We start from the raw sequence: 111,858 nt of genomic DNA, 5'->3' as shown, positions 1-111,858 counted from the left end.
GCGTGCGGCCTCGGCAACGGCCAGAAGGCCACCGGAACCCCGATCAAGGTCGTCGCCATCGCCACCGAATCCGGCGGCGTCGACTTCTCGTCCTCCCCGAATTCGGCCAAGGCCTACTTCGACTGCATCAACGACAACGGCGGGATCAACGGCCGCCCGATCTCCTACCAGGTCGGAGACGACGCCCTCGACCCCACCAGGACGGCGCAGATCGCGACCGGCTATGCGTCCGACTCCTCGATCGTGGCCTCGGTGGGCGACGCCTCGTTCGTCGGCTGCCAGCAGCAGAACGACGCCTACAAAGCGGCGGGGCTCTACTCGATCCTCGGCGTCGGGGTTCCGCAGTCCTGCTTCTCGTCGTCGAACCTCGCGCCCGTCAACGCCGGACCCCGCATCTCCGCCCTCGCCACGCTGCAGTACTTCGAGCGCGCCGGGCAGGCCGGCAAGTTCTTCGCGATCGGCATCAACACCCCGGGCAACGGCGACTGGGTGGCATCCGGAATCTCGGCCTACGCGAAGTCGAAGGGTATCGACCTCGTCGGCAATGTGCTCTCCGACCCGAACGAGAGCAACTGGCTTCCGCTCGTGAGCCAGATCTCCTCGAGCGGCGCGACGAGCCTCGTCATCGCGGACCCGGCGCCGATCACCGCGTCGATCCTCACCGCGGCCGAGCAGCAGGACGCGAAGGGGTCGATCCAGTGGTCGTGCACGGCATCCTGCTACGACAAGCAGTTCGGGCAACAGATCGGCCAGTACTGGGACGGCTTCGTCGCCAACTCCGAGCTGCAGCTCGTCACGACCACGACCGGCGCCGACCAGACCCTCTGGAAGGCCGTGATGGACAAGTACGCGGCCGCCGACGCGCCGCGCGACACGTTCAGCCAGGCCGGCTTCCTCGCCGCCAAGATCTTCACCGACACCCTCATCAAGCAGTTCCCGGATCCGTCGAAGATCACCCGCGACACCGTCTCGCAGGCGCTCCTCGGAATCAAGGGCTTCTCCTCCGACCTCCTGTGCGCCCCGTGGTACTACGGCGTCGCCGACCAGCATCACGCCAACCACGCGACCCGCATGGCAAAGCTCGTCAACGGCGAGTGGCAGGAGCTCGAGGGCTGCCAGAACGTGACGGACCCCGAACTGACTTCGATCGAACAGGCCGAGCAGTCCCAGGGTCTTCTGACGGGGAACTGATCACACCATGAATCTGCTGCCCTTCCTCGTCGCCGGCCTCGTGATCGGTTCGGTGTACGCCCTGTCCGGAGTCGGGGTGCTCGTGCTCTACCGCACGACCGGCGTCCTCAACTTCGCCCACGGCGCCATCGGTGCGTTGGCCGCGATGCTGCTGTGGCAGCTGGTTCCCACCCAAGGACGTCTGCAGCCCGCGATCGGGATCGCCGTGTGCATCCTGATCGCGGCTGCGGCCGCCCTGCTGTTCGGGCTGCTCGCCGGCCCCTATCTCGCGCGCATCGACGAGCTGCGCAAGGCGATCGCCACCCTCGGTTTCGCCCTCGTCATCATCGGCGTGCTGCTGTTCACCTGGAACGACAAGGCCCGCACTCTGCGGCTCGACACCAGCTCGATCGCGATCAACGTCGGCGGCACCCGCGTGAACCTCACGCAGATCATCTGCCTCCTGCTCGCCGTGCTCGTCGTCGTCGCCACGGTGCTGGCCTTCCGCTACACGAGCATCGGCATGTCGATGCGAGCGCTCGCCAGCGACCGCGAGCTCGCCTCGGTCGTCGGCACGAACGTGCGACTCGTCGAGAACGTCGCCTGGGCGCTGTCGGGCGCGATCGCCGGAGCCTCCGGCATCCTGCTCGCCAACCAGACCCGCCTGGAGCCCGCCTTCCTGACCTTCCTCATCATCCCCGAGCTCGCGGCCGTCGTGATCGGACGCTTCTCCTCACTGTGGCTCACGCTGGTCGGCGGACTCGTGATCGGTGTCCTGCAGACCCTCGCGTCAGCGTGGGAGCCGATCACCGCCTACGCGACGATCGTCCCCTTCCTCATCGCCACCGTCGTCATCCTCATCGGCCGACGTCGCGTGCTGACCATCGGAGTGGTGCGCTCATGATCTCCTTCCTCGCCCGCCGAAACACCCGTGTCGGCGCGATCGGCCTCCTCGTGGGCCTCGCGCTGGCGGTGGTCATCCCGTTCCTCCCCGGTATCGGCCAGGGGTCCGGCCTCTTCGCGCTCACCGCATGCGCGATCTACTCGCTCGCCGCCCTCGCCGCCGGCATCCTCTACGGGCGCCTCGGACTCGTGTCGCTCATGCAGATCGCCCTCGTCGCTGTCGGTGGATGGGTGACGCTGCGCCTCTACTACGCGACCGATCTGCCGTTCGAGCTGGTCGCGGTGGCGGCGGCCGTCGTCACGGCGCTCATCGGAACGCTCCTGAGCCTTCCCGCTCTCAAGCTCTCGGGACTCTCCCTCGCGATCGTGACCCTCATGATCGCGGGCGGCATCCAGGTCGTCATCACGGCGACCGGGTTCCCGAACGGCGGAACCGGGTTCTTCGGGCGTCTCCCCGCCGGCACGGTTCCCGACACCATGCCGCGGCCGACCTGGGGTGCCTCGGACGATGCCTACTTCCGGTATGTCGCGGTGGTCGTCGCGGTCGTGTTCCTCGCTGTCTGGTGGCTCCTGTCCTCCCGGGTGGGACGCGCCTGGGCGGCGATCCGGCAGGGTGAGGCGGGCGCCATCACCCTCGGCATCCCGGTGACGCGTTATCGCATTCTGGCCCTCCTGCTCACCAGCTTCATCACCGGTCTGTCGGGGGCGCTCCTCGCGGCCAACACGGGGGTGCTCGACTCCACCGGCACGACCTTCAGCGCGCAGCAGTCTGTGCTGCTGTTCGCGACGGTGCTCATCGGCGGCACGTTCTCACTGAGCGGCGCCGTGATCGGCGGCATCTTCTTCTACGGCGTGCCCGTGCTGCTCCAGGCCTGGGGAGTGAGCGGCGATCTCGTGTTCATCATCCTGGGCCTCGGCACGATCCAGGCCATCACGACCAATCCGATCGGCATCGCCGGCTCGCTCGCCGCGCTGGCGCGTCGATGGCGAACACCGCGCCGTGCCTCACGTGCACGCGAGGTGACCGCATGAGCCGCCTCGTCATCGATCGCGTCACCGTGCGCTATGGGGGCGTCACCCCGCTCGACGCGGTCAGTCTCGAGTTCGAGGACGGCGTCTGCGGGATCATCGGACCGAACGGTGCCGGCAAGACCACGACCTTCAACGTGCTCTCCGGGTTCGCCATCCCCGCGGAGGGGAGCGTGCACCTCGACGGGGAGTCGCTGCTGGCCGTGCCGCGGCATCGTCGCGCCCGCTGGGGGCTGCGCCGATCGTTCCAGCAGGAGCAGGTGATCCGGTCGTTGACCGTGCGTGAGAACCTCCTCCTCGCGGCGGAGAACTCGGGCGCGACCCGAGCGTCGGTCGACGCCGCGCTCGACTACGTGGGCCTGGATGGGCGGGACCGACTCGGAAGCGACCTCACGATCCTCGAACGGCGTCTCGTCGAGATCGCCCGCTGCGTCGTCGGCGAGCCGCGTCTCGTGCTGCTCGACGAGCCCGCCGCCGGTCTCGATCCGGCCGAGTCGGAGATGCTCCTCGGGGTGATCACCGGGATTCCGGCGACGACCGGCGCGCTGGTCCTCCTCGTCGACCACGACATGGATCTCGTGCGTGCCGCGTGCGCGACCGTCGCGGTGCTCGACTTCGGGCGCCGCATCGCGGCCGGGTCAACGGCCGAGGTGCTCACGTCCCCCGACGTCCGCAAGGCGTATCTCGGTATCGAGGAGGAGAAGGCATGAGCGAGCAGCTGGCGATCCGCGACCTCACTATCCGTCGTGGCGGGCGCGAGGTGGTGCGCGGTGTCGATCTCACCGTCCCGCGCGGCGAGGTGACGGCGCTGCTCGGGGCGAACGGGGCGGGGAAGTCCTCGCTCGTGCTGGCGGTCGCGGGGCTGCTGCGCGACATCCGCGGCGACATCGAGCTCGACGGCAGGGCGATCCGCGGGCTGCGTCCGAACCGGGTGCGGCGGGCGGGGCTCGCGACCATGCAGGAGGGCCACCGCGTCTTCACCGACATCTCGGTCGCCGACAACCTGAAGATCGCGGCTCTCCTCCTGCCGCGGCGCGACCGCGGTGCCGCCGTCGAGGAGATGCTCGACATCTTCCCCGAGATGCACGGGTTCGCCGACCGTGCGGCGGGCTCGCTCTCGGGCGGACAGCAGCAGATGCTCGCGCTCGCGAGCGCGCTCGCCGCCCGCCCCGAATACCTCGTCATCGACGAGATGTCGCTCGGACTGGCGCCGGTGATCGTCGCGCGTCTCGTACCGGTCCTGCGCAGCGTCGCCGCGCGCGGCGTCGGCATCCTTCTCATCGAGCAGTTCACCCATGTCGCGCTCGATCTCGCGACCTCGGCCGTCGTGCTCGCGCAGGGGGAGGTCACCCTCCGTGAGAGCGCGGCGACGCTCCGCGATCAGCCCGAGCAGCTCGCGGCCGCCTACCGACTCACCGAAGCAGAGGAGCAATCATGACCCACTACCCCTACATCGTCGTGGGCGCGGGGACGTCCGGATCGATCGTCGCCCGCCGACTCGCCGACGCCGGCAAGCGGGTGCTGATCGTCGAGGCGGGCCCCTCCAACTGCACCGAGCTCGTGCAGGACCTCAGTCACATCCCCGACCTCTGGCACACCGAGCGTGACTGGGACTACTACACGGCACCGCAGGCGCACGCGGCGGGCCGCCGCATCCATCTGCCGCGCGGGCGGGTGCTCGGCGGGTCCCATTCGCTGAACGCCGCGATCTGGGTGCGCTGCCTGCCGTCTGACTTCGATGGCTGGGCGGCAGACGGATGCCCCGGCTGGGCCTGGGCGGACGTCGAACCGGTCTACCGGCGCATCGAGGGCTGGCGCGGCGCGCCGGATCCCGCGCGCGGCACCGAGGGGCTGCTCCCGATCGAAGAGAACCAGCCGATGCATCCGATTCAGGAGTCGATCATCGACGCCGCCGTGGAGTGGGGGCTCGAGCGCAACCCCGACTACAACTCGGGGTCGATCGAGGGTGTCTCCCGCCAGCAGGTGACGGTCGAAGACGGCGACCGGGTGAGCACGTGGGACGCCTACGCGCACCCGGCCGTCGCTGCCGGAACGCTCGATGTGCGCACCGGGGTCGTCGTGCGGCGGGTCATCGTGGCGGACGGCCGTGCCACGGGGCTCGAGATCGAGTTCGACGGTCAGCTCGAGGTTCTGACGGCGGATGAGATCGTGCTGGCCGGGGGAACGTTCGGCTCGGCCGAGGTGCTGCTGCGCAGCGGCATCGGCCCGGCCGAGCAGCTCGCCGACCACGGCATCCCGCTGGTCGCCGACCTTCCCGTAGGCAAGAATCTTCACGACCACTATCTGGTGCCCGTCATCTTCGGCACCGAGCGGCCGGTCGAGGCGCCCGCCCCCCATCGCTCGGTCACGCAGAGCCATTGGTTCTGGAAGTCGGATCCCGCCCTCGAGGTGCCCGACACCCAGCCGATCACGTTCAGCGTGCCGATGCTCGAACCCGACATGTCGTTCGAGGGCACCGGGTTCACGCTCATGGCCGGGCTCGTGACGACCCACAGCCGTGGCGAGGTCACGCTCGCCGACGCCGGGGACCCTGCCGGCATCCGCATCGATCCGCACGTGCTGGAAGATCCGCGGGATCTCGCGAGCATCCTTGCCAGCGTGCGCCAGTGCCTCGAGGTGGGTGCGCAGCCCGCACTCGCCGACGCGTGGGGGGCGGCGGTCGTCTACCCTGCACCCGGCGCCGGCGACGATGCGCTGATCGCCTACATCCGCGAGCACGTCATCACCTACCACCACCAGGTCGGCACGTGCCGGATGGGCTCCGACGACCGTGCCGTGGTCGATCCGACGCTGCGCGTGCGCGGCGTCGCCGGTCTCACCGTGGCCGACGCGTCGGTCATCCCGACGGTCACCACCGGCAATACCAACGCTCCGGCCGCAGTCATCGGCGAGAAGGCGGCAGACTTCCTGCTCGCGTCAGCCGACGCGCCCGTCGCGGTCACCAACGCCGCCGTCTGAGCGCACCCGATCTCGAGGAGATGAGAACGATGAACCCCCTTCTGCAGCGCGTCAGCGTCGACGGCGGACGCCCGATTCCGGATGCCGCGACCGGCGAGACCATCGGCTACGCCCCCGAGCACGTCGTGAACGACCTCGAGGCGCTGATCACGAGGGCACGCATCGCGCAGCCGGCATGGGCAGCACTACCCGCCAGCGAGCGCGGCGCGCTGCTGCATGCGGCGGCCGAGCGGGTCGCGCTCGTCGCGGACGAGCTGGCCGACGCGGTCTCGCGCGAACAGGGCAAGCCGCTCAACGGCATCGGCGCCCGCGTCGAGGTGGGGGCGGTGCAGGGCTGGCTCCATGTGAACGCCGACCTCGAGGTGGCCCCCGAAGTGCTCGTCGACGACGCCGAGAACTACTCCGAGCTCATCTACAAGCCGGTGGGTCTCGTCGGCGCGGTGGGTCCGTGGAACTGGCCGCTCATGATCACGATCTGGCAGATCGCCCCGGCGCTGAAGATGGGCAACGCGGTCATCGTGAAGCCGTCGGAGTACACACCGCTGAGCGTGCTGGCGCTCGTCAGCATCTTGAACGAGGTGCTTCCCGAGGGGGTGCTGCAGGTCATCTCGGGCGGCCGGGCGGTCGGTGCGGCGCTGACGTCGCACCCCGCCTTCGGGAAGATCATGTTCACCGGTTCGACCGCGACGGGCAAGGCTATCGCCGCGGCATCCGCTCAGAACCTCACTCGGCTCACGCTCGAACTCGGCGGAAACGACGCCGGCATCGTGCTTCCCGGCACCGATATCGACGCCCACCTCGACGCGCTGTTCTGGGGCGCGTTCATCAACACCGGGCAGACGTGCGCCGCGCTCAAACGCCTGTACGTGCATGAGTCGCAGTACGAGCAGGTGCTCGACGCTCTCGCCCGGAAGGCCGCCGCAACCCCGATGGGGCGCGGCGTCGACGAGTCGAACGAGCTCGGTCCGCTGCAGAACGCGATGCAGTTCGACATCGTCGCGCGCCTCGTCGACGACGCGCGCGCCCGTGGACGCCGCATCGTGACGGGCGGCTCGCCCGCGCCACATCTCGGGCGCACGTTCTTCGAGGCGACGATCGTCGGCGATGCTGTCGACGGCGACCCGATCGTCGACGAGGAGCAGTTCGGGCCGGTGCTGCCGGTGATCCGCTACGACACGGTCGAGTCGGCGATCGCGTCGGCCAATCGACTGGATGCGGCACTCGGCGCGTCGGTGTGGGGCGACGATCCCGCGCAGACCCGTGAGGTGGCGCTGCGGCTCGAGGCCGGCACCGTGTGGATCAACAAGCACGGCGGGATCCACCCAATGGTGCCGTTCGGCGGCATCAAGGGATCGGGATACGGCATGGAGTTCGGGTTCGAGGGGCTGAAGTCCGTGGCGGTGCCCGTCGTCATCACGTCGCGATGAGCGTCATGCGCACCGCTCTGGTCACCGGCGCGGGCCGGGGCATCGGCCGAGCGTGCGCGCTCGCGCTCGCCGAGACGGGGGTGGCGGTGCTGGTGACGGACCTCGATGGGGATGCCGCGGACGCTGTGCGTGCGGAGATCGCGGATCGGGGCGGCGTGGCGCTGGCCCAGGCGCTCGACACGACCTCGAGCGAGGAGCACGCGCGCGCCATCGACCTCGTGCGCGCGCACTGGGGCGGGCTGGACGTGGCGGTGAACAACGCCGGGATCACGCAACCGGCGACGGACACGGCGGACATCTCGCCGGCGCAGTGGCGCCGCGTGCTCGACGTCAACCTCGATGGCGTCTTCTACGGCGTGCGCCTCCAGCTCCCCGCCCTGCTCGAGCGCGGCGGGGGAGTGATCGTCACGATCTCCAGCCTCGGCGGTGTGCGGGGGCTCGTCGGGATGTCTCCCTATGCGGCCGCGAAGCACGCGATCAACGGCCTGATGAAGACGGTCGCACTCGAGTACGGAAGTCGCGGTGTCCGGGCGTTGGCTGTCGGGCCGGCCTACGTCGCCACCGGTCTCGAGCGCAACCTGCCCGCGGACGTGCAGGCGAGCCTGCCCGGCCTGCACGCACTCAACCGCATCGGCCAACCGGAGGAGATCGGGGCGGCCGTCGCCTGGCTCGCCAGTCCCGCGGCAAGCCTTATCACGGGGTCGTACATCCCCGTCGACGGCGGCTACCTGGCGCGCTGATCGGCTGAGCGCCGCCTGCTCAGTCGGCCAGGGCGGCGTCGATGAGGGTTGCCGCCGCGGCGCGGGCCTGCGCCGCGGCATCCGTCGTTCCGGCGATGGCGGCGGTGGTCTGGGCGCCCTCGGCGAGGATCGCGAGCTGCGGAGCGAGACTCGCCGGGCCGCCGGCGTCGGCGACGAGCTCGGCGACGTACCGCTGGAAGTCGATCTTGTGCTCGCGCACGGTGCGGGCGACGGCCGGGTTGGCGGCACCGAGCTCGGCGAACGCGTTGATGAACCCGCAGCCGCGGAAGTCGGCCTCGTCGAACCAGCCGGCGAGGTAGTCGTAGACCGCGAGCAGCCGCTCGCGCGGGTCGCTGATCGCGTCGACCGCGCCGGTGACGCCGTCGGTCCACATGCCGTGGCGCTTGTCGAGCACGGCGAGGATCAGGTCGTCCTTCGATGCGAACTCCTTGTAGAGGGCCCGCAGCGAGACACCGGCGGCGTCGCGCACGGCGTCCATGCCGACCTGGCCGATGCCGCGCGTGTAGAAGAGGCCGTCCGCGGCGTCGACGATGTGCCCCCGAACCTCATCGCTCATGAGGGCAGTCTACTTGACAGTGAGAACGAGCGTTCTCTACAGTGGGGATCACGCGATGAGAACGCGCGTTCTCACTCTCTCGACCCCGAGACGCGCCCCACGAAGGAGACATCGGATCATGGCTGGAAACCCCCACAAGCTCGCCCTCGAGCCCGCCGCGCAGGCGTTCGTCGACGCCACCAGCGAGCCCCCGTTCCTCTACCAGCTCGCCCCCGCCGACGGTCGCGCCGCCGTGGACGGCGTGCAGGACGAGCCCATCGAGAAGCCCGAGATCGACGAGGAATGGGTCGAGATCGCCGGCGGACCCTCGGGTTCCGTGAAGGTTCGCATCGTTCGCCCCGCCGGCGCCACCGGTGTGCTGCCGGTCGTGCTCTACACGCACGGCGCGGGCTGGGTCTTCGGCGACGCGCACACCCACGACCGTCTCGTGCGCGACCTCGCCGTCGGTGCCCGTGCGGCCGTCGTGTTCCCCGAGTACGACCGTTCGCCCGAGGTGGGCTACCCGCACGCCATCGAGCAGGTCTGGGCGGCCGCGCAGTGGATCGTCTCCGACGGGGCATCCCATGACCTTGATGCCGCCAAGCTCGCCGTCGCCGGCGACTCGGTCGGCGGCAACATGACCGCCGCGCTCACCCTCCTCGCCAAGCAGCGCGGCGGCGTCTCGCCGGTCGCGCAGGTGCTCTTCTACCCTGTCACCGACGCCGCGTTCGACACGCCGTCGTACGAGACCTTCGCCGAGGGATACTTCCTCGCCCGCGAAGGCATGCGCTGGTTCTGGGACCAGTACACGACGAGCGAGAGCGACCGCGCCCAGATCACCGCGTCGCCGCTGCGCGCCGAGCTGTCAGACCTCGCCGGCCTTCCGCAGGCGCTCGTCATCACGGCAGAGGCCGATGTGCTGCGCGACGAGGGCGAGGCCTACGCGGCGAAGCTCCGTCAGGCGGGCGTTCCCACGACCGCCGTGCGCTACCAGGGCATCGTGCACGACTTCGTCATGGTGAACTCCCTGCACGCCACGCAGGCCGCGACAGCCGCGGTCGCCCAGGCGGTCTGGTTCCTGCGTCAGGCATTCTCTGGCGTAACGCGGGGAGGTTCCGACGGATCGCAGTAGAGTCGGCGGTGACCAACGGAGGTTTCCGGGCGGGGGGATCGAAGGGGGACGCATGGACACGGTCGTGCTCATCGCCGTTCTCTTCGTCGTCAGCGCCGTGGTCTTCGCGATCGTCGGAACCTCCTCGACCCGCGCCGCGGGAGCCGCAGCGGATGCGCAGCGGCTCATCCGGGCGGCCGGCGCAGCCGGCGTCGCCGCCGTCGCGTCGACGCTGCTCTATCTGCTCTACGCGGCCACTCCGGCTCTCACGACACTGATCATCGGAGACGTGGCCATGGTCACCGCTCCGGCGCTGATCTGGTTCGCGCTGCCGGCACCGAGAGCGGTGCGCACCGCGCGTGCCGCCGTCTCGGTGGCGTTGCTTCTCACGGTGTGGATGACGTCGGCCACGGCGCCGGTCGCCACCTCGGTGCTGGTCAAGACGATTGCGCTCGTCGTGATCACGGCCGGGGTGGCGATCGCCGTGCGGCGACGCGAGATGCGCGGCCGGCCCGGCGCGACGACGCTCTTCGCCACATTCGCGGGGTACGCCCTGTACTCGCTCGTGCGCGTGGTGCTCGGGATCGTCGCCGTCACCGGCGCGGCCCCGATCTCGAGCGACCTGTCGACGAACCTCACCAGCCTCGCGGGTGTGGCCGCGGTCATCGGAACGGGCATCGGATGCGTGCGCTTCGCGCGCACGAACCCCTCCTCGCGGGTCGCGCGGCCGGCGGCGCGGCTCGCCGGTGACGCAACGGCGACCGCGTGGACCGTGCGCGTCGCCGCTCCCGGGTCGCCCGATGAGCCTCCCCTCGGAGGAGCCGAACTGCTCGGAGCCGTGAGGGACCTGGATGCCGCAGCCACCCCGCACCGGAGCGGCCACGTCGTATTCCGCTCGACGCTTCCGCCCGACGCCGTGCGCGACATCCTCGTTCAGCGACTGGCACTCGCCGCGCACATCCCGCGCAGCGACGTGGCGAGCAGACTCACGATCGAGGCCGGGCCGGAGCCCGGCACTGCGGAGGGTTCCGCCCCGGAGTGAGGCGCGACATCCTCAGTCTCATCTGGGAACCGCGCCGCTACCGTTCGCCGAGGACGCGCACGGGGCGCGACGGAAGGGACCTGTCATGAGCGCAGGATCGACGCGTACGGCACCGTTCGGACTCGACCTCCCGATGGGGCGTGCTCAGCCGTCGGCGGTGCGCACGGTGATCGCGATCGTCGTCGCCGTGGTCGGCTCGATCGCCGCATGCGCCGTGCTCGCCGCGCTCGGGCCGATCGTGTTCCCGCGCACCGTCGGCTATGAGCACTACGCCTTCGCGGACTACGCCAAGCTCACGACGATCGGCGTGATCGGGGCCGGCATCGGCTGGCCGATCGTGACCCTCTTCTCCACCCGCGCCGCGCGGCTCTATCTCTGGCTCGCGATCATCGTGACCGTCGTCTCCTTCGCCCCCGATCTCTGGATCTGGTGGAAGGGTCAGGACGGCCAGGCGGTGTTCGTGCTGATCGTCATGCACGTGGCCGTCGCGGCGGTCACCTACCCGGCGATGGTCTTCATCGCGCCGCAGCGCCGCCGCGCCTGACGACGCGAGGTCATCCGCAGGCGCGCGATAATCGCCGCATGTACGGGGAACGGTATGAACGCTGGCGGCGACTGACGGAGTGGCCGCTCACGGCGGGCGGGAGCCTCTTCCTGCTGCTGTACGCCATCAATGTGCTCGCCCGCCCGACGGGCGGAGTCGCGATCGGTGTCACCGCGTTGCTGGTGGCGACGTGGCTGTTCTTCTTCGTCGACTACGTCGTGCGACTGGTGCTCGCCGAGCAGCGACGCCGGTGGTTCGTGCGACATCTGCTCGATCTCGCGGTCGTCGTGCTGCCGATGTTCGGCACGCTGGAGGTCATCCGGTACCTCATGGTATTCGCGCTGATCCAACGGGGCACGGTGTCGATCCTGCGGGGGCGCGTGATCGTGTACGCGGCGGGCACCACGGCGCTGACGGTGTTCGTGAGCGCGCTCGCCGTGTACGACGTCGAACGCGGAAGCCACGGGCCGATCGTCACGTTCGGCGACGCGATCTGGTGGGCGTGCACGACGATCACGTCGGTCGGCTACGGCGACTACTACCCGGTGACGACCACCGGTCGCATCGTGGCGATCGCGCTGATGGTGGGCGGCATCGCGCTCATCGGCGTCGTGACCGCGACCATCGCCTCGTGGATCATCGAACGCGTGGCGGCGTCCTCTCCCGCACCTCCCGTGCCGGCAGAGCTCGTCGCGCAGCTGCGGGACGAGATCGCGGCGCTCCGCGCCGAGCGACAGGCGGATGCCTCGGCCGCGCCGCCGTCCGCCGCCGCCGCGCGGGTCGTCGACCCGCCGGCATGAGCGGTCAGTTCACGCAGGGGAGCACGCCGGATTCCATGGGCTGCTGCGAGTTCGTGTAAGTCTGCGAGGTCGGCGCCGGAGTGGGCGCGGCGGATGCGGTCGAGCTCGACGTCGCCGTGGGCGCGGGGGTCGCTGTGGCGGTGGGCGGGTTGATGAGGTTCTGCACGATGGCGGCGATCTTCGTCTGGTCGACGATGTTGACGCTCTGACCGTCGATGGTGCCGAACTTCTCGATCGGGAGGGTCTGGAACGTGATGTTGCCTCCGGCCAGCCGCTGCGCGTCGCTCGCGAGGCTCAGCAGGTCGAATCCGGAATCGAGTGCGACGTACTGCTTCGCGGTGTCGATGAGCGTCTGCAACGTGCCGAGGTTCGTGAAGGTCTGCGTCTGCTTGAGCTTCAGCGCGAGCGAGACCATGAACGCCTGCTGGCGACGTGTGCGGTCGAGGTCGGTGAGGAAGACGTTCTTGTACTGCGTATCGCGGCGCTGGCGCACGAAGGCCATCGCCTGCGAGGCATCCAGCTGCTGCACGCCGGCGGGGAAGTTCGCGCCCGAGTAGTAGTCGGCGGTCGCATGGTTGAGGCAGACGGTGATCGGCTGAACGGCCTGGGCGACGCGATAGAACGCCGCCATCGTCACCTCGACGAAGTGGTCGATGCGCACCCCGCCGAGGAACTGCGAGACGGTCTGGATCTCTGCTTCGCGGGCGTCGTCGCGCGCCTGCTGGTAGGCGGTCGCCTTCGGCGTGCCCTTCGCGAGCAACGCGTTGTACGAGGCATCCAGTGTGCGGCCGTAGTCCTCCTTGATCTTGCCGTGCGTGACGCCGGCGGGCTTGTTCGCGTAGGCCACGTAGTCGTCGCGGGGGATCGATACACCGACCGCGGGGCCGCCTCCGGCGGGGATGTGGATGTACATCAGCACGTTGGTGTTGTAGCCGCCGACGCTCTCGTCCTCCGCGTGGATGGCGTTGTAGATGTCCTGCGGGTAGGGGTTGCCATCCTCATCGACGCGGCTGTCGAGGCCCATCACGAGGATGTTGACCTCGCCGGTGTTCTGCGCGACGCCGCCGTCGGGCATCGAGATGTCCGATCGGTGGATGCCGTTCAGGTCGGCGAGGGTCATCACGATGCCGACCGCGGCGACGATCACGGCGATCGTGACGACGGCGAGGGCGCTGAAGATGATCCGGCGGCGGATGATCACTCGGCGGGAGACGGGCTTCGAACGGCGTGACACCGCCTCATCGTGACGGCGTGCGCTTATCTACCGCATGTGAATGTGCTGTCGGGAACCTGGATGCCGCGGCGCGAACGCCGAACGCCGGGTCGCACCTCGTGCGGCCCGGCGTTCGTGGGGTGGAGTCAGTGTGCGGCGTCGTACGCGTCGAGAACCTGAGCGGGAACGCGCCCGCGCTCGGAGACGGTGAAGCCGTTCGCGGCGGCCCACGCGCGGATCGCGGTGTAGTCGCGCTGCGCTCCCGCCGACTTCCGCTTGCGGGCGCCCGCGGATGCCGACGACGTCGATGTCGATCGGCCGGCGCTCACGTACGGGGCGAGGATGTCGCGGAATGCCGCGGCGTTCGCGTCGGAGAGGTCGAGTTCGTATGCGCGACCGTCGAGAGAGAAATTCACGGTCTCTCCCTCGCCGACTTCAAGGACGGTTCCGTCGATATCGTCGACGAGTTGATGCACAATTCTGCGAGCCATGCTCATAACAGTACGTTCTCTTCTCGTGTTATTCGGCGACGCGCCCGAATTGTCAGAAAATCCATCGATCCCGACACGACCGCCCGCGTGATCACCGTCGACGGTGCGGCGCTGCCGTCCGTAGCCCTCGGAATACCGCGAGTTTCGGCCGCTGAGTGAATGCGCCGGCCGCGATGTTCCCCCATTCGACGACGCGGATATTCCGGAGGAATGGCGGATGCCGCACGCGCACGTCGCTTGACGGAAGGACCGAAATGCATGTGCCGTGCCGAATGCGTGAATTCGACCCTTGTCGCGGAAGCGCCACAGAATCGCGCGCGGGGTGAAAAGAGTCCACGGCGGTCTGTGCGTTGTCGTCGACGTCGACGTAGATGGCGACGATGTCGAAGAAGAGCCCGGGCGGCGGCCGGCCTACACGGACGCGCCGGCCCGGGAGCGTTCGAGATCGATGAGCTGCTGCTTGATCTCGGGATGTCCGCCGTAATCGCCGATCGAGCCGTCGGCGCGCACGACGCGGTGCACGGGCACGACGATCGAGAACGGACTGAGCCGGCACGCGGTTCCCACCGCGCGGTGAGCGCGCGGGCGACCGGCCATCACGGCGACCTCGCCGTAACTCGCCGTCTCGCCGTAGGGGATGTCACCGACGGCCTGCAGGGCCTCGCGGGTGAAGCCGTCGGTGAGGCGCCAGTCGAGCGCGAGCCGACACGGGTCGCTTCCGCCGTCGAAGTATCCGTCGAGCCATGCGGTGAGCTCGGTGGCGGGTCGCTCGTCGTGCACCGGTTCGGCGTGAAGCGCGAGCGAGATCTCGGCGATCGCGACATCGAGCGGTCGGTGCAGCACCTCAAGGGCGACGAGCCCTTCAGACGTGTGCACCATGAGCACTTCGCCGACGGGTGTCGGGTGGGTCGAGAAGGTCGGGTCGGTCATGGCTCCATCATGACGAGCGGCGACAGGGGAGTGGCATCCGACCGCTCGGTCTGAGGGAGCTGCCGCTCGTCGGCGCGCGGGGGAGGAGGCGCCGTGCGGCGTGTCGCCAATCCCGCGAAACCCGCCGGGAATGCCGGGAACCGCGGATTTGCGCCCGTATGGTGACCGTGTGTGGCGAGGCGACAGAACGGCGACGGCGAGCGAGAGCATCGCGGCGCGCGGTGAGGAACAGCCGGAGGCGGTGGCCGCGGCATCCGATGTGTTCTCCCTCGACGAGGCTCGCGCGCGGCTGCGCGCGCAGGCGACGCTCGTGGGCGGGCGGTCGACCCTGCTGCACTACGACGACACCGCCGAGAGCGGTATCGACATCACCAAGGCCCACCCCGGGAGCCTCCCGCAGTTCCTGACCGGTCGGGCGACGCTCCTGTCGAATCTGTTCCGCGACGAGGTCGCAGGCCGCACGGCGCGCATCGCCGGCGCGCGGGTCACCACCAAGCACGTCGAACTGCGCACCGCGCGCGGCCTCGACAGCGTCTTCCTCGCCGTCGGCATGGCGTCGTGGCGCATCGGCGGGCTGGTCTGCATCGCACCCGTCCTGCTGCGCCCGGTCGCGATCCGCCGCAACCAGGCCGACTTCGAGCTGAAGCTCCACGGATCTTTCGTGGTCAACCCCGAGCTGGTCGCCGCCCTCGGCACCCACTTCGGCATCCGGCTCGACGGTGCCGCGCTGGCCGCCCTCGCCATCGAGGACGGCGTCTTCAAGCCGCAGCCGGTCATCGACCACCTGCGGGCGCTCACCGCGCACATCCCGTCGTACACGGTGAAGCCGCGCCTGGTGGTCTCCAACTTCGCCGACGTCGGCTCGGCGCTGGCCCGCGACATCCCCGAGACAGGTCATCTCGCCCTCGACGCCCTGCTCGGCGAGCCCGTCTCGCGTGACCGTCTGCGCGTTCCACGGGAGCTTCCCGCGCAGGTCGGCCCCGACGAGCGCGCGCCGTCCGCCGACCTGCTGCTGCTCGACGCCGACGCGGAGCAGGAGCGCGTGCTCGCCCGCATCGGCGCGGGGCACTCGCTCGCGGTGCACACCCTGCCGGGCACCGGCGGCACCCAGACCGTCATCAACGCCCTCGGCGTGCTCGTGCGCCAGGGCAAGCGGGTGCTGGTCGTGAGCGCCCGCCGTTCGACGCTCGACGGCATCCGCCATCGCCTCGCCGGCATCGGTCTCGACGCACTCGCCATCTCTCCGCGCCACGTGCGGCGCGACCTCATCCGCGCGATCGGACGCAACGAGAAGTCGACCGCGCCGCAGGTGGCCGACATCGACGACGCGCTGCTGCGACTGCGCACCGTGCTGCGCGACTACCGCGGCGCCCTCACCGTCGACCATCCGTCACTGGGGGTCACCGCCCTCGACATCGTGCGGGAGCTCACCCGCCTCGCGCAGCTCTCGCCTGCCCCGTCGACGTCGGCCCGCTTCGATGTGGCCACCCTCGAGCGCCTCCGCGACAAGCGCCAGGCGGCGGCCGAGAAGCTGCGCGCCGTCGCGCGTCTCGGCGAGTTCCGCTTCGGCCCCGACGACTCACCGTGGTACGGCGTGACGTTCTCGACCACGGATGCCGCGCGCGACGCGCACGCCCTGGCGGGCAAGCTCAGCCGTCAGGCCGTGCCGAGCCTGCTCGAGCGCGGCTACGAACTCATCGCGCAGACGCGGATGCGTCCCTTCCGCACGATCGACGAGCTGGGTGAGTTCCTGCGTCTGCTGCAGGGCATCCGCCAGTCGCTCGAGCGCTTCACGCCGACCGTGTTCGACCGGCCGCTCGTCGAGCTCATCGCGGCCCACTCGCCCCGTCGCGACGTCGGGATGTCGAGCGCGAACCGTCGCCGCCTGAAGAAGCTGTCGCGCGAGTACGTGCGACCGGGCGCGCACGTCACCGACATGTACGAGGCGCTGCTGCGCATCCAGCAGCAGCGCACCGAGTGGGCGCGGCTCACCGAGGCGGGCGTCATCCCCGAGGTCCCGGTCGGGCTCGCCGACGTGCACGTCGCGTGGCAGCACGTCGACGCCGAGCTCGGCGACCTCGACCGCATCCTGCAGCGCGACGAGGCCCACCGCCTCGCCGCCCTTCCGCTGCCGCAGCTGCTGCGCACCCTGGCAGGGCTCGCGGCCGAGTCGGCGTACTTCGACAACCTGGTCGAGCGAGCCGGCATCCGCACCGATCTCGCGCGCGGCGGACTCGAGCCGCTGATGACCGACCTCTCGGTGCGTCACGTTCCCGAGGGCCAGGTGGGCGCCGAGCTCGAGTTCGCCTGGTGGCAGTCGGCGCTCGAGCACCTGCTGCGCACCGACCGGGCGCTGCTCGGCGCGAACACGTCGGTCGTCGATCGTCTCGAGCGCGACTTCCGGTTGGTCGACGAGGCGCACGCCGCGGCATCCGGCCCGCTCCTGGCGGCGCAGCTGGCGACTCAGTGGCGCATCTCGCTCGTCGACGAGCACGACGAGGCGGTCGCGCTCAAGCAGGCGCTGCGCGACGGCGTGAACAGCGCGGGCGCGCTGGCCCGCACCGCCCCGAGCCTGATGCGCACGCTCGCACCGGTGTGGCTGGCGACCCCGTACGACGTGCCGCTGCTGCGCGACGTTCCCGACGTCGACGTCGTGATCGTGGCGGATGCCGCGGCCCTCTGCCTCGCCGAGGCTGCCCCCGCCATCCGCCGCGGCCGTCAGCTGGTGCTGGTGGGCGACCCCGTCACGCAGAAGCCCACGCCGTTCACGGTCGGGTCGGCGGCCGCGGTCGAGGCGGATGAGTTCGACGAGCCCTTCGACGAGACGTCGCTGTTCGACCGGGCCGAGGGACTCGTCGACGTCGAGACGCTCACCCGCAGCTACCGCGCCGGCGGCGAGGACCTCGCGAGCCTCGTCAACGACGCGTTCTACGGCGGCGAGATCTCGTCGCTGCCGTGGGCCGGCTCCTATCTCGGACGCGGCAGCCTCAGCGTGGACTACGTCGAGGGCGGCGTCGGCACACCCGATCCCATCTCGGGTGCCGTCGAGAGTCCCGAGGTCGAGGTCGCCCGCGTCGTGACCCTCGTCACCGAGCACGCGATCAACCGCGGCACCGAGTCGCTCATGGTCATCACGGCCTCCAAGCGCCATGCCGAGCGCGTGCGCGCGGCGGTCGAGGCCGCGTTCGCCGGTCGCTCGGATGTCGCCGACTTCCTCTCCCGCGACACGGCCGAGCCGTTCGCGGTGCTCACCCTCGAGGAGTCCGTCGCCGAGAGCCGCGACCGCGTGGTCTTCTCGCTCGGCTTCGGACTCACCCGCCACGGCCGCGTGCTCAGCGACTTCGGCGACCTGTCGACCCCCGACGGCGAACGCCTCCTGACGGTCGGGATGACCCGTGCCCGCCGCTCGATGGTGATCGTCTCGTGCATCCGGCCCACCGCCTTCGACGAAGGGCGGCTCGCGCACGGTGCGGCGACGCTCATGTCGATCCTCGGCGGTATCGCCGACCGCACCCGTCACGCCGTGTTGGAGGATCTCGCCGACCCGCTGACGAAGGTGCTCGCTCGTGAGCTGCGCGCCCGCGGCCTCGCGGTCGACGTGCACTACCGCGGGCTGCTCACCCTCGTCGCCCACCACGAGGGCAAGGCCGTGGTCGTCGAGAGCGACCCCGAGACCCAGGGGGACTCGCTGCGCGAGTCGCTGCGGCTGCGCCCGCAGATCCTGCGTCGCCTGGGTTGGCACTACGCCCGTGTGCATGCGTTCGACCTCTACAGCGACCCCGCGGGTGTCGCGACCCGTATCGCGGCGATGCTCGGCATTGCGCCGGGCACCGGCGAAGCACCCGTCATCGAAGAGGCACGCACCGCGCCGCTCGACGACCTCGGGTGAGCCGGTGAGCGGGGCGGACGACGAGCGCCAGCGCGTCGTGCGGGTGCGCGGCGCGCGGCGCGCGCGACTGACGGCGGCGCCGGGCACGAGCGGCGAGCCCGCGGCATCCGCGAACGACGACGCCGCACCCGCCCGGTCGGACGACGGTCCGAACGACGAGCGGATGCGGCGTGAGGTGCCGCCGCACTACTGAGGCGACGGTCGGGTGCTCAGGCCTTCGACTGCTGCTTCTCGAGCAAGTCGCGGATCTGCACCAGCAGCTCGGTCTCGGTGGGCAGCGGCGCCTCTTCGGCCTCGGGCTCCGCACCGATCTTGCGGCGTGCGTCGGCGCGCTCCTTGAACGAGTTCATCGGGAAGACGAAGACGAAGTAGACGACGACAGCCACGGCCAGGAAGTTGATGATCGCGCCGATCACCGCGCCGAAGGCGAAGGTGACCTCGCCGCCGCCGAGGGTCGGCACGGGAACCGCCAGCGCGTCGTTCAGGCTGTCGGCCTTGAAGAGGAGCCCGATCAGGGGGTTGATGACCGAGGCGACGATCACATTGACGATGGCGGTGAACGCAGTACCGATGACGACCGCGACGGCCAGTTCGATGACGTTGCCGCGAAGGATGAAGTCTCTGAAGCCCTTGATCACGCGTGATCTCCTCACTTGCCCCGGGGGAGGCGACTAAGAGGCCGCGGGAGCGGCCGAAGACGACGTCTTCGAGTCCGATGATGGCGAAGCGCTGCCCGACCCGCCACTCTCCGCGCCGCTCGCGCTCGATCCCGAGCGCGAATCGGTGCGGTAAAAGCCGCTGCCCTTGAAAGCGACGCCGATCGACCGGTAGTCCTTGCGCAGCAGCCCGCCGCACTCGGGGCACTCGGTGAGAGAGGCGTCGGAGAACGACTGCACGGCGTCGAAGCGGTGACCGCACTGCGTGCAGGCATAGGCGTAGGTGGGCATGGAGTGAGGCCTTCCTCAGCGGCGCGCGGCCGCGAACGTGATGGTGCGGGTGGGGGTGACGACGCCGTCGACGGGTTCGTCGTGCCGGTCGCGCGGCACCTCGTCGAGGATCTCGCTGTCGAAGACGACCGCGTACACCGGCGGGCACTTCTCCATCGAGCCGATCGTCTTGTCGAAGTAGCCACGACCCCAGCCGAGTCGCATCCCGGTGCCGTCGACGGCGGCAGCCGGCACGATCATGAGGTCGACGTCGTTGACCGCGATCGGGCCGAGCAGCTCGCCGGTCGGCTCCGGCAGCCCGAACAGACCCTCGGCGACGTTCTCGTCGTCGGTGGCGACCGCCCAGTCGAGCAGTCCGTCGACGCGGGTCACGGGAAGCAGCACCCGGATGCCGCGCCGTACCGCCGCGGTCAGGAAGTCGCGGGTTCCCGGCTCGGTCGGGGTGGAGATGAAGCACGACACGCTGTGGGCGCCGACCGACGCCACGAGGGAGTCGAGCTGGTCTGAGACCCCCTGGGCCGCGGCATCCCGAGCCGCTTGCGGCAGCTGGGCGCGGCGCTCGCGCAGCTCCGCGCGCAGGGCCCTTTTCTGCGTATCGACGGGGTCGGTCATGGTCACGATTGTAGGCAGGGTGGCCGATAGGATCGGCCCATGTCTGCGCACAAGCCGTTCAAGGCTGTCATCCCCGCTGCGGGTCTGGGCACTCGCTTCCTTCCGGCGACGAAGGCCATGCCGAAGGAGATGCTGCCGGTGGTCGACAAGCCGGCCATCCAATACGTGGTCGAGGAAGCGGCCGGTGCGGGCATCGACGACGTGCTCATCATCATGGGGCGCAACAAGACGAACATCGAGAACCACTTCGACTCGGTGCCCGAGCTCGAGCAGAAGCTGCGCGAGAAGGGCGACCTCGACAAGCTCGCGAAGGTGGAGCACTCCAGCGACCTCGCGAACATCCACCTCGTGCGCCAGGGCGAGCCGAAGGGCCTCGGCCACGCGGTGCTGTGCGCCAAGGCGCACGTCGACGACCACCCGTTCGCGGTGCTGCTGGGCGACGACCTCATCGACGAGCGCGACCCGCTGCTCACCACGATGCTGAGCGAGTACGACAAGCGCGGCGCGACGGTGATCGCGCTCATGGAGGTCGACCCCGACAGCATCCACCTCTACGGCGCGGCCTCGGTCGAGCCGACGGAGGACGCCGGAGTCGTGAAGGTCACCGGCCTCGTCGAGAAGCCGAAGAAGGAGGATGCCCCCTCCAACCTGGCGGTCATCGGGCGCTACGTGCTGAGCCCCGACGTGTTCGAGATCCTCGAGCGCACGGCGCCCGGCAAGGGTAATGAGATCCAGCTCACCGACGCACTCGAAGAGCTCGCCGCCAACCCCGCGCAGGGCGTCTACGGCGTCATCTTCCGGGGACGCCGCTACGACACCGGCGACCGGCTCGACTACATCAAGGCGATCGTGCAGCTCGCGAGCGACCGCGACGACCTGGGCCCGTCGCTGCGCTCCTGGGTCAAGGACTTCGCCGCGACCCTGTGACGGCCGCGCACGAGACGATCGGGTCGCCGGCGTGGACCTGAACATTCCGCGGGAGCACGGAGCCATCGGGCTCCGGCTGGTTCGCCAGCGCGATGCGCGCGTCCTGCAGGACCTCCTGCTCGGCAATCGGTCGTGGCTGCGCCCGTGGGAGGCGACGAGCCCCGACGGCATCGTGTCGCTGGACATGCGGGTCGGCGTGCGCCGGCTGCTGCAGCAGTACCGCGACGGCCAGGGCGTGCCGTTCGTGATGGAGTACGACGGCGAGGTCGTCGGCCAGCTGAACGTGTGGGGCGTCGCGCGGGGATCGTTGGCCTCGGCGACGATCGGCTACTGGATCGGCGAGCAGTTCGCCGGGCACGACATCACCCCGACCGCGGTCGCGATGGCCACCGACATCTGCTTCACCGAGCTGCGACTGCACCGCATGGAGATCTGCATCAGGCCCGAGAACCACGCGAGCCTTCGGGTGGTCGAGAAGCTCGGGTTCCGCTACGAGGGGCTGCGCCGCCGCTACATCCACATCAACGGCGACTGGCGCGACCACTACGCGTTCGCGCTCGTCCGTGAGGACGTCCCCGAGGGAGTGCTCGGCCGGTGGGTGGCGGGTCGTGCCCCGCAGGATGCCGCCGACATCCCTCCGCAGGACCGCCTCGAGCCCTGACTGCTCCGGCTCGACACGCGCGCGCGTGACGGGGGAGCGGCAGCACTCTCCCTTACCGTGGTGCCATGGACGGGCAGTGGCTGGGTGGCGGAGTGATCGTGCTCGTCGCGGCTGCCCTGTGGCTGCTGTACTTCGTGCCCTCCTGGCACTCCACGCACCGATACAACGCCGCCGAGCGCAATGCCGTGCGCTTGGGTCAGGCGCTGCGCATCCTGGCGGAGACGAGCGACACCCCTGACGAGGTGCGCATCGAGCTCGGCGCTCGCGCGAGCCACGCGCAGCAGCGCCTCGCCCGCAAGACGATCGCCGAGCAGCAGGAGCTCGAGGCGGTGCGCGCCCAGCGCGAGCTGGACGAGACGCGCGCCCTCGTGAAGGCCGAGCGCGAGGACGCCGCCGAGCGCGCCCGCGCCGACCGACTCGCCGCCCGCATGCGGCCGGCCGCGCGACGCCGTCGTGCGCGCGTGGTCGCCTCCACGTTCGTGCTCGCCGCGCTCGCGCTCGCCGGCGTCGGCGTCTGGCAGCTGCTGACCGCGGGCACGCAGATCTACCTCTGGGCGGCAGCAGGTGTCTTCGCCGTGTCTCTGCTCGTGCTGCAGCGCATCGCGATGCTCGCGACCCGGTCGCGCCGCGTCGAGGCCGCACCCGTCGTGTCGGCACCTGTCGTGAGCGAGAGGGTGCCGGTGCCGGTGACGGATGCCGCGGCATCCGCGACCTGGGAGCCCCGCACACTGCCCAAACCCCTCACCGCCTCGGCCGGATCGCAGGCTGCGGTCGTCGTCGCCGCCGAGGAGGCGCGCGCGGCCCTGCGCCGCGCCGCGGTGGACGAGGCGAAGCGTCAGCGCGCGGCACAGGCCGCTCCGCCCTCGATCGACGTGGCGCGCGTCGCTCGTGTGGAGGCCCCCGCGCCGTCGCAGTACGCCGGCATGGGCTACGTCGACGACGCCGAGATCGAGGCGCATGTGCGCTCGCTGCTCGACGCCCGCCGCGCCGGCTGACACGACACGCGAGGCGGCGCCGGGGCAAGACTCTCGTCGTCGCCCCGGCGCCGCCGTGCTCCGCTTACTTGTCGCCGGTCAGGGCGTCCTTCGCCTGCGTCGCGGCGTCCTTGACGTCGCTGCCGGCCTTCTTGGCTGACGCTGCGACCTGATCGGCCTTGCCCTCGGCGACCAGCTTGTCATTGTCGGTCGCCTTGCCGATGGCCTCCTTCGCCTTTCCGGCGAGGTCTTCGGCGGTGTGCTTGATGTCGTCTCCGAGACCCATGTTCTCATCCTTTCTTCGGGGGGTACTCGCCGGTGCGGCGAGGTCAGTGCACGGTCCGGGCGCGCGCGAGAGAGCCACGCACGCCGACCGAGAGATGGAAGTACAGCTGGATGTCATCGCCGAGCAGAAGGTGAACCCGCTCCTCCACGCGAGAGAGGTCTGCGGTGAGACCCGCGAGTTGGGCGCGTCGACGTACCTGCACCTCGACCCGGCAGACCGTCCGGGCCCCGAGCCGGCGCGCCTGCACCGCCGCGGACAGCACATCCGGCTCCTCGCCGAACTCGGAGCGTACGACACTCTCGACGGCCCTCGTCGACACGACGTCGGATCCGCGCCGCGCGGCGTCCCGCGTGTGACGGCCTGCCCGGGTCAGGGCGAATAGCACGGCGAGTACAGCGATCACAGCTGCGACTGCGGACCCCACCGCGGCCGCGTTACCCTTCGTCCAGGAAGTCCCGAGGGACGGATCGATCCGACCGATATGAGCTGCCCAGAGTGCTGCGGGGATGGCGAGCAGAGCCGCGCCGGCGAAGAAGAGGACGGCCCGGTTGAGAAGTCGGCTGGACGTGCTCATGCGAGTGTTCCTTGACGGGCGGGCTCGACACGAACGCCGACGCGTCGAAGGGTTCCGATCTGGGCTAGTTCAGCGCTGACCGCTGCGGCGACCTCAGATGTACTCACCGGAAATCCCGACGAGGGCGTCACCCGGACGTGTGCCGTGCGTCGCGAGAGCGTCGTTCTCACCTGCGCCTGCGACACGTGCGCCGCGAGCGCCGCGACGCGGGATAGCGCACCGGCGATCACGGCGTCGTCCGCGATGGTGATCGTGTTGCACGCAGCTCCCACACGTCGACGCGCTCGGCGAGCCGCCGATATCGAGAGTGCGATGGCTGTGAGTCCGAGTAGTCCCGCGACGGCGCTGACCAGCACCGTTCGGGGCCCCGGATCGCTGAGGTGCTGAATGATCAGCTCCGGGTTCACGACGAGGGCAGGACGCCCCGCCCATGAGAGGAACAGCTCCGTTGCGATCCACGAGCTCACGACTGCGCCGCACAGCGCAACGACAGTAGAGACCACACTGCGCGAGTGACGAAGCTCACGGCGCGCGGCGCGCTCCGTAAACGAACTGCGGGTTCCCATATGTTCACCTCACTCTCGAAAGATCCGTATCGACGACGACGTCCACGATGCGGGCTCCGCCGTACTGAATGCGAGCGCCGGTGAGCAGTCCGCCCCGATCGTGTATCGCGCGATCGAGGGCGGCGAGGCGGCGGGGTAGCGGTTGCGAGGCCGATACGCTCGCCGTCGCGGTAACCGCGACTCGCAGCATCCCTCCAGCGTCAGAAACATGCGCCGATGCGAGGCGCGGCGCCACCTTGAGCGCATCGGCGGTTATGGCGGCGAAGACCTTCTCGTAGGCCCGTCGCGTAATCGTCACGCTGCCGGGCACCCCTTGGACTGCGGTCATCCGACGCGACGCCCTGTCGCGGCGTTGAGAGCGGCTCGAAGGTCGAGCCGCCCGGCCGCGACCGCGCCACACACTCCGCCCGCAATCCCGAGCATCCCGACGAGCAGGAAGCCCCAGAAGCCGAAGACGAGCGCGACGACAGCGAGCACGATACCCGCCGCGCTTCCGAAGATGACGGCGCTCACTGGACCCGAGCCTCCTGCTCTGCCGTGTCATCGTCACCCGGGATGTGCACGTCGACGATGGTCACGTTGACCTCGGCGACCTTCATGCCGACGAGGTCCTGAATCGCCTCGGCCGCGGCAGCCCGCACCGCTCCGGCGACGCGCTGAAGTTCCTCGGGGTAGTCGACGACGATCGAGATGTCCGCGGCGACCTCGGTCTCGCCCACCTCCACACTCACACCCTGGGTGAGATCCTTCGCGCCGACTGCTTCGCGGATCGAGCCGATCACGCGGGCCGCGCCGCCGCCGAGCGCGTGGACGCCGGGCACCGCGCGCGTTGCCACGCCCACGATCTTCGCGACGACGGGGTCGACAACGACGGTCTTGCCGGTCGGTGCGCCGCCGATGAGGGGGGTGGTGTCATTGGTTGTCTGAGCCATGATGATCTCCTTTGCGAGTTCGGTTGCCGCGTGATGCGGCGGTGACATGAGTGAGACGCGCGTCGAGGAGGATTCGTCACGAAGTTCACCCTGTGAACCTGCTGAAGGCGTCGTCGAGTCGAACTCTCGACGCCTTCGTACCGGATCAAAGCCCGAGAGTTGGTCCCTTGCCCGGGCGTGTGCGCTCGTGCTACCGATGACTCCGTGACCTCACTCGACTCGGCAGCCGATGGGCTCCTGGCCGAGCGGGCTGCGGACGGCGATGAGCGCGCCTTCGCCGTGCTCGTGCGCCGCCACGCCCCATTTCTAATCGCCTTCGCCACGCGATTGATCGGATCACGTGCCGAGGCTGATGACTGTGTGCAGGATGCACTCATCGTTGCGTGGCAGAGAATGGACAGTCTCCAGGAGCCGGCGCGCGTGCGGGCTTGGCTGGCGACGATCGTGTCCCGTAAGGCGACGGATCGCCTTCGCGGGCGTCGTGATCTCGTCGACATCGATGAACAGGAGCAGGCCGACCCTGCGGCGGACCCTGCTGACCGTGCAGAAACCTCCATCCGGCTCGATGCGCTCTCTCGGGCGGTCGAGCGACTTCCGGATGATCTGCGTCGAACCTGGGTGCTCCGGGAGATCGTCGGACACAGCTACGAAGAGATCGCCGAGGTCATGGAAGAGTCGACCTCCACCGTGCGGGGTCGGCTCGCGCGAGCGAGACGACAGCTGGCGCAGGAGTTGGAGGGATGGAGGTGACGAACATGGACGAGGACATCGGAGGGTCGGGCTATTCGCTCGAAGATCTGTCAGCTTATGTCGACCGTGACTGCCAACCACCCATCGCGGCCATCGATCGCAACCCGGAATGCCAGGCTGTCATCGAGTCGATGCGCAGAATGAGCCTCTTCGCCCGGCAGCTGATTGAGCGCGACGAGTCCCAGCCGCTCAGCGCCGGGTGGCTGGATTCGCTCCTGCGGGATGTGGCACGAGACATGAGGGCGGGCGAGGACCTCGAACTGCCCGGGGGTGACCAGTTGACGCAGCTACTGACGACCGAGGGCGCGATTCGCGAGTGCGTGCGACGTGCGGCTGACGGCATTGCCGGCTGTCTCACCGGTCGCGTCGAGGTGAGGACGGGAGATCCGGACACGGGAATTCGCGTAACCGTGCGCATCAGCGTGCTGTTCGGCGCGGTGATAAAGGAGGTCGCCGATGCCGTTCGGGCGGCTGTCTTCGCCGCGATCTCTGCGGAGTTCGTGATTCCCGTCGAGGCTGTCGACGTCCTCGTCGTCGATGTCCATGAAGAAGGAGAAGGTGGGCTGAATTGACGATGTCCCATTTCTCCCGGCAACTTCTCGCCGTAGTCCAGAACGTGCGGGGCGTCTCCGAGGTCTACCCTGCGATTCCGACCACCCGACGTGCCTGGCAGCGCCTCGTTGGACGCGAGGGGGAGTCTCTCGTACATGTGCTGGAGACGGCCGGGGTGGCGCAGATCACCGTCAACATAGGGGTCGGCGCGGGGTATTCCGCATCTGCCGTCGCGGCGGCGGTGGCCTCCGCGGTGCGAGACGCCGCGCCTCCTGGTGCGCGGGTGAAGGTGAGGGTGAGCCGAGTCTCCGGGGCCTGAGCGTGCGCCGCCTCGATGCGAGGCGCGGCCGGGCCGCGTGGTAATGTATCGGAGGTTCACGGGCCTGTGGCGCAGTTGGTAGCGCGCTTCGTTCGCAATGAAGAGGTCAGGGGTTCGAATCCCCTCAGGTCCACCACACCAGCCGAGACGCCCCACCAGGGGCGTTTCGCCGTTTCGGGGGAGTCGCCCTGATCCCCGCCGACCACTAGCGTGAGCACGTGAGCTCACAGCCCCGGTGCCCCCACTGCCGGCACTTCGTCTACCTCGACGCCCTGACCTGCCCGGAGTGCGAGGCGGAGCTCGGGTATCAGCTGCTCACCCAGCAGTTCTACGGCCTGCGAGACGGTCGCGTCGTCATCGACGGGGAGACCTGGTACACCTGCTCGAACCGTGGCTGGCAGTGCAACTGGCTCGTGCGCGAGGACGCCCCCACCGGCCGCTGCTTCTCGTGCCGGCTCACCCGCACCCAGCCCGACGCCGACGACACCGTGGCCCTCGAGAAGCTCGCGAAGACCGAAGAGGCGAAGCGCCGTCTTGTGCTTCAGCTCGGCCAGCTGGGGCTGCCGATCGTCGGGTGGGACGTGAAGCCGGGCGGCCTCGGTTTCGACCTGCTCTCGAGCCTGTCCGACGGCAAGCGCGTGATCATCGGGCACGCGAACGGCATCATCACCCTCGACCTCGCCGAGAGCCTCGACGACCGTCGTGAGGCGCTGCGGGTGCGGCTCGGCGAGCCGTACCGCACCATGCTCGGGCACCTGCGTCACGAGGTCGGCCACTACTACCAGAACGTGCTCATCACCGACGACGCCACGTGGGATCGCTGCCGTGAGCTGTTCGGTGACGAGCGCGAGAGCTATCAGGATGCCATCGCCCGCCACTACCGGTTCGGCGCGCCCGACGACTGGAACGAGTCGTATCTTTCCGAGTACGCGACCATGCACCCGTGGGAGGACTTCGCCGAGACCTTCGCCCACTACCTGCACATCACAGGCACCCTGCAGACGGCGGCGGCCATCGGCATCCATCTCGACGCCTCGGTCACTAACCTCCGCGACATCGACGTGATCCCTCGCGAGTCCTACCTCGACCAGCCGGTGCAGCCTCTGCTCAACGACTGGACCTGGATGTCGCAGGCGTTCAATCGCATAAATCGGTCGATGGGACTCGGCGACCTCTACCCGTTCGAGCACCCCGCGGCCGTCAAGCGGAAGTTCGCCTTCGTGCACGAGCTCGTCACCCGATCGCCGCTCACCCTCGACATGCAGATCGCGCTGGCTCGCCCCACCGAGGAGGCATCCGCCTGAGCGGGGGCGCCGTCAGCACTCGGCGCACAGTGCCGCAACCGCGGCCAGAAGGTCCTGTCGCGAGACCGGCTTGATCATCACGCGATCGAGGCCGTGCTCGTCGGCGAAGCCGGTGCGTTCGGCGTCCGGTCGGGCGGTCATCAGTGCGAGGCGCGTGCCGGCGATCTCGGGATCGGCGCGCACCGCCTCGGCGACCTGCAACCCATCCAAGCCCGGCATCATCCAGTCGAGCAGTGCGACGTGCGGTCGGTCGCGACGGATCGCCGCGAGACCCGCCTCGCCGTCGGCGCAGGTCGTGACCTCGTACCCCGCCCTGGTGAGGCGAATCGAGGTGAGGGTGAGGATGTCCTGGTCGTCGTCGACGAGCAGCACTCGGGACATTCCGCATCCGTTCGTCCGGGTCGCGGCCGTGGCCGAGCGCGACATCCGCTTCCTCCGGCGATCATACGCTCGAACGGTGCGACCCCTGGGGTAACCTCAGCCCATGACCCGCCCGAGCCTTGCGCTGATCATGCGCAGGCTCCCTTTCGCGGCGCGCCTGATCACGGTGATCGGCCTCGTGCTGCTCTCGGGCGTTCTCGGGGCCGTCTTCGCCGGCATGCAGAGCGGTCCGGCGGCCACGGCGTGGTGGTGGCCGGCCGCCGGTGTCGCGGTCGCCGCTGTCGTCACCGCCGACCGCCGCAGCCGCTTCTGGGTGCTGCTGGGCATCGCGGCGGTGACCGCCGCGGCATCCGCCAGCGCCGGTCGCGGACCCGCTTTCGTCGTGCTGGGCGCGATCGGCGCGGCGTTCGAGGTGTGGATCGTCGCCACCGCCGTCGCCCCCGGCGACGACGAGCCGCGCCTGTCCACCCTGCTGGACGTCGGGCGATTCCTCGCCGCTGCCGCCGTGGGCGCCCTCGTCGTCGGCGGATGCCTCGGCCTCGGCGCCGCACTGTCGGGTGGCGCATTCGTGCCCACGCTGCTCTCGACCAGCGCCTCCCACATCTCCGCGGTCGTGCTGATCACCCCGTTGGCGCTGCTCAACCGCCTGCGCAAGCGCACCGCGTCGGCCCAGACCGTGGTGCTCCTCAGCCTGGCGCTGCTGGCGGCGGTCGTGGCCGCCTTCTCGCCGCTGAACGCGAACCCGCTCGCCTTCCTGCCCGTGCCGATCCTGGCGTGGGCCGCGTTCAGCGAATCCATGTTCGTGGCCTTCACCCAGTTCGTCGGCACGATCGTCGCCGTGGTCGCGCTCACGGCGATCGGCGGTGGGCCGTTCGCTCATCCGGCCGGCGGGATGAGCACCGGAACGCTGCTGCAGATCTACTCCTTCGCGCTCGCCGCCACGACGCTCGGCATCGGTGCCACCCGAAACGAGCGACGCCTGCTGCAGGACCAGACCGAGGGTCTGCTGCGGCTTCTGCGCGATGCGTTCGAGCGCGCCAACAACGGGTTCGCGATCCTCCAGGAGGTCGAGGGCGGACGCTACGCGGTCATCGAGATCAACGCGGTCGCCTCGACGATCCTCCGCAGTTCGTTCGCGCAGCTGCAGAAGCACGACTGGATCGTCGTGCCGCGTTCTCCGCTGCACCGGCAGCTCGCGTCCCTCGGGGCGGACGAGGCGCGGGTGCTCGACTGGGAGCTCGTCGAATCGGACAGCATCCCGGCGACCGTGTCGATCGAATCGCTCTCGCGCTCGGGCTACGGCCGCGTCTACCTCATCTCCGTCGTCGATCTCCGGCCGCTCCGCGATGCCGAGGCAGCGATCGAGCGGCGACTGCAGCGGGAACGTCAGGTCGTCGACACGCTGCGGGCCCTCAACCGTGAGAAGGACGACTTCGTGGCGAGCGTCAGCCATGAGCTGCGCACCCCGGTCACCTCGATCATCGGCTTCACCGAGGAGCTCGCCGACCTCATCACCGACCCGGTGCAACGCGACTTCGTGCTCATCGTCCACCGCAACGCCGAGCGACTGCTCGACGTCGTCGAGAACATCCTCGCTCTGTCGAAGGAGCGTCGGGCGGCCGAACGCGAGAGCGACAGCGTCGCCGTCGATCTCGAGCAGCTGCTGCGGGAGTGCATCTCAGACCTCACGATCAACCTGCGCGGCCAGAAGGCGACGATCTCCGCCGACCTGACCCCCGGAATCGTCGTGCACGGCCGTCCCGGCGACCTCGCACGCCTCTTCCTGAACCTCCTCACCAACGCGGTGAAGTTCTCGCCACCCGGTGGTCTGGTCGAGGTGTCTGCGCAGCGGTCGTCGGGCCAGGTGACGGTGCAGATCCGCGACCAGGGCCCGGGCATCGATGAGGTCGACCTGCCTCGTGTGTTCGACCGCTTCTACCGCAGCTCGTCGGCGACAGCGGCGGGGGTGTCGGGCACGGGCCTCGGGCTCGCGATCGTGCAGGAGCTGGCCGCCGAACTCGGGGCCACCGTCGCGCTCACCCGTGGCCACGACGACGTCGGCACGGTCGCCACGGTCTCGCTTCCCGCTCTCGACCCGGTGCGCCACGCGGAGCCGGTCGGTCCCACGTCGGCGGAGGGCGCGTGAGCGCCGGCAGTCTGCGAGTCATCCACATCGGCGGACCGACCGTTCTGCTGCAGCTCGGTGGTCTTTCGCTGCTCGTCGACCCCACCTTCGATCCGCCGGGCGAGGTGGGGTCCGCGACCCGCACGCTCACCAAGCTGCGCGGGCCGGCGCTCGAGGCCACCGCGCTCCCGCCGCTCGACGCCGTGCTGCTCTCCCACGACCAGCACGCCGACAATCTGGATGCCGCGGGTCGCGCCGTGCTCGCCACCGCACCGATCGCGCTCACGACCCCGCTGGCCGCTGAGCGACTCGGTCAGCCCGCCCGCGCGCTGGAGCCGTGGGAGTCGGTCACTCTCGTCGGCGAGACGTCCGAGGTCACCGTCACCGCCGTGCCGGCCCGCCACGGCCCGATCGGCAGCGAGCCCGTGATCGGCCCCGTGACCGGTTTCGTGCTCACCGGCGACGGTCTCCCGACGGTCTACGTCAGCGGCGACAACTCCGCGCCGGAGCTCGTCGAGGAGATCGCCGCCCGCGTGCCGCCGGTCGACATCGCCGTGCTCTTCGCCGGAGCCGCGCGAACGCCGTCGGTCGACGGCGCCCTCACCCTCACCGCGACCGACGCGGTCGCCGCCGCCCGAGCCATCGGCGCGCCGGTCGTCGTGCCCGTGCACACCGAGGGGTGGGCGCACTTCAGCGAGAGCACCGACGACCTCGTGCGGGCGTTCGCGGCGGCAGGGCTGGGCACCCTCCTGCGGGTGCCGGAGCGCGGCATCCCGTTCGAGATCTGACCCGCGCTCCGAATCGCCTCAGGCCCCGACGGACTCCCGCGCGCGCAGATCCTTGCGCAAGATCTTCCCCGACGTCGACTTCGGGATCTGGTCGATGAACTCCACCCGCCGCACCTTCTTGTGCGGGGCGACGTGCTCGGCGACGAACGCCTTCACGTCGTCCTCGGTGAGCCCCGAATCGGGCGCCGCGACAACGAACGCCTTCGGGATCTCCTCATGCTCGTCGTCGAGCACACCGATGACCGCGGCATCCATGATCTTCGGATGGCTCAGCAGAAGTGCCTCGAGCTCCGCCGGAGCGATCTGGTAGCCGTGGTACTTGATGAGCTCCTTCGCACGGTCGACGATCGCGTAGTAGCCGTCGCGATGAACGACGGCGACATCGCCGGTGTGCAGGAACCCGTCGGCATCCAAGGTCTCGGCGGTGGCATCGGGACGGCCGAGGTACCCGAGCATCACGTTCGGACCCTTGACCCACAGTTCGCCCCGTGCGGTGAACCCGTCGGCGCCGAACTCGGCGATCTCCTCGCCCGTCTCGGTGTCGACGAGCTTGCAGTCGATATTCGGAAGCGGCACGCCGACGGAGCTGATCGGCACGTCGGTGCGGTCGACGGGCGTGGCGTGCGACACGGGGCTGAGCTCGCTCATGCCGTATCCCTGCAGCATCCTCGCGTGCAGTCGGCGCGCGGCCGCGGCACCCGTCTCGGCGTCGAGGGGTGCGGCGCCCGAGAAGATCGAGTGCACGCTCGAGATGTCGTACTGGTCGACGATCGGATGCTTGGCGAGCGCTACCGCGATGGGCGGCGCGATGAAGATGAACGTGCACCCGTAGGTCTGGATGTTCGAGAGGAACTCGACCAGATCGAACCGCGGCATCGTGACGAGGCTCGCGCGCTGCTTGAGGGCCATGTTCAACAGCACCGTCATGCCGTAGATGTGGAAGAACGGCAGCACCGCGAGCACGCGGTCGTCGTGGCCGAGCTCGATGATCACCCGCGACTGGGCGACGTTCGCGACCAGGTTGCGGTGCGTGAGCATGACGCCCTTGGGCACGCCGGTGGTTCCCGACGAATAGGGGAGTGCTGCGACGTGCGTCGCGGGGTCGAACGTCACCTCCGGCGCGGGCTCGCCGGCCGTCAGCAGATCGCGCAACGACGGATGCCCCGGCGCACCGTCGAGCACGACGAGATGCTCGTCGTCGATGCCCACCGCGGCGGCGGCGGCGCCACCCGAGGGAAGGAGCGGGCTGACGGTGAACAGCCACGTGGCGCCGGCGTCGCGCAGCTGCTTGGCGACCTCGTCGGCCGTGTACAGCGCATTGATCGTGGTGACGGTGGCGCCGGCGCGGAGCGCTCCGTGGAAGACGGTCGCGAATGCCGGGATGTTCGGGCTCAGCAGTCCCACGACCGAACCCACGCCGACCCCGCGCGCCGCGAGCGCACCGGCCACCGCATCGACCTGATCGCGCAACGCGCCGTAGGTCGTCTCGGTGCCCGACGCCGGGTCGATGAGGGCCACACGCTCGAGCTCGTCGTCGGTGAGCGAGGCGAACAGGTAGTCGTAGACGCTGAGATCGGGGATGTCGATCGGGTCGAACGGGCTGTGGAACACGGGCTTCTCCTTCGAAGACGTGCGGTGCGGTGGCGGCGTCGCCGGCGTGTGGTGAGGCCATCATGCCATTCCCGCCGCGGGCTGTGGGACTGAGTTCCCCGAGCGTTGGGACTGCGTTCCCTCTCCGGCGGCGGCATCACTCCGGATGTCGGAACCAGATGCGATCGGGGTCGGTCGCCGATGCGACATCCCAATCGTCGTCGTCCCACGAGAACGCCGCCACGGCGCAGGGCACCATCCCGCCGATCTCGTTCGACGAGAGGCTGCGCGCGAGCATCGCGATACCCGGGTTGTGGGCGACGATCATGACGGATGCCACGCCGAGCCCGACGGCGGCGTCGAGTAGCGTGCGCGGCCCCGCACCGTAGAGCGCCGGCGCGGTGCGCACCGGCGCGCCCAGCGCGGCGCCGAACATGGCCGCGGTCGCCCGGGTGCGGCGGGCGGTGCTCGCAAGGATCAGATCGGGCTGCCAGCCGGCCTCGAGGGTGGCGGCCGCCATCGCCTCCGCCTCGAGCGCCCCGCGGGCCGTCAGCGGTCGATCGTGATCGTCGGGGCCGTCCGCGGCACTCGCGTGCCGCACGAGCAGGAGGGTCGTCATGCCGACACGTAGACCCAGGCCGTGCGGCCGCTCGACAGGCGTGCCGGGACCCGGCGGTACAGCGGCGATTCGTACTCGTCGGCGGCATCGACCTCCGCGGGCGTCAGCGCGTAGGCCAGACCCGTCACCTTGTCGCCGAGAGAGCCGGTCGGGCGTACGACCGGCTGCACCGACACGCGCGCGGATCCGCGTCCGCGAGTGTCGAGCACCTCGAGATAGTCGACCGTGTAGCCGGGGAGGAGATCGGGCTCGCCGTCGGGCGCGCGTCCGAAGACCTCCAGCTGCACCCCCCGCTGCTGCAGCGTGCCGTAGCTGAAGACGATGTCACCGACGGCGGATGCCTCGCCCATGACGTCAGGCTAGTGGCCGACGAGCGCCTGGGCCACGGTGAAGATGCCCAGACCCGCCAGAGCACCCACGATCGTGCCGTTGAGGCGGATGTACTGGAGGTCGCGTCCGACCATCAGCTCGATCTTCTCGGTGGTCTCGGCCGGGTCCCAGCGTTCGACCGTGTCGGTGATGATGGACGCGATGTCATGACGGTAGCGCTCGACGAGGAACACGGCCGCGTCGGTGATGAAGCCGTCGACGCGGCGCTGGAGCGCGTCATCCGTCGCGAGTCGCGCGCCCAGGTCTGCGATCGCGAGGGCCGCGCGCCGCCGCAGACCGCTGTCGGGATCGGCGAGGGCCGCGAGCAGCCCGCGCTTGGCGGTCGCCCATGCCTCACCCGCGAGCTCGCGCACGCGCGGCGAATCAAAGACCGCCGCCTTCGCGCCTTCGAATCGTGCGATCGTGTCGGGATCGTGCTGCAGACGGTCGGCGAGCCGGCCCAGGTATCCGTCGATTGCATGCCGGGCGGGATGCTCGGGGTCGGCGCGCACAGCGGCCACGAACTTCACCGCCTCGGAATACGCCGCGTCGTCGACGAGGCGATGGGCGATGCGTGGCACCCACCCCGGCAGTCGACGCGACAGCAGGCCCTCGAAGCTCTCGCGGTGCTCGGTGAGCCACTCGCCGATGCTGTCGGCCGCGAGGTCGACCGCGGCGTGGTGCGCACCCGTCTGCGTCAGCCGCTCGAGCCAGCCGCCCGTGGGCGCCGCCCACTCGGGGGCGATGAGATGCGTGCGAGCGAGGTCCTCGATGATCTCGCGCACATCGTCGTCGCTGAGCGCGCGAACGATTCCGGCGACCATCGTGGATGCCTCGGCCACCACACGCTCCGCGTGCGCGCTCTCGCGCAGCCACGCGCCCGCGCGCTCGGCGATCCGGGTGCTGGTGAGCTTCGTGCGCACGATCTCGCCCGACAGGAAGTTCGTCTCGACGAACTCGCCCAGCGTGCGGCCGATCTCGTCCTTGCGGGTCGGGATGATCGCCGTGTGGGGGATCGGCAGCCCGAGGGGCCGGCGGAACAGGGCGGTCACCGCGAACCAGTCCGCGAGGGCTCCAACCATTCCGCCCTCGGCCGCCGCGCGCACGTAGGCGAGTGCGGGCACGGTGGCCTGCAGCGGGAACGAGATCGCGAACAGCACCGCCATCGCGAGCAGCGCCGCGAGGGCCACCGCTTTCATGCGCCGCAGCGCCCGCCGCCGCACCTGATCGGCGGGGCTCAGCGCCGCCAGGGGGGTGCGCGGCATCCGTCTCAGCTCTCGAGCGGGCCGAGCCAGGCGCTGGCGGCCGTCGCGTGGGCCGACTCGGGGTCGGACGGGTGGAACTGACCGGCGAGCACGTCGCGGTAGAGCCGCCCGAGCTCGGAACGGGTGAAGTACGACGAGCCGCCCGCGACCAGGATCGCGTCGTCGACGACCGATTTCGCCATGACGACCGCGCGATGCTTCACGCCCGACAGCAGCGTGAACCAGCGCGCCCCGTGCGGGGCGTTCTCATCGACGTCTCGGGCGATCGAGGCGAGCTCGGTCGGCAGGGCGTCGTAGCGCAGCCCCATGTCGGCGATGCGCCAGCGGATGTCGGGATCCTGCGCATAGGTCGTGCCGCTCTTCTTCGACGTGCGGGTCTTCGCGGTCGCCACCGCGAGGTCGAGCGCCCGTCGGGCCAGCCCGGTGTAGACCGAGCCCAGCAGGATCTCGAAGACGCTGAAGATGCCGAACACGATCGGGTCGGGGTTGGGTCCCGGGGCGACCCGGCGCACCACACGGTCGGCGGGGGCGACGGCGCTGTGCAACTCGGTCGTGCGCGACTGGGTGCCGCGCATCCCGACGGTGTCCCAGTCGTCACGGGTGACGACAGCGTCCGAGCGCGGGACGAACGCGTAGACGAGTTGTGGTGCGTCCGCGGACGTGGTGTCGAGACCGTGCAGCCCGAGGTGCGTCCACACGGGGGCGAGCGAGGTGAAGATCTTGGTTCCGGTGAACGCGTAGCCACCGTCAGCCAGCGGCTCGGCGACGGTGTCGCTGCCGAACAGCACGAGATCGTTGCCGGCCTCGCTGATGCCGAACGCGAAGACCTCGCCGCGCACGGCGCCCTCCTGCACGAACCGCAGGTCGTCGATGCCGCGGTCGGCGAGCACCTTCGCCACACCCGTCCAGACGAGGTGCATGTTGATCGCGAGGGCCGTGGCGGGCGCGGCCGTCGCGAGCCGCTGCTGCAGCAGGGATGCCTCGGCGAGCCCCAGCCCGCCGCCGCCGAGCTCGCTCGGCACGAGGATCGACAGGTAGCCGGCCGCCGCCAGCTCGTCGAGGTCCTCCTGAGGGAACACGTTGTCGTGATCGACCTGCGCGGCGCGCCCGCGGATGCGCTCGATCAGGTCGTCCGGAAGCCAGGCGGCCGCATCGAAGGTCATGATGCGAGCCCGTCGAACAGCGCCGCGAGCGTCTCTGCCGGCTTGTCGCGATGCAACGAGTGCCCGGCGCCCTCGATGACCCGCACGCTCACGTGCGGGTTGGCCGCCACGAGCTCGTCGATCGCCGGGCCGGTGAACAGGCTGTTCACGGCGGGGTCGGCGGCCAGCACGAGGGTGGGCACGGTGAGGGCGAGGAACGCCTCGCGCACGTCCCAGTCGGGGTTCTGCACCGCGGTCTGGTCGGTACCCCACGTCGACGCCTGTCGCAGCGATGTCACCTTGGCTTCGACATCGTTCGGATGCCACGTCGGGTTCGCCGCCCGCACGCCCTCGGCGGTCGGCGCGGCGAACGAGGCCGCGTTGCCGGCCTGCACGGCGGCGCGCTGCTCGGGCGTGAGGTGGATGGCCGGGTCGACCAGCACGAGGTGACGCGCCCAGCGGGGGTGGGTCGCCTGGGCGAGGGTCGCCGAGGCGCCGCCGAGCGAATGGCCGATCACGAGGTCCCAGCCGCCCTCGCGGCGCACGTGCGCGACATCCGTGCCGTAGGCCGCCAGGGTGTAGTCGGTCGAACGGGGTGCGAGGCCGTGGCCCCGGAGATCGACGGCGACGGCGTACCAGCCGGCCTCGGCGAGGGCCGTGCCGAACAGCCACATGAGCGGGCCGTTGGATCCGAGTCCGTGGATGAGCAGCGCGTGGCGCTCGGCTCCGGGATCGCCCCACGCAATGCGGGGCAGGGTGACGGGTGCGGGCATGATCCGAGCGTACGGCCTCGACGTGCCGGGGCGGCCCGGTCGCGTCACCTGCCGACCGCGGCCGCCCCGGCCGGTCACACGCCGATCGTGAGGGCCGCGGTGTAGCCCGCGGCGACGTCGCCCGACATGGTCGCGATCTGGTGGATGCCGCCGTCGTCGCCGAACACGTTGTCGCTCTTCAGAGAGACCTGCGACGCGTTGCGCACGCTCTGCTCGTAGCCGCTCGTCGCGTAGACGACCGCGTTGGTCTCCTCGGGCAGCGCGATCTGAGACGTCTTCACGATCGGTCCTGAGGCGACCGCGGTCGCGACGTCGTCGTAGACCTCGAAGTGGATGTGCGGCCACCGACCCGAGTAGCACGCCGGGTAGATGGAGGTGAAGGAGACCGTGCCGGCGGCATCCGTCTCCTGCACCCCGCGCAGATAGTTCTCGTCGGTGATGCCCCGGCTGTACAGGGAGTAGTTGCCGTCGCGGTCGCAGTGCCAGAGATAGACGCCCTTGCCGGAGAGCGCAGCGCCCGTGTCGGCGTCCCGCACGGTGAGACGGATCGTGAGCGGCACGCCGTCGGCGACCGTCGTCGACGACCCGAAGCTCGCCCGGATGTCGCTGCGCACGATGCCGGAGGCCGTCAGTACGTCGATGCCGTTCGAGCCATCGGCGGGATACGGGCCCGCCGTCTCGTCGGGAACCTCGTCGAGGGAGCCGGATGCCGCGGCATCCGTCGTCGCCGATGCCGTCGCCTGCGGGGTGGCGGTCGTCGACGACGCGGCGCCCGACGACGAGGCCGACTGGATGCCGCACGCCGTCAGCAGCGACGTCATCGCGAGGCCGCCGAAGATGCCGAGCGCGCGCCGTCGGTCGACGAGGGTGCGGATGTCGTAGACGAGGCCGCGGTGGTCCTCGTCGATGGGAGCGCCGTCGGCGTCGAGCCAGCGGTCGGGATCGGCGGTGCGGGCAGAGATGTCGGCGTCGGGGGTGCGGTCGGCCACGGGGCATCCTCTCGTCGGGGGTGATGCCCCCAGTGGAACCGACGCCGGTTGGTCGCGCCTACGTGGATGCTGTGTGTCGTCTATGCGCTCAGGTGATGATCGCGTTCGGCTCGGTGTCGGGCAGCGGGCTCGGATCGCGGTGCCTCAGATCGGGGAACGCCCGCACGAACACCGCCGCCACGATCGCGCCGAGGAGCGCGAACGCACCGGCCGCGGCGTAGGCGCCCACCGCGCCGGTGCCGTCGATCAGGAAGCCGGCGATGGCGGAGCCCGCGGCGCCGCCGATGAGCTGCCCCGTGCCGATCCAGCCGTACGCCTCGGCCGTGTCGCTGAACTTCACGCTCGCAGAGGTCATCGCGAACAGCACCGCGAGGGCGGGCGCGATGCCGATGCCCGCGATGAACAGCGTCGCGCTCGTGCCGACGGGGGAGAGGATCGGGTCGCCGCTGAACAGGGCGAAGGCGATGACCGTGAGCACGAGACCGGTCGCCACGACCGTGAGGCGCCGCGCCATCGCCCACGGCGCCATCGGAGCGTGGCCGAGGGAGAGACCGCCCGCGAGGCTGCCGATCGAGAACACGGCGAGCACGATGCCCGCCTCGAACCCGCCGTGGCCGTAGGAGGCGACGACGCTCGCCTCGACCGCCGCGCACGCACCGATCAGCAGGAACCCGATCACCGTCGCGAGCAGCACCGTCGGACGCGCGAGCACCTTGCCGAACCGGCGCTTGCTGCGCGGGATGCGCACGCGCCCGACTTCGGGCGACAGGATGAACCACGATCCGCCGCCGACGAGGATCACGACGATCAGCAGCAGCGCGGGCACGGTGCCGAGCTGCGTCGCCACGAGGGTGATCGCCACCGGGGCGACGATCCAGATGATCTCCTGCAGCGACGCGTCGAGCGAGTAGAGCGGGGTGAGCTGACGTGAGGTCACGAGCTTCGGATAGATCGTGCGGGCGGCCGACTGGATCGGCGGCGTCGACAGACCCGTGATGAGACCGAGGGCGACATAGGCGGGCAGCACCATCTCGCCGAGCGCGATGACCGTGAGACAGATCGCGCAGATCGTCATGGTGAGGGTCAGGACCTTGCGCATGCCCCACATGCCCATCCAGCGGCTCGTCACCGGACCCGACACCGCCTGACCGATGGATGTCGCGGCCAGCACGAGGCCCGCGGCGCCGTAGGAGCCGGTCACGTGTTCGATGTGCAGGAGGATCGCGAGGCTCGTCATGCCGTTCGGGAACCGCGCCGTCAGCTGCGCGGCGATGATGCGGATCACGCCCGGAGTGCGCACCAGTTCCCGATATCCCGCCACCCCTCCACGCTATCGCCCGCGGCAGACGTTCTCGGCGCCCCGGGTGGCCGCCGCCGGGGCGGTGTGCTCCGCCGTGGAGGGTGTGCCGGGCGCGATGCGCGACACGCCGACACGGCGTGTCGGATCCATCCCCAGTGTCGGAGGTGCCGTCTACGGTCGTCGCTGTGGACAGTCGGCGTTCACAGCCTGCTGATGCCCGGAATTCAGCGGTTCTTCAGGGTCTGGACACCTCGTCGGCCTGTGGATGAATCGGTGGACAACCTGTGATCGGAGTGGGGAGTGCGGTGGAAAATCACACGGTTGTAACTACTACCCCTTGTGGTTGACCCCAATGTCGGCACCCATATGTAGTATTGAGGTCCCGGCGCCGGTGGGTGCTGGATTACTGGGGATTTGAGGGGAGAACAGGGTTCACATGGCCATCACCGTTTACACGAAGCCGTCGTGCGTGCAGTGCACCGCGACCTACCGCGCGCTGGACTCGAAGGGCATCGCCTACGAGGTTCACGACCTCTCGCAGGACCCGGAGGCGCTCGAGCAGGTCAAGGCGCTCGGCTACCTCCAGGCTCCCGTCGTCGTCACCGACGAGGGCCACTGGTCGGGCTTCCGTCCCGACAAGATCGACGAGCTCGCGTCCCGCCTGGCGTGAGTCATGGCGACCGCGACGCTCCATGGCAGCAGCGCGGTAGCCGCCGCGGATGACACCGCGCCCCTGCTCGTCTACTTCTCGAGCGTGTCCGGCAACACGGCGCGTTTCATCGAGAAGCTCGGCAGGCGGTCCGTCCGCATCCCCCTGAGAGCAGGCGAGCCGACGCCCCGCGTCGATGAGCCTTTCGTCCTGGTCACCCCCACCTACGGGGGAGGCCAGGGCCGGGGCGAGGAACACGGCGCCGTTCCGAAGCAGGTCATCCGCTTCCTGAACGACGCCCACAACCGCTCCTACATCCGCGGAGTCATCTCCGCGGGCAACACCAACTTCGGCGAGTCGTTCTGCCTCGCCGGCGAGATCATCAGCCGCAAGTGCCACGTGCCGCACCTGTATCGGCTGGAGCTTTTCGGCACGCCAGAAGACGTCGAGCGCATCAGCGAAGGACTGGAACGATGGTGGACACAGCACTGACCGAGACCCACTTCAAGACCGAGCCGAAGTTCGAGGGGATGGATTACCACTCCCTGAACGCGATGCTCAACCTGTACGACGCCGACGGGAAGATCCAGTTCGACGCCGACAAGCGCGCTGCGCGGGAGTACTTCCTGCAGCACGTGAACCAGAACACGGTGTTCTTCCACTCCCTCAAGGAGCGCCTCGACTACCTCGTCGAGAAGGAGTACTACGAGCCCGAGGTGCTGGGCAAGTACCCGTTCGCCTTCGTCGAGGAGATCCACCACCGCGCGTACGGCAAGAAGTTCCGGTTCGACACCTTCCTCGGTGCGTTCAAGTACTACACGAGCTACACGCTGAAGACGTTCGACGGCAAGCGCTACCTCGAGCGCTTTGAGGACCGTGTCGTCATGACCGCCCTCGGACTCGCCGACGGCGACCAGGACCTGGCGAACAACCTCGTGGACGAGATCATCTCGGGTCGCTTCCAGCCCGCCACGCCGACCTTCCTCAACACCGGCAAGGCCCAGCGCGGCGAGCTCGTCTCGTGCTTCCTGCTGCGCATCGAGGACAACATGGAGTCGATCGCCCGCGGCATCAACTCCGCGCTGCAGCTGAGCAAGCGCGGCGGCGGCGTCGCGCTGCTGCTGTCGAACATCCGCGAGGCCGGCGCCCCGATCAAGCAGATCGAGAACCAGTCCAGCGGCATCATCCCCGTCATGAAGCTCCTCGAAGACAGCTTCAGCTACGCAAACCAGCTGGGTGCGCGTCAGGGTGCGGGTGCCGTGTACCTCTCGGCGCACCACCCCGACATCATGAAGTTCCTCGACACCAAGCGCGAGAACGCCGACGAGAAGATCCGCATCAAGACGCTGTCGCTCGGTGTCGTCGTGCCTGACATCACGTTCGAGCTCGCCAAGAACGACGAGGACATGTACCTCTTCTCGCCGTACGACGTCGAGCGCGTCTACGGTGTGCCGTTCGGTGACATCTCGGTCAGCGACAAGTACCGCGAGATGGTCGACGACCCGCGTATCAAGAAGTCGAAGATCAACGCCCGCGAGTTCTTCCAGACCCTCGCGGAGATCCAGTTCGAGTCGGGCTACCCCTACATCATGTTCGAGGACACGGTGAACCGGGCCAACCCCATCAAGGGCCGGATCAACATGTCGAACCTGTGCAGCGAGATCCTGCAGGTCAACACCCCCACGACCTACAACGAGGACCTCTCCTACGCCCAGGTCGGCAAGGACATCTCGTGCAACCTCGGCTCGCTCAACATCGCGCTCGCGATGGACGGCGGCGACCTCGCCCGCACGGTCGAGACCTCGATCCGCGGCCTCACCGCGGTCAGCGACCAGAGCCACATCCGTTCGGTGCGCTCGATCGAGGACGGCAATGACCGGTCGCACGCGATCGGCCTCGGCCAGATGAACCTGCACGGCTTCCTCGCCCGCGAGCACATCCACTACGGCTCGCCCGAGGGTCTCGACTTCACGAACATCTACTTCTACACGGTGCTCTTCCACGCGCTGCGGGCGTCCAACCGCATCGCGATCGAGCGCGGGCAGACGTTCGAGGGCTTCGCCGATTCGACCTATGCGTCGGGCGAGTTCTTCGACAAGTACATCAACCAGGAGTGGGCGCCGCAGACGGCTCGCGTCGTCGAGCTGTTCGACGGCCACCACATCCCGACGCAGGACGACTGGCGCGAGCTGAAGGCCTCGGTGCAGCAGCACGGCATCTACAACCAGAACCTGCAGGCCGTGCCGCCGACCGGATCGATCTCGTACATCAACAACTCGACGTCGTCGATCCACCCGATCGCCTCGAAGATCGAGATCCGCAAGGAGGGCAAGCTCGGGCGCGTGTACTACCCGGCACCCTTCATGTCGAACGAGAACCTCGAGTACTACCAGGACGCCTACGAGATCGGCTACGAGAAGGTCATCGACACGTACGCCGCCGCCACGCAGCACGTCGACCAGGGGCTCTCGCTGACGCTGTTCTTCAAGGACACCGCCACCACGCGCGACATCAACAAGGCGCAGATCTACGCGTGGAAGAAGGGCATCAAGACCATCTACTACATCCGTCTGCGCCAGATGGCCCTCGAGGGCACCGAGGTCGAGGGCTGCGTCAGCTGCACGCTGTGAGCCCCCGCGACGAGAAGACGAGGAAGAACGGACGATGAGCGAGAAGCTCCAGCTCCTGAACAAGGTCCAGGCCATCAACTGGAACCGCATCGAGGACGACAAGGACGTGGAGGTGTGGAACCGCCTCACGGGCAACTTCTGGCTGCCCGAGAAGGTGCCGCTCTCCAATGACGTGCAGTCGTGGGCGACGCTGACCCCGGAAGAGCAGCAGCTCACGATGCGGGTGTTCACCGGCCTCACCCTGCTCGACACGATCCAGGGCACGGTGGGCGCGGTCTCGCTCATCCCCGACGCGCTGACCCCGCACGAGGAGGCCGTCTACACGAACATCGCGTTCATGGAGTCGGTGCACGCCAAGAGCTACTCGTCGATCTTCTCGACGCTGTGCTCCACGAAGGAGATCGACGAGGCGTTCCGCTGGTCGATCGAGAACGAGAACCTGCAGCGCAAGGCTCAGATCGTCATGGACTACTACCGCGGCGACGAACCCCTCAAGCGCAAGGTGGCCTCGACGCTGCTCGAGTCGTTCCTCTTCTATTCGGGCTTCTACCTGCCGATGCACTGGTCGAGCCGCGCGAAGCTCACCAACACCGCCGACATGATCCGCCTCATCATCCGCGACGAGGCCGTGCACGGCTACTACATCGGCTACAAGTTCCAGCGGGGACTCGAGAAGGTGGACGAGGCAACCCGTCAGGAGCTGAAGGACTACACCTTCTCGCTGCTGTACGAGCTTTACGACAACGAGGTGCAGTACACGCAGGACCTCTACGACGGCGTCGGTCTCACCGAGGACGTCAAGAAGTTCCTGCACTACAACGCCAACAAGGCGCTCATGAACCTCGGCTACGAGGCCATGTTCCCCTCGACGGTGACCAACGTCAGCCCGGCGATCCTCTCGGCACTGTCGCCCAACGCCGACGAGAACCACGACTTCTTCTCCGGCTCGGGCTCGTCGTATGTCATCGGCAAGGCTGTCGCGACCGAGGACGACGACTGGGACTTCTGATCCCGTCCGAACGGCGAGGGCCCCGCGAGTGTGACACTCGTGGGGCCCTCGCCGTCGGCGGAGGCACTCAGGATGACGCCTTCGCGACCACGTAATTCGCCACGAACGCTCCGCTCGTCGAGGGGTCCGGCCCCCACGTGATCACGACGCTCCACTGCGATGAGGCGAGGTGCTGCACGTGATTGCCGTCGGAGGAGAAGTCGCCGTCGAGTGAGTAGCCGGCGGACTTCAGCTTGTCTACGGCGCTGGTGATCGCGGCTTCGCTCGACGTCTGCACGATGATCGAGTAGCCGCCGTTGACGGAGACCGAGGTCGTGATCGTGCCCTCGGGTGCGGGGATGTCGCTCGGCCACCCGGAGGGCAGAGAGCCGCTGGTGGAGACGTTGACGCCCGCATCGGCGGCGGCGGATGCGGCGGCGCTGGCGACTCCCGCAGCCTGGCTGGCGACGGCGGCTCCCTGCTGGACGAGCGCGGACACCTGTCCGCAGCCGGCGAGGGCGAACGCCACGGCGACGGTGGCGGGGAGGACGAGATAACGGGGTGACATCGGGACTCCTCATGCGTGTGGTGACGGGGGTGACGAGGCCGAGTGTTCCATGGGTGCACGGATCGCGCATGGGGAGAGTGGCGACTTCCGTCTGCCCGCGGGGCACCGTGCCACGGGCCGTGGGCCGGTCTAGCATGGCTGTCATGTCTGAACGCCCCCCCTTCAGCCCGGTGATCTCCCTGTTGACGATGTCGTCGATCTGGGACGGGCAGCTCGGCGCGGCGCTGAAGGACCTGGGTCTCACCACGCGGAAGTACGGTCTGCTGGCGCACATCCGGGCGACGCCGGGCATCTCGTTCAGTGAGCTGGCCCGCCGCTCCCAGATCACGGTGCAGACCGCCCACACTGCCGTCCGCGCGCTCGCCGATGACGGCATGGTCGCCGACGGCACGGCTCATGCCGGCTCGGCGTCCGATCTGCGCGTCACGGAGAAGGGCGACGCGGCCCTCGATGAGGCCGATGCCCGCCTCGCCCGCCTCGACCGCGACTTCGCGGCGGCGTTGCCGGCGTTGACGGACGCGCTGCAGGGGCTGCACGAGGAGCCGTTCGCAGGGATCCTTCAGGGTTCCTGAAGCCCTTCAGATAGACTGAAGGATGTCGCGGGAGCCGCGGCATCCGATCTCTGCTGGAGGACCCGTGTTCCGCACCCCGTCCGCACTGTTCCGCGTGCTCGCGATCGCCGAGGCGATCACCTGGACGCTTCTGATCACCGCCCTGATCGTGCGGGCGACCACGGGGGTCGCGATCGCGGTGACGGTCGCCGGCGGCGTGCACGGCTTCGTCTTCCTGGCGTATGGCGCGACCGCCGTTCTCGTCGCGAAGAATCAGCGCTGGCATCCGCTGCGTGCCGTCGTGGCGATCGGGAGCGCGGTGATCCCCTACGCGACCATCCCGGCGGAGATCTGGCTGCACCGCACCGGCGCGCTCGCGGGGGACTGGCGGCTGCACGCGGGGAGCGACCCGCGCGACGAGCGGTGGCACGACCGCCTCATGCGTGCGATGCTTCGTCGCCCCGGACTTCTTGCGGCTCTGCTCGTGGTGGCGGTCGTCGTCATCTTCACGGGGCTGCTGATCGTCGGCCCGCCCGGCGGAAAGGCCTGAGTCGGGCGGAGCGCCTGAGCCGGGCGAGCCGGCGGCGCGTCGGGCGGAGCGCCTGAGCCGGCCGGAAGACCCGCGCTGGGCCTACTTGGCGCGGGCGTGGATCGGGAGTGCGATCGCTGCCGACACCAGCAGGATGCCACCGAAGAAGATGATGGCCTGCAGGCCCGGCACCGCGAACGCGATACCGAAGCAGAACATGCCGAGCAGGAACAGCAGCAGCGCCACGATGAACATGGATCTCCTTCGGGGGGATGGGACTTCCGACAGGATATCGGGCGCACGGCCCGCGCGGTGACCGTCGTGAGGCAAGCTTCCCCCATGACGACTCGACACGGAGACCTCTCCCTGGGCGTCGCAGGTGCCCTTGGCGCTGCGCACATCGCGGACATCGCGGTGCGCGCGGAAGCCGCCGGCTTCGCGCGCCTCTGGGTGAACGACACCCCCGGCGGCGACGCGCTGGCGGGCCTGGCTGCCGCCGCCGAGCGCACGAGCAGCATCGGGCTCGCGACCGGCGTCGTGCCCATCGACCGGGTTCCCGCTCGCGGCCTTGCCGAGCGGGCGACGCAGATCGCCGGTGCCTCCGGCCGCCTCACGGTGGGGATCGGCTCGGGACGCCTGCGCGAGGGTGCGCTCGCGCAGGTCGCCGCGGCGATCGGCGAGTTGCGCGAAGCCGGGGTGCCCGTGCTCGTCGGCGCGCTGGGACCACGGATGCGGCGGCTCGCCGTGACCGCCTCCGACGGCGTGCTGCTCAACTGGCTCACGCCACGAGCCGCGGCGGATCAGACCGCTGCGCTGCACGAGATCGCGCCCGACGCGCGCGTCGCGCTCTACGTGCGGTGGGCGCTCGAGCCGGCCGCCCGAGCCCGGCTCGACGACGAGGCATCCCGGTACGACCAGGCGCCGGGATACGCCGAGAACTTCGCCCGGCTCGGGTTCCGCGCCCACGACACCGTCCTCGCACCCGACTCGGCCGATGCGCCGGGGCGGGTGAGGGCCTATCGCGAGGCGCTGGACGAGGTGGTGCTGCGTGCGATCACCCCGACCGACGCTCCCCATGAGTTCGCGGCGCTCATCGATCGCGCGGGGCGATGGCTGGCAGACGCGTGACGGGGTGAGGGGGCGGATGCCGCGGCATCCGCCCCCTCACCCCGTTCTCAGACCCGCGCGCCCGCCGCGGGTGCCGCCGCCCGCCGTGCAGCGTCGATGCGGTCGAGCTCGTGGAGCGAGGTGCCGCGGGTCTCGCGCATCGTGAGCACGGTCACGAGCGTCACGATCGCGGCGATACCGAGGTAGATCGCCACCGGCAGGGGCGAGCCGAACGACGTCAGCAGCGCGGTCGCGATGATCGGTGCGAGCGACCCGGCGACGATCGAGGTGACCTGGTAGCCGAGCGACACCCCCGAGTAGCGCATGCGCGTGGGGAAGAGCTCCGCCATGATCGCGGGCTGCGGGGCGTACATGAACGAGTGGATGACGAGACCGAGGCAGATCGCGAGCACGATAACGAACGGGTCGCGCGTGTCGAACATCGGGAACGCGATGAATCCCCACGCGATCGCGAACACGGCGCCGATCGCGTAGACGGGCTTGCGGCCGATGCGATCCGACAGTCCTCCCACGATCGGGATGACGATCGTGTGCACGATGTGGGCGACGACCAGCAGGGTGAGGATCTCGGCCGTGTCCATGCCGAGCGCCACCTTGAGGTAGGTGATCGAGAAGGTCACGACGAGGTAGTACATGATGTTCTCCGCGAAGCGCAGGCCCATCGCGGTCAGGACGCCACGGGGGTACCGACGCAGCACCTCGAACACGCCGTACCGCGTGTCATCGGCCGCTGCCGCCTCACGCGCCTGCACGAAGATGGGAGCGTCGTCGACGCGGGTGCGCACGTAGTACCCGATCGCGACGATCACGACCGACAGCCAGAACGAGACGCGCCAGCCCCAGCTGAGGAACGCCTCGGGCGTGAGCGTGCGGCTGAGCACCAGCAGCACGATCGTGGCGAGCAGATTGCCGATCGGCACGGCCGCCTGGGGGAACGACGCCCAGAAGCCGCGGCGACGGTCGGGGGAGTGCTCGGCGACGAGCAGCACGCCGCCGCCCCATTCGCCGCCGACGGCGAAGCCCTGCAGGAATCGCAGGATCACCAGCAGCGCGGGAGCGAGGTAGCCGACCTGCTCGAAGGTGGGGAGGCATCCCATCAGGAACGTCGTGACGCCGACGAGGATGATCGCGAGCTGCAGCAGCTTCTTGCGGCCGTACTTGTCGCCGAAGTGTCCGAAGACGATGCCGCCGAGAGGGCGGGCGATGAAGCCGATCGCGTAGGTCACGAAGGCGGAGATGATGCCCGCGTACGGGTCGTTCGACGGCGGGAACATGACGACGTTGAACACGATCGTCGCGGCGGTGGCGTAAAGGAAGAACTCGTACCACTCGGCGACGGTGCCCGCCATCGATGCGGTGACGACCTTGCGTAGACCGCTGGTCTTCGGTTCTGCGGGGGATGCGGCAGATGCCATGCGCTGATACCTCCTTGTAGGCGCAGGTGCGACGGATGTCGCGGCCCGAAGTTACCTGAAAGTCAATTCAGGTTTGAAGACCGGATGCCGCGTGTCGCCGTCCCCTGGATGAGAGTTCTCTCATCGACCCCTCGACATCGGCCGCTCGCCGCAGTGGAATGGGGTCATGCGCGTTGCAGCCCGATGGCTCCTCGGCGTCGCGATGGTCGTCGCCGGCGTCTCCCACCTCACGTTCCTGCGGTCGGACTTCCGAGCCCAGGTGCCCGAGACGATCGCCGAGCTGTCGCCGCTCGACGAGGATCAGATCGTGCTCGCATCGGGCGTGGTCGAGATCGCCCTCGGCACCGCCGTGCTCGCGGCCCGGCGCCGACGCGGACTCGTGGGCGCGGTGCTCGCCGCCTTCTTCGTGGCCGTGTTCCCCGGCAACCTCGCCCAGTTCGCCAACCAGCGCAGCGCGTTCGGGCTCGACACCGACGCGAAGCGGTTCATCCGACTTCTCTTCCAGCCGGTCCTCGTGGTCTGGGCGCTGTGGGCGACGCGCCGCGGGTGAACGGGGGCGACGCACCCATCGGCCGAGCGGCCGGCGCTCGGGGGCGGATCAGCGCTTCGCGTCGACCAACCGGATACGCACGATATTGTCGGTCTCGTCGAGCTCCGCGATCTCCGGATGCGCCGACACGAACTCGCTGAAGCTGCGGTGTCCGAGCGCCTTCTCGCTGAACGACGGGTCGAGGCGCAGCAGCAGCGCCTTCACGGCCGACGCGTGCTGCCACTGCGACGGGTCCTTGTCGTTCTCGAGGCGCAGCGCGCGTTCGAGCAGCTCGGCGGCCGGGTCGACCTGGCGCTTCCGGGCGCGCGGGCGTGAGGGAGCGGCATCCTTCTTCTGCTCGGGAGCCGCGACCCCTGGAAGCGAGTCGTACGAGTCGAAGCGGTCGCACGCGGCGGCCAGAGACTTCGCGGTCGATCCCGCCACCCCGACGCCGACCACGAAGCGTCCCAGGCGCTTGCAGCGCTGCGCGAGCGGCACATAGTCCGAGTCGCCCGCCGCGATCACGACGTGGGTGAGGTCGGGCAGGCGGAACATGTCCTCGACGGCGTCGACCGCGAGCCGGATGTCGGCGCCGTTCTTGCCGTAGGCGGCCGCGGGGAACAGCTGCACGAGATCGACCGCGCGCGCGACGAGCTGCGAGCGGTACTCGGCGTTCACCGGGGCGGACCAGTCGGCGTAGGCGCGCACGAGAACCAGCGTGCCGAAGGACGTCGCATAGTCGATGATCGCGCCGATGTCGACGGTGGCGGCGGCGAGACGTTCGGCGACCTCGGTGTCGCCCGTACCCTCGGCGATGCGGGTGCGGTCGCGGCTGTACGAGCCGCGGCCGTGCACCCGGTCGTACCAGCTGATGACGATGTTGTCGAAGTCGAGGTACACCGCCACGCGGGGCGTCGTGGAGTCGGGCATCAGCTCTCCCCGGGGTAGCTCACGCCGAGCTGGGAGCGGATGTCATCGAGTGCCGCCATGATCGCCACCGTCTCGTCGATCGGCAGCAGATCGCTGTCGCGCCCGCCGTCCGCGATGATGCGCTCGGCGGCCAGTGCCTGGTGCTGCATGCCGCGCCCCGTGACGCGGTTCTCCCACGTCTCGGCGACCGTTCCGTCGGGGAGGGTGAGGCGCGCGGTCGTCGGCGTGTACCAGACGTGGTCGATGTCGATGCGGGCAGCGGTGCCGATGACGTGCGCGACGTTCGGGCCGGCGGCCCGCGACGACGACAGCGTCGTCGCGATCGCGCCGCCGGCGTGGGTCGAGATCGTGGCGACCTCGGTGTCGGCGCCCGTCTCGCCGAGGCGTCCGCGGGCGACGAGGGATTCCGGTGCGCCCAGCAGATCCCACGCGAACGAGATCGGGTAGATGCCGAGGTCGAGCAGGGCGCCCCCGCCGAGCGCGAGCGCGTTGATGCGGTGCGAGGGATCGGTCGGCAGCGACTGCGTGTGGTCGGCCGTCACCGTGCGCACCTCCCCCAGCCGGCCGCCGCGCACGAGCTCGCGCACCCAGGCCATGTGCGGCAGGTAGCGGGTCCACATGGCTTCCATCGCGAGCACGCCCGCCGAGCGCGCCGCGTCGCGCACGGCCGCCGCCTGCGCGGCATCCTGGGTGAACGCCTTCTCCACCAGCACGTGCTTGCCGTGCGCGATCGCCGCGAGGGCGTTCTCGGCGTGCAGCGGATGCGGCGTCGCGACATAGACGATGTCGACGTCCGGGTCTGCGACCAGCGCCTCATACGACCCGTGCGCCCGCGGGATCTCGAACCTGTCGGCGAACCGCGCCGACGACTCGGCCGAGCGCGAGCCCACAGCCGCGACGTCCAGGCCTGCGTGCCGAAGGTCGGAGGTGAAGGATGTCGCGATCCCACCGGTCGCGAGGATGCCCCATCGAAGCCCGCTCATGCGTCGAGCGTAGCCCTGCGGCATCTGCCGGTGCGCGGTCGTAGGCTCGGGGGGTGACCACCGCGATCGACAGGTTCATCGAGCTGCTGCGCATCCCGACGGTGTCGTCGGTCGACGAGGAGGCGGTCGACTGGGGCGTCTTCGCGACCTTCCGCTCGGCGCTCGCGAAGCTCTACCCGCTCGTGCACGAGCGGCTCGAGGTCGAGCTCGTTGCGGGCCATGCGCTGCTGATCCGCTGGCCCGGACGCAGCTCCGGCGCCCCGCTCGTGCTCATGGCGCACCAGGACGTCGTGCCCGCAGACCCCGCCGAGTGGACGACCCCGCCCTTCGATCCGACGGTGTTCGGCGAGGGCGAGGACGAGACGATCCGCGCCCGCGGCGCGATCGACGACAAGGGCGCGCTGGTGGCGATCCTCGAGGCCGTCGAGGCCCTGCTCGCGGACGGGTTCTCGCCCGCGCGCGACGTCTACCTCGCCTTCGGCCACAACGAGGAGACCGCGGGCGACGGCGCCGGCGCGATCGTCGCCGTGCTCGACGAACGCGGCGTGCGGCCCGGCCTCGTGCTCGACGAGGGCGGCGCCGTCGTCGAGGGCGTGCTGCCGGGCGTGACGCGGCCGACCGCGGTGATCGGCGTCGCCGAGCGCGGCGTCATGACCCTCACGCTCACCGTCGCCGAGGCCGGCGGGCACGCCTCCACACCGCCGCGGATGCCCGCGACCGCTCGGCTCGCGCGCGCGATCGATCGTCTGCGCCGAACCCCGTTCCGCACTCGCATCACCCCGCCCGTGCGCGCGATGTTCGCCACGGCCGCGCAGGCGGCGCCGCCGGCGCTCGCCGCCGTGTTCCGCTCGCTCGGGTGGACGGGGCCCGTGCTCTCCCGGGCGCTGGCACTCCTCGGTCCCGAGACGAACGCGCTGGTTCGCACCACGGCCGTCGTCACCGAGCTGAGCGGGGCGACGGGCGAGAACGTGCTCGCCACGCGCGCCAGGGCGGTCGTCAACATCCGCCTTCTCCCGGGCGACACGGTCGAGGGAGTCACCCGGCACGTGCGTCGCGCCGTGCGCGACGACCGGGTCGAGGTCGAGGTGTTCCGCGCGTCGAACCCGTCGCCGGTCTCGCCGTGGCGCGGTGAGCCGTGGCAGCGTCTCTCGGCCGCCGTCCGGTCGGCTCTCGGTGACGACGTGCTGGCGACCCCGTACGTGCAGTTGGGGGCGAGCGACTCGCGGTTCTTCACCGCGATCAGCGAGCACGTCTACCGGTTCACGCCGTTCCACCTGACGCGCGCGGAGCGCGACTGCCTGCACGCTCCCGACGAGCGCATCCGCGTGCAGGTCTGGCTGCGCGGGATCGAGTTCTACCGCGACCTGCTGCGCGCGAGCTGACGTCGAAGCCGGCGGCGGGATCGCGCCGGAGGCTGCGCGGCCGCCCGGCCGGGCCCGCGTCGCCGCGGCGGTCGGGTCTCAGCCGAGCGCCTGCACCAGGTCGGCGATGATCTCGTCGGGATCCTCGAGGCCGATCGACAGTCGCACGGTGGTCTCGGAGATGCCCGCCACGGCTCGCTGGTCGGGCGTCAGGTGGCTGTGGGTCATGGACGCCGGGTGGGCGACCATGCTGCGCGCGTCGCCGATGTTCGCGACGAGCCGCAGCAGCCGCAGCCGCTCGACGAACTGCTCGACGAGGGCGAAGTCGCCGTCGGCGTCCCCGGTCGAGACGAGGTCGACGGAGAACACGGATGCCGCACCCCGCGGAAGGTACGCGAGGGCCGCCGCGTGCCACGGGCTGTCGGGGAGCGATGGATGGTGCACCTTCGCGATGCGTGGGTGGTCGGCGAGGGTGGACGCGACCTTCTCGGCGCTCTCGCTGTGCCGGCCGAGCCTCAGGTCGAGGGTCTCGACGCCCTGCAGCAGCTGGAAGGCGCTCGTCGCCGACAGCGTCGGACCGAGGTCGTGCACGTACTTCGTCTTGATCAGTGCGATGAAGGGCGACCCCCGCTCGCCAAACCGTTCGACGAGGCTGCCGCCGCCGGTGCGCGCGTAGGGCGCGGTCAGCTGCGGCCAGCGCTCGGGGTGCGCCGTGAAGTCGAACGTGCCGAGGTCGACGATCACGCCGCCGAGGGTCGAGCCGTGACCGCCGAGGAACTTCGTCGCCGAGTGCACGACGATGTCGGCGCCGAATTCCTTCGGGCGCTGCAGGGCCGGGGTCGCCACGGTGTTGTCGATCACGAGCGGAAGCCCCGCCGCGTGGGCGACCTCGGCGACCTCGCTCACCCGCAGCACCTGGGCGAGGGGGTTCGCGACCGACTCCGCGAACAGCACGCGCGTCGTCGGACGGATGGCCGCGCGCCAGGCGTCGATGTCGTCCTGGTCGACGAACGTCACCTCGATGCCCCAGTCGGGGAACGTGTCGTGCAGCAGGTCGACGGTGCCGCCGTAGAGCTGGCTGGCGGCGACGATGTGCTGTCCCTGGTGCACGAGGGCGAGGAGGGAGAGAGCGACCGCGGCCTGTCCCGAGGCGACGCCTGCGGCAGCGATGCCGCCCTCGAGAGCGGCGATGCGCTCCTCGAGCACGAGAACGGTGGGGTTCGCAGCGCGCGAGTAGATGTCGCCGTTCTTGCGCAGTGCGAACAGGTCACGCGCTTCGGCGAGCGAGGAGAACGCGAACGCGGCGGACTGGTAGATCGGCGGCACGGCGGTGTGCACCTCGGTGCGCGGGTCGTAGCCCGCCTGCACCTGGGCCGTCGCGAGCGAGCGTTCGGGGAGCGTCATGCGCTCATTGTCGCGGCTCGATCTTTGTGCCGCACCTTCGTGTGTCCGCGCGTGTCAGGAGTCGCCGGCGAGGGCTTTGACGATGCGCGGGAGAGAGACCGACTCGGCCGTGCCGAGGCGCTGGGCGAACAGGCTCACCCGCAGCTCCTCGAGCAGCCACCGCGCCCGCACGAGCGGGGCCGGCGCTCCGGGCGGCAGCGGTAGCGTGCCGCCCGCGTCGGCGTAGGCGGTTGCCGCGCGCTCGAACTCGGTCTGGCGCTGCCGGTCGCGGCCGGGGTTGTCGCCGAGGGCGGCGAGGCGGTCGAGAGACCCCTGGAGGTAGCGGGGGAGGTGGGCGAGACGGTCGAGGCCGGTCGCCGAGACGAACCCGGGGTGCACGAGGCCGGCCAGCTGGCCGCGCACATCGGCGAGCGGGGCGATGAGGGTGATCGACGTCTGCGCCTTGAGCGCCCGCTCCACGTCGCGCGCGAGCACGAGGATGCGCGCGGTGAGCGAGACGGCGGCGAACAGCGCATCGGTCACCTCGGACGAGAACGCGTCGCGCGCGGCGGTGAAGGCCTCGCGGGTGCGGATGCCGCCGGGGTGCCGCGCGATCACGGCGTCGGCGACGGCGCCGCGGGCATCCTCGACGAGCGCCCGGGCGCTCGGGTAGGGCGATGCGGCAAGGGCGAGCTTCTCGGTGGCGGTGAGGTGCTCGAGCACGTAGGCGGCGGGGGAAGGTACGGCGAGCAGCAGCAGGCGCCGCACACCGTCACGCGTGGCGCGGGCGGCGGCCTCCGGGGTCGCCTGGATGCGCAGCGCCACGCTCTCGCCCTCATCGACGAGCGCGGGGTAGCCGCGCACCGTGCCACCGGCGACCCGGCTGTCGACGAGCTCGGGCAGGACGTCGAGGTCGAAGTCGGTGAGACCGGCGCGTTCGACGAAGCCGCCCGCGACGGGCCCCGTCTGGCGGGGCCCGGGAACGGGTGCGGATGCCGCGGCCTGTGGCCCGCGCGCGAGGGATCGCGCGACCGAGGAGCGCGCGCGGTCGGCGAGGCGGGACTGCAGGTCGGCGAGGTCGCGTCCGCTGCCGACCGCGCGGCCGCGATCGTCGACGACGCGGAACGACACGGCGAGGTGGGCGGGCACGCGGTCGAGCTCGAAGTCGGCGCCCGACACCGGCTGGCTGGCGACGCGTCGGATGCGGTCGGCGAGCGCCTCGGCGAGGGAGCGCGCCGGGAGTCCGTCGTGATGTTCGGGGGCGTCGGCGGCGATCTCCTCGGCGAACCGCGCGGCGAAGTCGGCGGCCGGTACGACGTGGCGGCGGATGACCTTGGGGAGGGCACGGATGAGGGCCGCGATCAGCTCGTCGCGCATCCCGGGCACCTGCCAGTCGAAGCCCGCGGGCTGGAGCGAGGCGAGCAGGGCGAGCGGCACGATCGCCGTCACGCCGTCGTCGGGAGCGCCCGGCTCGAAGCGGTAGGCGAGCTGCAGCACCTGGTCGCCCTGCGTCCACCGCGCGGGGAAGTCGCCGGCGGCGGCCGTGCCGGACCCGTCGAGCAGGTCGTCCTCGCGCAGGTCGAGCAGGTGCGGGGTGCGGGACGCGGCATCCTTCCACCACGTCTCGAACGAGCGCAGGTCGAACACGTCGCGCGGGATGCGGGCGTCGTAGAACGCGAACACCGCCTCGTCGCCGGCGAGGATGTCGCGTCGACGCTCGCGCTCTTCGACCTTCTCGAGTCGGCGTCGCAGGTCGAGGTTGCGTCGAGCGAAGGCGGTGAGCGTCTTGCCCAGGCGTGTCGGGTCCCAGTCCTCCTCGACGAGCGCGTGCCGCACGAAGAGCTCCCGGGCGAGGTCCCGATCGAACCGGGCCAGCTGCACCCGGCGGCGCGGGATGATCTCGACCCCGAACAGCGTCACCTTCTCGGCTGCGACGGCGGCGCCGGCATCTTTCGACCAGTGCGGGTCGCTGAGCTGACGTTTCGCGAGGTCGCCCGCGAGGGCCTCCGCCCAGGCGGGATCGATCGCCGCGGCCGTGCGGGCGTACAGCCTGCTCGTCTCGACCAGCTCGGCCGCCATGACCGCGTCGGGAGCCTTGGCCCTCACGCCCGAGCCGGGGAAGATCGCGAAGCGCGCCCCCCGCGCCCCGCGGTACTCGGCCGCCGGGCGGCGTCCCTTCGGCGGTGCGGAGCCGGCGAGCCGGTCGTCACGGATGCCGATGTGGGACAGGAGCCCCGCGAGGATGGCCGTGTGCACAGCCACCGGGTCGGCCGCGGCATCCGTCGTCCTGTGCGTCCCGCCGATCTGGGCGCTCAGCTGCCGGTGCACGTCGAACCACTCGCGCACCCGCACGTAGTTCAAGAACTCGGCGCGGCACGCGCGGCGGAACGCGCTCGAGCCGAGCGCGGACTGCTGGGCCCGCAGGTGGCGCCAGAGGTTCAGGAGCGTGAGGAAGTCGCTCGTCGGGTCGGTGAAGCGGGCGTGCTGCCGGTCGGCCTCCTCGCGGCGCTCCTCGGGGCGTTCGCGGACATCCTGGATCGACAGGCCCGCGACGATCGGCAGCACGTCGGCGACGACGCCGGTGCGCTCCGCCTCGATGAGCATGCGGGCGAAGCGCGGGTCGATCGGGAGGCGGGAGAGCCGGGTGCCGACCTTCGTGAGACGGATGCCGTCGCGGGACCGGGTCACGGCACCGAGCTCGACGAGCAGGTCGACCGCCGCCGTGACCCCGCGGGAGTCCGGCGGGGTGAGGAACGGGAACTCGGCGATGTCGCCGAAGCCGAGCGCCAGCATCTGCAGCACGACCGACGCGAGCGAGGTGCGCAGCACCTCGGGTTCGGTGAACTCGGGCCGGCGGTCGAAGTCGGCCTCCGCGTAGAGCCGGATGGCGACGCCCGGCGCCGTGCGGCCCGCGCGGCCCGAGCGCTGCTGCGCCGACGCCTGCGAGATCGCCTCGATCGGCAGGCGCTGCACCTTCGAGCGGGCGCTGTAGCGCGAGATGCGGGCGGTGCCGGTGTCGACGACGTAGCGGATGCCCGGAACGGTGAGGCTCGTCTCGGCGACGTTGGTCGAGAGGATGACGCGGCGTCGGAGTCCTGCGACGGTCGACGGCTCGAACACCCGGTGCTGCTCCGCGGCCGACAGACGCCCGTACAACGGCAGCACCTCGGTCGGCGAGCGGTCGCTCGCGAAGGCGGCGCGCACGGCATCGGCCGCATCGCGGATCTCCGCCTCGCCGGGGAGGAACACGAGCACGTCGCCGCGGGGCTCGGCATCGAGCTCGCGCAATGCCGCCACGATCGCGGACACCTCGTCGGCGTCGCCGGGGGGAGAGGCCGCATCCTCGTCGTCGGCATCGTCCGCATCGTCGGGGAGCTCGGCGACGAGAGGGCGGTACCGCACCTCGACCGGGTAGGTGCGGCCGGACACCTCGATGACGGGCGCGGGGGAGCCCGCGGCATCCGAAAAATGACGCGCGAAGCTCTCGGGGTCGATCGTCGCCGACGTCACGATGACCTTCAGGTCGGGACGCTGCGGGAGGATGCGTCGCAGGTAGCCGAGCAGGAAGTCGATGTTGAGCGAGCGCTCGTGCGCCTCGTCGATGATGATCGTGTCGTAGCGGCGCAGCAGCCGGTCGCGGTGGATCTCGTTGAGCAGGATGCCGTCGGTGACGAGCGCGATGCGGGTCTCATCGGTCACCTGGTCGGTGAAGCGCACCTTGTATCCGACGAGACCGCCGACCTCGACCCGCAGCTCCTGCGCGATGCGTTCGGCGATCGTCCGCGCCGCGAGCCGGCGGGGCTGCGTGTGGGCGATGCTCTCGCGGCCGAGCTCGAGGCAGATCTTCGGCAGCTGGGTGGTCTTGCCGGAACCGGTCGCGCCCGCGACGATGACGACCTGGTGGTCGCGGATCGCTGTGGCGATCTCGTCCCGCGCGGCACTGACGGGCAGCTCGGCCGGGTAGACGATGACGGGCTGCGCGGGGGGCATGGCCGTCACATCCTACCGGCGGGGACGCCCGCCGCCGGCGGGGTCGTCGTCGTCGACCACGCCTTCGTTCAGTGCAGCGACGAAGCCGTCGAGTGCGCGGGCGAGGGCGTCGCGCTCGACGTCCGAGAGGCTGGCCGCGGCCTCGAGCTGGTGCTCGTGCGCGGCGCGCAGCACCTTTCGCACGGGGGAGTCGGCGGGGATGGTGGGTTCCAGCACGATGCTGCGCCGGTCGCTCGGATGCGCCGCGCGGCGGAGCAGCCCGGTGTTCTCGAGCCGGTCGATGATGGCCGTCGCTGCCGCGCTCGATGCGTCGAGGGTGCGGGCCACCTCGCTCGGGGTGACAGCGTGCCGCGCCTCCTCCGCGTCGAGCAGCAGCCGCACGAGATCGAGGTCGCGTCCGCCGAGCCCGAGGCGCCGCCGCACGTCGCGCTCCGCGTCGCCGAGTGCGCGCTGCATACCCGCGAGCGAGCGCAGCAGTCGCTCGGGGTCCGTCGTGTACGCGCTCACGTCGCCGCCTCCTCGCGGAGCAGTCTACCCGCGATGGTTTGCTGATTTAGCTAATCTAGTGAGATACTCAGCCAGCGAACGAAAGGATGACTCATGGGCACCATGTTCTACGGCAACGGGGGCGGCATCCAGGTCGACGACCGCACCCTCGAGCACCTGCGACTCGCCGTCGCCACCCGTCTGCGACGCGGGGAATCGTTCATGGTGAGCATGCCGGTGGATGAACCCGGCCTCGGATCGCGGCGCAACCTCTGGGTGTCGCCGGCCATCCCGCTGCAGTTCATCGCCGCCGGCAGCAGGATGCCCTCGCTCAACCGGCTCTGGATCCAGGCGATGGGCGAGAGCGAGGACTCGACCGGCACTCTGACGGTGATGCCGGAGGCCGAGGCGGCGTCATACCTCGAGCGCAAGCACCTGCGCACCATGAACCAGCTCGCGCCCCACGACGACGCGCCACGCGAGATGCGCGTCGCCGGGTGAGACGCATCCCTCGCCTCTATCATCGGAGCATGCCCACCACCGAGTTCGACGACAGCGGGTACTGGTACGCCGACACGGAGGACGCGCGTCGCGCGCGGGCCGTCCACCTGCTGCAGGCGTTCCGTCTCTACCGCGCCGCCGAGGTCGCCATGCGTCGTCGCACGCGCGAGGCGATGTCGATGGGCGAGAACGACCTGCTCGTGCTGCGCTACCTGCTCAAGGCCCAGCAGGAGGGCCGTTCGGTCTCGCCCGGTGAGCTGTCCCGCTACCTCGGCACTTCGACCGCCGCGGTCACCGCGATCATCGACCGACTCGAGCGCTCGAACCATGTGCGGCGGGAACGCCATGAGAGTGATCGCCGCAGCATCTACGTCGTGCCGACCGCGGAGAGCGACGACGAGGTGCGTCGCACCCTCGGTGACATGCACGACCGCATGCTCGACGCGGTCATCGACCTCAGCCCCGACGACACCCTCGTGGTGCTCGACACGCTCGCCCGCCTGCAGGCGGCGGTCGATCAGGTGCAGCCGGGAGCCCACGCGGGCGCGCGACGCTGAGAACGCGGCCCGAGGGTCGTTCACGAGGCGTGTAGCCAATCCAGTTTCCTACCCGACGGACATTCGACCCGCGACCGGCGGGCTGGGAGGATGACAGCGTGACCCCCGATTCCGAGCTGCCGTTCGTCGTGGACGGTTACGAGCTCACCTCCTACGCGGGCAGCGTCGATCGGCTCCTCGACCGCCACCCGGCGAGGTCCCGCACCGAGATCGAGGCCGTTCTGGCGCGCGAGCACGACGCGTTCACGGGCGGGCGCCCAGTCGCCATCCCCGTCGCCGTGGAGAACGGTGCCGACGAGGTGCTCTCGCTCCGCGAAGACGACGCGGCCGACGGCGCCGTCGCCTGACGGTCGCGCCGCGACATCCGATCCACCCGCGTCGAGCCCCGCGGGTTCATCCGTGCCGGGTCAGATCCAGCTCTGCATCCAGTTGTGCAGGCGCCAGAAGTCGTAGGGCACCGGCATGGCCGTCCACACCGGGTACCAGAAGGCCGACAGCACGACGGCGACCCCGAGGAAGACGAGGACCACGCCCTGCCCCGAGCGTCGCCGGGCGGGAGAGGCATCCGGACCGCCCGCGATGTCGCGCGCGGCCAGAGCGACCGCGATGACGAGGAAGGGCAGCATCACGATCGTGTAGAACTGGAAGATCGTGCGGTCGGGGTAGAGCAGCCACGGCACATACGTCGCGATGATCCCGACGAGCACGAAGCCCGCCGCCGCATCCGGTCTCCGGACGAACCGCACCAGCAGATAGATCGCGGCGGCGATTCCCGCCCACCAGATGAGCGGGTTCGGGATGCTCGAGATCGCCTGCACGCCGTTCGCCCCCTGCTCCCAGTACATCGAGGTGGGGCGGATGAGCAGCGGCCACTCCCAGGCCGGGCTCTGATAGCTGTGCGGGGTGTGCAGGTTCACGTTGAAGCCGTACATCGCGCCGTGGTACACCCACAGGTTCTGCAGCGGCTGCGGCAGGAGGGCGGCGAGCCCCGCAGGCGGCGCGCCCGAGTACTGCCGGTCGTAGCCGCCGGCCGTCACGAGCCACCCCGTCCACGAGACGACGTAGACGACGAGGGCGACAGGCAGCATCAGCACCGCAGACCAGAGCCCCTGCCGCACGGCGTCGAGGTGCCACATCCGGATGCCGAGACGCCACCGGGCGACCGCGTCGGAGATGACCACGTAGACACCGAGCGCGGCGATGACGTACAGCCCCGACCACTTCACGGCCGTCGCCGCGCCCGCTGCGGCACCGGCCGCGAGCAGCCACGGGCGGTTCCAGAGCAGCCGGCCCCACGCGCTCGGCCGGTCGGGGTCCCGGGCGCCCAACCGGCGATCGCACCACGCGCGGTCGAGGAGGACGAACCAGAACGCGAGGATCACGAAAAAGGTGAGGATGCCGTCGAGGAGCGCCACCCGGCTCATCACGATCGCGAGCCCGTCGATCGCCATCAGCAGCGACGCGATCGTGGCCGCGGCCACCGACCGGGTGAGCGCCTTCGTGACGAGGTAGACCAGCAGCACGGTGGCCGTGCCGAGCAGCGCGACCGAGAATCGCCAGCCGAACGACGACGCCGGGCCGAAGATCCACATGCCGAGTCCGATGATCCACTTGCCGAGCGGAGGATGCACGACGAAGCTGCCGGACGTCTCGTAGTCGTCGGTCACGCCCTGCTCGAACGCGCCGTTCGCATTGGCGGGCCAGTTGGCGGGGTAGCCCAGGTTCCACTGGCTCCATGCGTCCTTGACGTAGTAGGTCTCGTCGAAGACGATCGCGTGCGGGTTCTGCAGGTTCCAGAAGCGCAGCACGGCCGCGAGGAGGGTCACCAGCAGCGGCGCCAGCCACGAGATCCGACGCTGCAGGGCGGCATCGGCGCGCACGCGCATCGCCCACCGGTCGTAGCGGGAGAGGGGTGCGTTCTCGAGGAGGGGCGGCGCGGTGCGGCTCACGGGCACCAGCCTATGCTGGGGCGGTGTTGAAGCTCGCGGCGACTCCGATCGGCAACCTCGGCGACGCGTCGACGCGGCTGCGAGAAGTGCTCGAGGCCGCCGAGGTCATCTGCGCCGAGGACACCCGCACCGCCCAGCGCCTGCTCGCCGGCCTCGGCATCGAGAACCGCCCGCGGCTGATCGCGGTGCACGACCACAACGAGAAGCAGAAGGCCGCCGAGGTCGCGGCGCTCGCCGCGACCCGAGAGGTCGTGCTGCTCAGCGACGCGGGTATGCCGACAGTGAGTGACCCGGGCTACGCCGTGGTCGCCGAGGCCGTCGCACAGGGCGTCGAGCTCACCGTCATCCCCGGTCCGTCCGCCGTCGTCACCGCCCTCGCGCTCGCCGGCCTCCCGACCGATCGGTTCACCTTCGAAGGCTTCGTGCCGCGAAAGAGCGGGGAGCGGGCGTCGGCGTTCGGCGCGCTCGCCGGCGAGCGCCGCACGATGGTGTTCTTCGAGGCGCCGACCCGCCTGGCTGCGACGCTCGCCGACATGGGCGCGGCGTTCGGCGGAGACCGCCGCGCGGCCGTGTGCCGCGAGCTCACGAAGCTGCACGAGGAGGTCGTACGCGGCGGCCTCGCCGAGCTCTCCGCCTGGGCGGAGGCGGGCGTGCGCGGGGAGTGCGTCGTGGTGGTCGCGGGTGCGGTGCCGGTCTCCGTCTCCCTCGACGGCGCCGTCGCGCGGGTGGTCGAGCTCGACCGGGCGGGAACCCGATTGAAGGATGCCGCGACCGCCGTCGCCGCCGAGACGGGACTCGCCTCCCGCGACCTGTACCAAGCGGCCCTCGCGCGCCGCGGCTGAAGAGGCCGTCACAACGGCGAGGAGGGGCATCCGGCCCTTCTAGAATCTATGGGTGACGTCCGGTTCCTCCTTCTACATCACGACGCCGATCTACTACCCGAGCGATGTGCCGCACATCGGCCACGGGTACACGACCGTCGCGGTGGACACCCTTGCCCGCTGGCACCGCCAGGCGGGCGATGACACCTGGATGCTGACGGGAACCGACGAGCACGGGCAGAAGATGCTGCGCGCCGCGGCCGCCAACGGCGTCACCCCGCAGGAGTGGGTCGACAAGCTGGTCGGCGAGGCGTGGTTCCCGCTGCTGACGACGCTGGACGTCTCGAACGACGACTTCATCCGCACCACCCAGGAGCGGCATGAGGAGGGCGTCAAGCGTTTCGTGCAGGCCATCTACGACCGCGGCTACATCTACGCCGGCGAGTACGAGGCGCTGTACTGCGTGGGCTGCGAGGAGTTCAAGCCCGAGAGTGAGATCGTCGACGGCACCGGTCCGTTCGAGGGTCTGAAGGTCTGCGCGATCCACTCCAAGCCGCTCGAGCTGCTGCAGGAGAAGAACTACTTCTTCAAGCTCAGCGAGTTCACCGAGCCCCTGCTGAAGCTCTACAAGGACAACCCCGACTTCATCCGTCCCGAGTCGGCGCGCAACGAGGTCATCTCCTTCGTGCGCTCGGGCCTGAAGGACCTGTCGATCTCGCGCTCCGCGTTCGACTGGGGCATCAAGGTGCCGTGGGACGACACCCACGTCATCTACGTGTGGGTCGACGCGCTGCTGAACTACGCGACCGCCGTCGGCTACGGCGCCGACGAGACCCAGTTCGAGCGCCGGTGGCCGGCGTTCCACGTGGTCGGCAAGGACATCCTGCGCTTCCACGCGGTCATCTGGCCGGCGATGCTGCTCGCGGCGGGTCTCGAGGTTCCGCGCGGCGTGTTCGCGCACGGCTGGCTGCTCGTCGGCGGCGAGAAGATGTCGAAGTCGAAGCTCACCGGCATCGCGCCGACCGAGATCACCGACACGTTCGGCTCCGACGCGTACCGCTTCTACTTCCTGTCGGCGATCGCGTTCGGCCAGGACGGCTCGTTCTCGTGGGAGGACCTCTCCGCCCGCTACCAGGCCGAGCTCGCCAACGGTTTCGGCAACCTCGCCTCCCGCACGATCGCGATGATCGAGCGCTACGTCGAGGGCATCGTGCCGCCGCCGGCCGCGTATGCGGAGGGCGATCTCGAGATCCAGAAGATCGTGGCGGATGCCGCGGCGAACGCCGATGCGGCCATCGAGCGGTTCCGCATCGATGAGGCGATCGCCGCGATCTGGACCATCGTCGACGCCCTCAACGGCTACATCACCGAGAACGAGCCCTGGGTGCTCGCCAAGGAGGACGGCGACCGCGAGCGGCTCGGCACCGTGCTCTACACGGCAGCCGAGGGGCTGCGGGCCCTCGCCGTGCTGCTGAGCCCGGTCACCCCGATCGCGACAGAGAAGCTCTGGATCGCACTCGGCGCCGCGGAGAGCCTGGGGCGCCTGGTCGACCAGCCGCTGCGCGCGGCGGGGAGCTGGGGCATCCTTCGTCCCGGCACATCGGTCAACGGGCTGGCTCCTCTCTTCCCGCGGGTCGAGACCGCGTGAGCGCGCAGGTTCCGAGCGATCCCAGCCAGTACGTGCGCGAGCGCACGGCCGACGGGCGCAAGGACCTGCGCTATCCCGACGCGCCGGAACCCCTCGCCGTCGCCGTCTACGACAACCACACGCACCTCGAGATCGCCGACGGCGACTCCCCGCTGACGCTCGTCGAGCAGCTCGACCGGGCCGAGGCCGTCGGCATCGCCGGCGTCGTGCAGGTGGGCGGCGACATCGAGTCGTCGCAGTGGTGTGCGTGGGCTGCTGAGCAGGACCGCCGGGTGCTCGCCGCCGTCGCCCTGCACCCGAACGAGGCGCCCGAGTACGCCGCCGCCGGACGCCTTGCTGAGGCGATCGAGGTCATCGACGCCCTCGCCGCCCAGCCCCGAGTGCGCGCGGTCGGCGAGACCGGACTCGACTTCTTCCGCACCGGCGAGGACGGCATCGCGGCCCAGGTCGAGAGCTTCGAGGCGCACATCGCGATCGCGAAGCGACACCGCATCGCCATGCAGATCCACGACCGCGACGCACACCAGGCCGTCTTCGACACCCTCGACCGTGTGGGCGCCCCGGAGAAGACCGTGTTCCACTGCTTCTCCGGCGACGCCGACATGGCGCGGGTCGCGACCGACCGCGGCTACTGGCTGAGCTTCGCGGGCAACGTCACGTTCAAGAACGCCGAGAACCTGCGCGACGCCCTCCGCGTGGCGCCGCGCGATCGCATCCTGGTCGAGACGGATGCCCCGTTCCTCACGCCCGCGCCCTACCGCGGTCGCCCGAACGCCCCGTACCTCGTGCCGCTGACCGTGCGGTTCATGGCCGAGACGCTCGAGACCGACCTCGACGAGCTGTGCGCACAGCTCGCGGCGAACACGCTCGCCGTCTACGGCGAGTTCTGAACCGGCTCCGCAACAGCGGTGCGCCGCTCGGTCGGGGTCACACCCCGAACGCGGCGGCGACCTCGCCGAGCACGAGCTCGCCCGAGTCGGCGTCGTAGTCGAAGAGCTCCGCGTAGCGACCCCACTGGATCGCGATGTCCAGCTGCACCCGCGCGTCCGCCCCCGAGAAGCCGCGTCGCAGCAGGTCGAGGAAGAAGTCGTCGCGCAGGGCGCCGTCGTCGCTGTTCTCGAGCGCTGTGAGGATCGTGCGCACGAGCGGGGCGTGGGCCGCGCTGAGGCGTGCGAACAGCTTCTTCGACTCCTGGATGTCCGCGCGTCCCCAGGCGCGACCGTCCTCGGTGAGGAAGAGCTGCGCCCCGTCGACCTCGATGAACCCGAGCAGGGCGGCCGCGTCGACGAGGGGAAGGAGGTCGTCGACCTCGAAGGACAGCTCGTCGGCGAGGTCGGGCAGGTCGGTCTGGCCGTTGTGCGAGTGCACGATCTCGACGAGGCCGGCGAGCCCGCCCACGGACACGTCGGGCAGCGGCGCGCTGAGCGGAGTGGCGGCGACAGGCGCGGCCGCCGTGCCGGGAGCACCGGGGCCGGTGCCGGTCAGCAGGGCGTAGAGCCGATCGACGGTCTGGGCGAAGAGCGGATGCCGCCGGTCGCGCGGGCGGGGGAGCGGCACCTCGACCTCGGCGCGCACGTGCCCGGGGTCGAGCCGAGGACGAAGACGCGGTCGGCCATGAGCACCGCCTCCTCGATGTTGTGGGTCACGATGCAGACCGACTTCGTCGGGAAGTCGGGCTGCGCCCACAGCGACATCACCTCGTTGCGCAGGTTCTCGGCGGTGAGCACGTCGAGAGCCGAGAAGGGCTCATCCATGAGCAGCGCGTCCGGGCGCAGCACCAGGGCGCGCGCGCTCCCCACGCGCTGGCGCATGCCGCCGGAGAGCTCGCGCGGGTACGCCGACTCGAAGCCGTCCAGACCGATCAGGTCGATCGCGTCGAGGGCGCGCTGACGGCGCTCCGCGGCCGACACCGAGCGGGCGGCCAGTCCCAGCTCGACGTTGCCCTGCACGGTCAGCCACGGCATGAGCGCGAACGACTGGAACACCATCCCGACGCCCGGGTTCGCACCGTTGATCGGCCGGCCGCGGTAGCGCAGCTCGCCGCGGCCGCCGACACGTTCGACCTCCTGTCGGTTCCGGGCCGCCTGCACCTGGTGTGGCTGCTCTCGGACGACGAATCGGATGTCACGACCCTCGCTGAGCGCACCGGGGCGACGATCCCCGCGACGAGCCAGCAGCTCGCGAAGCTGCGCGCCGCCGGTGTCGTCAGCGCACGCCGGCAGGGACGCCGGCAGCTCTATCGGGTCGACGATCCGCACATCGTCGCGGTGGTCGCGGCGATGCTCGACCACATCGCGCCCGACGGCACGCTCGCCGCGCCCCCGGACCCTCGGCGCCCACCGCGCCAGCCGCGCTTCGTGCGGGCGTGACCGCGAACCGGACGGCACCGGGCCGCGGCATCCGTCACCTCTTGGGTGCCGCCACGAACAGCGTCTCGGTCTTCTCGAGCTCCATGCCCTTGGTCTCCGGCACCTTCAGCAGCACGTAGACGAAGGAGAGGGCCGCGAACACGGCGTACATGCCGTAGGTGAGCGGCAGCGACCACGCCGACATCGAGGGGAACGAGACCGTGATGACGAAGTTCGCGATCCACTGCGCCGCGGCCGCGACGCCGAGCGCGCGACCGCGGATGCGGCTCGGGAAGATCTCGCCCAGCAGCACCCACACGAGCGGGCCCCACGACGCGCCGAACCCGATGACGAACAGATTCGCGGCGACGAGCGCGATCGGGCCCCAGGCGCCCGGGAGGGACACCTCGCCGTTCACCGTGACCGAGAAGGTGAACGCGAGCGCCATGATGCCCAGCGACAGGGTCATCAGCACCGAGCCGACCAGCAGGATGGGCTTTCGGCCCACCCGGTCGACGAGGAAGATCGCGACCAGGGTGACGACGACGTTCGTGACCGAGGTGATGACGCTGATGACCAGCGAGTCACCCTCGGTGAACCCGACCGCGCGCCACAGCGTCGTCGAGTAGTAGAAGATCACGTTGATGCCGACGAACTGCTGGAACACCGACAGGATGATGCCCACCCAGACGATCGGCTGAAGTCCGAGCACGTGTCCGCGCAGCGACGCCTTCTTGGTGGTGCGGTCCGCGCTGATCGCGTTCGTCAGCTCGCGCAGGGTCTGCTCCAGGTCGGCCGGCGGCACGAGGCGGGCGAAGATCGCGCGCGCCTCGTCGGTGCGGCCGGCGGCGAGAAGGAAGCGCGGGGACTCGGGGAGGGTGAGAGCCAGGATCCCGTAGACCGCCGAGGGGATCACCCCGACGATGAACATCCAGCGCCAGGCCTCCAGGCCGAGCCAGAGCGTGTTCGCGGCGCCATCGGCCCACGTCGCGAGCAGCGCGTCGGACAGCAGTGCCCCGAAGATGCCGAGCGTGATCGCGAGCTGCTGCAGCGACGCCAGCGATCCGCGGATCTGACGCGGTGCGATCTCGGCGATATAGGCCGGCGCGACGACAGAGGCGATGCCGATGCCGAGGCCGCTCACCACGCGCCACAGGATCAGGTCGGGAACGCTGAAGGTGAGGCCCGCGCCGATCGAGGAGACGAAGAACAGGCCGGCGCCGAGCAGCATGACGCGCAGGCGCCCCCAGCGATCGGAGAGCGAGCCGGCGATCATCGCGCCGACGGCGCACCCGAGGAGCGCCACCGCGACGACGAAGCCCGTCAGTGCCGAGCCGAGGGAGAAGTGCCCGCCGATCGAGTCGACCGCGCCGTTGATGACCGACGAGTCGAAGCCGAACAGGAAACCTCCGACGGCCGCCGCGACCGACAGCCCCACCGCCCGTCGCCCGAAGGGGCTGCGCAGAGAGAAGGCGTCGGCGGGGATCGTTCCAGTGCTCACCGCACCACCCTAGTGGCGCCCGGAGGGGCGGGTCGGGGTTGACTCCGCGCCTCGTTAGGGTGAGGGGGTGACCGTGCATCTGCTCGGCGCGGCCGAGATCCGCGCCCTCGCCGCCGAGCTCGACGTCACCCCGACGAAGAAGCTCGGCCAGAACTTCGTGCACGACCCCGGCACCGTGCGCAAGATCGTGGCCGCGGCATCCGTCACGGCCGACGACCGCGTCGTCGAGGTCGGCCCGGGGCTCGGGTCGCTGACGCTCGCGATCTTGGAGACCGGCGCCCGGGTGACCGCGGTCGAGATCGACCACCGCCTCGCCGCGCGACTTCCGCAGACCGCCGCCGACCACGGTGTCGAGGACGGTGCCCTCACCGTGGTCGACGCCGACGCGCTCACGATCACCTCGCTGCCGGGGGAGCCGACGGTGCTCGTCGCGAATCTGCCGTACAACGTGTCCGTGCCCGTGCTGCTCCACTTCATGGAGACCTTCCCGCGTCTCGACCGCGGCGTCGTGATGGTGCAGGCCGAAGTCGGCGAGCGGCTCGCCGCGGGGCCGGGTTCCAAGGTCTACGGCGCCCCCAGCGTCAAGGCGTCGTGGTACGGCGACTGGCGCCTGGTCGGCACGGTGTCGCGCATGGTGTTCTGGCCCGTGCCCAATGTCGACAGCGTGCTCGTGGGATTCGCCCGCGCGCACGCGGCGCGAGGCACCGAGGCCGAGCGGCAGACGACGTTCCGCATCGTCGACGCGGCCTTCCAACAGCGCCGCAAGATGCTGCGGCAGGCGCTCTCCGGGGTGCTCGGCGGGTCGTCCGCGGCGGCCAGTGCGCTGCTCGAGAGCGCGGATGTCGCCCCCACCGCCCGCGGTGAGGACCTCACCGTCGAGGACTACCTGCGCATCGCCCGCGCGGCGGCTAGCCTGGGCGGGTGAGCACAGAGCCGCGTATCCGACCCTCCGTCCCCGACATCCACCGGCCCTACACGGCGGCCCCGGATCGGTACGACCTCACCGAGTACCGTCAGGTCGGGACATCCGGTCTCTACCTCCCGCCGATCTCGCTCGGCCTGTGGTGGAACTTCGGCGACAACGTCGCCTTCGACACGCAGCGCGGCATCCTCCGGCACGCCTTCGACCGCGGCATCATCCACTTCGACCTGGCCAACAACTACGGTCCTCCCTACGGCGCCGCGGAGACCAACTTCGGACGCATGCTGCGCGAGGACTTCAAGCCCTACCGGGACGAGCTGGTCGTGTCGTCCAAGGCGGGGTGGGACATGTGGCCCGGGCCGCACGGCGACCTCGGCAGCCGCAAGTACATTCTCGCGAGCGCCGATCAGTCGCTGACGAGGCTCGGGCTCGACTACGTCGACATCTTCTACTCCCACCGGGTCGATCCCGACACTCCCGTCGAGGAGACCATCGGCGCGCTCGACACGCTCGTGCGCCAGGGCAAGGCGCTCTACGTGGGCATCTCGTCGTACTCCGCGGAGCGCACCGCGGTCGCCGCGGCGGTGGCCCGCAGCCTCGGCACGCCGCTGATCATCCATCAGCCCGCCTACTCGATCCTCAACCGGTGGATCGAGGACGGTCTGACGGGCGTCCTCGCCGAAGAGGGCATGTCGGCTATCGCCTTCACGCCGCTCGCCCAGGGGCTCCTGACCGGCAAGTACCTCGGCGACGGCAAGGCCAAGCGCTCGCAGCCGCGCGACAGCCTGCCCGACCGGGCGCTGTCGCACCAGGCGATCGCGTCGCTGCGATCACTGAACACGATCGCGAAGGAGCGCGGTCAGACGCTCGCGCAGATGGCGATCCAGTGGGTGCTGCGCGAGCCCACCGTGTGCTCGGCGCTCATGGGGGCCTCCAGCATCGAGCAGCTCGACGAGAACCTGGCCGCCCTCACCGGACCGGCCTTCGACACCGACGAGCTCGAGCGCATCGACGCGCTGTCGGATGTCATCGACGTCAACCTGTGGGCGGAATCATCGAAGCTGTGATCCTCCCCGCCCCGACGGTGCACGTGCGCGCCCCGGGCAAGATCAACCTCTTCTTCGAGGTCGGCGCGCTCGGCGCCGACGGGTACCACGACGTCGCCTCGGCGTACCAGGCCGTCTCCGCGTACGAGGACGTGTGGGCCTCGGCGTCGGACGACCTGACGATCGAGGTCACCGGATCGGTGGATGTCGCGGGCGTCCCACTCGACGCCCGCAACCTCGCCGTGCGCGCCGCGCAGCTGGTCGCGGACGAGGCGGGCATCGACGCGGGCGTGCACCTGCGCATCGTCAAGGGTGTGCCCGTCGCAGGTGGGATGGGCGGAGGATCCGCGGATGCCGCAGCCGCCCTCGTCGCGTGCGACGCGCTGTGGGGAACCGGTATCTCGCCGATCCGGCTGCGGGAGCTGGCGGCCGAACTCGGTGCCGACGTGCCGTTCGCGCTCACCGGCGGCACGGCGATCGGGCTGGGGCGCGGCGACGACCTGAGTCCTGCCCTGGCGCGCGGGCGTTTCGACTGGGTGATCGTCACGAGCGAGGACGGCCTGTCGACTCCGGCCGTGTTCGCCGCCCTCGACGCGCACCGCGACGACGCCTCGCTCGACATCGTGCCCGCGCGTCGGCCGATGGTCGATGACGCCGTTCTGCATGCGCTGCGCGCGGGCGATGCGCACATGCTCGCCGCGAGCCTTCGCAATGATCTGCAGCAGGCCGCGCTCGCGCTGCGACCCGACCTCGCCGACCTGCTCGAGACGGGTCGCGCCGCCGGCGCCCTCGAAGGGATCGTCTCGGGTTCGGGTCCCACGGTCGCGTTCCTCGCGGCGGGCCCCGAGGCCGCCATCGACCTGCAGATCGGGCTCTCGGCCGCCGGGCACGTCGCGCACCACGTGCACGGCCCGGTGCCGGGGGCACGCGTCATCCACGACGACTGATCGGGCGCACCGCGCCGCTGGAGGAGATCATGAACGACACCGCCGTCGCCGCCTTCCTGGCGGCCCCGCTCGATGAGCGTCAGGCGCGCCGGCTCAGCGACCTGGGGCTGCGCGCCGACCTCGTCACGGACGAGGACCGTGCCGCCTCGGACGGCTGGATCGAGGCCGTCTCCCGCGGATTCCTCGGCACCGAGCGCTCCGAGGTGCAGCGCCAGGCCGCGTTCGACGGGCTGCGGGCGCGTCGCCGGTTGGGCGTCTACGACGACTCCGCCCCGGTGCCCGGCACCCCTGTCGCGACGTTCGCATCGTGGCTCGCCGAGCTCACCGTCCCCGGGCCGGCGCTCATCGACACGGCCGCCATCAGCTCCGTCACCGTCGCCCCCACCCATCGACGGCGGGGTCTCGCGCGGGCGATGATGGAGGGCGAGTTGCGGGCCGCGGCATCCGCCGGCGTGCCGGTTGCGACCCTCACCGTGAGCGAGTCGACGCTCTACGGCCGGTACGGCTTCGCCCCCGCCGCCGAGGCTGCGCACTGGCGGATCGAGGCGAAGCGCGCCGGATGGATCGGTCCGGTCTCGCCGGGACGCGTGGACTTCGTGCCGAGAGTCGACGCACGCGTCCTGATCGAGCCGCTGTACGACCGCGTGCGCCTCGCCCGGCCGGGCGAGATCACGATGCCGGCCGGCCACTGGGACCGCTTCCTGCGCACGCGTCCTGACTCGGAGAAGGGCGAAGAGCTGCGCACCGTCGTCTACACGACGGTGGCGGGGGAGGTGACCGGCGTGGCGCTCTACAGCGTGACGGAGTCGCACGACGACTTCGCCCGATCGACCCTCGAGGTCGTGTACCTCCTCGCGCTCGACGACGAGTCCTACGCGGGTCTCTGGCGCTTCTTCCTCGAGATGGATCTGATCGGCTGGATCGAGGCGACCGAGCTCTCGGTCGACGAGCCGCTGCTCTGGATGATCGCCGACCAGCGTGCCGCACAGCGCACGGTGCGCGATCACCACTACGTGCGCATCCTCGATGTCGTCGCCGCCCTCGAGGCCCGTCGCTACAGCGGCGCCGGGCGCGTGGTGATCGAGATCGCCGACCCGCTCGGGTTCGCCGCCGGCCGTGTGCTGCTCGATGTGGACGGGCGCGGCGTCGGTTCGGTGCGCCCCGCCGACGCGACGACGGATGCCCCGTCCCTCCGCCTCGGCATCGCCGAACTGTCGGCCGCCTACCTGGGAGGGGTGCGTCTCGCGACCCTCGCTGCGGCGGGACGGGTCACGGGTGACGGGGTGGCCGCGGCATCCGCTCTGTTCGCCGCGCCGCAGGCGCCCAGGCTGAGCTTCTGGTACTGATGCGGGCATAGCGCACGACATCCGGCGTCACAATCCCGTCCGAAATGTCCGCCGCTGCGAATAGCGTATGCGTGAGCGGTGATCGCCGCCCGCGATGCGAGCGGCCGGCGGCCGCCCCGAACGGAGGACGCAATGCAGGCGCGACTGGGCGACACCGTGATCGCCGAGGCCGATGAGGCCGATCTGATCCGTATCGAAGGCAACTGGTACTTCCCGCCGGCGGCGGTGCGTGAGGGTGTACTCACCACCAGCCCGACGCCGTACACGTGCCCCTGGAAGGGCGCGTGCCAGTACTTCACCGTGACCGTCGACGGGCATGCGCTCACCGACCGGGCATGGAGCTACCCCGAGCCCTACCCCACCGCGATCGAGAAGGTCGGCGCCGACTTCTCCGGGTACGTCGCGTTCTGGAAAGAGATCGAGATCACCGACTGAGAGGACGACCGATGATCGAATTCTCGGCCGTATCCAAGACCTTCCCCGACGGCACCCGCGCCGTCGCCGACTTCTCCCTGCAGCTTCCCGCACGGTCCACCACCGTGTTCGTGGGCTCCTCGGGCTGCGGCAAGACCACCCTGCTGCGCATGATCAACCGCATGGTCGAGCCGACCGCCGGGCGCATCGAGATCGATGGAGAGAACATCGCCGATCGGTCGGCCGTGGCCCTGCGCCGCAGCATCGGCTACGTTATGCAGAACGCGGGGCTGCTGCCGCACCTCAGCGTCGTCGACAACATCGCCACGGTTCCGCGGCTCACCGGTGCCACCCGCCGTGCCGCGCGGGCGCGGGCGCTCGAACTGATGGACACGGTCGGGCTCGATCGTGCGCTCGCCGCGCGGTATCCGAACCAGCTCTCGGGCGGTCAGCAGCAGCGCGTGGGCGTCGCGCGAGGGCTCGCGGCGGATCCGAACATCCTCCTGATGGACGAGCCCTTCGGTGCCGTCGACCCCATCGTTCGTGCCGAGCTGCAACAGGAACTCCTGCGTCTGCAGCGCGACATCGGCAAGACGATCGTGTTCGTCACCCACGACATCGACGAGGCGTTCCTGCTCGGCGACCAGGTCGTCATCCTCGCGAAGGGTGCCGCGATCGCCCAGGTCGGCACGCCCGACGAGATCATCGAGGCGCCCGCCGACGACTTCGTGCGATCGTTCATCGGAGCTGACCGGGGTAAGCGTGCGCTGTCGCTGCGACCGACCGCGGGCGGCGGAACGGCCGTCGTCGACGCCGACGGCCGCACCCAGGGCATCCTCGCGACCGAGGGCGCGTCGTCGTGATCTGGGTCGGCGACAACCTCGGCCTCATCGCGGGGCTCGCGGTCTCGCACCTGCGCCAGAGCCTGATCGCCATCGTGCTCGGACTCGTGATCGCCATCCCGCTCGGCTGGGCGGCGTGGCGCTACCGCCTGCTGCGCGGCTGGCTGATCACCGTGACCGGGCTGCTCTACACGATCCCCTCGCTCGCGCTGCTGATCATCCTGCCGTCTGTGTTCGGATACTCCGCGCTGAGCGAGACGAACCTCATCGTGGCGCTCACGATCTACGCCGTCGCGATCCTCGTGCGCTCGGTGGTCGACGGCTTGCAGTCGGTCGACCCGTCCGTGCGGCAGGCGGCGGTCGCGCTCGGCTACGGCGGTGCGCGTCGCTTCTTCACTGTCGACCTGCCGCTCGCCGGCCCGGTGATCCTCGCCGGGCTGCGGGTGACATCCGTCTCCACGATCGCGCTCGCCACCGTCGGCATCCTCGTCGGCGTCGAGAACCTCGGCTACCTGTTCACCAACGGCCTGCAGCGCCGCATCACCGAAGAGGTGCTCGCGGGTGTCGTCGCGGTGATGGTCATCGCGCTGCTGATCGACGCGCTGCTGGTACTCGGGGGGCGCCTGCTCATGCCCTGGGCTCGACGCTCCCGCACCGTCCGCGCACGTACCCGCCGGGTGCTCGCCGGGGCAGAGGTCGCCTGATGGATCTGTTCACCGGGGCCCTCGCCTGGATCTTCTCGCCCGATCGACTGACCGGAACGGACGCGCTGCCCATCCTGTTCGCGCAGCAGCTGTACTACACGTTCCTCTCGGTGCTCATCGCGGCGCTCATCGCGGTGCCGCTCGGCTGGCTCATCGGGCACACCGGCCGCGGTCGCGAGGTCGCCGTAGCCGTCTCGGGCGCCGCCCGTGCCATCCCGTCCTTCGGACTTCTGATCTTCCTCGTGCTGCTGCTCGGCGTGCTGCACAAGCCCGAGGCCGCGGTGATCACCTTCGTGCTGCTCGGCATCCCGCCGCTGCTCGCCGGCGCCTACACCGGCTTCGAGGCGATCGACCGCCGCACGATCGACGCGGCGCGCGCGGTCGGCATGACCGAATGGCAGATCCTCTGGAAGGTCGAGGTTCCGCTCGGGCTGCCGCTGCTGCTGGGAGGACTGCGCTCGGCCGTGCTGCAGGTCGTCGCGACGGTGACGATCGCCGCCTACGTCAACCTCGGCGGACTCGGGCTGCCGATCATCACCGCGCTGAACCTCCGCCAGTACGACGTCGTGCTCGGCGGGGCCATCCTCGTCGCCGTGTTGGCGCTCGTCCTCGACGCGATCCTGGCGCTCGCTCAGTGGGCCTCGGTGCCGCGTGGCGTGCGTCAGCACGGCACCTCACGCCGGGAACGGCGCGCCGCGGCATCCGCTCTCGCCGTCACGTGACGTCACACCGTCTTGCTCCATCCCCCTCCACCCCCAAGAATCGCCCAGAACCTCGGTTCACGCACCCAGAGAGGACACCATGTCTACAGCACGCACGGCACGCGTCATCGGCGCCGCCGCCATCGCCGCTGTCGCCGCACTCGCCCTGAGCGCCTGCGGCTCCAGCAGCTCGATCGCCGGCCCCACCGCGACGAGCGCGGGAGGCTCGATCGTCATCGGATCGCAGGCCTACTACTCGAACGAGATCATCGCCGAGATCTACGCCCAGGCCCTCGAAGGCGCCGGCAAGACCGTCACCCGCCAGTTCAACATCGGCCAGCGCGACGCCTACATCCCGCAGCTCAAGAGCGGCGCGATCACCCTGTTCCCCGAGTACTCCGGCAACCTGCTGCAGTACTTCGACGCGAACACCACCGCCCGGTCGGCCGACGACGTCTACGCCGCCCTGCAGACCGCCCTGCCGTCGAATCTCACGGTGCTGAACCAGTCGACCGCGACCGATCAGGACTCCTACACGGTCACGAAGGCGTTCGCCGACAAGTACGGGCTCACCACCATCGCCGACCTCTCGAAGGTCACCGAGCCGCTCACCCTCGGCGGACCGCCCGAGCTCGCCGAGCGTCCGTACGGCCCGACCGGCCTGAAGTCCACCTACGGCGTGACCGTCGCGTTCTCGGCGACCGGTGACACCACCGTGCAGGACCTCGTCGCCGGTACCGTCAACGTCGCCAACGTGTACACGGCCGACCCGAGCATCCAGACCGACAACCTGGTCGTGCTGAAGGACCCGAAGGCGCTCTTCCTCGCGTCGAACGTGGTGCCGGTCGTCGCCAAGAGCATCGAGAGCGACGTCGCCGACGTCATCAACCAGGTGAGCGCCGCGCTCACGCCCGAGAAGCTCGTCGCCCTCAACGTGCAGAGCACGGTCGACAAGCAGTCGCCGGCCGACATCGCGAAGGCGTTCCTCGCGGCGAACAACATCAAGTAGGCGGTGCACGAGGGGTGAGTGGGCTGCGCGGTGATCGATGCCGGTCGTTGTCAGCCCACCGCTTCGCCGAGCTCGAGCCAGCGCTCCTCGAGTTCGACGGTCTCGGTGGTGAGCTGATCGCGCTCGGTCTGCAGCGCCACGAGCGCGGCGTAGTCGTCGTGCGCGTCGGCGAGCCGCACATCGACCGCCGAGATCTGCTCCGCGAGCTTCGCGAGTCGCCGGTCGATGGCCGCGAGCTCCTTCTCGGCCGCCCGGCGTTCGGCGCCCGAGAGGGCCGGGGTCGATGCGGCGGGGGTGGATGCCGCGGCCCGGGGCGCGGCGGTCGCGGGGCGTGACGCGGCATCCGTCATCGCGGCCCGCAGGCGCAGGTACTCATCGACGCCGCCGGGCAGGTGGCGGAAGCGGTGGTCGAGCACGGCGTACTGCTGATCGGTGACGCGCTCCATGAAATAGCGATCGTGGGAGACGACCAGCAGGGTGCCCGGCCACGTGTCGAGCAGGTCCTCGAGGGCGGCGAGCATGTCCGTGTCCATGTCGTTGGTCGGCTCGTCGAGGATGAGCACGTTCGGTTCGCCCATGAGCACCAGCAGCAGCTGCAGGCGCCGCTTCTGACCGCCGGAGAGGTCGCCGACCGGCGTCGACAGCTCCGATGCGCGAAAGCCGAGCCGTTCGAGCAGCTGGGCGGGCGTGAGCTCCTTGCCGCCGGCGACGTAGGTCGTCTTCTGCTCGGCCAGCACCTCGCGCACCCGCAGGCGTTCGACCGGCTCGAGCTCGGTGAGCCGCTGCGTCAGGTGCGCGACCTTGACGGTCTGCCCCCGCTTGACGCGCCCGGACGTGGGGGCGAGGGTGCCGGCCACGAGTGCGAGCAGGGTCGACTTGCCCGCGCCGTTCGCCCCGAGGATGCCGGTGCGCTCGCCGGGGGCGATGCGCCACTCCACTCGATCGAGCACGGGCTTCTCGTCGAACGAGACGGAGGCGTCGACGAGGTCGACAACGTCCTTTCCGAGTCGGGCGGTGGCGAGCTTGGTCAGCTCGATGCCGTTGCGCGGGTCGGGCTCGCCCTCGATCAGCTGGGTCGCCGCATCGATGCGGAACTTCGGCTTGGACGTGCGCGCCGGGGCCCCTCGGCGCAGCCACGCGAGCTCCTTGCGCAGCAGGTTGCGGCGCTTGTCCTCGGCGACGGCGGCCTGCCGGTCGCGTTCGACGCGCTGCAGGATGTATGCCCCGTACCCGCCCTCGAACGGCTCCACCTCGCCGTCGTGCACCTCCCACATGCGCGTGCAGACGGCGTCGAGGAACCAGCGGTCGTGCGTGACGACCAGAAGGGCTCCGGATGTCGCGCTCCACCGCGCCCGCAGGTGCTCCGCGAGCCAGGTGATGCCTTCGACGTCCAGGTGGTTGGTGGGCTCGTCGAGGGCGACGACATCCCAGTCGCCGACGAGCAGACGCGCGAGCGCGACCCGGCGACGTTGGCCGCCGGAAAGCGTGTCGACGTCGGCGTCGAGGGCGAGATCGCCGACGAGCCCCTTGAGCACGTCGCGCACCCGGGCGTCCCCGAGCCACTCGTGCTCGGGCCGGTCGCCGACGATCGTGTGCTGCACGCTGCCGGACTCCGGCAGGGCGTCGTCCTGGGCGAGCATGCCGACGCGGATGCCGCCGCGCACCGTCACCTTGCCGGCATCCGGTGCGTACCGCTGCATGAGCACGCGCATGAGGGTCGACTTGCCGTCGCCGTTGCGGCCGACGATGCCGATACGGTCGCCGTCGGCGACACCGACGGTGACGTCGTCGAGCACCACCTTCGCCGGGAACTCGACGTGCAGGTGCTCACCGCCCAGCAGATGCGCCATCCCTCCAGCGTAGGCGGCGCCGTCGGCCCGGCCGTCCGGTTTCAGCGCGAGGGGGACCAGCCCGTCTCGTGCAGACGCTCGATGCCGTCCAGGATGAGGTCGAGCGCGAATTCGAACTCCGTCTCGTCGTCGCATCCGGGTCCGACGATCGAGTCGGAGTCGTGCATGACGGACGCCGCCGACTCCAGCACGTACGGCCAGCGCTGGGCGAGCATCGCGGCCGCCGCCGCGAGCGCCTGCGGATCGGTCGGCGGCGGCGCCGACGCGTACACCTCCTGGGTGAAGCCCCACAGGCGGCTGCCCAGGGCGTGCATCGCGTGGTGCACGAGTGCGACCGAGAGTCCGCCCTCGCGGAGGGTGCGGATCATCGCCTCCTGCTGGTCGAGCACGACAGGGCTCGGGGAGGTGCGCGTCTCGATCGCACGCCACATCCACGGATGGCGCAGCATGACGCCGCGTGCCGCGAGCACTCGCCGCCGCGCCGCCGCCTTCCAGTGCGTGCCGGGCTCGACGTCCGGCGAGATGCTCGCGAGCACGGCGTCGACCATCCGGTCGACCAGCTCGTCCCGGTTGCGCACGTGCTTGTAGAGGGCCATCGGCACGACGTCCAGGCGCTCGGCGAGAGGTCGCATGCTCAGGGCGTCGTAGCCGGTCTCGTCGGCGAGCGCGATCGCGGTCGCGAGGATGCGATCGAGCGTCAGAGCCGCGCGCCGCGGGCTCTCGACCGCGTCATCGCCGCGCGCGGCCACGGGACCAGACATCCGTGTCCTCCTCCGCTTGACGGGTGTACGCCGTCCACCCTAGTCTTCGAGAAGACAAGTGTACGCCGTACACCTCCTCTCCTCCCACCCGTGTCACCGATCGGAGTCACCGTGAATCCCCTCCGCCGCACCGGCGTCCTCGCCGGCATCCTGTTTCTCGTCACCCACGTCACGTCGGTCGGCGCGGTCGCCCTCTACGGCCCGATGCTGACCGATGCGGGCTGGATGGACAGCGATGCGTCCGGGCTCGCCCAGCGTCTCGGTGCCGTGCTCGACGTGATCCTCGCGATCGCGGTGGTGGGCACCGCTGTCGCGCTGCTGCCCGTCCTGCGCCGACCGGAGCCTCGTTCGGCCTCGGCCTACCTCGCCCTGCGCACGCTCGAGGCGTCGGTCATCCTGCTCGGCGCCGTCGCCGTGCTCGGCGCGCTTGCCGTGCGCGGGCAGCACGCCGCGGGCTCGGATGCCGCGGGCGTAGCGCTGCTCGCCCTGTACCGCGCCGCGTTCCTCGTCGGGCCCGGGCTCGTGATCGGCGCCAACACGCTCGTGCTGGCGGCAGCCCTGCGCCGCACGCGGCTGGTGCCGGTCTGGATCCCCGTGCTCGGTCTCGTCGGCGCACCGCTCGTCGTGCTGTCGAACCTCGCGGTGCTGTTCGGGCTGCAGAGCCAGGTGTCTCCCACCGCAGCGCTCGCGGCCGTGCCGATCTTCGCGTGGGAGATCAGCCTCGCCGTGTACCTCATCGTGCGTGGCCCGCGGGCGGCGACGCGGGCCGACGCGCCCGACGCGGTCGGCGTCGCTGCCGGATGAGGGCGCCGCGGCGCGTCAGGCGTCGAATCCGAGGCTGAGCTTGCGCAGCAAAGACGCGAGGCGTTCGCGATCGGTGCGCGAGAGCCGCTCGAGCAGGTGCGCCTCAGCATCGACGAGACGCGTGATCGCGGCGTCGACGCGCACGCGACCGTCGTCGGTGAGGGTCACCAGGATGCTGCGCCCGTCGGCCGGGTCGGCCTCGCGCTGCACGAGGCGGCGCCCCACGAGCCGGTCGATGCGGTTTGTCATGGTGCCGCTCGAGACGAGGGTCTGCTGCAGGAGGGTCTTCGGGCTCAGCTGGTAGGGCTCGCCGGCGCGGCGCAGCGCCGACAGCACGTCCCACTCCCACGGTTCGAGCTCGCTGCGGCGGAACGCCTCACGCCGGGCGCGGTCGAGGTGGCGGGAGAGCCGGTCGACGCGGGAGAGCACTTCGAGAGGCGAGAAGTCGAGGTCGGGGCGCTGGGTCATCCAGGCCTCGACGATGCGGTCGACCTCGTCGCTCTCGGGTGCCATCCGCCCATTATCGCGCGCCGCGTCTCCGGTCCCGGGCGCGGGGCGGCGAGGTGGCAGACTTGGGGGCGGTTCCCGACGGCGCAGGCCGTGGGCGGGCCGGTCCGCCGTGGTGTAATGGCAGCACGACAGCCTTTGGAGCTGTGAGGTTCAGGTTCGAGTCCTGGCGGCGGAGCATGAACGAGCAGAACGCCACCGGCCTCGCCGTCGTCATCCTCGCCGCCGGCCAGGGCACCCGCATGAAGTCGTCGCTGCCGAAGGTGCTCCATCAGCTGGGCGGGCGGTCGCTGCTCGCGCATGTGCTCTCGACGGCGATCGAGCTGGAGCCCGACCGGGTCGTGGTGGTGGTGCGGCATGAGCGCGACCTCGTCGCCGCGGCGGCGCTCGACGCGCTGCCGGGCGTGCAGGTCGTCGATCAGGACGACATCCCGGGCACGGGGCGCGCGGCCGAGCTCGCCGTTGATGCGCTCGATGACTTCGACGGCGATGTGCTCGTGCTCTCCGGCGACGTGCCGCTGCTCGAAGCGCCGGTGCTCGCGGGGTTCGTGACCTCGCATCGGCTGGCGGATGCCGCGGTGTCGGTGCTCTCGGCCCAGGTCGACGACCCGACCGGCTATGGGCGCATCGTGCGCGGCGCCGGGGGTGGTCTCGAGCGCATCGTCGAGCAGAAGGATGCGGCGGCCGCCGAGCTCGCGATCACCGAGATCAACGCCGGTGTCTATGTCGTCCGCGCCGCGACGCTGCGCGCCCATCTGCCGGGCCTCACGGCTGCCAACGCGCAGGGTGAGCGGTACCTCACCGACGTCGTCGCCCTCGCGTGCGCTGCGGGGGAGCGGGTAGCGGCGTACGGTGCCCCCGATGCATCCACGGCCCTCGGCATCAACGACCGCGTGCAGCTGTCGGATGCGGCGCGCACGCTCAACGCGCGCACGGTGCGCCGATGGCAGCTCGACGGTGTGAACGTGCTCGATCCGGCGACGACGTGGATCGATGTCACCGCGACGCTCGCCCCCGATGTGACCCTGCTGCCGAACACGCTCGTGCTGCGGGCGACGACGATCGGCGAGGGGGCGATCATCGGTCCCGACACGAGTCTCGTGGACTGCGAGGTCGGCGCCGGGGCGACCGTTCGTCGTTCGGATGCGACGCTCGCGGTCATCGGCGAGAAGGCCAACGTGGGTCCGTTCGCCTATCTGCGTCCGGGAGCGGAGCTGTCCCGCGGAGCGAAGGTGGGCACGTTCGTGGAGGTGAAGAACTCCACGATCGGCGAGGACAGCAAGGTGCCCCACCTGTCGTACATCGGCGACACGACGATCGGGCGCGGCGTGAACCTCGGGGCGGGCGCGATCACAGCGAACTACGACGATCTGGTCAAGCACCGCACGGAGATCGGCGACGAGGTGCACTCGGGCTCGCACAACGTCTTCGTCGCGCCCGTTAGGATCGGTGATGGCGCGAAGACCGGAGCCGGCGCCGTCATCCGCAAGGACGTCCCGGCCGGCGCCCTGGCCCTCAGCGTCGCCCCTCAGCGCAACATCGAGGGGTGGGTCGAGAAGAATCGCTCGGGCACCCAGGCCGCGCAGGTCGCGGAGCGGGCCCGCCAGGCACAGAAGGCAGACGATGGCGCGCAAGGACAAGACGGTCGATCTTGATCGGGAACGCGGCATAGCGCCGGGGCTGGTCGCCAAGACCAAGAAGCGACTCGTCGTCGCCACCGGCAGCTCGCACCCCGAGCTCGCCGCCGCCGTCGCCGCTGAGCTCGGCACCGAGCTCGTGCCGACCGAGTACCGCACATTCGCGTCGGGCGAGATGCTGACGCGGTTCGAGGTCTCGATCCGTGGGTGCGACGTGTTCCTACTGCAGTCCTTCGGCCCGCCGGTCAACGAGTGGCTCATGGAGCTGCTCATCATGCTCGACGCCGCCAAGCGCGCCTCGGCGAAGCGCATCACGGTGGTGGCGCCGTACTACCCCTACTCCCGTCAGGACAAGAAGGGGCGCGGGCGTGAGCCAATCTCGGCGCGCCTGGTCGCCGACCTCATGAAGACCGCCGGCGCCGACCGCGTCATGAGCGTGGACCTGCACGCCGCGCAGATCCAGGGCTTCTTCGACGGCCCCGTCGACCACCTCTTCGCCAAGCCCGTGCTGCTCGAGCACTTCCACACCACGCTGAGCCCCGAGGACCGCGAGCTGCTGACCGTCGTCTCTCCCGACACCGGTCGCGTGCGGGTCGCCGACACATGGTCGGACAGCCTCGACGCACCCCTCGCGATCATCCACAAACGCCGCGACCCGAATGTCGCGAACCAGGTCACGGTCAACGAGATCGTCGGCCGGGTCGACGGCCGTGTGTGTCTCCTCGTCGACGACATGATCGACACCGGCGGCACGATCGTGAAGGCCGCCCAGGCGCTCAAGGCGAACGGCGCGCGCCGCGTCATCGTCGCAGCGACCCACGCGGTCTTCAGCGATCCCGCGACCACCCGGCTGCAGGACTCGTCGATCGACGAGGTCGTGGTCACCGATTCGATCCCGCTCGCCCCCGAGAAGCGGTTCCCGGGGCTCACGATCCTGCCGATCTCGCCGCTGCTCGCCCGCGCGATCCACGAGGTGTTCGAGGACGGCTCCGTCACGAGCATGTTCGACGGGGCTGCCTGACCGGGCGGATGCCGCGGGCCCGCGTCACCCACAACCGGTTGCCCGTTCTGCACGATCGTCCAGATTCATTCGCAAGGATGGATGAGCCCGGAGCTCCGGGCGGCCCCCGGAACCGACGCAGGAGGACCTTCATGATCCGCACCACTGCCGTACCCCGCACCGTCCGCACCTCCGCAGCCCTGCTCGGCATCGCCGGCATCGCCGTGCTCGCCGGCTGCTCCACGACCTCGACGACCTCGACCACGGGCTCCGGCTCGCAGTCCGGCACCAGCGGCTCGTCGACCTCGTCGGGATCGACGTCCTCGGGCTCCTACAAGGACGGCACGTTCAGCGCGACGGGCTCCTACCAGACTCCCGAGTCGGTCGAGACGATCGACGTCACCGTCACGCTCGCGTCCGGTGTGATCGAGAGCGTCGAAGTCACCGGCAACCCGCAGGCCCGCGAGTCGCAGCAGTACCAGTCGCAGTTCATCGGCGGGATCTCCGCCGAGGTCGTCGGCAAGAGCATCGACAGCATCTCGGTGAGCCGTGTCGCGGGCTCCTCGCTGACCAGCGGCGGCTTCAACAAGGCGATCGCCGAGATCAAGACCGAAGCGGCGGCGTGACCTTCTCCGCCCGTTGGGAGTTCGACGCGATCGGCACCCGGTGGGCGGTCGAGACCGAGGCTCCGGTCTCCGGGCGGGTGCGCACGAGGGTCGGGGAGCTCGTCGCGCAGTTCGACGAGCAGTGGTCCCGCTTCCGGTCGGACTCGCTCGTCGCGCGCCTGTCGGCGGGGGGTTCGGCGCCGCTCCCTGCGGACGGCGCCTCGATGCTCGACCTGTACGCCCGGCTCTCGGACGAGACCGGGGGAGCGGTGAACCCGCTCGTGGGCCGTTCTCTCGACGCCCTCGGCTACGACCCCGCCTATTCGTTCGTCGCGGGCGGGGCGATGCCCGCTCCGGCCGCGTGGCGCGACATCCTGCACTGGCACGACGACACGCTCTCGCTCGACGCGCCCGCCGTGATCGATGTGGGCGCCATCGGCAAGGGGCGTCTCGTCGACCGGGTGTCGGCCGCGCTCGCCGAGACCCATGACACGCACGTCGTCGACGCCAGCGGCGACATCGCCGTGTACGGCGTGACCGAGCGCATCGGCCTCGAGCACCCCTACGACCCGTCCCGCGCGATCGGGGTGGCGACAGTCGCGTCCGGGGCGCTGTGCGCCTCTGCGGTGAACCGTCGGGCGTGGGGTGACGGCCTGCACCACGTGCTCGATGCACGCACCGGCGAACCGGTGCGCACGGTCGCGGCGACGTGGGCGATCGCCTCCGATGCGATGACGGCGGATGCTGCCGCCACCGTGCTGTTCTTCGACGAGGGGCCGCGGGCCGCGGCATCCCTCGACGCGCACTGGGTGCGCATGACGACCGACGGTCAGGTCGAGTGGTCACCCGACGCGCCCGTCGACCTGTTCTTCTGAAAGGGGCTCCGATGAACGCTCAGCTCTCCGCGCTCTGGAACCGGGTGTTCGCGGTGCTGGGGCGCGTGTCGATGTACCGACTCGTGCTGCTCTCCCTCGCCGCGCTCGCGGTGATCTCGCTGGCGCTGTCGTTCGCCGGGCTCGTCGGCCCGACCCCAGGCGAGCTCGCCGCGACGGCAGCGGTGCTGGTGGTCGTGTGCGTCGCGACGGATGCCGCGGCCCAGCGCCTGCTGCGCCTCGGTGGTCGCATCGAGTCGTCGCTCATCACGGCCGGCATCCTGCTGTTCGTGCTCTGGCCGACACTCGACCCGGCGGGACTCGGCGGCATCGCGATCGCGGGCGCGGTGGCCGCGGCATCCAAGTACGTGCTCGTGTGGCGGGGACGTCACGTGCTCAACCCGGCCGCAGCCGGGGCGACAGTGCTGACACTGCTCGGCATCGCCGTGCCGGCGCTCGGCGCCTCCGGCTGGTGGGTGGGAGCGCCCGCGCTCGCGCTGCCGGTGGCGCTGTTCGGCCTTGCCGTCGTCTGGCGCACCGAGAAGGTTCGGGTCGTGCTGCTGTTCCTGGTGCTCGCCGTCGGGGTCTCGGTCGTGCGCCAGGCCGTGCAGTATGCCGCCGCCGGCTTCGCCTTCGACCTCGGTACGGCGCTGCAGTTCGCGCTGCTGCAGAGCCCGTTCCTCTTCCTCGGCGCGTTCATGCTGTCCGAGCCCCTGACCCTTCCGCCACGCCGGTGGCAGCAGTTCGCGGTCGCCGCGGTCGCGGGTGTGCTGGCCGGCTGGCCGATCCCGCTCGGTGAGATCACCCTCGGCCAGGAGCGGGCGCTCGTCATCGCCAACCTCGTCGCCTTCGCGTTCGCGCTGCGTCAGGCGGTGCGGCTCACCCTGGTCTCCCGCGAGCAGCTCGCCCCGACCCTCGCCGCGCTCACCTTCCGCGCGAAGCGGCGCTTCCGGTTCGAGGCGGGGCAGTACCTCGAGCTCGACGTGCCGCATCGGCGACCGGACGCCCGTGGCACCCGCCGCGAGTTCAGCATCGTGTCCGCTCCCGAGGACCTTCCCGAGGTGCGCATCGCGTTCCGCGACGGTCGGGGAGCGCAGAGCTCCTACAAGCGCGCTCTCGCCGAGGTCGAGCCGGGAGACGTGCTCGCCGCCACCGGCGTCTGGGGCGACTTCGTGCTGCCACGCACGCCGGCCCCCGTCCTCCTGGTCGCGGCGGGGATCGGGGTGACGCCGTTCGTGTCGCAGCTGCGCCACGACCACCTCGCAGGCATCGCGCGCGACACGGTGCTCGTCTACGTCGCCGCAGGCGCCGATGACGTCGTGTTCCGCGACGAGCTCGCGCGCACCGGCGTCCCGGTCGTGGTGTTCACCCGAGAAGACCCGGGCGCGCTTCCGGCGGGCTGGCGCTGGGCTGGCGGATCCCGATTGGATGCCGCGGCTCTCCGCAGCGCCGTTCCCGATCTGTCCGCGCGCCACGCGTACATCTCCGGCCCGGCGGCGCTGATCGCCGACCTCGCGCCGGCGCTCGCGAGCGCGAAGTCGGTCGCGACCGACGCCTTCAGCGGCTACTGAGCGGGCGGGCGCGGAGGAGCCCACCCGCCCGGCTCACGCGGCGTCGGCGCGGGCGATCTGCTCGGGACGAGCGGGGAGACGCACGGTGAACGTGGTGTCGCCCGGCTTCGACGACACCACGATGGAGCCGTGATGCGCGTGCACGATGGCGCGGGCGATCGAGAGGCCGAGCCCGGTGCCGCCGGTGCGGCGGGCGCGTGAGGAATCGGCGCGCGCGAAACGCTCGAACAGCTCGTCGGCGATCTCCGGGGCGATGCCCGGACCGTCGTCGTGCACGGACAGCACCGCCTCGCCACCCTGCTGCTGGAGGGTCAAGGTCACCGTGGTGCCCGCCGGGGTGTGGGTGCGCGCGTTGGCGAGCAGGTTGACGATCACCTGGCTGAGCCGCGCGGCGTCGCCGGCGACGACGATGGGCTCCGCCGCGACATCCATCACCCAGGTGTGATCGGGTCCGGTGTGCTGTACGTCGCCGAGCGCCTCGACGGTGACCCGGGTGAGGTCGACGCCGCTGTAGACGAGTTCCTGGCCCTCTTCCAGGCGCGCCAGGAGCAGCAGGTCCTCGACGAGGGCCGACATGCGCAGCGACTGCGCCTGGATGCGCTCCAGCGCCTGCTCGGTGTTCTCGATCGCCATCGCCGGTGCCTGACGCATCGCGCGCAGCGACAGCTCCGAATAGCCGCGGATGGAGGCGAGGGGTGTGCGCAGCTCGTGGCTCGCGTCGGCGACGAACTGCCGCATCCGCTCCTCGTTGCGATGGCGCGCGGCCAGGGACTCGTCGACGTGATCGAGCAGCGTGTTCAGGGCGAGTCCCACGCGCCCGATCTCGGTCGTGTCGTCGGTCTGCCCGTTCGGCACGCGTTCAGAGATCGACACGTCACCCTCGGAGAGCGGGAGCGCGGCGACGCGCGTGGCGGTGTCGGCGACGGCACGCAGCGGAGCGAAGCTGCGCCGGATCACGAAGGTCAGGATGATGGCGAGCAGCAGGAGGCCGCCCACCGTCACCCCGGCCACCGTCGTGAGGATGGGGGTGACGGTCTGGGTGAGCGTCGATGTCGGGATGCCGATGATGACGTAGGTGCCTCCGGGCGCCGTCGCCGCCATCAGGCGGTACTTGCCCAGCGTTCCCGCGGTCGCCTCGGTCACCGCGCCGCTGTCGGGATCGCCCGGTGTGCGCAGGTCCGCGATGAGCGCGGACTGGTCGGCCGAGGTCATCGTGTGCACGGTGAGGTCGCTGCCGACGTAGGCGCCGGTCACGGTCTGGGGTGACGTCGGCCCGTTAGAGAAGTTCTGCACCACCAGGAGGAAGCCGGCCTCCTGGCGTCCGCCGGTGAGGATCTCGGCCGCGGTCGAGGTCTGATCGACCCGCAGCAGCTGCATCTCGTTCGTGAGGCGCGCGGTGAGGTTGTCCTGCAGGATGTGGTTCAGGATCGCACCGGTCGCGAAGCCGATCGCCACCAGCAGAACCGAGACGAAGCCGATCACTGTGACCATGAGGCGCGTCTGCAGAGACCAGCGGCGTCGCAGCCACTGCCGGGGGGAACGGGCCATCACTGCGAGGCTTTGATCATGTAGCCCACGCCGCGCACCGTGTGGATAAGGGCCTGGGTCTCGCCCGCGTCGATCTTCTTGCGAAGGTACGAGATGTACAGCTCGACGACGCTGGAGCGTCCGCCGAAGTCGTAGTTCCAGACGCGGTCGAGGATCTGCGCCTTCGACACGACGCGACGCTGGTTGCGCATGAGATAGCGCAGCAGCTCGAACTCGGTCGCGGTCAGCTCGATCTCGCGTCCCGCGCGTTCGACCTCGTGGCTGTCCTCGTTGAGGGACAGGTCGCCGACCCGCAGGATGGGTTCGGCGTCGCTCGCCTGGGCGGTTCCGGCGCGACGCATGAGACCACGAAGGCGCGCGACGACCTCCTCGAGGCTGAACGGCTTCGTGACGTAGTCGTCGCCGCCGGCGGTGAGTCCGGCGACCCGGTCGCTGACCGAATCCTTCGCCGTGAGGAACAGCACCGGCACATCACTGCCGGCCTGGCGCAGGCGGTGCAGCACCGACATCCCGTCGAGGTCGGGCATCATGATGTCGAGCACCATGGCGTCGGGCTCGAAGTCGCGGGCCGCCTGCAGCGCCTGGAAGCCGGATGCCGCGGACTTCACGTCCCAGCCCTCCATGCGCAGAGCCATAGACAGCAGATCGGTGAGCATCTGCTCGTCGTCGACGACGAGCACACGCGGGGGAGTCCCGTCGGCGCGGGTGAGGGCGGGTGCAACGGTGGGCGTGGTCATACCTCCGATTCTGCGCGCCTGTCTATGAGTCGACTATGGCAGATCCTATGTCCCTGCTGTGAGTTTCGGAAGGCTCTCCCTTCATCGGCGGCACATAGGCGACAGATGTCGCGCACATCATCCCGGTGCCTACCGTCCCAGGCGGGACACAGACCCCGAGAGGAGACCTTCCACATGTATCTGAGATACCTGCGCCGCGAGCTCGGTGGGCGCAAGAAGCAGACGGCGATCGTCGCGGCCGGACTCGCGATCGCCATCGCGCTCGTCGTCATCGTGAACTCGCTCGCCGCAGGCGTCAAGGACGCGCAGAGCCAAGCGCTCGCGTCCGTCTACGGCGTCGGCACCGACCTGACCGTCACCGGAGCAGTGAGTCAACCCGGGTCGTCCACCGATTCGAGCAACGGCCGCTTCCAGTTCGGCAGCGGCGACGGCTCGACCTCCGACGGCACGACGACCCTCAGCCAATCGCGCCTGGTCACCGACATGCGCCGCGGCACGCTCGACGCCACCGCGCTGTCGACGGTCACCTCGACGACCGGGGTGGCCGCGGCATCCGGCGCGCTCAGCCTCACCAACATGACCTTCTCGGGGCAGATCCCGTCGCAGAGCTCGTCGAGCGGGTCGACCGGCACCCAGGGTCAGCCGCCGTCGGGCGGCGAGAGCGGGGGCGCGGGCGGCCCCAGCTCGTTCGACGTGAACTCGTTCACGGTGCTCGGCATCGACCCGTCGAACGCCACTGTCGGCCCCCTCTCGGCGGTCACCGTCAGCTCCGGCCGTCTGCTCACCGCGAGCGACAAGGGCACCGACGTCGCAGTCGTCGACTCGACGTACGCCACGAGCAAGAGCCTCGCCGTCGGCAGCACGATCTCGGTCGGCGGCACCGACATGACCATCGTCGGGATCGTCGCCTCGAGCACCTCGGACTCGTCATCGGCCGACACGGCCAGCGACGTCTACATCCCCTTGGATGTCGCGCAGAAGCTCGCGGGCGTCGGCGACGTGGTTTCGACGATCTACGTGCAGGCGACCTCCGCCGATGCGATCTCGAGCATCAAGACGGACCTCAGCGCCGCGATCTCGGGTGCGACCGTGAGCTCGCAGAGCGACCTCGCCTCGACCGTGTCGGGCTCGCTGTCCAGCGCCACCTCGCTCATCACCAACCTCGGCACCTGGCTCTCGGTCATCGTGCTGGTCGTCGCCCTCGCGCTCGCCGTGCTCTTCACCATCTCGGGCGTCTCGCGACGCACGCGGGAGTTCGGCACCCTCAAGGCGATCGGCTGGTCGAACGGCCGAGTCGTGGGGCAGGTCGCGGGGGAGACCCTCGTGCAGGGCCTCATCGGCGGCGTCGTCGGACTCGTGATCGGCCTCGCCGGGATCATCATCATCAACATCGTCTCCCCGACGATCTCCTCCGCCCCGTCGACCTCGACCGGCGGTCAGGGCGGTCCCGGCGGCGGTGGCGGCGCACCGGGCGGCTTCGGTCAGACGACCCAAGCGGTCAGCAACATCGTCCTCCACGCGCCCGTCACCGTCTGGGTGATCGTGGCGGCCATCGGCCTGGCCGTGCTCGGCGGTGTCGTCGCAGGCGCCTTCGGCGGCTGGCGCGCGGCGCGGCTGAGCCCTGCCGAAGCCCTCCGTTCGGTCGCGTGAGCCGCGGCATCCCTTCGACACAGGTCAGGACAGGACACATGGACACCACCATCGACACCACACCGGAATCGGTCGAGGCGCCCGTCGCCGCGGCCGGCTACCGACTCAGCGCCGTCGTGAAGACGTACGCGCAGAAGAAGCGCACCGTCACCCCTCTCAAGGGGGTGGATCTGGAGATCGGCGCGGGCGAGTTCGCGACCATCCAGGGCCCGACGGGCGGCGGCAAGTCGACCCTGCTGCAGCTGCTCGGGGCGCTCGACCGCCCCACGAGCGGCAGCGTGAAACTCGGCGACATCGACATCGCGACGGCGTCGAACGCACAACTGGGACGCCTTCGCGCCACGCAGATCGGGTTCGTCTTCCAGGGCTTCAACCTCATCCCGACGCTCACCGCCCAGGAGAACGTCGAGATGGGACTCGCCCCGCTGGGCCTTCCCGCGGCCGAACGGCACGCGCGGGCGGTCGAGGCGCTCACGCACGTGGGCCTCGCCGACCGGCTCGACCACAAGCCGGGCGAGCTGTCGGGAGGTCAGCAGCAGCGTGTCGCCATCGCCCGCGCCACGGCGAAGCGCCCCGCTGTGCTGCTGGCGGACGAACCCACCGGCAACCTCGACGAGAGCATGCGCGACGAGATCCTCGTGCTGCTGGAGTCGCTGAACGCGGAGGGGCTCACCCTCCTCGTGGTGACCCACGACTCGGCCGTCGCGAAGCGCGCGCATCGGCGTCTCCGCCTCGAGAAGGGCGAGGTGCGCGACATCACGCGCTGACCCCGTACACGCGAACGGCGCGCGGTCCCGGATGCCCCGGGGCCGCGCGCCGTTCGTCGTGCGGGGTCAGTGCGTGTCGACGGCCTCGATCTCGGTGCGGTCGCCCGACCACTGCGTGTGGAAGGTGCCGTCGCGGTCGACGCGCTTGTAGGTGTGGGCGCCGAAGAAGTCGCGCTGTCCCTGGATGAGGGCCGCCGGCAGCCGGTCGGCGCGCAGGCCGTCGTAGTACGACAGTGACGACGAGAACGCCGGGCTGGGGATCCCGGATGTCGCGGCCACGCGCACGATCTCACGCCACGCGCTCTGCGCGCGCTCGAGGGCGTCGACGAAGTACGGGGCCGTGAGCAGGACGGGGAGCGTCGCCTGCTCGTCGTAGGCCTCGGTGATGCGGTTGAGGAACTGGGCGCGGATGATGCACCCGCCGCGCCAGATCGAGGCGACCTTGCCGAGGTCGATCGACCAGTCGTACTGCGCGGCGCCGGCGCGGATCTCGTCGAACCCCTGCGAGTACGCCACGATCTTCGACGCGTAGAGCGCGAGGCGCACCTGCTCGACGAACGCGTCGGCGTCGTCGACCGCGATCTCGCCGCGCGGACCCGGCAGGTTCTGCGACACGGCGCGCTGCTCGGGGTGGCTCGACAGCGAGCGGGCGAACACGGCCTCCGCGATACCCGACACGGGCACCCCGAGGTCGATCGCCGTCTGCACTGTCCAGCCGCCGGTGCCCTTCGCCCCGGCCTGGTCGAGGATGACGTCGACGAGCGGGCGGCCGGTGGGGGCATCCGTCTGTCGCAGCACCTCCGCCGTGATCTCGATCAGGTAGGACTGCAGCTCGCCCTCGTTCCACGCCGCGAAGATGTCGGCGATCTCGGCCGGCGACTTGCCGGTGCCGCGACGGATGAGGTCGTAGGCCTCGGCGATCAGCTGCATGTCGGCGTACTCGATGCCGTTGTGCACCATCTTCACGAAGTGGCCGGCACCGTCGTGTCCGACGTGCGTCACGCACGGCTCGCCCTCGGCGATCGCAGCGATCGAGCGCAGGATCGGCCCGAGCGTGGTCCAGGACTCGTCGGAGCCGCCGGGCATGAGCGAGGGGCCGTTGAGCGCGCCCTCCTCGCCGCCGGAGACGCCCATGCCGACGAAGTTGATGCCCGTCTCGCGCACGCGCTTCTCGCGGCGGATCGTGTCGGTGAAGAGGGCGTTGCCGCCGTCGACGATGATGTCGCCCGGCTCGAACACCGAGATGAGGTCCTCGATGACCGCGTCGGTCGGGCCGCCGGCCTTGACCATGATGATCGCGGTGCGCGGCTTCTGCAGCGACGCGGCGAACTCGGCGTAGTCGCGCGCGGGCACGAATCCGGCCTCGGGGTGCTCGGTGAGCAGCTCCTCGGTCTTGGCGTAGGTGCGGTTGAAGATCGCCACGGTGTTGCCCTCGCGGCTGGCGAGGTTGCGGGCGAGGTTCGACCCCATGACGGCGAGTCCGACGACTCCGATGTTGGCTGCTGCCTCGGTCACTGATGCTCCTTGGATGCGCGGCGAACGCCGCAGAAACGTGCGGTTCCAGCCTAGAGGGCGCGGGGCCGCCCGGCGGGGCGCCAGACTGGGGCGATGGGGATCGTCGTGGCCGGGCCGAGCGGTGTCGGCAAGACCGTCGTCGGCGAGGCGCTCGCCGCTCGCCTGGGCGCGCCGTTCGTCGACGGCGATGCGCTGCATCCGCCCGAGAACATCGCGAAGATGTCGGCCGGGGTGCCGCTGACCGATGCCGACCGCTGGCCGTGGCTCGACCGCGTCGCTGCGGCCGCTCGGGAGGGCGCGGTGGTCGCCTGCTCCGCCCTCGCGCGCCGCTACCGCGACCGGCTGCGGGCGGGCGACCCGGCGGTGCGATTCATCGTGCTGAGCGCCGATGCGGCGGTGTTGGAGGAGCGGATGCGGGCGCGCACCCACTTCATGCCGCCGTCGCTGCTGGCCTCCCAGCTCGCGCTCGTCGAGCCGCTCGATGCCGACGAACCCGGGGTCGCACTCGTCTCCGACCTGTCGCCGCAGGCGACCGCCGAGCGCGCGCTCGACGCGCTCGGCGGCACCGCTCAGACCGAGCCGAAGAACTGACGCAGCGCCGGCGCACGCCGGATCACGAGCAGGTCGAGCGCGAGGATCACGAGAAGCGACAGCCCGAACAGCGGCAGGACGAGCCCGAGTGCCACGACGGCGGCGAGCAGCACGATGTTCGTGAACAGGGGGAGTCGCCCGCGCGGGGCCGCCATGCCCGTCGCGCCGGCGCGACGCTTCCACCACAGGACGGGGCCTGTCACGCACAGGAAGATCACGCCCAGGCAGAACGCGGTCGTGATGACGGTGTTGAGCGGGCCGAAGCGGCGCCCCTCGTGCCCGGCGATGCCTTGCGACACGATCTTCGCGAGCGTGCTGTAGTCGGCGTAGCCGTACTGTCCGACGACCGCGCCGGAGTACTGGTCGACGTGCACGGTCGTCTCGAGCGAGACATCCGATTCGGCCGGGTTCCCGTTGTTGTGCCACTGATCGCCGAAGACGCTGTAGACGCCCGTCTCACCTTCGGGGTAGGCGACGAAGTACGGCTCGGGCGCGCCCTGCGCGCGGGCGGCGGCCACGGCGGTGTCGATCGAGATCACCGAGCCCGCCCCCGTCGAGGTGCCCGTGCGCCCCTCGGCGATCGCCCACCCGGCCGGTCCCGACGATCCGTCGGTGCGCTCGATGAGGTCTCCGACGGTCGAGGATGCCCCGGGGTCCTCGCCCCAGAGCCCGGTGCCGTTCTGCGCGGCGACCTGCTGTGCCTGTGCGCCCCAGAACCCGGTCCACGGCAGGCCGGAGACGACGAGGAACAGGATGCCGACGCCGACCCCGAGACCGACCCAGGCGTGCGTGGAGCGCACACCCGACATCGACAGGCGCTTGCGCCGGGCGCCGACGCGCGGCTTGCGTCCGAGGAAGAAGATGATGCCTCCGGTGATCGACAGCACGATCGCCCAGCAGGCGCCGAGCTCGATGACGCGGTCGCCGAGGTCGCCCGCGAGCAGCGTGCCGTGGATGCGCAGAGCCCAGTCAGAGACGAGGTCGTCGGTCGACAGGTCGCCGGTGACGCTCGCACGGAACGGGTCGACGTAGACGTTGCGGGTGGTGTCGCCGACGGCGGTGACGAACATCGTCGACCTGTCGCCCGAGTTGTCGGTGACCGAGAGGATGTCCCGGTCGGGGTAGGCGGCGCGCACGGCGGCCTCCTGCGCCGACAGCGGGGCGCGCTCCGCGCCCGCGGGTGCGCTCACGGTGAGCACGCCCGGGTGGGTGAGGGCGTCGACCTGGGCGCGGTAGAGATAGGTGAGCCCGGTGATCGCGAGGACGAGCAGCACGGGGATGACGATCGCCGAGCCGTAGAAGTGCCACCGCCAGAACGCCGCGAACCAGTTGATGCGCCGGCGGCGCGGGGCCGGTGCGGGGGTGGCGGCCTCGAGCGGAGGCGCGTCGGCGGTGGTCATGGCGGTGCTCCCGGGGTTGTCAGCAGATATTTCTACACATCGTAGAGTAATCTCAGGGATCGTCCCACCCACCCCCTGACCGCTGGAGTGCCATGTTCTCGCCGCTGTGGAGCGCGGTCTTCACGATCCTGTTCTCGGTGACCGGTGTCGTTTCGCTCGTCTCCCTCGTGCGCACCCGTCGTGCGGCGCCGGCAGGCACGCCTTTCGGCACCACCGAAGTCGTCGAGATCGCACACCTGCTGATGAGCATCGCCATGGTCGCGATGGTGTGGTGGGCTGCGGGTGCCGAACTCACGTGGGCGCAGATCGCCGTGTTCGCGGTCGTCGCGATCGCGCTGCTGGTGTCGCTTCCGCAGGCCACCTCACGCGCGGGGCGGGTCGACCTCGCCGGACACGCCGTCGTGACCGGCGCGATGGTCTGGATGCTGGTCGCCATGCCGGCGCTCATGGGCTCCGGTGGGGACGGGGCATCCGGTCATCATCACAGCGGAGGGGCGGCGGATGCCGCGGCCCCGGCCGCGACCCCGGAGTGGATCGTCGTGCTCAACGGCGTCGTCATCGCGGTCGTCGCCGCGTTCGCGGTGTGGTGGATCGTGGGTCTCGTGCGCTCGTCCCACCATCGGGCGCGGCACGTGTGCCATGCGCTGATGGCGGGTGGGATGGCCGTGATGCTCGCGGTGATGGCGGTGTGACCGCCGTGGCGACGAAGCCCCGAGCAGCGTCGACGGGCGGCGCGACTACTTGCGGTAGGACGAGCGGCCGACGGCCCAGAACGCGCCGACCACGGTGATGAGTCCGCCCAGGCCGATGAGGCCGATGACCCAGAGAAGGATGTCCGAGGCGAGGGTCGGCTGCATGGCGGTCCTTTCGGAGATGACGGGCGATTCCCATGCTACCGGCGTCGCTGGTAGGCTTGTGGACTGAACTTCGGCGAGGGATGCCGCCGTGCCGCTTCGGCGGCGAGGCATCCGTGATCGACGCAGTGATCAAGGCTCACGGCTTTCCTCACGCGCTCGCGTTCGAGTCGAAAACGCTCACCCGCTCATCGGGCCCGTGTGCCCCCATAAAGGAGAACATCATGTCCGACGACTTCAAGGTCGCCGCCGAGCTGCGCGAGCAGTTCGGCAAGGGCTTCGCCCGCCGTCTGCGCGCCGCAGGCAAGATCCCCGCCGTGCTCTACGGCCACGGCACCGCTCCGGTGCACATCGCCCTCCCGGGTCACCAGGTGGGTCTGCTCATCCGCCGCGCCAACGCGGTGCTCGAGCTCGACATCGCCGGCACCGAGCAGCTCGCGCTCGTCAAGGACGTGCAGAAGGACCCGGTGCTGCAGATCATCGAGCACATCGACCTCCTCGTCGTGAAGAAGGGCGAGAAGGTCCAGGTCGAGGTCCCCGTGGTGCTCGTGGGCGAGTCCGCCGCCGGCACCCTGGCCAACCTCGACGCCACCACGATCTCGCTCGAGGTCGAGGCCACCCACATCCCCGAGAACGTCGAGGTCGACATCGAGGGCCTCGAGGACGGCACGCACATCACCGCGGCCGACCTGACGCTCCCGCGCGGCGCGTCGCTCGTCGCCGACGGCGAGACCCTCATCGTCGCGATCTCGATCCCGGTCGACACCCTCGCCGCCGAGGAGGAGATCGCCGAGGCCGACGCCGAGGCCGCTGCCGAGCAGGCCGAGGAGGCCGCCGAGTAATCGGACACCGTCACACGCGAGGGGATGCGGTTCGCCGCATCCCCTCGCGTCGTCTGCGGGGGTGCGTCCCCGCTGCGAGAGGATGAGCGCATGGTCGACACCTGGCTCGTGATCGGACTCGGCAACCCCGGGCCGCGGTACGAGGCGACCCGCCACAACGTCGGGCAGATGGTCGTCGACGACCTCGCCCGCCGCCGCGGCGAGACCTTCACGGCGCACAAGGCGAACGCGCGCGTCGTCGAGACGTGGCTGCGTCCCGGGGCAGCGAAGCTCGTGCTCGCGAAGTCCAACTCGTACATGAACACGTCGGGCGGACCCGTCGCCGCCCTGGCGAAGTTCTACGGCGTGCCGGCGGAGCGAGTCGTCGTCGTGCACGACGAGCTCGACATCCCCTTCGACACCCTCAAGCTCAAGGTCGGCGGCGGCCACGGCGGTCACAACGGCGTGCGCGACATCGCCAAAGCGCTCGGCACGCCCGAGTTCCCCCGGGTGCGCGTCGGCATCGGGCGGCCCGTCGGCCGCCAGGATCCGGCCGACTGGGTGCTCGACCCGTTCTCGTCGGCCGAGCGCACGACGCTGCCGATCCTCGTCGGCGATGCGGCCGACGCCGTCGAGCAGCTCGTCGACGAGGGTCTGCTCGCCGCCCAGCAGCGCTGGCACGCCCCGCGCGACTGAGACCGCGACCGGATGTCCCGGGCTCGCCGTAGGATCTTCGGGTGACAGTTCCCGGGATCGTTCGCGCCCTCGTACCGTCCGAGACGTTCGCCGGCGCCCTCCGATCGGCGACGACAGACACCGACTTCTCCGTCGTCGACGGACTCGACGCTCCCCTCATCGCCGGCCTCCTCGAGAAGCGCCGCGAGCAGGGGGCGCCCGCGGTGGTGCTCGTCGTCGCGCCGACCGGTCGCCGCGCCGAGGCGCTCGGCACGGCCCTCGATGCGCTCGTGCCGGGCGCCGAGGTGCATCACTTCCCGGCATGGGAGACGCTGCCCCACGAGCGGCTGAGCCCCAGCGCGGAGACCGTGGGGCGTCGCCTCGACGTGCTCCGCCGGGTGGCCGCGTGGGACGGCACCCATCCGCTCGTCGTCACGGCATCGGTGCGCGGCGCGGTGCAGCCGCTCGCTGCCGGCCTCACCGATCTCGAACCGATCCGGCTCGTCACCGGTGGGCGCGGCTACGACCTCGCCGCGGTCAGCCTCGGTCTCGTCGAGCGCGCCTACCACCGGGTCGACATGGTGTCCCGACGCGGCGAGTTCGCGGTGCGGGGCGGCATCCTCGACGTCTTCCCGCCGGTCGCCGACCACCCGTCGCGCGTGGAGTTCTTCGGCGACGAGGTCGATCAGATCCGTGCGTTCTCGGTCGCCGACCAGCGGTCGCTGCCGGGCGAGATCACCGCGGTCGAACTGGTCGCGAGCCGGGAGCTGCTTCTCACCGCCGACGTGCGGGCGCGCGCCGCGCTGCTCGCCGAGCAGCTGCCGGGCCTGCAGACGATGCTCGCCCGCATGGCCGAGGGAGTGCCGACCGAGGGCATGGAGTCGCTGACTCCCGCGCTCGTCGACGACCTCGTCACCCTCGTCGATTACCTGCCCGAGCGCACCGCCGTCGCGCTCGTCGACCCCGAGCGGGCCGTCACCCGTGCGATCACGCTCGCGGAGACGAACCGCGAGTTCCTCGACGCCGCGTGGAACGCCGCGGTCGCCGGCGCGTCGACCCCTGTCGACCTCGGCGCGGGCGACTTCGTGTCGCTCCCGCACCTGCACGAGCGTGCCCGTGAGCGCGGGGGCGTCTGGTACACCCTGTCGGCGTTCGACTCCGGCGAGGCGGATGCCGCGGCCGAAGGCCTCGTCGAGGCATCCGGGTCGCACGTGGTGCGGGTGGCGGCATCCGCCGTGCCGTCGTTCGCGGGTAACGTCGACGGCGCGATCGCGCACGTCGCGGCCCTCGTGCAGGACGGGTGGAAGGTCGTCGTCACGGCGTCCGGTCCGGGGCTCGCCGACCGCGCACGCGACGTGCTCGCCGACCGCGGTGTCGCGGCGCGCCGCGTCGACGCGGTGCACGAGGCACCCGAAGCAGGGGTCGCGCTCGTCGTCGCCGCCGTGCTCGAGCGGGGGTTCGAGGCATCCGGTGCCCGTCTCGCCGTGCTCACCGAGACCGAGTTCTACGGGCGCACGATCGGCGGCGACGGCCGGGTCGTCAAGAAGCTCGCCTCGCGCCGGCGCAACGTCGTCGACCCGCTGCAGCTCAAGCCCGGCGACGTCGTCGTGCACTCCACGCACGGCATCGGCAAGTTCGTCGAGCTGACCCAGCGCGAGGTCTCCAGCGGCGGGCGCAACCCGGTCAAGAGCATGCGCGAATACCTCGTGCTCGAATATGCGCCCACCAAGCGCGGCTACCCGGGTGACAAGCTCTTCGTTCCCACCGACCAGCTCGACCAGCTCTCCCGCTACGTCGGGGGTGAGGCGCCGGTGCTCTCCAAGATGGGCGGCAGCGACTGGGCCGCGGCCAAGGGCAAGGCTCGCAAGGCGGTGCGCGACATCGCGGTCGAGCTCGTGAAGCTGTACTCCGCCCGGATGGCCGCCAAGGGGCACGCGTTCGGCCCCGACACCCCGTGGCAGCGTGAGCTCGAAGAGGCGTTCCCGTTCGCCGAGACCCCCGACCAGCTGCAGACGATCGACGAGATCAAGGCCGACATGGAGAAGCCGATCCCGATGGACCGGCTGCTCTCGGGCGACGTCGGCTTCGGGAAGACCGAGGTGGCCGTGAGGGCGGCGTTCAAGGCGATTCAGGACGGCAAGCAGGTCGCGATGCTCGTGCCGACCACCCTGCTCGTGAAGCAGCACCTCGAGACCTTCACCGAGCGGTTCGCGGGCTTCCCCGTGAAGGTGCGGCCCCTGTCGCGCTTCCAGAGCGACAAGGAGGCCCGCGACACCCTCAACGGCCTCACCGACGGCACCGTCGACATGGTGATCGGCACGCACCGCATCCTCACCGAGAAGGTCGTCTTCAAAGACCTCGGGCTCATGATCATCGACGAGGAGCAGCGGTTCGGCGTCGAGCACAAGGACGCGCTCAAGAAGCTCAAGACCAACGTCGACATCCTCGCGATGAGCGCCACCCCCATCCCGCGCACGCTCGAGATGGCGGTGACCGGCATCCGCGAGATGTCGACCCTCGCGACCCCGCCCGAGGACCGCCACCCGATCCTCTCGTTCGTCGGCCCCCGCAACGACAAGCAGATCGCCGCAGCGATCCGCCGCGAGCTGCTGCGCGAGGGCCAGGTGTTCTACGTGCACAACCGGGTGCAGTCGATCCAGCGGGTCGCCGCGCAGCTCGGCGAGCTCGTCCCCGAGGCGCGCATCGTCGTCGCGCACGGCCAGATGGGCGAGCACCAGCTCGAGCAGGTCGTCGACGACTTCTGGGAGCGCCGCGCCGACGTGCTCGTCTCGACGACCATCATCGAGACCGGCCTCGACATCTCCAACGCCAACACGATCATCATCGACCGCGCCGACAAGTACGGCCTCTCGCAGCTGCACCAGCTGCGCGGCCGCGTCGGCCGTGGTCGTGAGCGCGCGTACGCCTACTTCCTGTACGACGAGCTCAAGCCGCTCAGCGAGACGGCAGCCGACCGGCTCGAGACGATCTCGGTGAACAACGACCTGGGCTCGGGCATGCAGGTCGCGTTGAAGGACCTCGAGATCCGCGGCGCCGGCAACCTCCTCGGCGCCGAGCAGGCCGGCCACATCGCCGGCGTCGGCTTCGACCTGTATCTGCGCATGATCGGCGAGGCCGTCTCGGCGTTCCGCGGTGAGGAGACCGAAGGCCCGACCGAGCTGCGTCTCGAGTTGCCCGTGCAGGCGCGCATCCTCGAGAGCTACATCGACAGCGAGCGGCTGCGTCTCGAGGCCTATCAGAAGCTGTCGGCGGCGGCCGCGGCATCCGCGAAGCCCGATGCCATCGACCTCGTCATCGACGAGCTGCGCGACCGCTACGGCGAGCCGCCCGCCGACGTCGAGGGGCTGCTGCGGGTCGCGCGGCTGCGCCGCCGCGCGGCGCAGGCCGGCCTCGCCGACGTCGTCGCGATGGGTCCGAACCTGCGCGTCGCGCCGGCGCACCTCCCCGATTCGCTGCGCGTTCGGATGCAGCGGCTCTACCCGAAGGCGAAGCTCGTCGCCTCCGGGGAGGCCCTCGTCGTGCCGTTGCCGGGCGACGGAGACCCGGTGTCGGACACCGACCTGATCGCGTGGGTCGGCCAGCTGCTCGACGCGCTCTTCCCGGTCTCCGAGCCGGCGCCCGCGGCGGCCGACGCCTCCGCCTGAGACCGGCGCGGCCCAGCGGCGTCGGCAGCCCTGCTGCCCGACGCGGTCAGCCGCGCGGCGCCGCGTCGATCACGCAGAACCGGGTGCCCTCCGGATCCTCCATCACGATGTAGTCGGCGTCGTCGGGCCGCCCCGCCCACGGCACGACACGGGTGCCCAGCTCCTCGAGCCGCGCGACCTCGGCGGCCTGGTCGTCGGCGTAGAGGTCGAGATGGATGCGCGGCGGCAGTGCGCGCTCGCTCGGCAGTTGGTCGAGCCCGACGTTCGGGCCCCGGCCGTCGGCCGAGCGCAGCAGCACGAAGTCCGTATCGACCGCTTCTCACACGGTGTAGTCGAGCGCCGCAGACCAGAACGCGACCTGCGCCTCGAGGTCGGTGACGCGGATGACGACGGATCCGAGGGTGAGCATGGCGGCAGTGTCGCACACCCGTGCCGGGAGCGGCGGCGGGGTGGCGGCATCCGTCTCGCTGAGTACGCTGACGATCGAGGAGCACACCATGCGCTACGCACATCTCGGCCGCGAGCCCCGTATCGATCCGACCGCCGTCGTCGCGCCGACCGCGGTGATCAGCGGCGACGTGACGATCGGGCCCGACTGTCAGATCCTGCACGGCGCGGTCATCACCGCCGAGGGCGGTCCGATCACCCTCGGCCGCAGTGTCATCGTGATGGAGAACGCCCTCGTGCGCGCGAGCGCCACTCATCCCGTGCACATCGGAGACCACACGCTCGTCGGACCGATGGCGAGCATCTCGGGTGCGACGGTGGGCGACGAGGTGTTCCTCGCGACGGGCGTGCGGGTGTTCAACGGTGCGCGCATCGGCGACCGGAGCGAGGTGCGCATCAACGCGGTCGTGCACCTGCGCACGGTGCTCCCCGAGCGCAGCGTCGTGCCGATCTCGTGGGTCGCGGTGGGTGACCCGGCGATCGTCGTCTCACCCGACAAGCACGACGAGATCTGGGCGCGCCAGCAGGAGCTCGACTTCCCCGGCTACGTGTTCGGTCTGGACCGCGACACCCCCGACCTCATGGTGCAGCTCACCGAGCGCTACGGGCGCTCGCTGGCGCGGCACGCGGACGACACCCCGGTCGATTGAGCGGATGCCGCACCCCGGCGCCGATGCGCTCGGGCCGGGCGCGCCGCAGCCGGGCATGCCAGGCCGGGCATGCCGGAGCAGCGCGCACCGGGGCAGGTCATCGCGTGTGCGCAGGACGCCACGGCGCGCATCGACCTGTTCTCGCGGGCGCTCCTGTTCTCGCGAGCCGGGACTCAGCCGGTGTTCTGGAGGCCCGCCGCGACGCCCGAGACCGACAGCAACAGCAGGCGCTGGAGCTCGGGGTCGGCCGGCACCTCTTCGGGCGCGTCGCGCAGGGCCCGCAGGGCGCGCAGCTGCAGCAGTGACAGCGCGTCGACGTACGGGCTCCGCAGCTTCACCGCCCGCTGCAGCACCGGCTTGTTCGAGAGCAGTCCGTCGCCGCCGGCGATGCGCACCACCCACGAGCGGGTGAGGGCCATCTCGTCGATCACCAGCTGCGCGAGATCGTCGCGGTCGCCGAGCTCCAGGTAGCGGCGCGCGATGCGGTCGTCGGCCTTCGCGAGACTCATCGCGACGTTGTCGATCATCGCGCGCAGCAGCGGCCACTCGCGGTACGCCTCCTGCAGCAGCGCGAGGTCGCCGACCGTCTCGAGGGCGGTGCCGAGCCCGAACCAGCCGGCCAGGTTGATGCGGGCCTGCGTCCACGCGAACACCCACGGGATGGCGCGCAGGTCTTCGAGCGACTCGACCGACAGCCCGCGGCGCGCGGGGCGCGACCCGAGAGCGAGCAGCCCCACCTCCTCCATCGGGGTGACGGTCGCGAACCACGGTGCGAAGCCGGGCGCCTTGACGAGCTCGAAGAACCGCGCCCGCGAGGCGTCCTCCATGCGCTGTGCCACGTCGGCGAAGCGCTCGGCGGCAGCACGGTTGCGCTGCTCGTTCGAGGGGGCGGAGGCGGTGAGGATGGCGGCGGCCACCTGGTCGATGTGACGCATCGCGATCGCCGGGTCGCCGTAGCGCGCGAAGATCACCTCGCCCTGCTCGGTGAGCTTGAAGCGGCCGTCGACCGAGTGCGGGGGCTGGGCGAGGATCGCCGAGTTCGCCGGTCCGCCGCCGCGGCCGAGCGCACCGCCGCGGCCGTGGAAGAGGGTCAGCTCGATCTCGCTGCGCTGCGCCCAGTCGGCGATCTGCGCCTGCGCCTCGTAGAGCGCGAGGTTCGCGGCGACGGGGCCGACGTCCTTCGACGAGTCGGAGTAGCCGAGCATGACCTCGAGGCGGCGTCCGGTGTCGGCCAGGCGGGCCGCGAAGGCGGGGTGCTCGACGATCTCCGCGAGGATCGCGGGGGCGGCCTGCAGGTCGGCGAACGTCTCGAAGAGAGGGATCACATCGAGAACGGGCGGGGTGCCGTCGGGGCCGACAGCGTAACGCGCGAGCCGGTGCACGGCGGCGAGGTCGTCGGCCGATCGGGTGAACGAGACGATGTAGCGGCCCGCGGCGCGCGGACCGAAGCGCTTCTGCACGTAGGAGATCGTGCGGTAGACCTCGAGCACCTCCTCGGTCAGCTCGCTGCGCTCACCGCCCGCGTCGAGCTCGGCGAGCACCTTCGCGTGCACGGCCGAGTGCTGGCGCACCTCGAGCTCGGCGAGGTGGAACCCGAAGGTCTGCACCTGCCAGACGAGCTGCTGCAGGTGACCGTAGGCCTGGCGCGGGGCGCCGGCCGCGACGAGCGAGGACTGCACGGTGAGGAGGTCCGCGAGCAGGTGCTCGGGGTCGGCGTAGGCGAGGTCGGCGTCGCGCTCGCGCGTCGCCGTGATCTTGCGGGCGATCAGCAGGACGGCCTGACGGTGCGGCTCGCCGGGCGAGCGCTTCACGACGTCGGCGGCCCCCTCGTCGTCGGCGCTGAGCAGCCGCTCGGTGAGAGCGGTGAGGGCCGGGGTCGGCGGGGTCGTGGCGGCATCCAGAGTCAGTCCGCGGCCGATGCGGGCGGAGGCCCGCTCGAGTCCGCGCAGCACGTGCTCGCTGGCGATGCCTGCGGCGCGCTTGGTGACCCTCGCGGTCACGAACGGGTTGCCGTCGCGGTCGCCGCCGACCCAGGTGCCGATGCGCACGAACGGGCGCACGACGGGCTCGCGGGCACCGGCCGCCTCGCCCTGCAGGGCGTCGTCTATGCGGCGGTAGACGTGCGGCACAGCGGTGAACAGCGTCTCGTCGAAGACGGCCATCACCGAGCGCACCTCATCGACCGGCGACGGCTTCTCCTGGCGCAGCGGCGCCGTGCGCCACAGCGTGTCGACCTCTTCGAGCATGCGACGCTCGGCGCGGCGCTGTGCGGGGCCGCCGTCCTCGGCGGCGTCGTAGTCGTCGAGCAGACCCGACAGGCGGCGGATGCTGGTCGAGATCGCCCGGCGCCGCGCCTCGGTGGGGTGGGCGGTGAACACCGGGTGGAAGCGCATCTGGTGCAGACGCTGCAGCGCGGTGTCGTCGCCGACCTCGCCGGCGAGGCGTTCGAGCGCGACGGTCACCGAGTCGGCCGACTCCTCGTCGCGGGCGGCGCGCTGACGCAGCACGCGCACGCGCTGGTGCTCCTCGGCGAGGTTCACGAGATGGAAGTAGCAGGTGAACGCGCGGGCGACCTCGTCGGCGCGGGCGACCGTGAACCCGTCGGCGATCTGCGCGGCCCGCTCGAATGCGGCATCCGTCTCGTCGGTGTAGGCCTGGATGGTCGCGACGCGCAGCCGTTCGACGTCGTCGAACAGGCCCGGGGAACCGCTCTCGCGCAGCACGCGCCCGAGGATTCCGCCGAGCAGTCGCACGTCGCCGCGCATCTGCTCGGGCATCCCATGACTGGCCTCGTAGCGGCCGACGAGATCGATGGCTTCGGTGGGGGTGGGATCCTGCACGCCTCCACGGTAGTCCCGCTCGTGTTACTGGATTGTCACGGCGGGGCGGCCGCGGCGTCGCGGCTAGAATGGTCGGAGGAGTGCCGGGAAGTCTGGTCGGCCCGTCGAGTATGTCGCCGCCGGCATGCACGAGATCGACGGATGCCGCCCCTGACCCTGGAGTGTCCCGTGCACGTGCTGCGTTCCGCCCGTCTTCCCGCCCTGTTGTTGCTGCTCGCTGCGATCGCCGGCCTCGTCGTCGCGGCGACGCCAGCAGGCCCCGGCGTGATCGCCGCGCGCGACGCGCATCTCGTCCTCGCCGGCATCGATCTGTCGGTGGGGCATTGGATCACCGACGGTCTGCTGGCACTGTTCTTCTTCGTCGTCGCGGTGGAGCTGCGGCACGAGCTGACCGTCGGATCGCTGCGCAGCCCCCGCGCCGTGCTCGTGCCGGCGATCGCCGCGCTCGGCGGCGTGGTCGTGCCGATCGCGCTCTACCTCGTGATCGCGAACGGCACCCCGTCGGCGTCGGGCTGGCCGATCCCGACGGCCACCGACATCGCGTTCGCGCTCGGCGTGCTCGCCGTCGTCGGCCGTGGGCTGCCGTCCGGGGTGCGGGTGTTCCTGCTGGCACTGGCGATCCTCGACGACATCGTCGGCATCGTGCTGATCGCGGTCGTGTTCACCGCGGACATCGACTTCGTGGCGCTGGCGGCTGCACTGGCGCTGACGGTCGCCTTCGGGGCGCTCTCGCTGCTGCTGCGTGGTCGCGCCCGCGTACCGGTCGCCGTGCTGATGGTGTGGGTGGCCATCGCGGTATGGGTGCTCGTCCACGAGTCGGGCGTGCACGCGACGATCGCGGGCGTGCTGCTGGGGCTCGCGATCGCGCCGGGTGCCGGGGCGCGTGCGCGGCACGCGCTCGAGCCGTGGGTCAACGTGATCGTGCTGCCGCTGTTCGCGTTCGCCTCCGCTCTGATGCCGATTCCGCAGGTGTCGCCGGCCGCGTTCGCGCCGGCGTTCTGGGGCACCGTGCTGGCGCTCCCGGTGGGCAAGTTTGTCGGGGTGATCGCCTTCGGGTCGCTGGCGATGGCACTGTTCTCACGAGGCTCCCGTCCGCTCGCGTTCGGCGACCTCGCCGCGGCGGGGGCGCTCAGTGGCATCGGGTTCACCGTGTCCCTGCTGATGTCGGAGCTGGCGTTCGTGGGCGCGGCGGATCTGCGCGACCAGGCGATCCTCGGCGTGCTGGGCGGATCGGCGATCTCGTTGCTCGCGGCGGTGGTGCTCGTGTCGCTGCGCGCCCGGCGCTACCGTCGGGTGCGGGAGGCGGCGGCATGACGGACGACGGGATGACGCGGGCGATCGAGGCGATGCGCGCGGTGCGGGACGAGTGCGTCTGGACGCAGCAGATAGACCACCGGGACCTGGTGCCCTATCTCGTCGAGGAGTCGAGCGAGCTCGTCGACGCCGTGGAGTCCGGTACCCGCGCCGACCTGCGAGAGGAACTCGGCGACGTGCTCTGGCAGGTGTTGTTCCATGCCGAGATCGCCTCGCGGGACCCCGACGATCCGTTCGACGTGCAGGATGTGGCATCCGATCTCGCCGACAAGATGATCCGCCGGCACCCGCACGTCTTCGGAGGCGAGAGCGCGCGCACCCCCGAGGAGGTGCTCGTGCTGTGGACCGCCGCGAAGGCGGCCGAGAAGCGCGAGCGTACCAGCGTGCTCGACGGCATCCCGGCGGGCCTGCCGGCGCTCGCCCGCGCCCAGAAGGTGCTCGGCAAGGCCGCTCAGGTGGGGCTGGTGCCCGCGATGACGGATGCCGCGGCCCCGACCGACGAGGCGCAGCTCGGCGACGCGCTGCTCGCCCTCGTCGTCGCCGCCCGCGCGGCGGGCATCGATGCGGAGCGGGCGCTCCGGGAGCGGGTGCGGGGCGTGGAGTCGGCGGTGCGCGCGGCGGAGGCCGCGGCGCGCGGCGGCGACCTGGAACAATAGACCCCCGTGGCACAGGTCAACCCGCCGCGCGGCATGCGCGATTTCCTCCCTCAGGACAAGGCTCGGCGCGAGCGCGTGCTCGCCGTCATCCGCGAGCGCTACCGCGCGCACGGGTTCGACGAGATCGAGACGCCGGTGGTCGAGGACTACGACCGGCTGCACGCCGGCATCGGCGGCGACAACGAGAAGCTCGCATTCAACGTGCTCAAGCGCGGCCTCGACGCCGAGGCGATCATCGCCGCCGCCGACGACCCCGCGGCCCTCAGCGACCTCGGGCTGCGCTATGACCTGACGGTGCCGCTCGCCCGGTTCTACGCGACGCACCGCGCGGAGCTCCCGACCGTGTTCCGGTCGCTGCAGATCGCGCCGGTGTGGCGCGCCGAGCGCCCGCAGAAGGGACGCTACCGACAGTTCGTGCAGTGCGACATCGACATCATCGGCGACGGCTCGGCGCGCGCCGAGGCCGAGCTGATGGTCGCGAGCCTCGATGCGCTCGACGCGCTCGGACTCGAGGGTGGCGTCATCCGCGTGAACGACCGGCGGGCCCTCGACGGCATGCTCGACGTGTTCGGCTTCGCCGCGGAGGAGCGACCCGGCGTCCTGATCACGATCGACAAGCTCGACAAGATCGGCATCGACGGCGTCGCCGCTGAGTTGCGCGAGCGTGGAGCGACGCCCGCGGCCGCCGACGCCTTCGAGGCGTTCGGTCGTCGGCCGACGCCCGAAGCCGACCTGCCGTTCGGTGAGGCGCAGATTCGCGCGGCCCTGCCCGAGGGGATCGATGACGCGGTGGTCGCCGGACTCGTGGCGCTCGGCGATGCGGTCGCGGCCGCCCGGGGCGGCGAGGTGCCGCTCGCGTTCGACCCGTTCCTGGTGCGAGGCATGGGCTACTACACCGGCACGATCTTCGAGCTCGCCCACCCGAGCGTCGGCTACTCGCTCGGCGGCGGCGGCCGTTACGACGGCATGATCGGCAGGTTCCTCGGCCAGAGCGTGCCGGCAGTCGGCTTCTCGATCGGCTTCGAGCGCATCGTCGACCTCGTCGCCGACGGGGTGGATGCCGCATCCCGCACCCTCGTGCTGGTGCACGACGCCGACGTGCCGGTCGGCGAGCTCGTCGCCCACAAGGCCGCGCTCATCGCGACCGGCGCCCGGGTGCGCCTCGAGCGTCGCACGAAGAACCTCACCGCCCTGCTCGCCCGCTCGGCGGCCGACGGGTACGGCGAGTTCGCGACGGTGTCCGCGGGGGCCGACACGGCCGCGCTGGAGTTCAAGCCGCTGGCCTGAGCCGCCGGCCCGAGCCGCGTTCATCCCGGGTTCACCTCGGCGAGGTGCAATCGCGGCATGAGGGGTCTGCGCACCGCCGCCGTCATCGGCGCCTCGACGCTCGTCGGAGCCGCCGCGGCGGTGTTCTCGATGCGGGAGCTGCTGCGGCGTCAGGCCGCCATCGCCCGGCGACGCATCGGCAAGCCGTTGGGGGAGGACGCCCTCGACGCCGACCGTGTCTGGCGGGCGAAGCTCGACGGCGACCCCGTCGAGCTGCTCGTGCTCGGCGACTCGATCGCGGCAGGGTTGGGAGTCACCAGGCGCAAGGACACCCCCGGCGCGCGAATCTCCAAGGGCATCGCCGAGACGCTCGGGCGCCCCGTGCGCCTGGTGACCGCGGCGAAGGTCGGGTCGGAGTCGTCGGCGCTTGCGGCGCAGCTCAACGCCCTCCCCGCACGCTACGCTCCGGATGTCGCGATCATCATCGTCGGCGGCAACGACGTCACTCATCGTGTCCCCGTGACCGTCGCCGCCGGCCATCTGCGCGCCGCCGTCGACCGTCTGCGCGAGCGGGGTGTCGCCGTCGTCGTCGGGACGTGCCCCGACCTCGGCGCGCTGCGTCCGGTGCCGCAGCCGCTGCGCTCACTCGGCTCACGGCAGTCGCGCCAGCTGGCCGACGCGCAGGCCGAGGCGGCGCTCGCCGCCGGCGCGCACGTCGTGTCGCTCCGACGTGTCGTCGGGCCGTTCTTCATCTCGCAGCCCGACGAGATGTTCAGCCTCGACCGGTTCCACCCGAGCGCGCTCGGCTACCGGCGCACCGCCGACGCGCTGCTGCCGTCGGTGCTGCTCGCCCTGGGAGGCGACGGGCCCGTGCCCGACGGGCACGCGGTGCCTGCGGCATCCGCTCTCGCCCTCTGAGGGGCCGCGGCGACCCGCACGCACGCAGCGGGCTATCCCGCGCGGCGTGCCCGGTCGATGCGCAGGCGGATGCCGCGTGCCGCCAGTCCGATCGCGAGCACGACGGCGCCGGCGACGACGGAGGCCCACGGGAGGGAGACGGCGAGCACGAGGCATCCGATCGCCCCGATGATCTGGAGTGCACGGGGGTACCGGCGGGCGTCGCCGTGCTGACGGAACGCCGCGAGGTTGGCGACGAGGTAGTACAGCAGCACGCCGAACGAGGAGAATCCGATCGCGCCGCGAAGGTCCACCAGGGCGACCGCGCCGATCACGACCACACCGACGGCGAGCTCGGCCCGGTAGGGCACACGGTGGCGCGCGCCGATCGCGGCGAGTGCGGCGGGGAGGTCCCGCTCGCGGGCCATGGCGAGCGTCGTGCGGCCGATGCCCGCGACCAGTGCGAGCAGCGCACCGAGGGACGCCGCCGCCGCCGAGACTCGCACCACCGGGTTCGCCCACGTCCATCCGGCGGCGTGCACGACGTCGGCGAGCGGCGCACTCGACGCCGCCGTCGCGGACGCTCCCAGCACCACGACAGTGAGCGTGCCGACGATCGTGTAGACGATGAGGGCCGCCGCGAAGGCGATCGTGATCGCCCGCGGGATCGTGCGGGTGGGATCCCGCACCTCCTCGCCCATCGTGGCGATGCGCGCGTACCCTGCGAAGGCGAAGAACAGCAGGCCGGCCGACTGCAGCACCCCGTAGGCGTCGACCGGGGCCGCGCTGCCGAGGCCCGCCCAGGTCGACGATGAGCTCGCGCCGGCGGCCGTGACGACGGCGAGTCCGAGGAGCGAGACGACGACGATCGCCTTGGTGAGCGCGGCGGTGCGGGTCACGCCGAGCAGGTTGACGCCGACGAGCACGGCGACAGCCACGACCGCGACCGGGCGCTCCCATCCCGCAGGCGCTGCATACGCGGCGAACGTGAGGGCCATCGTGGCCGCGCTCGCGAGCTTGCCGATGACGAAGCACCACCCGGCGGCGAATCCCCACCACTCACCGAGCTCGGCGCGCCCGTAGGCGTAGGTGCCGCCCGAGGTCGGATACGTCGCCGCGAGCTGGGCGGACGAGGTGGCGTTGCCGTACGCCACGACGGCCGCGAGCGCGAGGCCGGCGAGCAGCCACGGGCCGGCGGCAGCCGCGGCCGGCGCCCAGACCGAGAACACGCCGGCTCCGATCATCGACCCGAGGCCGATCGCGACGGCATCGCCGAGGCCGAGCCGGCGGGCGAGGGAGGGCGAGGTCACGCGCGAATCGTAGTCGGCGGGCGTGAACGCTCCGGTGCCCCGACGCGCGGACGCCGCGCGACCGGTCGTCGCCCCTGGCGGCATCGGCTCGCCCGGCGGTCAGCCCGCCGCGACCCGGTCGCGGCGCTTCTCGCGCACATAGACCTCGCGACGCACCCTCGCGACGACGTCGCCCGTGGCATCCGTGATCTCCGTCTCGAACCACTCGAGCACTTTCGTGCCGCCGCGGGCGCGCTCGCGCAGCTCTTCGGCCCTCTCCCGCGGCACCTCGAACCGGGCCGTGAGCACGCCGCGGCCGGGCTTGACGAACTCGATCTCGCCGCGCGTGTCCCACACGACGTAGTCGCGGCCGAGCTGATGCATGACGAGCATGAAGTAGTACGGATCGGTCATGGCCGACATGGCACCGCCGAACGCGACGCCGACGATGTTGCGGGTGAGCAGCGTCACCCGCAATTGCACGACGCAGTGCGTGAAGTCGGGGGCGATCTCGCGCACGCGGATGCCGTTGCAGAGATTCGGGATCCACAGGCTCATGCCGATCGCGAGCTGCCGGGGGGAGTAGGCCACGGATCGAGTGTGACCATCGCCACTCGTTCCTGACAATCCGTTATCGATGATCGACAACGAGCGGGTCGCGGGCGCCGCCGAACGCCAGAATCGAGGGAGCCGCGATCGGCGGCCGAAGGGGGGGCGGGTCACATGGCCGAGGCATCGCAGCGACGGGTGGTCAGGTCGTACGTCCTGGTGGGCGCCGTGCTGCCGGGTGTGCTGTGGCTCGCGAATGTCGTGCTGCAGCTGGTCGCGCTGCCGCACCTGCCCGCGACGGTCGCGACCCATTGGGATGCCTCGGGCGCGCCGAACGCGTACGGACCGCCGTGGGTGCTGGCTCTCGTGACCGGCCTCATCGGACTCGTCGTTCCCGGAACCCTGTTCGCCGTGTCGCTGCCCGGGCTCCTCCGCGGCCACCGGGGACTCGTTTTCCGCCTGTTGGGGGCGATCGGCCTCGGGGTCGCCGGCTTCCTGACCGCCGCGGGTATCAGCTCGACACTCGCGAACCTCCGTGCGGCCGATGGGGGCAGCGCGCACGCGGGCGGGTCGTGGTGGGTGCTGCTCGCCGGTCTCGCGCTCGGTCTGATCGGTTGGTTCGCGCAGCCGTCGCAGGGCGGGCTCCCGTTCTCCGCACCGATCGCGCCGACGTCGCCCGCCGCGCCCGTGGGTGAGACCGCCTCCGGTGCGCTCCCGAGGGCGTGGACGGCCACGACCGCGCTTCCTCGCGGAGCGGTCGTGCCGATCGTCGCGGCGCTGCTGCTGGTCGGACTCATCACCGTCGACGCGTGGTTCACCGGCGGCGGTGGCGCCGTCGCGTGGATCACGACGATCGCGTTCGTGCTCCTGCTGGTCGCCTCGGCGACGCTCGCGGCCTACCACGTGCGGGTCGACGCCGGCGGATTCATCGTGGTCTCGGCCCTCGGCCTGCCGCGCTTCCGCATCCCGCTCGACGACATCGCCCGTGTGCGCACGGTGCAGGTCGAGCCGCTGCGGGACTTCGGCGGCTGGGGGCTGCGCGGACTCCCGGGACGCCTGGGCGTCGTGCCGCGACGAGGCGACGGCATCGAGGTCACGCGCCTCGACGGCCGCCGCCTGACCGTCACCGCGCCCGACGCTTCTACCGGTGCAGCCGTGCTCACCTCGCTCGTCGCGGAGCGCCGCGCGGCGTCCTGACCCCGCCTCCCGACGTCGCCGCGATGCGGGCGACCCGCCCGCCGCCCTTGACGCTCGCCGCGCCGCCCGGGAGGCTGTCGCCATGACCGACGACGCCCTCCCGACCCCCGCGGTGTGGCGCCGGGTCGACACCTACCTCGCGGAGACCCTTGTGGGTCACGACGCCGCCCTCGAGGCGGCGGTGCACGAGCAGGATGCCGCCGGTCTCCCCGCGATCGAGGTCGCGCCGCTGAACGGCAAGCTGCTGCACCTGCTCGCGCGAGCGATCGGCGCTCGGCGGGTGCTGGAGATCGGCACGCTCGGCGGCTACTCCACGATCTGGCTGGCACGCGCGGTCGGCGACGGCGGCGAGGTGGTGACGATCGAAGCGGAGCCCGCGCACGCGGCCGTCGCCCGCGGCAACCTCGACCGTGCCGGCGTGGGGGAGCGGGTGCGCATCGAGATCGGCCGCGGGGCCGACGTGCTCCCCGGTCTCGAGCCCGGGTTCGACCTCGTCTTCATCGACGCCGACAAGCAGTCCAACGCGCTCTATCTCGACCATGCTGCGCGGCTCTCCCGCCCGGGCGCCCTCGTGATCGTCGACAACGTCGTGCGTTCCGGTCGTCTCGTCACCACCGACGAATCCGACGAGCAGGCCGAGGGGGTTCGCCGGGGGCTCGCGCTCCTCGCCGCCGACCCACGATTCGAGGCGACAGCGCTCCAGACCCTCGACGCGAAGGGATGGGACGGCATCGCCGTGGCGATCGTGACGGATGCCGCATCCCGCTCGGGTTCGTGACGCGCCGGTGGCGGCGGCATCCGTCGTCACTAGAGTGGTGGAGGACCGATGACGCTCCGCATGCACCTGTTCCCGGAATGGGAACTCTTGATTGAACCAGGGAGTCCTCAGTGGCACTGATCGAGGCTGTAGGCGCGCGCGAGATTCTTGACTCGCGCGGAAACCCGACCGTCGAAGTGGAGGTGCTCCTCGACGACGGCATCGTCCAGCGGGCGGCCGTCCCCTCCGGTGCGTCGACCGGCGCGTTCGAGGCGTACGAGCTGCGCGACGGAGACAAGAGCCGATACGGCGGCAAGGGCGTGCTCAAGGCCGTCGACGCCGTCATCGATGAGCTCGGCCCCGCGATCGAGGGTGTCGAGGCGAGCGAGCAGCGCCTCATCGACGAGATCCTCATCGAGACCGACGGCACCGAGAACAAGTCGCGCACCGGCGCGAACGCGATCCTGGGCATCAGCCTCGCGGTCGCGAAGGCGGCGGCCGACTCGGCCGACCTCCCGCTGTTCCGTTACCTCGGCGGCCCGAACGCCCACGTGCTTCCCGTGCCGCTGTTCAACGTCATCAACGGCGGCTCGCACGCCGACAACGGCATCGACTTCCAGGAGTACTTCCTCGCCCCGATCGGCGCGGAGACCTACGGCGAGTCGCTGCGCTGGGGCACCGAGGTCTACCACGTCCTCAAGGGCGAGCTGAAGGCCGCGGGGTTCGCGACCGGTCTCGGCGACGAGGGCGGCTTCGCCCCTGATCTCCCCAGCAACCGTGAGGGCCTGGACTTCCTGCTGAAGGCGATCGAGAAGGCCGGCTTCACCCCGGGCGCCGACATCGCCGTGGGCCTGGATGTCGCGGCGACCGAGTTCTTCGCCGACGGCGTCTACACGGTCGAGGGCAAGCCGTGGACGGCCGCGCAGCTGACCGACTACTTCGCCGACCTCGTCGCGAACTACCCGATCGTCACGATCGAGGATGCCCTCGCCGAGGACGACTGGGACGCCTGGAAGGACCTCACCGAGGCGCTGGGCTCGAAGGTGCAGCTCGTCGGCGACGACCTGTTCGTCACCAACCCGATCCGCCTGCAGAAGGGCATCGACCTGGGCGTCGCCAACGCGCTGCTCGTGAAGGTGAACCAGATCGGCACCCTGTCCGAGACGCTCGACGCGATCTCGCTCGCCACGCAGAACGGCTACCGCTCGATGCTGTCGCACC

Annotated in this window: 112 protein-coding genes and 2 tRNA genes (2 of these 114 running past the window's edge); 70 read left to right on the top strand and 44 right to left on the bottom strand. The window is 70.6% G+C overall.

The features are described 5' to 3' along the window. The 8 genes in view from RR49_RS14965 to RR49_RS14930 are tightly spaced (at most 20 nt apart) and all read left to right on the top strand, a layout consistent with a single transcriptional unit that may run on beyond the window. Nucleotides 1-1,191 carry the 3' portion of an ABC transporter substrate-binding protein gene (locus RR49_RS14965; protein ID WP_048808796.1) on the top strand. Its footprint begins 126 nt before the window's first position, so the window shows 1,191 of its 1,317 coding nt (coding positions 127-1,317); the start codon falls outside the window, past its left edge; it ends in the stop codon at nt 1,189-1,191. Nucleotides 1,192-1,198: 7 nt separating this feature from the next. Beyond that, complete coding sequence (locus RR49_RS14960) at nt 1,199-2,074, top strand: branched-chain amino acid ABC transporter permease (RefSeq protein ID WP_045248584.1); 876 nt, start codon at nt 1,199-1,201, stop codon at nt 2,072-2,074. Then, complete coding sequence (locus tag RR49_RS14955) at nt 2,071-3,105, top strand: branched-chain amino acid ABC transporter permease (protein WP_045248585.1); 1,035 nt, start codon at nt 2,071-2,073, stop codon at nt 3,103-3,105. The genes RR49_RS14960 and RR49_RS14955 overlap by 4 nt, the downstream gene beginning before the upstream one ends. Next, nucleotides 3,102-3,812, top strand: a complete 711-nt coding sequence (locus tag RR49_RS14950) for an ABC transporter ATP-binding protein (RefSeq protein WP_045248586.1) — start codon at nt 3,102-3,104, stop codon at nt 3,810-3,812. Before RR49_RS14955 ends, RR49_RS14950 begins: the two co-directional genes overlap by 4 nt. Further along, nucleotides 3,809-4,540 (top strand): ABC transporter ATP-binding protein, encoded by a 732-nt coding sequence (locus RR49_RS14945; RefSeq protein WP_045248587.1) that lies wholly within the window; start codon nt 3,809-3,811, stop codon nt 4,538-4,540. The genes RR49_RS14950 and RR49_RS14945 overlap by 4 nt, the downstream gene beginning before the upstream one ends. Further along, complete coding sequence (locus RR49_RS14940) at nt 4,537-6,081, top strand: GMC family oxidoreductase (RefSeq protein ID WP_045248588.1); 1,545 nt, start codon at nt 4,537-4,539, stop codon at nt 6,079-6,081. Before RR49_RS14945 ends, RR49_RS14940 begins: the two co-directional genes overlap by 4 nt. Nucleotides 6,082-6,101: 20 nt before the next feature. Next, nucleotides 6,102-7,508: an aldehyde dehydrogenase family protein gene (locus tag RR49_RS14935; RefSeq protein WP_045248589.1), complete on the top strand. Its 1,407-nt coding sequence runs from the start codon at nt 6,102-6,104 to the stop codon at nt 7,506-7,508. A 5-nt stretch (nt 7,509-7,513) separates the two neighbouring features. Beyond that, a complete protein-coding gene (locus RR49_RS14930; protein ID WP_245610990.1) occupies nt 7,514-8,248 on the top strand; it encodes an SDR family NAD(P)-dependent oxidoreductase in 735 nt (244 codons plus the stop codon). A gap of 19 nt (nt 8,249-8,267) precedes the next feature. On the opposite strand, the gene RR49_RS14925 is transcribed toward RR49_RS14930, so the two are convergent. After that, on the bottom strand, nt 8,268-8,825 hold the full coding sequence (locus RR49_RS14925) for a TetR/AcrR family transcriptional regulator (protein ID WP_045248591.1): 558 nt from the start codon (nt 8,823-8,825) through the stop codon (nt 8,268-8,270). A 118-nt stretch (nt 8,826-8,943) separates the two neighbouring features. Here RR49_RS14925 and RR49_RS14920 point away from each other — a divergent pair, with 118 nt between their 5' ends. The 4 genes from RR49_RS14920 to RR49_RS14905 all read left to right on the top strand — a co-directional run bounded on the left by RR49_RS14920 (nt 8,944) and on the right by RR49_RS14905 (nt 12,301). Then, a complete protein-coding gene (locus tag RR49_RS14920) occupies nt 8,944-9,936 on the top strand; it encodes an alpha/beta hydrolase (RefSeq protein ID WP_045248592.1) in 993 nt (330 codons plus the stop codon). A 52-nt stretch (nt 9,937-9,988) separates the two neighbouring features. Beyond that, nucleotides 9,989-10,957 (top strand): hypothetical protein, encoded by a 969-nt coding sequence (locus RR49_RS14915; protein WP_045248593.1) that lies wholly within the window; start codon nt 9,989-9,991, stop codon nt 10,955-10,957. A gap of 85 nt (nt 10,958-11,042) precedes the next feature. Continuing rightward, nucleotides 11,043-11,501, top strand: coding sequence for a DUF6069 family protein (locus RR49_RS15200; protein WP_048808798.1), 459 nt, complete (start codon nt 11,043-11,045; stop codon nt 11,499-11,501). 38 nt (nt 11,502-11,539) lie between these two features. After that, nucleotides 11,540-12,301 carry a potassium channel family protein gene (locus RR49_RS14905; RefSeq protein WP_045248594.1) on the top strand — a complete coding sequence of 254 codons (762 nt, stop codon included), beginning with the start codon at nt 11,540-11,542 and terminating at the stop codon, nt 12,299-12,301. A 4-nt stretch (nt 12,302-12,305) separates the two neighbouring features. Here RR49_RS14905 and RR49_RS14900 read toward each other — a convergent pair whose 3' ends face one another. From RR49_RS14900 to RR49_RS14890, 3 genes are all read right to left on the bottom strand, one after another. Next, on the bottom strand, nt 12,306-13,535 hold the full coding sequence (locus RR49_RS14900) for an LCP family protein (protein ID WP_045248595.1): 1,230 nt from the start codon (nt 13,533-13,535) through the stop codon (nt 12,306-12,308). Between the two features lie 125 nt (nt 13,536-13,660). After that, complete coding sequence (locus tag RR49_RS14895) at nt 13,661-14,005, bottom strand: histone-like nucleoid-structuring protein Lsr2 (protein WP_045248717.1); 345 nt, start codon at nt 14,003-14,005, stop codon at nt 13,661-13,663. Nucleotides 14,006-14,416: 411 nt separating this feature from the next. Further along, nucleotides 14,417-14,935 (bottom strand): methylated-DNA--[protein]-cysteine S-methyltransferase, encoded by a 519-nt coding sequence (locus RR49_RS14890; protein ID WP_045248596.1) that lies wholly within the window; start codon nt 14,933-14,935, stop codon nt 14,417-14,419. A gap of 130 nt (nt 14,936-15,065) precedes the next feature. Between RR49_RS14890 and RR49_RS14885 the strand changes: the two genes are divergently transcribed. Beyond that, complete coding sequence (locus tag RR49_RS14885) at nt 15,066-18,824, top strand: AAA family ATPase (RefSeq protein WP_416361449.1); 3,759 nt, start codon at nt 15,066-15,068, stop codon at nt 18,822-18,824. Nucleotides 18,825-18,828: 4 nt separating this feature from the next. Beyond that, entirely contained in the window at nt 18,829-19,017 is a 189-nt protein-coding gene (locus RR49_RS14880) for a hypothetical protein (RefSeq protein ID WP_045248597.1), read from the top strand. Nucleotides 19,018-19,033: 16 nt separating this feature from the next. On the opposite strand, the gene mscL is transcribed toward RR49_RS14880, so the two are convergent. From mscL to RR49_RS14865, 3 genes are read right to left on the bottom strand one after another with little or no spacing between them, the layout of a single operon-like run. Then, nucleotides 19,034-19,462, bottom strand: coding sequence for a large conductance mechanosensitive channel protein MscL (mscL, locus tag RR49_RS14875; RefSeq protein ID WP_045248598.1), 429 nt, complete (start codon nt 19,460-19,462; stop codon nt 19,034-19,036). Nucleotides 19,463-19,495: 33 nt separating this feature from the next. Beyond that, the gene (locus RR49_RS14870) at nt 19,496-19,771 is read right to left on the bottom strand and encodes an FmdB family zinc ribbon protein (RefSeq protein WP_045248599.1); all 276 of its coding nucleotides are present in this window, start codon (nt 19,769-19,771) and stop codon (nt 19,496-19,498) included. Between the two features lie 15 nt (nt 19,772-19,786). After that, complete coding sequence (locus RR49_RS14865) at nt 19,787-20,383, bottom strand: 5-formyltetrahydrofolate cyclo-ligase (protein ID WP_045248600.1); 597 nt, start codon at nt 20,381-20,383, stop codon at nt 19,787-19,789. Between the two features lie 39 nt (nt 20,384-20,422). Here RR49_RS14865 and galU point away from each other — a divergent pair, with 39 nt between their 5' ends. The 3 genes from galU (at nt 20,423) to RR49_RS14850 (ending at nt 22,966) form a co-directional block, all read left to right on the top strand. Continuing rightward, entirely contained in the window at nt 20,423-21,310 is an 888-nt protein-coding gene (gene galU / locus RR49_RS14860) for a UTP--glucose-1-phosphate uridylyltransferase GalU (protein WP_045248601.1), read from the top strand. A gap of 31 nt (nt 21,311-21,341) precedes the next feature. After that, nucleotides 21,342-21,971 (top strand): GNAT family N-acetyltransferase, encoded by a 630-nt coding sequence (locus RR49_RS14855; RefSeq protein WP_045248602.1) that lies wholly within the window; start codon nt 21,342-21,344, stop codon nt 21,969-21,971. 65 nt (nt 21,972-22,036) lie between these two features. Further along, nucleotides 22,037-22,966, top strand: a complete 930-nt coding sequence (locus RR49_RS14850; RefSeq protein ID WP_045248603.1) for a hypothetical protein — start codon at nt 22,037-22,039, stop codon at nt 22,964-22,966. 64 nt (nt 22,967-23,030) lie between these two features. Here the strand turns inward: RR49_RS14850 and RR49_RS14845 are convergent, their stop codons facing one another. The 5 genes from RR49_RS14845 to RR49_RS14820 all read right to left on the bottom strand — a co-directional run bounded on the left by RR49_RS14845 (nt 23,031) and on the right by RR49_RS14820 (nt 25,303). Then, nucleotides 23,031-23,231, bottom strand: coding sequence for a CsbD family protein (locus RR49_RS14845; RefSeq protein ID WP_045248604.1), 201 nt, complete (start codon nt 23,229-23,231; stop codon nt 23,031-23,033). A gap of 43 nt (nt 23,232-23,274) precedes the next feature. Further along, the gene (locus RR49_RS14840; protein WP_045248605.1) at nt 23,275-23,805 is read right to left on the bottom strand and encodes an Asp23/Gls24 family envelope stress response protein; all 531 of its coding nucleotides are present in this window, start codon (nt 23,803-23,805) and stop codon (nt 23,275-23,277) included. 570 nt (nt 23,806-24,375) lie between these two features. Next, nucleotides 24,376-24,699, bottom strand: a complete 324-nt coding sequence (locus RR49_RS14830; protein ID WP_048808802.1) for a hypothetical protein — start codon at nt 24,697-24,699, stop codon at nt 24,376-24,378. Next, the gene (locus tag RR49_RS14825) at nt 24,696-24,884 is read right to left on the bottom strand and encodes a membrane protein (protein WP_045248607.1); all 189 of its coding nucleotides are present in this window, start codon (nt 24,882-24,884) and stop codon (nt 24,696-24,698) included. Before RR49_RS14825 ends, RR49_RS14830 begins: the two co-directional genes overlap by 4 nt. After that, nucleotides 24,881-25,303: an Asp23/Gls24 family envelope stress response protein gene (locus tag RR49_RS14820; protein WP_045248608.1), complete on the bottom strand. Its 423-nt coding sequence runs from the start codon at nt 25,301-25,303 to the stop codon at nt 24,881-24,883. Before RR49_RS14820 ends, RR49_RS14825 begins: the two co-directional genes overlap by 4 nt. A gap of 204 nt (nt 25,304-25,507) precedes the next feature. Here RR49_RS14820 and RR49_RS14815 point away from each other — a divergent pair, with 204 nt between their 5' ends. From RR49_RS14815 to RR49_RS14795, 4 genes are all read left to right on the top strand, one after another. Then, entirely contained in the window at nt 25,508-26,053 is a 546-nt protein-coding gene (locus RR49_RS14815; protein WP_052672057.1) for an RNA polymerase sigma factor, read from the top strand. After that, nucleotides 26,044-26,625, top strand: coding sequence for an Asp23/Gls24 family envelope stress response protein (locus tag RR49_RS14810; RefSeq protein ID WP_045248610.1), 582 nt, complete (start codon nt 26,044-26,046; stop codon nt 26,623-26,625). Before RR49_RS14815 ends, RR49_RS14810 begins: the two co-directional genes overlap by 10 nt. A gap of 359 nt (nt 26,626-26,984) precedes the next feature. Then, nucleotides 26,985-27,060 (top strand) — tRNA-Ala (locus tag RR49_RS14800). A gap of 82 nt (nt 27,061-27,142) precedes the next feature. After that, nucleotides 27,143-28,228 carry a zinc-binding metallopeptidase family protein gene (locus RR49_RS14795; RefSeq protein WP_048808803.1) on the top strand — a complete coding sequence of 362 codons (1,086 nt, stop codon included), beginning with the start codon at nt 27,143-27,145 and terminating at the stop codon, nt 28,226-28,228. 12 nt (nt 28,229-28,240) lie between these two features. On the opposite strand, the gene RR49_RS14790 is transcribed toward RR49_RS14795, so the two are convergent. Next, nucleotides 28,241-28,609, bottom strand: a complete 369-nt coding sequence (locus tag RR49_RS14790) for a response regulator (protein ID WP_045248612.1) — start codon at nt 28,607-28,609, stop codon at nt 28,241-28,243. A 103-nt stretch (nt 28,610-28,712) separates the two neighbouring features. On the opposite strand from RR49_RS14790, the gene RR49_RS14785 reads away from it, so the two are divergent. Continuing rightward, on the top strand, nt 28,713-30,755 hold the full coding sequence (locus RR49_RS14785; RefSeq protein WP_045248613.1) for a sensor histidine kinase: 2,043 nt from the start codon (nt 28,713-28,715) through the stop codon (nt 30,753-30,755). Further along, nucleotides 30,752-31,522, top strand: a complete 771-nt coding sequence (locus RR49_RS14780; protein WP_048808805.1) for an MBL fold metallo-hydrolase — start codon at nt 30,752-30,754, stop codon at nt 31,520-31,522. Before RR49_RS14785 ends, RR49_RS14780 begins: the two co-directional genes overlap by 4 nt. 18 nt (nt 31,523-31,540) lie before the next feature. On the opposite strand, the gene RR49_RS14775 is transcribed toward RR49_RS14780, so the two are convergent. The 8 genes from RR49_RS14775 to RR49_RS14740 form a co-directional block, all read right to left on the bottom strand. Further along, nucleotides 31,541-33,133: an AMP-binding protein gene (locus RR49_RS14775; protein ID WP_045248614.1), complete on the bottom strand. Its 1,593-nt coding sequence runs from the start codon at nt 33,131-33,133 to the stop codon at nt 31,541-31,543. Nucleotides 33,134-33,269: 136 nt separating this feature from the next. Next, on the bottom strand, nt 33,270-33,731 hold the full coding sequence (locus tag RR49_RS14770; protein ID WP_045248615.1) for a SixA phosphatase family protein: 462 nt from the start codon (nt 33,729-33,731) through the stop codon (nt 33,270-33,272). Beyond that, nucleotides 33,728-34,081 (bottom strand): gamma-glutamylcyclotransferase family protein, encoded by a 354-nt coding sequence (locus RR49_RS14765; protein WP_045248616.1) that lies wholly within the window; start codon nt 34,079-34,081, stop codon nt 33,728-33,730. Before RR49_RS14765 ends, RR49_RS14770 begins: the two co-directional genes overlap by 4 nt. 9 nt (nt 34,082-34,090) lie before the next feature. Next, nucleotides 34,091-35,365, bottom strand: a complete 1,275-nt coding sequence (locus tag RR49_RS14760) for a DUF445 domain-containing protein (RefSeq protein WP_045248617.1) — start codon at nt 35,363-35,365, stop codon at nt 34,091-34,093. A gap of 5 nt (nt 35,366-35,370) precedes the next feature. Further along, nucleotides 35,371-36,528 carry an acyl-CoA dehydrogenase family protein gene (locus tag RR49_RS14755; protein ID WP_045248618.1) on the bottom strand — a complete coding sequence of 386 codons (1,158 nt, stop codon included), beginning with the start codon at nt 36,526-36,528 and terminating at the stop codon, nt 35,371-35,373. After that, nucleotides 36,525-37,280, bottom strand: coding sequence for an alpha/beta fold hydrolase (locus RR49_RS14750; RefSeq protein ID WP_045248619.1), 756 nt, complete (start codon nt 37,278-37,280; stop codon nt 36,525-36,527). Before RR49_RS14750 ends, RR49_RS14755 begins: the two co-directional genes overlap by 4 nt. 74 nt (nt 37,281-37,354) lie before the next feature. Then, a complete protein-coding gene (locus tag RR49_RS14745; protein ID WP_048808806.1) occupies nt 37,355-38,269 on the bottom strand; it encodes an intradiol ring-cleavage dioxygenase in 915 nt (304 codons plus the stop codon). Nucleotides 38,270-38,357: 88 nt separating this feature from the next. Next, on the bottom strand, nt 38,358-39,590 hold the full coding sequence (locus RR49_RS14740) for an MFS transporter (protein ID WP_045248620.1): 1,233 nt from the start codon (nt 39,588-39,590) through the stop codon (nt 38,358-38,360). Nucleotides 39,591-40,005: 415 nt separating this feature from the next. Between RR49_RS14740 and nrdH the strand changes: the two genes are divergently transcribed. The 4 genes from nrdH to nrdF are packed head-to-tail and all read left to right on the top strand — an operon-like array spanning nt 40,006 to nt 43,857. Then, on the top strand, nt 40,006-40,239 hold the full coding sequence (gene nrdH / locus RR49_RS14735; RefSeq protein ID WP_045248621.1) for a glutaredoxin-like protein NrdH: 234 nt from the start codon (nt 40,006-40,008) through the stop codon (nt 40,237-40,239). Nucleotides 40,240-40,242: 3 nt separating this feature from the next. Then, a complete protein-coding gene (nrdI, locus tag RR49_RS14730) occupies nt 40,243-40,710 on the top strand; it encodes a class Ib ribonucleoside-diphosphate reductase assembly flavoprotein NrdI (protein ID WP_045248622.1) in 468 nt (155 codons plus the stop codon). Next, complete coding sequence (nrdE, locus tag RR49_RS14725; protein ID WP_045248623.1) at nt 40,692-42,848, top strand: class 1b ribonucleoside-diphosphate reductase subunit alpha; 2,157 nt, start codon at nt 40,692-40,694, stop codon at nt 42,846-42,848. Before nrdI ends, nrdE begins: the two co-directional genes overlap by 19 nt. 34 nt (nt 42,849-42,882) lie before the next feature. Beyond that, nucleotides 42,883-43,857: a class 1b ribonucleoside-diphosphate reductase subunit beta gene (gene nrdF / locus RR49_RS14720; RefSeq protein WP_045248624.1), complete on the top strand. Its 975-nt coding sequence runs from the start codon at nt 42,883-42,885 to the stop codon at nt 43,855-43,857. 67 nt (nt 43,858-43,924) lie between these two features. On the opposite strand, the gene RR49_RS14715 is transcribed toward nrdF, so the two are convergent. Then, nucleotides 43,925-44,404 carry a hypothetical protein gene (locus RR49_RS14715; RefSeq protein WP_045248625.1) on the bottom strand — a complete coding sequence of 160 codons (480 nt, stop codon included), beginning with the start codon at nt 44,402-44,404 and terminating at the stop codon, nt 43,925-43,927. 143 nt (nt 44,405-44,547) lie between these two features. Here RR49_RS14715 and RR49_RS14710 point away from each other — a divergent pair, with 143 nt between their 5' ends. Together RR49_RS14710 and RR49_RS14705 are read left to right on the top strand one after the other, a co-directional pair. Further along, nucleotides 44,548-44,976 carry a MarR family winged helix-turn-helix transcriptional regulator gene (locus tag RR49_RS14710; protein WP_045248626.1) on the top strand — a complete coding sequence of 143 codons (429 nt, stop codon included), beginning with the start codon at nt 44,548-44,550 and terminating at the stop codon, nt 44,974-44,976. Between the two features lie 64 nt (nt 44,977-45,040). Then, the gene (locus tag RR49_RS14705) at nt 45,041-45,505 is read left to right on the top strand and encodes a DUF3817 domain-containing protein (RefSeq protein WP_045248627.1); all 465 of its coding nucleotides are present in this window, start codon (nt 45,041-45,043) and stop codon (nt 45,503-45,505) included. 81 nt (nt 45,506-45,586) lie between these two features. Here the strand turns inward: RR49_RS14705 and RR49_RS15890 are convergent, their stop codons facing one another. Continuing rightward, entirely contained in the window at nt 45,587-45,739 is a 153-nt protein-coding gene (locus RR49_RS15890; RefSeq protein ID WP_048808808.1) for a hypothetical protein, read from the bottom strand. An 84-nt stretch (nt 45,740-45,823) separates the two neighbouring features. On the opposite strand from RR49_RS15890, the gene RR49_RS14700 reads away from it, so the two are divergent. Then, nucleotides 45,824-46,612 (top strand): LLM class flavin-dependent oxidoreductase, encoded by a 789-nt coding sequence (locus RR49_RS14700; protein ID WP_045248628.1) that lies wholly within the window; start codon nt 45,824-45,826, stop codon nt 46,610-46,612. Nucleotides 46,613-46,659: 47 nt separating this feature from the next. Here the strand turns inward: RR49_RS14700 and RR49_RS14695 are convergent, their stop codons facing one another. Next, complete coding sequence (locus RR49_RS14695) at nt 46,660-48,027, bottom strand: MFS transporter (protein WP_045248629.1); 1,368 nt, start codon at nt 48,025-48,027, stop codon at nt 46,660-46,662. A 166-nt stretch (nt 48,028-48,193) separates the two neighbouring features. Here RR49_RS14695 and RR49_RS14690 point away from each other — a divergent pair, with 166 nt between their 5' ends. Further along, a complete protein-coding gene (locus tag RR49_RS14690) occupies nt 48,194-48,577 on the top strand; it encodes a DoxX family protein (RefSeq protein ID WP_045248630.1) in 384 nt (127 codons plus the stop codon). 48 nt (nt 48,578-48,625) lie between these two features. Here RR49_RS14690 and RR49_RS14685 read toward each other — a convergent pair whose 3' ends face one another. Together RR49_RS14685 and RR49_RS14680 are read right to left on the bottom strand one after the other, a co-directional pair. Continuing rightward, complete coding sequence (locus RR49_RS14685) at nt 48,626-49,486, bottom strand: NYN domain-containing protein (RefSeq protein ID WP_045248631.1); 861 nt, start codon at nt 49,484-49,486, stop codon at nt 48,626-48,628. Then, the gene (locus tag RR49_RS14680) at nt 49,486-50,469 is read right to left on the bottom strand and encodes a Gfo/Idh/MocA family protein (RefSeq protein ID WP_045248632.1); all 984 of its coding nucleotides are present in this window, start codon (nt 50,467-50,469) and stop codon (nt 49,486-49,488) included. Before RR49_RS14680 ends, RR49_RS14685 begins: the two co-directional genes overlap by 1 nt. A gap of 53 nt (nt 50,470-50,522) precedes the next feature. Between RR49_RS14680 and RR49_RS14675 the strand changes: the two genes are divergently transcribed. Further along, the gene (locus tag RR49_RS14675; protein ID WP_045248633.1) at nt 50,523-51,851 is read left to right on the top strand and encodes a M20/M25/M40 family metallo-hydrolase; all 1,329 of its coding nucleotides are present in this window, start codon (nt 50,523-50,525) and stop codon (nt 51,849-51,851) included. A 78-nt stretch (nt 51,852-51,929) separates the two neighbouring features. Here RR49_RS14675 and RR49_RS14670 read toward each other — a convergent pair whose 3' ends face one another. Genes RR49_RS14670 through RR49_RS14660 form a run of 3 tightly spaced genes read right to left on the bottom strand, consistent with a single transcriptional unit; the run spans nt 51,930 to nt 57,710 of the window. Beyond that, a complete protein-coding gene (locus tag RR49_RS14670; protein ID WP_045248634.1) occupies nt 51,930-53,234 on the bottom strand; it encodes an O-acetylhomoserine aminocarboxypropyltransferase/cysteine synthase family protein in 1,305 nt (434 codons plus the stop codon). A 54-nt stretch (nt 53,235-53,288) separates the two neighbouring features. After that, entirely contained in the window at nt 53,289-57,203 is a 3,915-nt protein-coding gene (gene hrpA, locus RR49_RS14665) for an ATP-dependent RNA helicase HrpA (protein ID WP_045248635.1), read from the bottom strand. A 12-nt stretch (nt 57,204-57,215) separates the two neighbouring features. Next, nucleotides 57,216-57,710 carry a MarR family transcriptional regulator gene (locus RR49_RS14660; RefSeq protein WP_048808810.1) on the bottom strand — a complete coding sequence of 165 codons (495 nt, stop codon included), beginning with the start codon at nt 57,708-57,710 and terminating at the stop codon, nt 57,216-57,218. Between the two features lie 93 nt (nt 57,711-57,803). Here RR49_RS14660 and RR49_RS14655 point away from each other — a divergent pair, with 93 nt between their 5' ends. From RR49_RS14655 to RR49_RS14645, 3 genes are all read left to right on the top strand, one after another. Continuing rightward, nucleotides 57,804-58,190, top strand: coding sequence for a DUF7882 family protein (locus RR49_RS14655; RefSeq protein ID WP_048808811.1), 387 nt, complete (start codon nt 57,804-57,806; stop codon nt 58,188-58,190). 29 nt (nt 58,191-58,219) lie between these two features. Beyond that, the gene (locus RR49_RS14650; protein ID WP_045248636.1) at nt 58,220-58,747 is read left to right on the top strand and encodes a MarR family winged helix-turn-helix transcriptional regulator; all 528 of its coding nucleotides are present in this window, start codon (nt 58,220-58,222) and stop codon (nt 58,745-58,747) included. 98 nt (nt 58,748-58,845) lie between these two features. Next, nucleotides 58,846-59,094, top strand: a complete 249-nt coding sequence (locus RR49_RS14645; RefSeq protein WP_045248637.1) for a three-helix bundle dimerization domain-containing protein — start codon at nt 58,846-58,848, stop codon at nt 59,092-59,094. 60 nt (nt 59,095-59,154) lie between these two features. Here the strand turns inward: RR49_RS14645 and RR49_RS14640 are convergent, their stop codons facing one another. Continuing rightward, the gene (locus tag RR49_RS14640; RefSeq protein ID WP_045248638.1) at nt 59,155-60,696 is read right to left on the bottom strand and encodes a dolichyl-phosphate-mannose--protein mannosyltransferase; all 1,542 of its coding nucleotides are present in this window, start codon (nt 60,694-60,696) and stop codon (nt 59,155-59,157) included. A gap of 23 nt (nt 60,697-60,719) precedes the next feature. On the opposite strand from RR49_RS14640, the gene rsmI reads away from it, so the two are divergent. Genes rsmI through RR49_RS14625 form a run of 3 tightly spaced genes read left to right on the top strand, consistent with a single transcriptional unit; the run spans nt 60,720 to nt 64,055 of the window. Beyond that, nucleotides 60,720-61,538, top strand: coding sequence for a 16S rRNA (cytidine(1402)-2'-O)-methyltransferase (gene rsmI / locus RR49_RS14635; RefSeq protein WP_045248639.1), 819 nt, complete (start codon nt 60,720-60,722; stop codon nt 61,536-61,538). Nucleotides 61,539-61,590: 52 nt separating this feature from the next. Further along, the gene (gene metG / locus RR49_RS14630; protein ID WP_045248640.1) at nt 61,591-63,165 is read left to right on the top strand and encodes a methionine--tRNA ligase; all 1,575 of its coding nucleotides are present in this window, start codon (nt 61,591-61,593) and stop codon (nt 63,163-63,165) included. Then, nucleotides 63,162-64,055, top strand: coding sequence for a TatD family hydrolase (locus RR49_RS14625; protein ID WP_045248641.1), 894 nt, complete (start codon nt 63,162-63,164; stop codon nt 64,053-64,055). The genes metG and RR49_RS14625 overlap by 4 nt, the downstream gene beginning before the upstream one ends. A 37-nt stretch (nt 64,056-64,092) precedes the next feature. Here RR49_RS14625 and RR49_RS16000 read toward each other — a convergent pair whose 3' ends face one another. After that, nucleotides 64,093-64,740, bottom strand: a complete 648-nt coding sequence (locus RR49_RS16000) for an AAA-associated domain-containing protein (protein ID WP_245610992.1) — start codon at nt 64,738-64,740, stop codon at nt 64,093-64,095. Next, on the bottom strand, nt 64,647-65,255 hold the full coding sequence (locus RR49_RS16005; protein ID WP_048808813.1) for an ABC transporter ATP-binding protein: 609 nt from the start codon (nt 65,253-65,255) through the stop codon (nt 64,647-64,649). The genes RR49_RS16000 and RR49_RS16005 overlap by 94 nt, the downstream gene beginning before the upstream one ends. Nucleotides 65,256-65,258: 3 nt before the next feature. Between RR49_RS16005 and RR49_RS14615 the strand changes: the two genes are divergently transcribed. Further along, on the top strand, nt 65,259-65,534 hold the full coding sequence (locus RR49_RS14615) for an ArsR/SmtB family transcription factor (RefSeq protein WP_342666965.1): 276 nt from the start codon (nt 65,259-65,261) through the stop codon (nt 65,532-65,534). Between the two features lie 34 nt (nt 65,535-65,568). On the opposite strand, the gene RR49_RS14610 is transcribed toward RR49_RS14615, so the two are convergent. Next, the gene (locus RR49_RS14610; RefSeq protein WP_045248642.1) at nt 65,569-67,014 is read right to left on the bottom strand and encodes a sugar porter family MFS transporter; all 1,446 of its coding nucleotides are present in this window, start codon (nt 67,012-67,014) and stop codon (nt 65,569-65,571) included. A gap of 67 nt (nt 67,015-67,081) precedes the next feature. Here RR49_RS14610 and rsmA point away from each other — a divergent pair, with 67 nt between their 5' ends. From rsmA to RR49_RS14565, 9 genes are all read left to right on the top strand, one after another. Then, nucleotides 67,082-67,939 carry a 16S rRNA (adenine(1518)-N(6)/adenine(1519)-N(6))-dimethyltransferase RsmA gene (rsmA, locus tag RR49_RS14605; RefSeq protein WP_045248643.1) on the top strand — a complete coding sequence of 286 codons (858 nt, stop codon included), beginning with the start codon at nt 67,082-67,084 and terminating at the stop codon, nt 67,937-67,939. Then, nucleotides 67,936-69,003: an aldo/keto reductase gene (locus RR49_RS15725; protein ID WP_045248644.1), complete on the top strand. Its 1,068-nt coding sequence runs from the start codon at nt 67,936-67,938 to the stop codon at nt 69,001-69,003. Before rsmA ends, RR49_RS15725 begins: the two co-directional genes overlap by 4 nt. After that, nucleotides 68,991-69,929: a 4-(cytidine 5'-diphospho)-2-C-methyl-D-erythritol kinase gene (locus RR49_RS15730; RefSeq protein ID WP_045248726.1), complete on the top strand. Its 939-nt coding sequence runs from the start codon at nt 68,991-68,993 to the stop codon at nt 69,927-69,929. Before RR49_RS15725 ends, RR49_RS15730 begins: the two co-directional genes overlap by 13 nt. A gap of 29 nt (nt 69,930-69,958) precedes the next feature. Then, the gene (locus tag RR49_RS14590) at nt 69,959-71,275 is read left to right on the top strand and encodes a GNAT family N-acetyltransferase (RefSeq protein WP_048808816.1); all 1,317 of its coding nucleotides are present in this window, start codon (nt 69,959-69,961) and stop codon (nt 71,273-71,275) included. A gap of 132 nt (nt 71,276-71,407) precedes the next feature. Next, complete coding sequence (locus RR49_RS14585) at nt 71,408-71,710, top strand: DUF427 domain-containing protein (RefSeq protein WP_045248645.1); 303 nt, start codon at nt 71,408-71,410, stop codon at nt 71,708-71,710. 11 nt (nt 71,711-71,721) lie between these two features. Then, nucleotides 71,722-72,552, top strand: coding sequence for an ABC transporter ATP-binding protein (locus RR49_RS14580; protein ID WP_045248646.1), 831 nt, complete (start codon nt 71,722-71,724; stop codon nt 72,550-72,552). Further along, a complete protein-coding gene (locus tag RR49_RS14575; protein WP_045248647.1) occupies nt 72,549-73,235 on the top strand; it encodes an ABC transporter permease in 687 nt (228 codons plus the stop codon). The genes RR49_RS14580 and RR49_RS14575 overlap by 4 nt, the downstream gene beginning before the upstream one ends. After that, on the top strand, nt 73,235-73,957 hold the full coding sequence (locus RR49_RS14570) for an ABC transporter permease (protein WP_045248648.1): 723 nt from the start codon (nt 73,235-73,237) through the stop codon (nt 73,955-73,957). The genes RR49_RS14575 and RR49_RS14570 overlap by 1 nt, the downstream gene beginning before the upstream one ends. Before the next feature lie 79 nt (nt 73,958-74,036). Then, the gene (locus RR49_RS14565; RefSeq protein ID WP_045248649.1) at nt 74,037-74,945 is read left to right on the top strand and encodes an ABC transporter substrate-binding protein; all 909 of its coding nucleotides are present in this window, start codon (nt 74,037-74,039) and stop codon (nt 74,943-74,945) included. 50 nt (nt 74,946-74,995) lie between these two features. On the opposite strand, the gene RR49_RS14560 is transcribed toward RR49_RS14565, so the two are convergent. Further along, complete coding sequence (locus tag RR49_RS14560) at nt 74,996-76,795, bottom strand: ABC-F family ATP-binding cassette domain-containing protein (RefSeq protein WP_045248650.1); 1,800 nt, start codon at nt 76,793-76,795, stop codon at nt 74,996-74,998. A 41-nt stretch (nt 76,796-76,836) separates the two neighbouring features. Then, nucleotides 76,837-77,556 carry a TetR/AcrR family transcriptional regulator gene (locus RR49_RS14555; protein WP_045248651.1) on the bottom strand — a complete coding sequence of 240 codons (720 nt, stop codon included), beginning with the start codon at nt 77,554-77,556 and terminating at the stop codon, nt 76,837-76,839. A gap of 111 nt (nt 77,557-77,667) precedes the next feature. Between RR49_RS14555 and RR49_RS14550 the strand changes: the two genes are divergently transcribed. Next, nucleotides 77,668-78,360 carry a DUF4386 domain-containing protein gene (locus tag RR49_RS14550; protein WP_045248728.1) on the top strand — a complete coding sequence of 231 codons (693 nt, stop codon included), beginning with the start codon at nt 77,668-77,670 and terminating at the stop codon, nt 78,358-78,360. Between the two features lie 15 nt (nt 78,361-78,375). Here the strand turns inward: RR49_RS14550 and RR49_RS14545 are convergent, their stop codons facing one another. Further along, complete coding sequence (locus tag RR49_RS14545) at nt 78,376-78,873, bottom strand: MarR family winged helix-turn-helix transcriptional regulator (protein WP_045248652.1); 498 nt, start codon at nt 78,871-78,873, stop codon at nt 78,376-78,378. Nucleotides 78,874-78,973: 100 nt separating this feature from the next. Between RR49_RS14545 and RR49_RS14540 the strand changes: the two genes are divergently transcribed. From RR49_RS14540 to RR49_RS14515, 6 genes are all read left to right on the top strand, one after another. Further along, nucleotides 78,974-79,045, top strand: a tRNA-Gln gene (locus tag RR49_RS14540). Nucleotide 79,046: 1 nt separating this feature from the next. Then, on the top strand, nt 79,047-80,522 hold the full coding sequence (glmU, locus tag RR49_RS14535; RefSeq protein WP_045248729.1) for a bifunctional UDP-N-acetylglucosamine diphosphorylase/glucosamine-1-phosphate N-acetyltransferase GlmU: 1,476 nt from the start codon (nt 79,047-79,049) through the stop codon (nt 80,520-80,522). Then, nucleotides 80,491-81,525, top strand: coding sequence for a ribose-phosphate diphosphokinase (locus RR49_RS14530; RefSeq protein WP_045248653.1), 1,035 nt, complete (start codon nt 80,491-80,493; stop codon nt 81,523-81,525). The genes glmU and RR49_RS14530 overlap by 32 nt, the downstream gene beginning before the upstream one ends. A gap of 131 nt (nt 81,526-81,656) precedes the next feature. Next, complete coding sequence (locus tag RR49_RS14525) at nt 81,657-82,130, top strand: FMN-binding protein (protein ID WP_045248654.1); 474 nt, start codon at nt 81,657-81,659, stop codon at nt 82,128-82,130. Then, nucleotides 82,127-82,984: an FAD:protein FMN transferase gene (locus RR49_RS14520; protein ID WP_045248655.1), complete on the top strand. Its 858-nt coding sequence runs from the start codon at nt 82,127-82,129 to the stop codon at nt 82,982-82,984. The genes RR49_RS14525 and RR49_RS14520 overlap by 4 nt, the downstream gene beginning before the upstream one ends. Before the next feature lie 11 nt (nt 82,985-82,995). After that, the gene (locus RR49_RS14515; RefSeq protein WP_045248656.1) at nt 82,996-84,552 is read left to right on the top strand and encodes an FAD-dependent oxidoreductase; all 1,557 of its coding nucleotides are present in this window, start codon (nt 82,996-82,998) and stop codon (nt 84,550-84,552) included. A gap of 33 nt (nt 84,553-84,585) precedes the next feature. Here the strand turns inward: RR49_RS14515 and RR49_RS14510 are convergent, their stop codons facing one another. Together RR49_RS14510 and RR49_RS14505 are read right to left on the bottom strand one after the other, a co-directional pair. Beyond that, nucleotides 84,586-86,100 (bottom strand): sensor histidine kinase, encoded by a 1,515-nt coding sequence (locus RR49_RS14510; protein ID WP_045248657.1) that lies wholly within the window; start codon nt 86,098-86,100, stop codon nt 84,586-84,588. Beyond that, the gene (locus RR49_RS14505; protein ID WP_045248658.1) at nt 86,100-86,837 is read right to left on the bottom strand and encodes a response regulator transcription factor; all 738 of its coding nucleotides are present in this window, start codon (nt 86,835-86,837) and stop codon (nt 86,100-86,102) included. Before RR49_RS14505 ends, RR49_RS14510 begins: the two co-directional genes overlap by 1 nt. A gap of 174 nt (nt 86,838-87,011) precedes the next feature. Here RR49_RS14505 and RR49_RS14500 point away from each other — a divergent pair, with 174 nt between their 5' ends. Together RR49_RS14500 and RR49_RS14495 are read left to right on the top strand one after the other, a co-directional pair. Then, nucleotides 87,012-88,487, top strand: a complete 1,476-nt coding sequence (locus tag RR49_RS14500) for an ABC transporter permease (RefSeq protein ID WP_045248659.1) — start codon at nt 87,012-87,014, stop codon at nt 88,485-88,487. A 38-nt stretch (nt 88,488-88,525) separates the two neighbouring features. After that, a complete protein-coding gene (locus RR49_RS14495; RefSeq protein WP_045248660.1) occupies nt 88,526-89,254 on the top strand; it encodes an ABC transporter ATP-binding protein in 729 nt (242 codons plus the stop codon). A 66-nt stretch (nt 89,255-89,320) separates the two neighbouring features. Here RR49_RS14495 and gndA read toward each other — a convergent pair whose 3' ends face one another. Beyond that, nucleotides 89,321-90,769, bottom strand: coding sequence for an NADP-dependent phosphogluconate dehydrogenase (gene gndA / locus RR49_RS14490; RefSeq protein WP_048808817.1), 1,449 nt, complete (start codon nt 90,767-90,769; stop codon nt 89,321-89,323). Between the two features lie 93 nt (nt 90,770-90,862). On the opposite strand from gndA, the gene RR49_RS14485 reads away from it, so the two are divergent. Continuing rightward, complete coding sequence (locus RR49_RS14485) at nt 90,863-91,360, top strand: gluconokinase (protein ID WP_045248661.1); 498 nt, start codon at nt 90,863-90,865, stop codon at nt 91,358-91,360. On the opposite strand, the gene RR49_RS14480 is transcribed toward RR49_RS14485, so the two are convergent. Further along, nucleotides 91,339-92,760 carry a PepSY-associated TM helix domain-containing protein gene (locus tag RR49_RS14480; protein ID WP_048808818.1) on the bottom strand — a complete coding sequence of 474 codons (1,422 nt, stop codon included), beginning with the start codon at nt 92,758-92,760 and terminating at the stop codon, nt 91,339-91,341. The two genes, RR49_RS14485 and RR49_RS14480, sit on opposite strands and share 22 nt — an antisense overlap. A 92-nt stretch (nt 92,761-92,852) precedes the next feature. Here RR49_RS14480 and RR49_RS14475 point away from each other — a divergent pair, with 92 nt between their 5' ends. From RR49_RS14475 to mfd, 4 genes are all read left to right on the top strand, one after another. Next, nucleotides 92,853-93,452: a DUF5134 domain-containing protein gene (locus tag RR49_RS14475; RefSeq protein WP_048808819.1), complete on the top strand. Its 600-nt coding sequence runs from the start codon at nt 92,853-92,855 to the stop codon at nt 93,450-93,452. Between the two features lie 386 nt (nt 93,453-93,838). Beyond that, a complete protein-coding gene (locus tag RR49_RS14470) occupies nt 93,839-94,456 on the top strand; it encodes a 50S ribosomal protein L25/general stress protein Ctc (protein ID WP_045248733.1) in 618 nt (205 codons plus the stop codon). 90 nt (nt 94,457-94,546) lie between these two features. After that, nucleotides 94,547-95,131 (top strand): aminoacyl-tRNA hydrolase, encoded by a 585-nt coding sequence (pth, locus tag RR49_RS14465; protein WP_045248662.1) that lies wholly within the window; start codon nt 94,547-94,549, stop codon nt 95,129-95,131. 41 nt (nt 95,132-95,172) lie between these two features. Further along, nucleotides 95,173-98,775, top strand: coding sequence for a transcription-repair coupling factor (gene mfd / locus RR49_RS14460; protein WP_045248663.1), 3,603 nt, complete (start codon nt 95,173-95,175; stop codon nt 98,773-98,775). Between the two features lie 46 nt (nt 98,776-98,821). Here mfd and RR49_RS14455 read toward each other — a convergent pair whose 3' ends face one another. Then, nucleotides 98,822-99,073, bottom strand: a complete 252-nt coding sequence (locus RR49_RS14455) for a VOC family protein (RefSeq protein ID WP_048808822.1) — start codon at nt 99,071-99,073, stop codon at nt 98,822-98,824. A gap of 199 nt (nt 99,074-99,272) precedes the next feature. Between RR49_RS14455 and RR49_RS14450 the strand changes: the two genes are divergently transcribed. Next, nucleotides 99,273-99,872: a gamma carbonic anhydrase family protein gene (locus RR49_RS14450; protein WP_045248734.1), complete on the top strand. Its 600-nt coding sequence runs from the start codon at nt 99,273-99,275 to the stop codon at nt 99,870-99,872. Nucleotides 99,873-100,045: 173 nt separating this feature from the next. On the opposite strand, the gene RR49_RS14445 is transcribed toward RR49_RS14450, so the two are convergent. Next, nucleotides 100,046-102,649: a phosphoenolpyruvate carboxylase gene (locus RR49_RS14445; protein ID WP_425411868.1), complete on the bottom strand. Its 2,604-nt coding sequence runs from the start codon at nt 102,647-102,649 to the stop codon at nt 100,046-100,048. A 204-nt stretch (nt 102,650-102,853) separates the two neighbouring features. On the opposite strand from RR49_RS14445, the gene RR49_RS14440 reads away from it, so the two are divergent. From RR49_RS14440 to RR49_RS14425, 4 genes are read left to right on the top strand one after another with little or no spacing between them, the layout of a single operon-like run. Further along, entirely contained in the window at nt 102,854-104,026 is a 1,173-nt protein-coding gene (locus tag RR49_RS14440) for a Na+/H+ antiporter NhaA (protein ID WP_048808824.1), read from the top strand. Next, the gene (locus tag RR49_RS14435; protein ID WP_045248666.1) at nt 104,023-104,682 is read left to right on the top strand and encodes a nucleoside triphosphate pyrophosphohydrolase; all 660 of its coding nucleotides are present in this window, start codon (nt 104,023-104,025) and stop codon (nt 104,680-104,682) included. Before RR49_RS14440 ends, RR49_RS14435 begins: the two co-directional genes overlap by 4 nt. A 33-nt stretch (nt 104,683-104,715) precedes the next feature. Then, entirely contained in the window at nt 104,716-105,969 is a 1,254-nt protein-coding gene (locus RR49_RS14430) for a histidine--tRNA ligase (RefSeq protein ID WP_045248735.1), read from the top strand. A 57-nt stretch (nt 105,970-106,026) separates the two neighbouring features. Then, nucleotides 106,027-106,866 (top strand): SGNH/GDSL hydrolase family protein, encoded by an 840-nt coding sequence (locus tag RR49_RS14425; RefSeq protein WP_048808825.1) that lies wholly within the window; start codon nt 106,027-106,029, stop codon nt 106,864-106,866. A gap of 32 nt (nt 106,867-106,898) precedes the next feature. On the opposite strand, the gene RR49_RS14420 is transcribed toward RR49_RS14425, so the two are convergent. Together RR49_RS14420 and RR49_RS14415 are read right to left on the bottom strand one after the other, a co-directional pair. Next, on the bottom strand, nt 106,899-108,155 hold the full coding sequence (locus RR49_RS14420; protein ID WP_045248667.1) for an APC family permease: 1,257 nt from the start codon (nt 108,153-108,155) through the stop codon (nt 106,899-106,901). Nucleotides 108,156-108,254: 99 nt separating this feature from the next. Next, on the bottom strand, nt 108,255-108,725 hold the full coding sequence (locus RR49_RS14415) for a DUF4442 domain-containing protein (RefSeq protein ID WP_048808827.1): 471 nt from the start codon (nt 108,723-108,725) through the stop codon (nt 108,255-108,257). 132 nt (nt 108,726-108,857) lie between these two features. Between RR49_RS14415 and RR49_RS14410 the strand changes: the two genes are divergently transcribed. The 3 genes from RR49_RS14410 to eno all read left to right on the top strand — a co-directional run. After that, entirely contained in the window at nt 108,858-109,880 is a 1,023-nt protein-coding gene (locus tag RR49_RS14410) for a DUF1648 domain-containing protein (protein WP_048808828.1), read from the top strand. Between the two features lie 82 nt (nt 109,881-109,962). After that, the gene (locus tag RR49_RS14405) at nt 109,963-110,658 is read left to right on the top strand and encodes an O-methyltransferase (protein ID WP_045248668.1); all 696 of its coding nucleotides are present in this window, start codon (nt 109,963-109,965) and stop codon (nt 110,656-110,658) included. A 110-nt stretch (nt 110,659-110,768) separates the two neighbouring features. Continuing rightward, nucleotides 110,769-111,858, top strand: the 5' portion of a protein-coding gene (gene eno / locus RR49_RS14400; RefSeq protein ID WP_045248669.1) for a phosphopyruvate hydratase. Its footprint extends 191 nt past the window's final position; only the first 1,090 of its 1,281 coding nucleotides appear in the window; its start codon is at nt 110,769-110,771; its stop codon lies off the right edge, out of view.

Source organism: Microbacterium ginsengisoli (assembly GCF_000956535.1).
GTDB lineage: Bacteria > Actinomycetota > Actinomycetes > Actinomycetales > Microbacteriaceae > Microbacterium > Microbacterium ginsengisoli.
The sequence above is the reverse complement of the archived record's forward strand: the minus strand, read 5'-3'. Positions and strand labels throughout refer to the sequence as shown.

Coding starts and splice junctions, on each gene's coding strand:
- RR49_RS14960 (WP_045248584.1), top strand. CDS start 1,199: ATGAATCTGCTGCCCTTCCTCGTCGCCGGCCTCGTGATCGGTTCGGTG.
- RR49_RS14955 (WP_045248585.1), top strand. CDS start 2,071: ATGATCTCCTTCCTCGCCCGCCGAAACACCCGTGTCGGCGCGATCGGC.
- RR49_RS14950 (WP_045248586.1), top strand. CDS start 3,102: ATGAGCCGCCTCGTCATCGATCGCGTCACCGTGCGCTATGGGGGCGTC.
- RR49_RS14945 (WP_045248587.1), top strand. CDS start 3,809: ATGAGCGAGCAGCTGGCGATCCGCGACCTCACTATCCGTCGTGGCGGG.
- RR49_RS14940 (WP_045248588.1), top strand. CDS start 4,537: ATGACCCACTACCCCTACATCGTCGTGGGCGCGGGGACGTCCGGATCG.
- RR49_RS14935 (WP_045248589.1), top strand. CDS start 6,102: ATGAGAACGATGAACCCCCTTCTGCAGCGCGTCAGCGTCGACGGCGGA.
- RR49_RS14930 (WP_245610990.1), top strand. CDS start 7,514: ATGCGCACCGCTCTGGTCACCGGCGCGGGCCGGGGCATCGGCCGAGCG.
- RR49_RS14925 (WP_045248591.1), bottom strand. CDS start 8,825: ATGAGCGATGAGGTTCGGGGGCACATCGTCGACGCCGCGGACGGCCTC.
- RR49_RS14920 (WP_045248592.1), top strand. CDS start 8,944: ATGGCTGGAAACCCCCACAAGCTCGCCCTCGAGCCCGCCGCGCAGGCG.
- RR49_RS14915 (WP_045248593.1), top strand. CDS start 9,989: ATGGACACGGTCGTGCTCATCGCCGTTCTCTTCGTCGTCAGCGCCGTG.
- RR49_RS15200 (WP_048808798.1), top strand. CDS start 11,043: ATGAGCGCAGGATCGACGCGTACGGCACCGTTCGGACTCGACCTCCCG.
- RR49_RS14905 (WP_045248594.1), top strand. CDS start 11,540: ATGTACGGGGAACGGTATGAACGCTGGCGGCGACTGACGGAGTGGCCG.
- RR49_RS14895 (WP_045248717.1), bottom strand. CDS start 14,005: ATGGCTCGCAGAATTGTGCATCAACTCGTCGACGATATCGACGGAACC.
- RR49_RS14890 (WP_045248596.1), bottom strand. CDS start 14,935: ATGACCGACCCGACCTTCTCGACCCACCCGACACCCGTCGGCGAAGTG.
- RR49_RS14885 (WP_416361449.1), top strand. CDS start 15,066: ATGCCGGGAACCGCGGATTTGCGCCCGTATGGTGACCGTGTGTGGCGA.
- RR49_RS14870 (WP_045248599.1), bottom strand. CDS start 19,771: ATGCCCACCTACGCCTATGCCTGCACGCAGTGCGGTCACCGCTTCGAC.
- RR49_RS14865 (WP_045248600.1), bottom strand. CDS start 20,383: ATGACCGACCCCGTCGATACGCAGAAAAGGGCCCTGCGCGCGGAGCTG.
- galU (WP_045248601.1), top strand. CDS start 20,423: ATGTCTGCGCACAAGCCGTTCAAGGCTGTCATCCCCGCTGCGGGTCTG.
- RR49_RS14850 (WP_045248603.1), top strand. CDS start 22,037: ATGGACGGGCAGTGGCTGGGTGGCGGAGTGATCGTGCTCGTCGCGGCT.
- RR49_RS14845 (WP_045248604.1), bottom strand. CDS start 23,231: ATGGGTCTCGGAGACGACATCAAGCACACCGCCGAAGACCTCGCCGGA.
- RR49_RS14840 (WP_045248605.1), bottom strand. CDS start 23,805: ATGAGCACGTCCAGCCGACTTCTCAACCGGGCCGTCCTCTTCTTCGCC.
- RR49_RS14830 (WP_048808802.1), bottom strand. CDS start 24,699: ATGACCGCAGTCCAAGGGGTGCCCGGCAGCGTGACGATTACGCGACGG.
- RR49_RS14820 (WP_045248608.1), bottom strand. CDS start 25,303: ATGGCTCAGACAACCAATGACACCACCCCCCTCATCGGCGGCGCACCG.
- RR49_RS14810 (WP_045248610.1), top strand. CDS start 26,044: ATGGAGGTGACGAACATGGACGAGGACATCGGAGGGTCGGGCTATTCG.
- RR49_RS14790 (WP_045248612.1), bottom strand. CDS start 28,609: ATGTCCCGAGTGCTGCTCGTCGACGACGACCAGGACATCCTCACCCTC.
- RR49_RS14785 (WP_045248613.1), top strand. CDS start 28,713: ATGACCCGCCCGAGCCTTGCGCTGATCATGCGCAGGCTCCCTTTCGCG.
- RR49_RS14770 (WP_045248615.1), bottom strand. CDS start 33,731: ATGACGACCCTCCTGCTCGTGCGGCACGCGAGTGCCGCGGACGGCCCC.
- RR49_RS14765 (WP_045248616.1), bottom strand. CDS start 34,081: ATGGGCGAGGCATCCGCCGTCGGTGACATCGTCTTCAGCTACGGCACG.
- RR49_RS14760 (WP_045248617.1), bottom strand. CDS start 35,365: ATGCCGCGCACCCCCCTGGCGGCGCTGAGCCCCGCCGATCAGGTGCGG.
- RR49_RS14755 (WP_045248618.1), bottom strand. CDS start 36,528: ATGACCTTCGATGCGGCCGCCTGGCTTCCGGACGACCTGATCGAGCGC.
- RR49_RS14750 (WP_045248619.1), bottom strand. CDS start 37,280: ATGCCCGCACCCGTCACCCTGCCCCGCATTGCGTGGGGCGATCCCGGA.
- nrdH (WP_045248621.1), top strand. CDS start 40,006: ATGGCCATCACCGTTTACACGAAGCCGTCGTGCGTGCAGTGCACCGCG.
- nrdI (WP_045248622.1), top strand. CDS start 40,243: ATGGCGACCGCGACGCTCCATGGCAGCAGCGCGGTAGCCGCCGCGGAT.
- nrdE (WP_045248623.1), top strand. CDS start 40,692: ATGGTGGACACAGCACTGACCGAGACCCACTTCAAGACCGAGCCGAAG.
- nrdF (WP_045248624.1), top strand. CDS start 42,883: ATGAGCGAGAAGCTCCAGCTCCTGAACAAGGTCCAGGCCATCAACTGG.
- RR49_RS14715 (WP_045248625.1), bottom strand. CDS start 44,404: ATGTCACCCCGTTATCTCGTCCTCCCCGCCACCGTCGCCGTGGCGTTC.
- RR49_RS14710 (WP_045248626.1), top strand. CDS start 44,548: ATGTCTGAACGCCCCCCCTTCAGCCCGGTGATCTCCCTGTTGACGATG.
- RR49_RS15890 (WP_048808808.1), bottom strand. CDS start 45,739: ATGTTCATCGTGGCGCTGCTGCTGTTCCTGCTCGGCATGTTCTGCTTC.
- RR49_RS14700 (WP_045248628.1), top strand. CDS start 45,824: ATGACGACTCGACACGGAGACCTCTCCCTGGGCGTCGCAGGTGCCCTT.
- RR49_RS14695 (WP_045248629.1), bottom strand. CDS start 48,027: ATGGCATCTGCCGCATCCCCCGCAGAACCGAAGACCAGCGGTCTACGC.
- RR49_RS14690 (WP_045248630.1), top strand. CDS start 48,194: ATGCGCGTTGCAGCCCGATGGCTCCTCGGCGTCGCGATGGTCGTCGCC.
- RR49_RS14685 (WP_045248631.1), bottom strand. CDS start 49,486: ATGCCCGACTCCACGACGCCCCGCGTGGCGGTGTACCTCGACTTCGAC.
- RR49_RS14680 (WP_045248632.1), bottom strand. CDS start 50,469: ATGAGCGGGCTTCGATGGGGCATCCTCGCGACCGGTGGGATCGCGACA.
- RR49_RS14670 (WP_045248634.1), bottom strand. CDS start 53,234: ATGACGCTCCCCGAACGCTCGCTCGCGACGGCCCAGGTGCAGGCGGGC.
- hrpA (WP_045248635.1), bottom strand. CDS start 57,203: ATGCCCCCCGCGCAGCCCGTCATCGTCTACCCGGCCGAGCTGCCCGTC.
- RR49_RS14655 (WP_048808811.1), top strand. CDS start 57,804: ATGGGCACCATGTTCTACGGCAACGGGGGCGGCATCCAGGTCGACGAC.
- RR49_RS14650 (WP_045248636.1), top strand. CDS start 58,220: ATGCCCACCACCGAGTTCGACGACAGCGGGTACTGGTACGCCGACACG.
- RR49_RS14590 (WP_048808816.1), top strand. CDS start 69,959: ATGAACGACACCGCCGTCGCCGCCTTCCTGGCGGCCCCGCTCGATGAG.
- RR49_RS14585 (WP_045248645.1), top strand. CDS start 71,408: ATGCAGGCGCGACTGGGCGACACCGTGATCGCCGAGGCCGATGAGGCC.
- RR49_RS14580 (WP_045248646.1), top strand. CDS start 71,722: ATGATCGAATTCTCGGCCGTATCCAAGACCTTCCCCGACGGCACCCGC.
- RR49_RS14570 (WP_045248648.1), top strand. CDS start 73,235: ATGGATCTGTTCACCGGGGCCCTCGCCTGGATCTTCTCGCCCGATCGA.
- RR49_RS14565 (WP_045248649.1), top strand. CDS start 74,037: ATGTCTACAGCACGCACGGCACGCGTCATCGGCGCCGCCGCCATCGCC.
- RR49_RS14560 (WP_045248650.1), bottom strand. CDS start 76,795: ATGGCGCATCTGCTGGGCGGTGAGCACCTGCACGTCGAGTTCCCGGCG.
- RR49_RS14555 (WP_045248651.1), bottom strand. CDS start 77,556: ATGTCTGGTCCCGTGGCCGCGCGCGGCGATGACGCGGTCGAGAGCCCG.
- RR49_RS14545 (WP_045248652.1), bottom strand. CDS start 78,873: ATGGCACCCGAGAGCGACGAGGTCGACCGCATCGTCGAGGCCTGGATG.
- glmU (WP_045248729.1), top strand. CDS start 79,047: ATGAACGAGCAGAACGCCACCGGCCTCGCCGTCGTCATCCTCGCCGCC.
- RR49_RS14530 (WP_045248653.1), top strand. CDS start 80,491: ATGGCGCGCAAGGACAAGACGGTCGATCTTGATCGGGAACGCGGCATA.
- RR49_RS14525 (WP_045248654.1), top strand. CDS start 81,657: ATGATCCGCACCACTGCCGTACCCCGCACCGTCCGCACCTCCGCAGCC.
- RR49_RS14515 (WP_045248656.1), top strand. CDS start 82,996: ATGAACGCTCAGCTCTCCGCGCTCTGGAACCGGGTGTTCGCGGTGCTG.
- RR49_RS14510 (WP_045248657.1), bottom strand. CDS start 86,100: ATGGCCCGTTCCCCCCGGCAGTGGCTGCGACGCCGCTGGTCTCTGCAG.
- RR49_RS14505 (WP_045248658.1), bottom strand. CDS start 86,837: ATGACCACGCCCACCGTTGCACCCGCCCTCACCCGCGCCGACGGGACT.
- RR49_RS14500 (WP_045248659.1), top strand. CDS start 87,012: ATGTATCTGAGATACCTGCGCCGCGAGCTCGGTGGGCGCAAGAAGCAG.
- RR49_RS14495 (WP_045248660.1), top strand. CDS start 88,526: ATGGACACCACCATCGACACCACACCGGAATCGGTCGAGGCGCCCGTC.
- RR49_RS14485 (WP_045248661.1), top strand. CDS start 90,863: ATGGGGATCGTCGTGGCCGGGCCGAGCGGTGTCGGCAAGACCGTCGTC.
- RR49_RS14480 (WP_048808818.1), bottom strand. CDS start 92,760: ATGACCACCGCCGACGCGCCTCCGCTCGAGGCCGCCACCCCCGCACCG.
- RR49_RS14475 (WP_048808819.1), top strand. CDS start 92,853: ATGTTCTCGCCGCTGTGGAGCGCGGTCTTCACGATCCTGTTCTCGGTG.
- RR49_RS14470 (WP_045248733.1), top strand. CDS start 93,839: ATGTCCGACGACTTCAAGGTCGCCGCCGAGCTGCGCGAGCAGTTCGGC.
- pth (WP_045248662.1), top strand. CDS start 94,547: ATGGTCGACACCTGGCTCGTGATCGGACTCGGCAACCCCGGGCCGCGG.
- RR49_RS14450 (WP_045248734.1), top strand. CDS start 99,273: ATGCGCTACGCACATCTCGGCCGCGAGCCCCGTATCGATCCGACCGCC.
- RR49_RS14445 (WP_425411868.1), bottom strand. CDS start 102,649: ATGCCCGAGCAGATGCGCGGCGACGTGCGACTGCTCGGCGGAATCCTC.
- RR49_RS14440 (WP_048808824.1), top strand. CDS start 102,854: ATGCCGCCCCTGACCCTGGAGTGTCCCGTGCACGTGCTGCGTTCCGCC.
- RR49_RS14435 (WP_045248666.1), top strand. CDS start 104,023: ATGACGGACGACGGGATGACGCGGGCGATCGAGGCGATGCGCGCGGTG.
- RR49_RS14430 (WP_045248735.1), top strand. CDS start 104,716: ATGCGCGATTTCCTCCCTCAGGACAAGGCTCGGCGCGAGCGCGTGCTC.
- RR49_RS14425 (WP_048808825.1), top strand. CDS start 106,027: ATGAGGGGTCTGCGCACCGCCGCCGTCATCGGCGCCTCGACGCTCGTC.
- RR49_RS14410 (WP_048808828.1), top strand. CDS start 108,858: ATGGCCGAGGCATCGCAGCGACGGGTGGTCAGGTCGTACGTCCTGGTG.
- RR49_RS14405 (WP_045248668.1), top strand. CDS start 109,963: ATGACCGACGACGCCCTCCCGACCCCCGCGGTGTGGCGCCGGGTCGAC.